Origin of the sequence: Streptomyces sp. NPDC021012 (assembly GCF_044333355.1) — a bacterium.
Taxonomy (GTDB): Bacteria; Actinomycetota; Actinomycetes; order Streptomycetales; family Streptomycetaceae; genus Streptomyces.
In genome coordinates, this window is sequence record NZ_JBIRQU010000004.1 from 278,755 (window position 1) to 392,313 (window position 113,559).

The following is a 113,559-nucleotide window of genomic DNA, read 5'->3' on the forward strand; positions in this document are numbered from 1 at the left end:
CCATCCGCGAGGTGACCTTCTCCTCGATGTACTCCTCCGTGACGAACGGGTTCGCCGCCACCGTCACCGCCCGCGCGTACTCCGCTGTCTGCAACAACCCCGGGACCACCGTCGGCGCGAACTCGCAGATCTTCGTCGCGACCCGCTCCAGCTCCGCCACCTCGGCGAAATAGGGCGCGTACGGTGATGTGTCGATGAGCTTCCGGACCGTCCGTTCGAAAAAACTGCCGGTTTGTAGGGTCTCGTCGATTCTTACCGCCACGTCCAACTGTGGCTTTCGAATTCCCTGCTCGAACAGTCCGATGTACGCCCCCGATACGAACACCCGTCTGCCCAGCTCGTTCTGGGTGAGCCCCGCCTCCTCACGGCGTTCCTTGAGGATCTCGCCGAAGAACTCCCACGGTTCCTGCTGCTTGCTCTTGGCCATGGATTAACTCCCCAACCCTACGCCGCAGTTGTACGGCCTGCGCGTCTGCCGATTCTACGGATCCGGACTGACCCTGGAGAGGCGAAGCGGGAAATGGATTCAGAAAGGCATACGTTGGTGAAGGAAGACACCATGAAGACGATCTCGGGGACGGTAGGAACCGCACAAGAGGCGGTGGCGGAATTGCGCGAGGCGCTCGCGAGGGCGGGAATCACGTTGCCCTCGCTCGGGCTCGACGTCGTCACGCTCGCCGCGGAGCCGCCGAGGCCGCTCGTGGAATTGGGATGCTGCACGGTGGAAACGGCTCGGCTGCTCGCCGCCGCCGTACTGCCGAGGGAGGAGGGTCGCTCGTGACGCTGCCCATCGGGTCGTACGTCGTCGAGATCCGTACCGGACGGGTCGGGACGCTCATGGGGCGTGAGGGCCCGTACGTCCAGATCCGGCCGCTGGGGGGAGGGCGGGAGTGGGACGTGGAGCCGGAGGGGGTGCGGGAGGCCACCTCGGCGGAGCGGCTGAGCGCGGCGACGGCGCACGTCAACGCGCGGAGCCGGGGCGAAGTGCCCTGAGCGGTCCGTGACCCTGGGTCACGACTGTTAGTCCATCCGCCGCGCCCGCGCTGCACGCACCTCGCGGCCCCGGTTACGTGGTCGTCGCGAACCGGTTCGGGTTCGTCGACCACGAAAGGGAAGCGAGGTGTTCGGCATGGCGGGATCGGCGTACCGGCTGGCCGCGGTGTCCGCGGCGGCAGGCGCGTTGCTGGCGGGGGGACTCACGGGGGCCGAGGCGACGGAGGGGAGGACCGCGGAACCGGAAGGGCGGTACGTGGTCGTCCTCAAGGACTCGGCCCGCGACCGGCTCGAAACGGTCGTGCGGGGGCACGGGCGGGACCACGGGGCGCGGGTGGGCTTCCGGTACCAGGACGCGCTCGTCGGGTACTCGGCGGTGATCCCGGAGTCCCAGGTGGCCGCGCTGCGGGCGGACCCGAACGTCAAGGCGGTCGCCCCCGACCTGCCCGTGCACGCCACCCAGCAGGTGCTGCCGACGGGAGTGGACCGGATCCAGGCCGACGTGAGCAGCACGGCCGCCGGGAACGGGTCGGGCGGCGTCGACGCGGCGGTGGCGATCCTCGACACCGGGATCGACACCGGGCACCGCGATCTCAACGTGGTCGGCGGGTACAACTGCATGAACCCCTTCCTGACCGGTTCCTACCGGGACAACAACGGCCACGGCACCCACGTGGCCGGCACCGTCGCCGCCCGGGACAACGCCGACGACGTGGTCGGTGTCGCGCCCGGCGCCCGGCTGTACGCGGTGAAGGTGCTCGGCGCCAACGGCAGCGGAAGCACCTCCAACATCATCTGCGGCCTCAACTGGCTGGCGGGCAACGCCGCCCGGTACGGCATCAAGGTCGCCAACATGAGCCTCGGCGGCGACGGCGCCGACGACGGCAACTGCGGGAACAGCAACCAGGACCCCTGGCACCAGGCGATCTGCAACGTGGTGAAGAACAAGGGCGTCACCCTGGTGGCCGCGGCCGGCAACAGCGCCGACGACATCGCCAACCACCGGCCCGCCTCGTACGACGAGGTCCTCACCGTGACCGCCATGGCCGACTTCAACGGGCAGCCCGGCGGCGGCGCCGCCGCGACCTGCCGGGCCGACGTCGACGAGACGGCGGCCGACTTCTCCAGCTTCGCCGTGAGCACCGCGGACGCCGCCCACACCATCGCCGGTCCGGGGGTGTGCATCAACTCCACCCGCAACGGCGGCGGCACCACCGTCCTCTCCGGTACGTCGATGGCCTCGCCGCACGTGGCCGGCACGGCCGCGCTGTGCGTCGCCGCCGGGCCGTGCGCGGGCCTCTCCCCGGCCGGCGTGGCCGCCGAACTCCGCGGCCACGCCTCGGCCCAGCCGCTCTCGTACGGCTTCGCGGGCGACCCGAACGCGCCCGTCGCCGGGCGCTACTACGGGTACCTCGTCCACGCCGGTGGTTACTGAGCACGCGCCGCGGCCCCCGCTGACACCGTCAGCGGGGGCCGCGGCGCACCCGCTGGATCTCGCGGGTGACGGCCCAGGGGTCGGCGACCGGGCCGAGGTGGGCGAGCTTGTCGGGGTTGAGGATCGCGCGGATGGTCTGGACCCGCCCGTCGAGGACGTCGAGGGCGAAGATCTGGAGGATCCTGCCGTCGCGGTCGCGGTAGATCGCGCCGGGCTGGCCGTTGACCTCGTGCGGCTCGCACGTGACGTCGACCTCGACGAGGGTGGGGAAGACCGAGCCGAGGAGCCGCGCCACCTTCTCCGCGCCCACGACGGCCCGGGCGAAGCGCGGGGCCTTGCCGCCGCTGTCGCCGACGAGCTGGACGTCGGCCGCCAGGAGGTCCTGGAGCCCGCTGACGTCGCCGTCCTTGAGGGCGTCGAAGAAGCGGGCGGAGAGCTCCTGCCGTTCCTGGCGGTCGGCCGCGAAGCGGGGGCGGCCCTCGTGCATGTGCCGCCTGGCCCGTACGAGCAGCTGACGGCAGGCGGCCTCCGAGCGGTCCACGGCCTCGGCGACGTCCTGGAAGTCGAAGGCGAAGACCTCGCGCAGGAGGAAGACGGCCCGCTCCAGGGGGCTGAGCCGTTCGAGGAGCAGCAGCGCCGCCATCGAGACCGAGTCGGCCAGCTCCACCGCGCGCGCCGGGTCCTCGTACGGATCGCTGAGCAGCGGCTCGGGGAACCAGGGGCCGACGTACGCCTCGCGCCGCACGCGCGCGGAGCGCAGGACGTCGATCGAGAGGCGGGTGACCGTGGCCGAGAGGAAGGCCTTGGCCGAGGCGGGGCGGGTCGAGGAGCCGTCGAAGCGCAGCCAGGTCTCCTGGACGGCGTCCTCGGCCTCGCTGACGCTGCCGAGGATCCGGTAGGCGATCGAGAACAGCAGCGGGCGCAGTTCCTCGAACTCCTCGACCTTGGCCTTGCCCATGACGACTTCCTCTCCCCGTACCGTCTTCTCGATCATTCAGGAGATCGCCCGTCAGTGGAACTGCCCGACCTCGTAGTCGCCCGCCGGCTGCCGGGTGATCGCGTTGATGCGGTTCGCCAGGTTCATGAACGCGATGTGCAGGACGAGGGCGGCGAGCTGGTCCTCGTCGTAGTGGAGGGCCGCGCGCTCCCAGACCTCGTCGCTGACGCCACCGGCCCCGTCCGCGACCCTGGTCCCCTCCTCGGCGAGTTCGAGGGCGGCGCGCTCGGCCTCGGTGTAGACGGTCGCCTCGCGCCAGGCCGCCACCAGGTGGAGCCGTACCGGGGTCTCACCGGCGTGGGCGGCCTCCTTGGTGTGCATGTCGATGCAGACGGCGCAGCCGTTGATCTGGCTCACGCGCAGCGCGACCAGCTCCTGGGTCGTGACCGGCAGCGTCGAGTCCCTGACCGCCCTGCCCGCCGCCATGATGTGCTTGAAGGCCTTGCCGGCGGTGGCGCTGGCGAAGAGGTTCAGTCGTGCGTCCATGGGGTGCTCCTCGGGGGTGCGGCATCGGCTGCTTGCACCCCCTGAGACGAGACGGCCCGGCCCCCTGTGACACGGCCGGATGTGACCCGCGTCTCCCCGGGGCCGTACGCCCCGACTGTCAGTGCCGTACGCGAGAATGGCCGTATGAGTCTGTTCCGCGACGACGGCATCGTGCTGCGCACCCAGAAGCTGGGCGAAGCGGACCGCATCATCACGATCCTCACGCGCGGTCACGGCCGCGTACGCGCCGTCGCGCGGGGCGTGCGCCGGACGAAGTCCAAGTTCGGGGCGCGCCTCGAACCCTTCTCGCACGTGGACGTGCAGTTCTTCGCCCGGGGGAGCGAGCTGGTCGGACGCGGCCTTCCGCTCTGCACGCAGAGCGAGACCATCGCCGCGTACGGCGGCGGGATCGTCACCGACTACGCCCGGTACACCGCGGGCACGGCCATGCTGGAGACCGCGGAACGGTTCACCGACCACGAGGGCGAGCCCGCCGTCCAGCAGTACCTCCTCCTCGTGGGCGGCCTGCGGACGCTCGCCCGGGGCGAGCACGCGCCCCACCTCATCCTCGACGCCTTCCTCCTCCGCTCCCTCGCCGTGAACGGCTACGCGCCCAGCTTCGAGGACTGCGCGAAGTGCGGCATCCACGGGCCGAACCGGTTCTTCTCGGTCGCGGCGGGCGGGGTCATATGCGGCGACTGCCGGGTCCCCGGAAGCGTCGTCCCCTCCACCGAGGCCATCGGCCTCCTCAGCGCGCTGCTCACCGGCGACTGGGCCACGGCGGACGCCTGCGAACCGCGCCACGTCAGGGAGGGCAGCGGGCTCGTGTCCGCCTACCTCCACTGGCACCTGGAGCGCGGCCTGCGCTCGCTGCGGTACGTGGAGAAGGGCTGACGGCCCAGGAAGAGCGGGTCCCGCGCCGTGGGAGACTCGACCACGCGTGAAGTACGGAACACCTTTTAGGAGATCCACGCCATGGCCATCGCACGACTCCTCGGGCGCCAGCGTCGGGAGTACAGGACCCCCGAGCCGCACCCGTCCGGCGCCCGCCCGCCGAAGCTCCAGGCCGAACTGGTGCCGGAGCACGTGGCGATCGTCATGGACGGGAACGGCCGCTGGGCCAAGGAGCGCGGCCTGCCGCGCACCGAGGGCCACAAGGTCGGCGCGGAGCAGGTGCTCGACGTGCTCCAGGGCGCGATCGAGATGGGCGTGGGCGCGATCTCGCTGTACGCCTTCTCCACCGAGAACTGGAAGCGCTCGCCCGAGGAGGTGCGCTTCCTCATGAACTTCAACCGCGACTTCATCCGCAAGACCCGCGACCAGCTCGACGAGCTCGGCATCCGCGTCCGCTGGGTGGGCCGGATGCCCAAGCTGTGGAAGTCCGTCGCCAAGGAGCTCCAGGTCGCCCAGGAGCAGACCAAGGACAACACCAGGCTCACGCTGTACTTCTGCATGAACTACGGCGGCCGCGCCGAGCTCACCGACGCGGCGCAGGCGATGGCCGAGGACGTGAAGGCGGGCCGCCTCGACCCGGCGAAGATCACCGAGAAGACCATCCAGAAGTACCTGTACTACCCGGACATGCCGGACGTGGACCTGTTCCTGCGGCCCAGCGGCGAGCAGCGCACCTCCAACTACCTGATCTGGCAGAGCGCGTACGCCGAGATGGTCTTCCAGGACGTCCTGTGGCCCGACTTCGACCGCCGCGACCTGTGGCGGGCCTGCGTCGAGTACGCCCAGCGCGACCGCCGCTTCGGCGGCGTCGACCCGGCGGACCTCGCGGTCCTCGACAAGGCGTGAGCGCGGGGGAGCGGATAGAGCTCGTCTACTCGGCCGAGTTCACCGAGGTGCACGAGGCGGTACGGGTCAGGCTGCGGTCCACCCGCTGGTGGCGGCTGTTCCGGTGGGCCACCCGGGCCGTCTGCGCGCTGGCCGCCCTCGTCGCCGTCGTGGCACTGCGGCACGGCGACGTGCGGGTGGTGGTCAAGCTCGTCCTCCTCGGCCTGGTGGCCGTGACCTGCGCCGAGCTGGTGCCGCGGGCGTCCGCCCGCAGTCTCTTCCGGCTGATCGGCTCCCAGGGCGAGGTCCGGGCGGTCGTCGACGAGGACGGCGGGCGGTGGATCTCCCGGGACACCGACATGGCGATCCGCTGGGCGCTGCTGACCCGGTACGCGGAGACCCCCCGGCTCTTCGTCCTCTTCACGGAGCGCTCGTCCGGCACCGGCTTCGCGTACCTGCCCAAGCGCGGGCTCGCCGGCCCGGCCGACGAGGAGCGGCTGCGGGCGATCCTGGACCGGAACACCACCAGGGCCTGAGACGACGCCGAAGGGCCCGCACCGGATCGATCCGGTGCGGGCCCTTCGGCCGTGTCAGGTCACTTCCCGGCGCAGTCCGCGCACGTGCCGAAGATCTCCACGGTGTGCGCCACGTTCACGAAGCCGTGCTCCGAGGCGATGGTCTCGGCCCACTGCTCCACCATCGGGCCCTCCACCTCCACGGCCTTGCCGCAGACGCGGCAGACCAGGTGGTGGTGGTGGTCGCCGGTCGAGCAGCGGCGGTACACCGTCTCGCCGTCGCTGGTGCGCAGCGCGTCGACCTCGCCCGCGTCCGCGAGGGACTGGAGCGTGCGGTAGACGGTGGTGAGGCCGACGGAGTCGCCGCGGTGCTTGAGCATGTCGTGCAGCTCCTGGGCGCTGCGGAACTCGTCCACCTCGCTCAGCGCTGCCGACACGGCAGCCCGCTGCTTGGTCGAGCGGCCGCGTACGGGGGGTCCTGCCGTCGCCACGGGGGCCTCCTTGGATGCTTGTCTGCCCCCGCCATTCTGCCAGCCCCCCGTCCCCACGGGATCAGCCGTGGATCAGACCTTCACGTCGTCCGCGGACCGTCGCGTGGCCGGAACGCGCGCGTCGCAGTCCCGCGTGGCCGCTTCCGCGGCCCGGGCGCGCCGCTTGGCGAGCGGGGTGGCGAGCAGGGTCAGGAGGACGAAGACGCCGATCGCGTACAGGACGATCGTCGCGCCGGGCGGGGCCGCCACGTAGTACGTGGTGATCGTGCCGGACAGGGCCACGACGACGCCGATGAGGACCGCGCCCGCGAAGGTCGCGCGGAAGGACTTCGACAGCTGCTGGGCCGCCGCGACGGGCACCACCATGAGGGCGCTGACGAGGAGCAGGCCGACGACCCGCATGGCGACCGTGACGGTCACCGCGGCCGTGACCGCGATCAGCAGGTTGAGGGCGCGCACCGGCAGGCCGGTGACGCGGGCGAACTCCTCGTCCTGGCTGACGGCGAAGAGCTGCCGCCGCAGGCCGACGGTGACCAGGACGACGAAGGCGGCCAGGATGCCGATCGCGGTGATGTCCTCGGGCGAGACCGTGGTGAGCGAGCCGAAGAGGTACGAGGTGAGGTTGGCGTTGGAGCCGGTCGACGAGAGGTTGATCAGCAGGACGCCGCCCGCCATGCCGCCGTAGAAGAGCAGCGCGAGCGCCATGTCGCCGCGGGTCTTGCCGTACGCCCGGATCAGCTCCATGACGACGGAGCCGACGACGGCGACCAGGGTCGCCATCCACACCGGGTTGGCCGACATGAGGAAGCCGAGGCCGACGCCGGTCATGGCGACGTGGCCGATGCCGTCGCCCATGAGCGCCTGGCGGCGCTGGACGAGGTAGACGCCGACGGCGGGCGCGGTGATGCCGACGAGGAGGGCGGCGATCAGCGCCCGCTGCATGAAGGCGGGTTCGAGGAAGTCCATGATCAGGTCAGCAGTCCCGTGCGGAGCGGCTCGCCGGCCGCGTGCGGATGTACGTGGTCGTGGCCCGGCAGGGCGTGCTGGCCGAGCGCCTCGGGCGGCGGGCCGTCGTGGACGACGCAGCCGTCGCGCAGGACGACCGCGCGGTCGATGAGGGGCTCCAGGGGGCCCAGCTCGTGCAGGACGAGGAGGACGGACGTACCGCCGGCGACCTGTTCGCGCAGGGTCGAGGCCAGGATCTCCTGGCTGGCGAGGTCCACGCCGGCCATCGGCTCGTCCATGATCAGGAGTTCGGGCTCGGAGGCGAGCGCGCGGGCGATGAGCACCCGCTGGTGCTGGCCGCCGGAGAGCGCGGAGACGGAGTCCCCGGCGCGGTCGGCGAGGCCGACGAGGTCGATGGCCCGCTCGACGGCGGCCTTGTCGTCCTTCGTCAGCCAGCCGAACCTGCGGCGGGAGAGCCGGCCGGAGGAGACGACCTCGCGGATGGTGGCGGGGACGCCGCTCGCGGCGGTGGTGCGCTGCGGTACGTAGCCGACGCGGGCCCAGTCGCGGAACCGCTTCTGCTCGGTGCCGAACAGCGTGATCGTGCCGCCGGTCAGCGGCACCTGGCCGATGACCGAGCGGATGGCGGTGGACTTGCCGGAGCCGTTGGCGCCGAGCAGCGCGACGACCTCGCCGGGCCGGACGGTGAGGTCGACGCCCCGGAGGACGGGGCGGGAGCCGAGGGCCGCCGTTGCTCCGTCGATCGAGAGGACGGGCTGGTCATCACTCACGGGGGCCTCCTACTTGGCGCCGAGCGCGGTCTTCAGCGCGGCGAGGTTGGACTGCATGACCTCGATGTAGTCGCGGCCCTTGGACCTGTCCGTGATGCCTTCGAGCGGGTCGAGCACGTCGGTCTTCAGACCGGTGTCGCCGGCGAGGGTCTTCGCGGTCCTGTCGCTCGCGAGGGTCTCGAAGAAGACGGTGGAGACCTTGTCCTTCTCCGCGATCTCGTGGAGCTCCCTGACGCGGGCGGGGCTCGGCTCGGACTCGGGGTCGATGCCGGTGATGCCCTCCTGCTCCAGGCCGTAGCGCTCGGCGAGGTAGCCGAAGGCGGAGTGGGTGGTGATGAAGGTCTTCGTGGCGGTGTTCTTCAGGCCCGTCGCGAACGCGGTGTCCAGGTCGCCGAGCTTCTTCACCAGGGCGTCGGTGTTCTTCTCGTAGTCGGCGGCGTGGGCCGGGTCGGCCTTCTCGAAGGCGGCGCCCACGCCCTTGGCGACCTCGGCGTACTTCACGGGGTCGAGCCAGATGTGCGGGTCGGCACCGGCCTCGGAGGCGTGCTCCCCGCCGTGCTCGTCGCCGTGGTCGTGGCCGACCTCGGCGCCGTGCTCCTCCATCTTCGTGAGGGTCGTGGCGTCGACGGTGTTCTCGACGCCGGCCTGGGCGATGGCGTCGTCGACGGCGGGCTGGACGCCCTTGAGGTAGAGGATGACGTCGGCCTCGCCGAGCTCGCCGACCTGCTTCGGCTTGAGCTCCAGGTCGTGCGGCTCGACGCCGGGCTTGGTGAGCGTGTTCACGGCGACGTGGCCGCCGCCTATCTGCTCGGCCAGGTACTGCATGGGGTAGAACGACGCCACCACGTCCAGCTTGCCGCCGCTTCCCTTGCCCGCGGCGTCGGAGGTCCCGGAGCAGGCGGAGAGGGAGACGACGCCGAGCGCGACGGCTCCGGCGAGGGCGGTGCTGGGTATCAGACGGCGTACGTTCATGACAGTCATTTTCAACAAAGATGGAAACGGTTGTCAATTGCCTTGTCTGTGTTCCGGACCACCCGGACATCGCGGGCCTTCGCCGCGGAACCGATTTGATACGGGGCCCCGGGGCGCCGGTAACCTGAGGCATTCGCACTTCGTCGTCGTAATGAAGAGAGCACCGTGGCCGCCGACAAGATCGACACCATCGTCAGCCTGAGCAAGCGCCGTGGCTTCGTTTTCCCCTGCAGTGAGATCTACGGCGGTCAGCGCGCCGCCTGGGACTACGGACACCTCGGCGTCGAGCTCAAGGAGAACATCAAGCGCCAGTGGTGGCGTTACATGGTCACCTCGCGCGAGGACGTCGTCGGCATCGACTCGTCGGTCATCCTGGCCACCGAGGTCTGGGAGGCCTCCGGCCACGTCGCCACCTTCACCGACCCGCTGACCGAGTGCACCTCCTGCCACAAGCGCTTCCGCGCCGACCACCTGGAGGAGGCGTACGAGGAGAAGCACGGCCGTCTCCCCGAGAACGGCCTCGCCGACCTCAACTGCCCCAACTGCGGCAACAAGGGCACCTTCACCGAGCCGAAGAACTTCTCCGGCCTGCTCTCCACCCACCTCGGCCCGACCCAGGACAGCGGCTCCGTCGCCTACCTGCGCCCCGAGACCGCCCAGGGCATCTTCACCAACTTCGCCCAGGTGCAGACCACCGCGCGCAAGAAGCCCCCGTTCGGCATCGCGCAGATGGGCAAGTCCTTCCGGAACGAGATCACTCCGGGCAACTTCATCTTCCGGACCCGCGAGTTCGAGCAGATGGAGATGGAGTTCTTCGTCAAGCCGGGCGAGGACGAGCAGTGGCAGGAGTACTGGATGCAGCAGCGCTGGAACTGGTACACCGGCCTGGGTCTCCGTGAGGAGAACATGCGCTGGTACGAGCACCCGCAGGAGAAGCTCTCCCACTACTCGAAGCGCACCGCCGACATCGAGTACCGCTTCTCCTTCGGCGGCAGCGAGTGGGGCGAGCTGGAGGGCGTCGCCAACCGCACCGACTACGACCTGAGCGCCCACTCCAAGGCCTCCGGCGCCAGCCTCACGTTCCTGGAGCAGGAGACGGGCGAGCGCTACACGCCGTACGTCATCGAGCCCGCCGCCGGTGTCGGCCGCACGATGCTCGCCTTCCTGCTCGACGCCTACATCGAGGACGAGGCCCCGAACGCCAAGGGCGTCATGGAGAAGCGCACCGTGCTGCGCCTCGACCACCGCCTGGCCCCGGTCAAGGCTGCCGTCCTGCCGCTGTCCCGCAACGCGCAGCTCTCCCCGAAGGCCAAGGGCCTCGCGGCGGACCTGCGCCAGAACTGGAACATCGAGTTCGACGACGCCGGCGCCATCGGCCGCCGCTACCGCCGCCAGGACGAGATCGGTACCCCCTTCTGCATCACCGTCGACTTCGACACCCTCGAGGACAACGCGGTGACCGTGCGCGAGCGCGACACCATGAAGCAGGAGCGCGTCTCCCTCGACCAGATCCAGGGCTACCTGGCCAGCCGCCTCATCGGCTGCTGAATCCGATCGCTTCCTTTTAAGGGGAAAGCCCCCGGTTCCGACTTCGGAACCGGGGGCTTTCCCCTTTGCGTGCTTACGTGTCAGGCGGTCGCGGCAGCGGCGGCCTCCGCCTCGGCGGCCCGGCGGGCCCCCTCCGCCGCGCGGCGCTTGCCGAACCAGGCCGTCCAGACGCCGAGGGCGGCGAGGACGCCGTAGATCATGATCGGGCTGAGCGTGACCATGGTCTTGGTCGCCAGGACGTACGCGAGGGCGATGCGGACCAGCGCCTCGGTCACGTACACCACACCCCACACCAGCGTCATGGTGCGCATGGTGCTGCGGAAGCCCTCGTACTGCCACATGCCGTTCCACCAGGCCGTGGAGGCCGGGGTGCCGTCGGTCGCGAACTTGCGGCCGAAGTAGAACATCAGCGGGCGCGGGGCGAGCAGCGTCACCAGGCACAGCAGGCCGAACAGGCCCGTCACCGACGAGTCCTTGATCAGGAGCGCGCGGGCGGTGTGCGCGCCGACCAGCGAGACCACGGCCGTGATCACCAGGAAGACCAGGGTGACCATGGCGAACTCGTCGATCTTGCGGCGCCAGGCGGCCATGATCGCGGTGTCGAGAACCGGCCAGGCGCTGCTGAGGAGCAGCGCGGAGAACTCGGACCAGCCGTGGTCCTCGGTCAGCGTGTTGTAGGTGAGGATCGGCGCGACGACGTTGAGGCCGATCGTGAGGACCCACCCGATCGCGGAGGCCCCGCCTGATCGGGCCGGCTTGGCGGGTGTGGACATGGTTCCCCCTGGGTGTTCCTACGGTCGAGGTGCGGGAGAACGCTAGTCATGCACCGGACAGGGAAGGGGAAACTCCGCGCCAAATGATCTTCAAATGGGTTTTCAGGACCGTAGTGCGCGCTGTACGAGGGAGACGACCGCCGCGAACGCGTCCTCGGTCTCCGGGGCCGACCACTCGGCGGCGTGCGCCGGATTGTGGAAGCGGTCCGTGGCGTCGAAGACCGCGCGGGCCGTGGTCGTGAAGTCCCGCTCCGGCGCCGCGAACAGGCCCTCGCGGTGGCCGTCCTCCAGGATGCGGGTGATCTGCTCGACGAGGTGCTCCTCGTGCCGGTCGACCACCGCGCTGTTCTCGCCGATGAGCACCTGGAAGGTGGCCATCAGCTCCGGATCGCCGCCCGCCTTCTTGCGCTTCAGGGCGAACAGGGCCGTGAGCCAGCCGGTCAGGCGCCAGTCCGCCGGGCCCTCGGCCTCCATGTACGGCGTGAGCGCCACGATCGTCCGCTCCAGCCACCGCTCGGTGACCGCCTCGCGCAGCGCCGCCTTCGTGCGGAAGTGGCGGTAGACGCTGCCGTGGCTGACGCCCAGCACCCGGGCCACGTCGACGACGGTCGCCTTCCCCGGCCCGTAGCGCCGCAGCACCTCCTCGGTGGCTTCGAGGATGCGCTCTGCGGTCAGGGTCTCGGTGGCGGCCATGCAATGACAGTACCCGTCAGTGCTCGCTGTCCAGGTGGGCCATCTGCGCCTCCGGGTAGCGGGCGCCGGCGGCGGCGTCCGCCGGGACCGCCTCCTCGATCGCGGCCAGGTCGGCGGCGTCGAGCGTGACGTCCAGGGCGCCGAGGGCCTCGGCGAGCCGGTCGCGGCGGCGGGCGCCGATCAGGGGGACGATGTCGGTGCCGTGCCGGGGGCCTTGGGCGAGGACCCAGGCGATGGCCGTCTGGGCGACCGTGACGCCCTTGGCCTCGGCGACTGTGCGCAGGCGGTCGACCAGGTCCAGGTTGTGGCGGAGGTTGTCGCCCTGGAAGCGGGGGCTGAAGCCGCGGAAGTCGCCGGCGGCGAGCTCCCGGTCGCGGGTGAAGTGACCGCTGATCAGCCCCCGGGAGAGGACCCCGTACGCGGTGACGCCTATGCCCAGCTCGCGGGCGGTCGGCAGGATCTTCTCCTCGATGCCCCGGGAGATCAGCGAGTACTCGATCTGGAGGTCCGCGATCGGGGCGACGGCCGCCGCCCGGCGCAGGGTGTCCGCGCCGACCTCGGAGAGGCCGATGTGCCTCACGTGCCCCGCCTCGACCAGTTCGGCGATGGCGCCGACGGTCTCCTCGATCGGCACGTCGGGGTCGACGCGGGCGATCCGGTAGATGTCGATGTGGTCGGTGCCGAGGCGCTGGAGCGAGTACGCCGCGAAGTTCTTCACGGCGGCCGGGCGGCCGTCGTAGCCGGTGAAGCCGCCCTCGACCGTGCGCAGGGCACCGAACTTCACGCTCGTCAGCGCCTGCTCGCGGGCGGCGCCGGGCGCCGTCCGCAGGGCCTCGTTGATGAGCAGCTCGTTGTGGCCCATGCCGTAGAAGTCGCCCGTGTCGAGCAGGGTGACCCCGGCGTCCAGGGCCGCGTGGATCGTCGCGATCGACTCGGCGCGGTCGGCCCCGCCGTACAGCGCGGACATGCCCATGCAGCCGAGGCCGACCGCGGAGACGGTGGGGCCGGTGGCGCCGAGGGGACGGGTGGGGACGGAGGTCTTCGGTGTGGTGGTCATGGAACAACCATGACATGTGCGATGACAGATTTCAATATCTGTCAGTCCATCCCTCGTTTCGAGGGTCACTTCACCGTGCGGGGGAGGCGGAGGCTCAGCAGCAGCGTCAGCGCCACCACACCCAGCTGGACCAGGAGCGTCGTCCGCAGCGCCGAGCCCATGTCCGCCGGCGAGGACGCCAGCGAGAGGAAGAGCGAACCGAGGGTCGCCACGCCCAGCGTCAGCGCCGACTGCTGCGTCGTCACCATGACCCCGCTGCCCACGCCCGCCCGCTCCGACGGCACCTCGGAGAGCACCACCCGGAACAGCACCGGCAGCTGGAGCCCCTGGCCGAGACCCGCCACCGCCATGCCCGGCACCAGGTCCCAGACCGACAGCCCCTGCCAGTCGCGGCCCACCGACCACACGACGGCCGCTATGCCGAGGCCCTGGAGCACGGCCCCCACCGGCACGATCCGGGTGCCCCAGCGCCGCACGAGCCGCGGACCCGCCAGCGAGGCGCCGAAGAAGGCGAGCGCCATCGGCACGAGCGCCAGGCCCGAGGCCACCGCGCCCATCTCCAGGCCCTGCTGGAGCGCCACCGCGATCACGAACATGAAGCCGGAGAAGCCCAGCGAGAGCGCGAGCACCACCGGGAGCCCGCGCCGCAGCGGGACCAGGGCGAGCAGGCTCGGCGGGACCAGCGGGACGGCGCCCCGGCGGTCCGCCCGCCGCTCCACCCACCAGAAGGCCCCGGACGCGAACGGGAACACCGCGAGCGACACCCAGGTCCACAGCGGCCAGCCCGCCGCCCGGCCCTCCGTCAGCGGCGCGAGCAGGGAGAGCAGCGCGAGCGCGAGGAGCAGCGTGCCCGGCACGTCCACCGGCGCCGGCCGGTCCGAGCGGGTCTCCGGCACCGTACGCACGGCGAGGGCCAGGCCCGCCATGGCGACCGGCACGTTCACCAGGAACACCGCGCGCCAGCCCGAGCCCGCGATGTCGGCCGTCACGAGGACCCCGCCCAGGATCTGGCCGCCCGCCATCGCGAGCCCGGCGGTCGCCCCGTACAGGCTCAGCGCCCTCGCCCGGCGCGGCCCCTCGGTCGAGGAGTGGATGGTCGCGAGGACCTGCGGCAGCATCAGCGCCGCCGCCGCGCCCTGCGTCACCCGCGCCGCGACCAGGGTCCAGGCGTCCGGGGCGAGCCCGCAGGCCAGCGAGGTCAGTCCGAAGGCGGCCATGCCGGCGAGGAAGAGCCGGCGGCGGCCGAAGAGGTCGCCGAGCCGCCCGCCGAGGACGAGCAGCACGGAGTACGCCAGGCCGTACCCGGCGACGACCAGCTCCAGGAGCGCCGGTCCCGCGGCGAGGTCCCGGTCGATGGACGGCAGGGCGACGTTGACGATGAAGAAGTCGATGAGGGGGAGTGCGGCCCCGAGGAGGACGGTGAACAGGCCGAGGGCGCCGAGCGCCGGGGCCTGGCGGCCGACCGGGGACGCCGTACGGGCGGAAGGGGAGGTCGTGGTCACGGAACCGAGCCTCCGCCTCTGCTCACCCTGGTACCAGAGTGTCTTTATCCTGGTACAAGCACTACCTGGAAACCGGCTGACCACCCCGGCACCCTGGAGGCATGACCGTCATGGCGATCAGCGCACCCGAACAGGACGTACGGCGCCACGAGCTCGCCGCCTTCCTGCGCAGCCGCCGCGAGCGCATCACCCCCGAGCAGGTCGGCCTCCCCCGGGGCAGGCGCCGCCGCACCCCCGGCCTGCGCCGGGAGGAGGTCGCGCACCTCTCCGCCGTCGGCGTCACCTGGTACACGTGGTTGGAGCAGGCCCGGGACATCCAGGTCTCCCCGCAGGTCCTCGACGCCCTCGCCGGGGCCCTGCTGCTCGACCCGACCGAGCGCAGCCACCTCTTCGCCCTCGCGGGCCACGCCGACCCGCACCCCGAGACGCCCTGCTCCGCCGTCACGCCCACCCTGCGCCGCCTGCTCGACCAGCTGGAGCCCGTGCCCGCCGCGGTCCAGAACAGCCGCTACGACTTCCTCGCCCACAACCGCACCTTCGGGCAGCTCTTCTGCGACCTGGACGCGCTGCCCCGCGAGGACCGCAACTCGCTCTGGCTGGCCTTCACGAACGAGGACTTCCGGGCCTCGGTCACCGACCTGCCCGAGGTCATGCGCACGCTTGCCGGGAAGCTCCGCGCCGCCATGGCCGAGCACCTCGCCGAGCCCGCCTGGAAGGAGCTCGTACGACGCCTCGAAGAGGCCTCGCCCGAGTTCCGGGAGCTCTGGGCCCGGCACGAGGTGGTCGCTCCCGGCGGCCGCGTGAAGGTCATCCGCAACGCGCGCGTGGGGCTGCTCAGCTTCGAGCACACCAACCTGTGGCTCGGTCCGAACGCCGGGACCCACCTCGTCACCTACGTCCCCGTGGACGACGCCACCCAGGAGGGCGTCGCCCGGCTGCTCGATCTGGTGCGTCAGGACAGGGGGGTCCTGGCCGTGGCGTGAGGCCCTGGATCCAATATCCGTATTTTGGATCCAGAATCCGTATTTTGGATTCAAGATGCGAATCCTGGATCCAGGGTCAGGGCGAGGGCGCCTTGGCCGTGGCGTGAGGCCCGCCCTCCGGCCGGGGCTCCTCCTCCGGCGCCAGGGACTCCGGCGCCAGGGACCGCGCCGTCCGCTCCGCCGTGCGCCGCGCCCACGGCCCGCTGGTCAGGGCACCGACCGCGAGGACGGCGAGTCCGCAGCCGGTGATGATCCAGTAGCCCGGGCGGGCCGCCGCCACGAACGCGTCGGCGTCGAGCGAGGCGCCGGCCCCCGCCGCCAGGACCGTGCCGATCACCGCGACGCCGAGCGTCTGCCCGACCTGGCGGCTCGTCGAGGCCACGGCCGCCGCCACCCCGGCCTGGGCACGGGGCATCCCGGAGACGGCGGTGTTGGTGATGGGGGCGTTCACCAGGCCGAAGCCGATGCCGAAGACGACGTACCCGGTGAGGAGCAGCGGGTCGCTCGTCTCGGCGGAGAAGGCGGCGAAGAGGAGCGGCCCCGCCGCCATCGCCGTCCCCGCGAGCAGCAGCGAGGGGCGCGGCCCGCGCGAGGCCGTGAGGCGTCCCGACAGCGGGGCGAAGACGAAGGTCATGCCGGCCATCGGCAGCATCCAGAACCCGGCGGCCAGCGGGGAGAGGCCGCGCACGTCCTGGAGGTACAGGGTGTTCAGGAAGAGGAAGCCGCCGAGCGAGGCGAAGGCGCAGACCGCGATGACGGTGGCCCCGCTGAACGGCGCGCTGCGGAAGAACCGCAGGTCGATGAGGGGCTCGCGGCGCCGGGGCTCGTAGAGGAGCAGCCCGGTGAGGGCGACGGCGGCGATCCCGGCGAAGAGCGGGTCGGTCTCGATGATCGCGTACGTGAGCGAGCCGAGGAGCACCGTCACCAGGACCTGCCCCACGGGGTCGGGACGCCGGGGCCGGGGCGCGCGGGACTCGGGGACGTACCGCAGGGTCAGAAGCAGGGCGAGGAGGGCGACCGGCAGGTTCACCCAGAAGATCGCCCGCCAGCCGACCGACTGGACGAGCACGCCGCCGACCAGCGGTCCGGCGGCCATGGAGACGCCGACGACCCCGCCCCAGACGCCGATGGCACGCGCGCGTGCGGCCGGTTCCGTGAAGGTGTTCGTGATGATCGACATGGCGACCGGGTTCAGCATCGAGCCGCCCACCGCCTGGACCGCCCGGAAGGCGATCAGGGACTCCAGGTTCGGCGCGAGGGAGCAGAGCAGCGAGCCGAGGGCGAAGACGGCCAGGCCGGTGACGAAGACCTTGCGGCGGCCGATGCGGTCGGCGGTGGAGCCCGCGAGCATCAGCAGGGAGGCGAGGACCAGGGTGTAGGCGTCGATGGTCCACTGCATCCCGGCGACGGTGGCGCCGAGGTCGCGCCGCATGGCGGGCAGGGCGACGTTGAGCGCGGTGTTGTCCAGGCTGACGATCAGCAGGCTCATGCAGCAGATCGCGAGGACGACGAGACGGCGCGCGCGTGTGAGCTCTGGCATGACTGGATCGTACGGCTGTCTAACAATCTTCGCCGTGCGCGACAATGGCTGAATGACCGCGTTCACCCCTCTCGCCATCGGGCCGCACATCGTGCAGCCGCCGGTGGTGCTCGCCCCCATGGCCGGCATCACCAACGCCCCCTTCCGTACCCTCTGCCGTGAGTTCAGCGGCGGCAAGGGGCTGTTCGTGAGCGAGATGATCACGACGCGTGCCCTGGTCGAGCGCAACGAGAAGACGATGCAGCTCATCCGCTTCGACGAGACGGAGAAGCCGCGCTCGATCCAGCTGTACGGGGTGGATCCGGTGACGGTCGGCAAGGCCGTGCGGATGATCGTCGACGAGGACCTCGCCGACCACATCGACCTGAACTTCGGCTGCCCGGTCCCCAAGGTGACCCGGAAGGGCGGCGGCTCGGCCCTGCCCTACAAGCGGCCGCTGCTGCGGGCGATCCTGAACGAGGCCGTGACCAACGCGGGCGACCTGCCGGTCACGATGAAGATGCGCAAGGGCATCGACGACGACCACATCACCTACCTGGACGCGGGCCGGATCGCCGTCGAGGAGGGCGTCACCGCCATCGCCCTGCACGGGCGGACGGCGGCCCAGCACTACGGCGGTACGGCCGACTGGGACGCGATCGCGCGGCTCAAGGAGCACGTGCCGGAGATCCCGGTGCTCGGCAACGGCGACATCTGGTCGGCGGACGACGCGCTGCGGATGATGCGGGAGACGGGCTGCGACGGCGTCGTCGTGGGTCGCGGCTGCCTGGGTCGCCCGTGGCTCTTCGGGGACCTGGTGGCGGGCTTCGAGGGCACGGGGGCCTACGCGCAGCCGGGGCTGCGGGAGGTCGCGGACGCGATGGTGCGGCACGCGCGGCTGCTCGGCGAGTGGCTGGGCGACGAGGCACGCGGTGTCATCGACTTCCGCAAGCACGTGGCCTGGTACCTGAAGGGCTTCTCGGTCGGCTCCGAGATGCGCAAGAAGCTCGCGATCACCTCTTCCCTGGACGAGCTGCGCGCTCAGTTGAGCGAGCTCGACCTGGACCAGCCGTGGCCGGTGGGTGCGGACGGCCCCCGGGGCCGTACGTCCGGAAACAACCGGGTTGTCCTGCCGGACGGCTGGCTCAAGGACCCCTACGACTGTGCCGGAGTGAGCGAGGACGCGGAGCTGGACACGTCCGGCGGCTGAGATTCGGCCCTTCCGGAGGAGTGATCCTCGCCACCCCTGAGGTGGGTTGCGCTCAGATGAGCAGGTTACGGAAGGATGCACCGCCTGAAGGGGTGGCACTGGGTGCCACCCCTTTTGCGTTCAAGAGTTGAACGCAAATGCTCGATTGGCCGCTCACATGAGCGCGTAACCCCTTGATTACGCCAAATGGCCTTCGGGGCGTGAAACCGGAAGCTTCACCTCGGTAACTTTCGAAGTGCTGGCGGACGGGTGGTTAAGACCGCGTGACCGGCAGGCGTACCTCCCCAGAAGCCTTCGATCTGGGTATGTTCCTCGCCGTCAGGGCAGCCAACCGAGTCATCGAGGAGTCGGGACCCGTGTCGGAAAACAATGATCAGAAGTTCGTCTACGACTTCACCGAGGGCAACAGGGACCTGAAGGACCTGCTCGGTGGCAAGGGCGCCAACCTCGCCGAGATGACCAACCTCGGCCTTCCGGTGCCTCCGGGCTTCACGATCACCACCGAGGCGTGCAAGGTCTACCTCGAGAGCGGCTCGGAGCCGGTCGAGCTCCGCGACGAGGTCAGCGCGCACCTCGACGCCCTCGAGCAGCAGATGGGCAAGAAGCTCGGCCAGGCCGACAACCCGCTTCTCGTCTCGGTCCGCTCGGGCGCCAAGTTCTCCATGCCGGGCATGATGGACACCGTCCTCAACATCGGCCTCTCCGACGAGTCGGTGGCCGGCCTCGCCCGCCAGGCCGACAACGAGCGCTTCGCCTGGGACTCGTACCGCCGCCTGATCCAGATGTTCGGCAAGACCGTCCTCGGCGTCGACGGCGAGCTCTTCGAGGAGGCCCTCGACGAGGCCAAGGCCGCGAAGAAGGTCGCCAGCGACACCGACCTGGACGCCGCCGACCTCAAGAAGGTCGTCGAGCACTTCAAGAAGATCGTGAAGGCCGAGACCGGCCGCGACTTCCCGCAGGACCCGCGCGAGCAGATGGACCTCGCCATCGAGGCCGTCTTCAACTCCTGGAACACGGACCGCGCCAAGCTCTACCGCCGCCAGGAGCGCATCCCGGGCGACCTCGGCACCGCCGTCAACGTCTGCTCGATGGTCTTCGGCAACCTCGGCCCCGACTCCGGCACCGGCGTCGCCTTCACCCGCGACCCCGCCTCCGGCCACGCCGGCGTCTACGGCGACTACCTGCAGAACGCGCAGGGCGAGGACGTCGTCGCCGGCATCCGCAACACCGTGCCGCTGGCCGATCTCGAGTCGATCGACAAGAAGTCGTACGACCAGCTCATGCACATCATGAACACGCTGGAGACCCACTACAAGGATCTCTGCGACATCGAGTTCACCATCGAGCGCGGCCAGCTCTGGATGCTCCAGACCCGCGTCGGCAAGCGCACCGCCGGTGCCGCCTTCCGCATCGCCACGCAGCTGGTGGACCAGGGCCTGATCGACGAGGCCGAGGCGCTCCAGCGCGTCACCGGCGCCCAGCTCGCCCAGCTGATGTTCCCCAAGTTCGACGAGAACGCGAAGGTCGAGCAGATCGGGCGCGGCATCGCCGCCTCCCCGGGCGCCGCCGTCGGCAAGGCCGTCTTCGACTCGTACACGGCCGTCAAGTGGTCCCGCTCCGGCGAGAAGGTCATCCTGATCCGCCGCGAGACCAACCCGGACGACCTGGACGGCATGATCGCCGCCGAGGGCATCCTCACCTCCCGCGGCGGCAAGACCTCGCACGCCGCCGTCGTCGCCCGCGGCATGGGCAAGACCTGTGTCTGCGGCGCCGAGGAGCTGGAGGTCGACACCAAGCGCCGCCGGATGACCACGGCCGACGGCCAGGTCGTCGAGGAGGGCGACGTCGTCTCCATCGACGGCTCCACCGGCAAGGTCTACCTCGGTGAGGTACCCGTCGTGCCGTCCCCGGTCGTCGAGTACTTCGAGGGCCGCATGCACGCCGGCGCCGACGACGCCGACGAGCTCGTCGGCGCCGTGCACCGGATCATGGCCTACGCCGACCGCGTCCGCCGCCTCCGGGTCCGCGCCAACGCCGACAACGCCGAGGACGCCTCCCGCGCCCGCCGCTTCGGCGCCCAGGGCATCGGCCTGTGCCGCACCGAGCACATGTTCCTCGGCGAGCGCCGCCAGTACGTCGAGCGCCTCATCCTGGCCGACACGGACGCCGAGCGCGAGGAGTCGCTGAAGGCGCTGCTCCCGCTGCAGAAGCAGGACTTCATCGAGCTCTTCGAGGCCATGGACGGGCTGCCCGTCACGGTCCGCCTGCTCGACCCGCCGCTGCACGAGTTCCTGCCCGACATCACCGAGCTGTCGGTGCGCGTCGCCCTCGCCGAGTCCCGCAAGGAGCCGCACGAGAACGACCTGCGCCTGCTCCAGGCCGTGCACCGGCTGCACGAGCAGAACCCGATGCTGGGTCTGCGCGGCGTCCGCCTCGGCCTGGTCATCCCCGGCCTGTTCACCATGCAGGTCCGGGCGATCGCCGAGGCCGCGGCCCACCGCATCGACGCCAAGGGCGACCCGCGCGCCGAGATCATGATCCCGCTCGTCGGCACCGTCCAGGAGCTGGAGATCGTCCGCGAGGAGGCCGAGCAGGTCATCGCCGAGGTCCGGGAGCGGACCGGCGTCGAGCTGAAGCTCGCGCTCGGCACCATGATCGAGCTGCCGCGCGCCGCCGTGACCGCCGGTCAGATCGCCGAGGCCGCGGAGTTCTTCTCCTTCGGCACCAACGACCTGACGCAGACGGTCTGGGGCTTCTCCCGCGACGACGTGGAGGCCTCGTTCTTCACCGCGTACCTGGAGAAGGGCATCTTCGGCGTCAGCCCCTTCGAGACCATCGACAAGGACGGTGTCGGCGCGCTCGTCCGCAGCGCCGTCCAGGCCGGCCGCGCCACCCGCCCCGACATCAAGCTCGGTGTCTGCGGCGAGCACGGCGGCGACCCGGAGTCGGTGCACTTCTTCCACGAGGTCGGCCTCGACTACGTCTCCTGCTCGCCCTTCCGGATCCCGGTGGCGCGCCTGGAGGCGGGCCGCGCGGCCGCCGAGGCGAAGGGCAGCGACAGCCGCTGAGTGCCGGGGCGCCGAGCCCCGCGAGCCACCGGGGCCGCCGTCGGTCACCTCTCACCCTCACCGGCGGGCGGCGGCTCCGGATTCACAAAAAGAGACGGGACGGACACCTTTTGTGCGGAGGTGTCCGTCCCGTTGTTTGTTCGTTTGTTCGTCGAGCTGATGTGGGTCAATGTTCAATTGCGGCCGATTGAATTATTGGAAATTGAACATCCTCGATTCCCCGGCACAAACAACGGGGCGGGCGCGACCCCCGGATCCCCACCCGGAGGCCGCGCCCTTTACCGGTGCCGGACAGGTGAGCCGCAACCTCGCCGACCGCCGCCGGACGGACAAAGCCCCCCACGGTCTTCGCCCGTCACCTCGGTCCTGAAGGTTTCCTGCCCGACCCGTACAGCTTTTCGGTTCCGCCGGATTGCCGCGATGCCTTTCAACTGTGGCTGAAACACCCTGGTAACGTGCAGTGATGCTGTGCATACTCGACGTCGGGGGTGGTTGCGAGTGCACAGGTGGGGACGTTCATGCTGCGGATTCATTTCACCGGGAACGATTTGGCAGGGGTGCGGACGGCCGCCCGGCCGGACGTTCTGTGGGAAACGATTCTGAGCTTTCACCGCTTAAGAGACCGGCGCGGCCCCGTCGTCTACGGGGAATGGCGCTCGGACGCCCGGATGCGGCTCGGCGGTGAGACCCGCCTCCTCGCCGCCCTCGTTCCCAGCCGCGGCTATTTCCCCGACTTCCTGACGCCCGCGGAAGGCGTCCACGGCATCGACGAGGGCCTCCAGGCCATCCGTGCCACCGAGCCCGACCGGCTGCGCGGCGAACTCTCGCTGCTCGCCGCCGACCGCTCCGGCGGCCGGACCGTGCCCCACTCGCTGCGCGCCCTCGCCGACGGCGGCGCGGAGCCCTTCGACCGGCTCGTGGGGGCGCTCAGGAGCTACCACCGGGCCGCGATCGAGCCGTACTGGCCGCACATCCGGGCCCGCGTCGAGGCCGACCGGGCCCGCCGCGGCCGGGCCCTCCTCGACGGCGGGGCCGAGGAACTCCTCGCCTCGCTGCCGCCGACGCTCCGCTGGCGCGCGCCCGTCCTGGAGGCGGACTACCCGGTCGACCGGGACGTCCACCTCGACGGGCGGGGGCTGCTGCTCCAGCCCTCGTTCTTCTGCCGGGGCACCCCGGTGGTGCTGCGCGACCCCGCGCTGCCACCGGTCCTCGTCTACCCCGTCACCCACGGCGAGGCGCCGACCGTCCGCGCCCCCGGCGGCTCCTCGCTGGCCAAACTGGTCGGCCAGACCCGCTCCGCCGTCCTCCACGCCATCGGCGACGGCGGCACGACCAGCGAACTGGCCCGCAGGGCCGGCGTGTCCCTGGCTTCCGCCAGCCAGCACGCCGGTGTCCTCCGCGAGGCCGGCCTCATCGCGACCCTCCGCCACGGCAACGCGGTCCTGCACACCCTGACCCCGCTGGGCGCCGCCCTGCTCGGCGGCGCACAGCGGCAGATGGACCTGCGGTGCTACACGGGTAGATACGCGGGGAAGGGCCCCGTCACCTCGTAGCCGACGCCGATGCCGATGCCGACGCCGAGGTCGGACGGGGGACACTGGAGGACATGCCCGCCACCCCCGACCTCGGCGACCGCCGCGACCTCGACGTGCTGCTGCGCCGGTTCTACGGAGCCGCCTTCGCGGACCCGCTGATCGGGCCCTTCTTCACGGAGGTCGCCGGTACGGACCTGGAGGCGCACCTGCCGGGCGTCACCGACTTCTGGGAGCGGGCCCTCTTCCGTACGGCCGGATACGGGCGGGACGCCTTCGCCCCGCACGCCGTGCTCCACGCCGCTCGGCCGCTCACCGCCGCGCACTTCGGCCGCTGGGTGCAGCTGTGGCGTGCGAGCGTCGACGGGTTGCACCGGGGGCCGACAGCGGAGCGGGCCAAGGCGCAGGGGGAGCGCATCGCGCTCGGGATGCTGCGGCGGCTGGCCGGGGCGGGGGCGGCGACCGGGGGGACGGGCGGGGGGTTCGTCCCGCTGGCGGCGCTCGAACTGCGCTCGGGCGGCTGAGCGAAAAGAATCCTCGGGAGAACGATGAGTTCCGAGGGGCGGGCGTGTCTTACCTCTCGACAGCACCGGACGAGCACCGGACGAGCACCGGACGAGCACCGGACGAGAGAGACGAGAGCGCCATGGCCTCGCAGATGATCTTCGTGAACCTGCCCGTGAAGGACGTCGACGCCAGCAAGGCCTTCTTCGAGAAGCTGGGCTACTCCTCGAACCCGCAGTTCAGCGACGAGACCACGGCCTGTGTGGTCATCAGCGACACGATCTTCGCGATGCTCCTCGAAGAGCCCAAGTTCAAGTCCTTCATGGCCCCCGGCAAGGAGATCTCCGACGCGACCAGGGCCACCGAGGTCCTGGTCACGCTGAGCGCGGAGAGCCGGGAGGAGTGCGACCGGCTCGCCGACGCCGCCCTCGCCGCCGGCGGCACCCCGGCGAAGGAGCCGCTGGAGATGGGCTTCATGTACGGCCGCTCCTTCACCGACCTGGACGGCCACCACTGGGAGGTCTTCTGGATGGACCCGGCGGCCGTCCAGGGTCAGGGCTGAGTCAGGCCGACACGCCGCCGTCGACCACCAGGTCCGTGCCGACGGCGGAGCCCGCGTCGTCCGACGCGAGGTACAGCACCGCCGCCGCCACCTCGGCCGCCGACGAGATGCGGCCGAGGGGCGACTGCTCCTTCATCCGGACCTCCCGCTCGGCCTCGGTCTCGCCGGGCCGGAGCGACATCGCGGACTCCGAGGCGCCGGGGCTGACCGCGTTGATCCGGATCCCGTCGGCGATGTGGTCCAGGGCCGCCGCCCGGGTCATCGCCGAGACCGCCGCCTTGGAGACCTGGTAGCCGAAGACCCCGGGGATCCGGACGTGCGGGCCCAGGTTGGACGCGATGTTCACGATGGCCCCGCCGCCGTTCGCCCGCATGTGCGCGACCTCGGCCTGGAGGGCATGCAGCACCCCCGTCACGTTGATGTCGAGCAGCGTCCGCCAGTCCTCCAGGGGGAAGTCGGCGGCGCTGTGGCCGCCCCGGAAGACCCCCGCGTTGTTCACGGCGACGTCCAGGCCGCCGAACAGCTCGACCGTGCGCCGGACCAGCTCCCGGGTGGACCCGGCGCTCGCCACGTCGGCGGTCACCGCGGCGGCCGTGCCCCCGGCGGCCTCGATCAGGGCGACCGTCCCCTCCAGGGGCTCCGCCGTACGGCCGGCGGCGACGACCTTCGCGCCCTCGGCGGCGAAGGCGAGCGCGATGGCCCGGCCGAGACCGGAACCGGCGCCGGTGACGAGGACGGTGCGGTCGGTGAAGCGTGCGGACATGGTGGTCAGGCCTTTCGGTGGAGGAGCGTGGCGGTGGCGAGGGCGGTGAACAGGACGGCCGCGGCCGCCAGGGACACCGCGTCCCCGCCGAGGGTCAGCAGGGCGGCGAAGAGCACGGTCGGCCCGAGCTCCATCGCCGTGGTCGTCACCGTGTCATCGCCATCCCCGTCCCTCTGAACTTGACCGTACGTTCCAGAATTAATGCCGAAGAAAGGGCGCCCCGTGGGCGCCCGCTCCTCGGTCTTCTCAGTCCAGCAGTGCCAGGGCCTGCTCCGCCGCGTCCGTGACCCTGCCCGGGTCGCTCGACGCCTTGCCGACCACCCGGATGCCCTGGAGCAGCACGAGCAGCATCCGGGCGAGCGCGCGCGGGTCCCGGTCGGCCGGGAGCTCGCCCCCGGCGCGGGCCCGGGTGAGCGCCCCGTACAGGAGGGTCTCGATCTGCTCCCAGCTCAGCTCGACCCGGCGGGCGACCGCCGTGTCGTGCGGGCCCAGTTCCGCCGCCGAGTTGGTGACGAAGCAGCCGTTCAGCCGCTCCCCGTCCGTCGACGCCTCGGCGGCGAAGCGGCGGACGAGCGCCCGCACGGCCGGCAGCGCCGGGCCCGGCGTGGACAGCTCCTCGACGATCCGCGGGTCGCGGGTCTCCAGGTAGCGGTCCATCGCCTTCAGGTACAGCTCGTGCTTGTTGCCGAAGGTCGCGTAGATGCTGGCGCGGCCGATGCCGAGGTGCTCCACGAGGTCCGACATCGCCGTCGCCTCGTAGCCGCGCGCCCAGAACAGTTCGAGCGCTGCCTGGAGCGCGGCCTCCGGATCGAATTCCTTGGTCCTGGCCACGGGAAGACCGTACGGCTATCTGGAACGCTCGGTCAAGTAACTTCGGGTCGTGCGGACCGGATAGACCGTCACCGCGACCTCCTCGTCGTCCAGGCACCGGCCCGTCTCCAGGTCGAAGCGCTGCTTCAGGAGCGGCGAGGCCACGAACGGCCGCCCGTCGGCCGAGCCGACGAGCCCCCGGGACAGCACCTGCGCCCCCGTGAACGGATCGCGGTTGTCGATCGCGTACGCGCGGCCCGAGCGGTCCCGGAAGACCGCCGCCTGCCGGCCGTCCGGAAGCAGGGCCGCCACGCCCCGGCCGGGCGTGAGCCGGGCCTCCTCGCAGACCGCCATCCAGGTGTCCGGGGACGGGGACAGTTCGAGCGTCGTCGTCATCGGGAGGTGGCCCCTTCCAGGTTTCCGATCGTCAGGATCGTGAGGTCCGGCTTGATCTGGTCGCGCTCCGGCACGAACCGGACCGAGGGGTCCGGCGCCCCCGGCGCGTTCACGAAGGAGACGAAGCGCCGCAGCCGCTCCGGGTCGTCCAGGGTCTCGGCCCACTCGTCCCGGTAGCCGGCGACGTGCGCGGCCATCAGTGCCTCCAGCTCCTCGCAGAGCCCGAGCGAGTCGTGCACCACCACGTCCTTGAGGTGGCCGAGCCCGCCCTCAAGCCGCTCCAGCCAGGTCGACGTCCGCTCGAGGCGGTCCGCCGTCCGGATGTAGAACATCAGGAACCGGTCGATGAGGCGCACCAGTTCGGCATCCGAGAGGTCCTGGGCGAGGAGGTCCGCGTGGCGCGGAGTCGCGCCGCCGTTGCCGCCGACGTACAGGTTCCAGCCGTTCGCCGTCGCGATGATCCCGAAGTCCTTCGACTGGGCCTCCGCGCACTCGCGGGCACAGCCCGAGACCGCCGACTTCAGCTTGTGCGGGGCGCGCAGGCCCCGGTAGCGCAGCTCCAGCCGGATCGCCATCCGCACCGAGTCCTGGACTCCGTACCGGCACCAGGTCTGCCCCACGCAGGACTTCACGGTGCGCAGCGCCTTGCCGTACGCGTGCCCCGACTCGAAGCCCGCGTCGACGAGCCGCGTCCAGATCGAGGGCAGCTGGTCCACCCGGGCGCCGAACAGGTCGATCCGCTGACCGCCGGTGATCTTCGTGTAGAGCCCGAAGTCCCGGGCCACCTCGCCGATCACGATCAGCTTGTCCGGGGTGATCTCGCCGCCGGGGATGCGCGGCACCACCGAATAGGAGCCGTTGCGCTGCATGTTGGCGAGGAAGTGGTCGTTGGTGTCCTGGAGGGAGGCCTGCTCGCCGTCCAGGATGTAGCCGCCGATGCCGAGTGCCGGGGCGAGGGAGGCCAGGATGGAGCCGACGGTCGGCTTGCACACCTCGCAGCCCTCGCCGCCCCGCGCCTCCTCACGGCCGTGCGAGTCGAGCAGTGCGGCGAAGGAGGTCAGCCGCAGGGTGCGGGCGATCTCGTACAGCTCGCTCCGGGTGTACGAGAAGCAGCCGCACAGCCCCCCGCCGGCGGCGGCCGGCAGCAGCTTCTCGATCGTCTTCACGCAACTGCCGCAGCCCGTACCGGCCTTGGTGCACTTCTTCACCTCGGGGAGGCTCGCGCACTGGCCGATCGCGTGCTTCGTCACGTTGTGGCAGGAGCAGATGACGGCGTCGTCCGGCAGGGCGGACGGGCCGAGCGCGACCGGCGCGCCGGCGCCCGCCGGGAGCACCAGCCGCTCGGGGGAGACGGGGGGCACGGAGCCGGTGAGCGGGCGGAGCAGTCCGTACTGCTCGGCGTCGCCGACCAGGACACCGCCGAGGAGCACCCCGTCACCGGAGACCACCAGCTTCTTGTAGACGCCCGAACGGGAGTCGGAGTACACGACGTCGAGGGAGCCCTCGGCCGTCCCGTGCGCGTCGCCGAAGGAGGCCACGTCCACGCCGAGGAGCTTCAGCTTGGTCGACATGTCGGCGCCGGTGAAGCCGCCGACCGCCTCTCCGGCGATCGTCGCCGCCGCCGTCTGCGCCATCTCGTAGCCCGGCGCGACCAGGCCGTACACCCGGCCGTCCGAGGCCAGCGCGCACTCGCCGATCGCGAGGACCGCCGGGTCGGACGTACGGCACAGCTCGTCCACCGCGATGCCGCCGCGCTCGCCGACGGTGAGGCCGCAGTCGCGGGCCAGCTGGTCCCGGGGGCGTACGCCCGCCGAGAAGACGACCATGTCCGCGGCCAGTTCGGAGCCGTCCGACAGCTTCATGCCCGTCACGGCGCCGTCCGCCGTCACGACCTCCTGCGTGCCCGTCCCCGTGTGGACGGTCAGACCCATCTTCTCGATCGTGCGGAGCAGGGCCGCGCCGCCGCCCTCGTCGACCTGCACCGGCATCAGGCGCGGCGCGAACTCCACCACGTGCGTGTCGAGCCCGAGGCCCTTCAGCGCGCCCGCCGCCTCCAGACCGAGCAGCCCGCCGCCGACGACCGCGCCCGTCCTCGCCGTCTTCGCGTACTCCTCGATCGCGAGGAGGTCCTCGATCGTCCGGTAGACGAAACAGCCCTCGGCGTCCTTGCCGGGGACGGGCGGCACGAAGGGGTACGAGCCGGTGGCGAGGACGAGCGTGTCGTACGCGACGACCCGCCCGGAGCGGGCGGTCACCGTCCGGGCCGCGCGGTCGATCGTCTCGGCCGGGTCGTTCGTGTACAGCTCGATGCCGTGCTTCTCCATGAAGCCGTCCTCGACCACCGACAGGTCGTCGGGCGTCTTCCCGGAGAAGTACGAGGTCAGCTGGACGCGGTCGTAGGCCGGGCGCGGCTCCTCGCAGAGGACCACGATCCTGGCCCGCCCCGTGACGCCACGGTCGGCGAGCGCCTCCAGGAACCGCTGCCCGACCATTCCGTGGCCGACCAGGACGATGGTGGGGGTGGTCATGAGGAGCCTCCGTCGTGGGTGAGCAGGTGGAGCAGGGGGGCCTCGTCGGGCAGGGCCTCGTCGCCCTCCCAGGCCCTTGCGAGCGCGCCGACCGCCGCCAGGTCGCCCAGCAGCACACCCCCGACGAGCCGGTCCCCCCGCACGACGACCTTCCGGTACGCCGCGCGCGTGGCGTCGGTGAGCTGGACGACGTCGTCCCCGGGTTCCGGCGTGACCTGGCCGAACGCGGCGAGGTCGAGGGGGTGGGGGCCGCCGAGGGTGAGGCGGGTGAGGGCGCGGGTGCCGGTGTAGCGGGCTGTGGGCGCGGCTTCCGCCGCTGTGGGCAATCGTTCCTCCCCCAGACTCCGTCCGGGAGGTGCCCCCTGGGCGGAACGGGTGGGTACAGCGGACGGCGCCCCTGCCGGCGCCAGAGGCTCCCGGGCCTGGACCCGCACCCCCTGTGCGTCGTCGCCGGTGGTGCGGGTCAGGGCGCGGAACGCGGAGGCGCCGCTAGGGGCGCCGTCCCGTGTGCCCACCCGTCCCTCCCCCGAGGACTTCGTCCAGGGGGGACCCCCGCTGCGGGACGATCGCCCACACGGGGTGGGGGTGGGCGTCTCGTTCAGCAGCAGGTCCGCCAGGACGTCCGCCTGTTCCAGGGCGGGGCCGGCGAGGCCGTAGACGTGGCCCGCGTGTTCCGCGCAGTCGCCGATCGCGTGGATGGACGGGTCGGACGTCCGCAGCTCGTCGTCGACGACGATGCCCGCGGCGACGGAGAGGCCGGCCGAGCGGGCCAGGGAGACGCGGGGGCGGACGCCGCAGGCGAGGACCACGACCTGGGCGTCGAGGACGTAGCCGTCGGCGAGTTCGACGGCGGTGACGGTGCCGTCCCGCTGCCGCAGGCCGCTGACGCGGCACTCGGTGTGGACCTCGACGCCGAGGGACTCGACGTGCGAGCGCAGCAGCGCCGAGGCGTGGGAGTCGAGCTGGCGCTCCATCAGGCGCTCGCCCTGCTGGGTCAGGACCACGTCCGCGCCCAGCGCCGCGAGGGCCCGCGCGGCCGAGACGCCGAGGAGGCCGCCGCCGATGACGACGGCCCGCACCCCGGGCCGTACCAGCGCGCGCAGCGCCAGGCAGTCGTCCAGGGTGCGGAAGGGGTGGACCCCGGCAGGGAGCACCGCCCCGCGCAGTCCGCGCAGCGGCGGGAGCACCGGGTTGGAGCCGGTGGCCAGGACCAGCCGGTCGTACGCGACGAGCGAGCCGTCCGCGCACTCGACCGTGCGGGCCGCGCGGTCGATCCGTACGGCCCGGACCCCGAGCCGTACCGGCTCCCGGGGCGCGGGCAGGGCGATGACCTCGGGGGCGTACCGTCCGGCGAGGACGTCGGCGAGCAGCACCCTGTTGTAGGGGGCGTGCGGTTCCTCGCCGAGGAGGGTGACCGGCAGGCGCTGGGCGAGCCGGGCGCCCGCCGTTCCGCCCCCGACCACCACGATCCGTGTACTCATGGAAGGAAGGGTGCGAGGCCGGTGTTACCCGTCGGCATCCCGGCTGTTTCCCGTGCGGAACGCTGATCTCCGACCGGTGCGGCGACCGCTGTGAGGCCCGCCGGGTTAACGCGCGGTCAGTCTCGGCTCAAGGCCGCCTTAAGCACGCCGTTTCCGTATACGGGCCGCCCTAGGGTGCCGGACGTGACCACCGAGGCCAGCCCCAGCCACCCCCTCTCCAGCCACCCCCTCCCCACCCCTCCGCTCCCCGCCCCTCTGCGGCTCGCCCCCGAACGGCTGCGGAACGCGATCGCCGCCGGTGCCGGGGCCGTCGCCCTCCTGTGGGGCGTCCAGGCCCGGCCCTCCGCCCGCCTCGACGCGTTCTTCGCGACCGGCGCCCACCTCACCGGCCTCCTCGCCGGGTACGGCGTCCTCGTCCTGCTGCTGCTCATGGCCCGCGTCCCGGCCGTCGAGCACGGCGTCGGCGCCGACCGGCTCGCCCGCTGGCACGCCCTCGGCGGGCGCCACGTCCTCGGTCTGATCGGCGCCCACGCGCTCCTCGCCCTCTGCGGCTACGCCGTGCACACCCGTACGGACCTGGTCACCGCCACCGGGGACCTCCTCGCGTACGGGGCGATCGCCGCCGCCACCGCGGGCACCGGCCTCTTCGTCGCCGTCGGCGTCACCTCCGCCCGGGCCGTCCGCCGCCGCGTCCGCCACGAGACCTGGCGGGCCGTCCACCTCGGCGCCCTCCTCGCCGCCGCGCTCGGCTTCGTCCACCAGCTCGCCGGACCCGACCTCGCCGGCGGTCTCCTCACCCGCTGGCTCTGGTCGATGGCCCACGGCACCGTCGCCGTCCTCCTCCTCTGGTACCGGCTCGTCGTCCCCGTCCGCGCCGCCCTCCGCCACGGACTGCGGGTCGCCGAGGTCCGCGACGAGGGCCCCGGGGTCGTCTCCGTCCTCGTCCGCGGCAGGGGAGTGGCGCTGCTTCACGCCGAGCCCGGCCAGTTCTTCCGCTGGCGCTTCCTCCGGCGCGGCCTCTGGGCGACCGCCCTGCCGTTCTCGCTCTCCGCGCCCGTCCGCGACGACACCCTGCGGATCACCGTGAAGGCGCTCGGCGACCACACCCGGCGCATCCGCCGCCTCCGCCCCGGCGTCCGCGTCCTCGCCTCGGGCCCCTTCGGCGCGCTCACCGCGCACCGCCGCACCCGCCGCAAGGTCCTGCTGCTCGCCGGCGGGGTCGGTATCACCCCGCTGCGCGCCCTCTTCGAGACCCTGCCCGGCGGGCCCGGCGACGTGACCCTCCTCCACCGGGCCTCCGACGCCACCGGCCTCGTCCTGCGCGCCGAACTGGAGGCCATCGCCCGCGAACGCCAGGCCGCCCTGCACTTCCTGCTCGGCCCCTCGGACGGCGCCTTCGACCCCCTCGCGCCCCGCGCGCTGCGCCGGCTCGTGCCCGACATCGCCGCCCACGACGTGTACCTGTGCGGACCGCCCGCGATGGCCCGCGCCGCGACCGCCTCCCTGCTCCGGGCCGGGGTGCCGGCCTCCCGTATCCACAGCGAGGACTTCGACCATGCCTAGACCCCTGGACGCTGCGAGGACTTCGACCATGCCCAGACCCCTGGACACCGCGAGGACTTCGACCATGCCCAGACACCGCGCGCCCCGCACCGGCGTGGAGTTCGCGCGGCGGCGCCTCGCCGCCGCGCTCCTCGGCACCGGGGCGCTCGCCGCGACGCTGCTCACCGCCGTCGTGACCCCGGCGGCCCCGCCCGCCCCCGACCGGGAAGCGGGCGCGGCAAGCTCAGAGCTTGCTCAACGATCAGACGATTGATGGACGGGGCAACGATCTCGTCCCTAGGCTCACGGCCATGCCCGACATCTCGCTGACCACCCTCGTCCTGCTCTGCCTCGCCTCGCTCGTGGCGGGGTGGATCGACGCCGTGGTGGGCGGCGGCGGGCTGCTCCAGCTGCCCGCCCTGCTGCTCGGGCTGCCCCACGTACCGACCGCGCACATCCTCGGCACGAACAAGGCCGTCTCGATCGTGGGCACCACGGGGGCCGCCGTCACCTACCTCCGCAAGGCGCCCGTGCGGGTGGGGACGGCGGTGCGGATCGGGCTCGCGGCCCTCGCCGGCTCCATGGGCGGCGCGTTCTTCGCGGCCGGGATCAGCAGCGACGTCCTGCGCCCGGTGATCATGGTGGTGCTGCTCGCGGTCGCGGCCTTCGTGATGCTGCGGCCGTCCTTCGGCGTGAAGGCCGAGGGGGAGGAGCGGGCGCCGCTGACCCGGGCGCGGATCGTGACCGCGATCGTGGTCGTCGGCGGCGGGATCGGCTTCTACGACGGCCTGTTCGGGCCGGGCACCGGGACCTTCCTCGTCCTCGCGCTGACCGCCGTGCTCCATCTGGACCTGGTGACGGCCTCCGCCACCGCGAAGATCGTGAACGTCTGCACCAACGCGGGCGCGCTCGCCATGTTCGCGTACCAGGGCAGCGTGTACTGGCAGCTCGCGGCCGTCATGGCCGTCTTCAACCTGGCCGGCGGGATGCTCGGGGCGCGCATGGCGCTGAGCAAGGGAGCCGAGTTCGTCCGCGGGGTGCTGCTCGTGGTGGTGCTCTCGCTGGTCGCGAAGCTCGCCTTCGACCAGTGGGCCTGAGGCGTCACCTCACCCCGATGAGGTGGCCGAAGGCGACCACGTTCCCCTGGTAGCCGTTCTTCTTCGAGAAGCCGCCGCCGCAGGTGATCACCCGGATCTCGGCCCGGTCGGCCTCGTCGTACACCTTCCGGTCCGGGAAGTGCTTGCTGTCGTACACCTCGATCGCGTCGACCGTGAACACGGCCGTCCGCCCGTCCTGCCGGTCCACCTCGATCCGGTGGCCCTTCTTGAGGGCGCCGAGTGTGTAGAAGACGGCGGGCCCGTCGGCGTTGTCGACGTGGCCCGCGACGATCGCGGTGCCCTTGGCGCCGGGCGTCGTCCCGTCCCCGTACCAGCCGGCCAGGTTCCGGTCCGCGGCCGGCGGCACGTCGAGCGCGCCGTCCGCCGTGAGGCCGAGGCGCGTCATCGGGGTGTCCACGTCGGTCTCGGGGATGCGCAGCCGGACCGGCGGCGAGGGCGGCAGCGGGTCGGCGGCGGCGTCGGTGTGCACGCTCGGCCCGGCGGCGAAGGCCTGCGCGGCCGACGGCACGGGCGGGGTGACGTTCTGCGAGCCGTTCTGGACGAGCCAGAGCCCGGCGCACGCGGCCGCGGCTATGCCCCAGCCCTTGCTCTTGTTGCTCACCTGGACTCCCCGGTCCCTCGGTCGCTTCGTGGGGTGTGGCCCTGCCCCCGCCGGGCCGTGTGCGGGCGCGCGGCGGGGGCAGGACAGGCGGTGGTCTCAGTGGCCCCGCGCGCCGCTCGCCCGGCGACGCAGGACCAGGACACCGCCGACGGCAGCCGCGGCCAGCACCGCCGCGCCCGCCGTGACCTGGGCGGTGTCGGGGCCGACGCTGCCTCCGACACCGGTCTGGACGTGGCCGCTGGGACCCCGGTGCTTGACGGTCAGGTCGCCCCGGGCCGTCTTGCCGTTGTCGCAGGCCACGCTGATCCAGTAGGAACCGGCCTTGACGTGCTCCGGCACGGTGAACTGCCCGACCACCACTTCCTTGTGCGTGCTCGGGTTCAGCTGGAACTCGCCCGCGCCGAGCGAGTTCGCGTCCCCGACGCCGTGCCCGTGCTTGCCGCAGGCGAGCGTGCTCACGGTGACGGTCTCGCCCGGGGACGCGGACGACGGGAAGATCTCCAGCGCTTCGCGGCTCCCGCCCGACTCGTGGTTCCCGCTCGATTCGTGGCTCTCGTTGTTCCACTCGCCGGGGTCGTTGCTCGCGTACGCCGCGGGGGCGGCGAACGCCCCGATCGCGGCGACCGCCAGCGCGGTACCGGTGAACAGTCGGGCAAGGGTGCGCATGGGGGGCCTCCGGGGCGCGCGAGCGGTCATGCCGGCCGGTCCTCCCGGGAGGGACGTCCCGGAGCCGGACCTTCTGAGACCGAGATAAGAGCCGCACCGCGCACTCCGCCTCCTGATGGGGCATCAGGATTGCTCCGTCCGATACGGCGCGCCCCCTGGATTTCCGGCATTCCCGCAGGTCAGAGCGGTTCACGGCCCGTCAGCTGACGGGCCGTGCCGAACGGGTGAGCGTCGGGGGCGACCGGGGCCACCCGATCCCGGTCAGCCCGCCGATCGAGGCCATGGCCACTGCTGCGCCCCCGCCGCCGCCCCGGTCGCGACCCTCCCGTCGATCCCCCCGGTCCCGCTCGGTCTAGAGCCTGTCCCACTCCACGGAGTCGTATGCCGAGTGCACCCGCCCCATCAGCTCCCCGTCCACCGCGAACGCCACCTCGTCGATCGCCGTCACGGGCGCGATCGTCCGGGAGTTGGACACGAACGCGGCCCGGTAGCCCGCCAGGTCGGCCACGCCGACCGGGCGGCGGACCGACTCCAGGCGCGGTTCCAGGAGGGCCATGGTGACGCCGTGGAGGCAGGGCGCCGACGGCCAGACCAGCGAAGTGCCGTCCCAGAAGGCGATGTTGGTGGCCGCGCCCTCGGAGATCTCGCCGTACGGGGAGGTCAACAGGGCCTCGTCGTAGCCGGCCCGACGGGCCGCCTCGCCGTGGAAGCGCTGGCCGAAGCCGCCCAGGTGCTTGATGTGCGGCGCGGGCCGCCAGTAGTCGACGGTCGTCAGGCGCTGCGGGGCGCCGGGGCCGTCGGGCGCCGGGTCGGCGACGGTCACGACGGTGCGGACGCCGGGGTACACGTACACCCGGACCGAGGCGTCCCGCCGCCCGGCGTTCGCGAGGGCCCCGGCGACGAGCCCGCGCACCCGCCCGCCGTCCAGCTTCCGGTCGAAGAGCTCGCGGGTGGAGCGGTCGAGCCGGTCGAGGTGCAGGGCCAGGCCCTTCACGCGCCCGTCCCGTACCTGCATCGCCGTGAAGTGGCCGTATCCGCTCAGGAGGGCGGCGAGGAGCTCCGGATCGGTCGCCGGGACGCCGTCGATCTCGGTGTGCGGGGAAGGTGCCGTCATGCCCTCACCGTACGGCGCACCGGAAGGCGCGTGACCGGGCACGTACGCGCTCCGGACCAGGCGTGATCCGTACCGTTCCCTCCTCGTCGCCGCCTACGCCCGGCTGCACGCCGCCCAGTTCGCCCGTACGGTGGAGACGTGATCGTCACCGTCCGCACCACCACCGACGCCCGCGCCAAGGCCGACGCCCTGGCGCGCGGCGCCGTCGAGGCGCGGCTCGTCGCCTGCGCGCAGATCAACGGGCCCGTGACCTCCGTCTACCACTGGCAGGGCGCGATCGAGACCACCGAGGAGTGGGAGGTGGTGTTCAAGACCACCGAGGCCCACTACCAGGCCCTGGAGACGTACCTCCTCTCCGCCCACGACTACGAGACGCCCGAGATCCTCGCCACCCGCGTGACCCGCGTGAGCGAGGAGTACGCCCGCTGGGTCGAGCGGGAGACCACGGCGGCGCGGCTGATCGAGACCCCGGCCCACGAGGAGCGGCCGTTCTTCGTGTACGGGACGCTGCGCCCGGGCGCGTACAACCACGACCGGTTCCTCGCCGGCCGGATCGGCACCGAGGCGGACGCCGTGCTGCACGGGGCGGTCCTGCACGACGGGCCCGGCTATCCGTACGTCGTCCCGGCGCACGAGGGCCGGGTGGTCGGCACCCTGCTCACGCCCTCGCCCGGCGACTACAGCGACCTGTTCGGGCTGCTCGACCGCCTGGAGCTGCCCGTCGGGTACGAGCGGGTCGCGATGGACGTCGAACGGGTACGGGACGGGGCGCGGGTGTCCGCGTGGGTGTTCCTGGCGGCCCCGGACGCGCCCCTCGGCCCGGTCATCGAGAGCGGCGACTGGTTCAGGAAGGACGAGCGACCGGTTCCAGGCGGACCGCGCACACCTTGAACTCGGGCATCCGCGAGACCGGGTCGAGCGCCGGGTTCACCAGCGTGTTCGCCCGCCCCTCCCCGTACCAGTGGAACGGCATGAAGACGGTGTCCGGGCGGATCGACGCCGTGATCCGGGCCGGGGCGACGGCCCGCCCGCGCCGCGAGACCACCGCGACCCGCTCGCCCTCGGCGACCCCGAGCCGCTCGGCGAGCCGGGGGTGGAGCTCCACGAAGGGGCCCGGGGCGGCGGCGTTCAGCTCGTCGACCCGGCGGGTCTGCGCCCCCGACTGGTACTGGGACACGACCCGGCCGGTCGTCAGGACCACCGGGTAGTCGGCGTCCGTCTCCTCGGCCGCCGCCCGGTGCACCACCGGCACGAACCGGGCCCGCCCGTCGGCCGTCGCGAACCGGTCGAGGAACAGCCGGGGCGTGCCCGGGTGCTCCGGCTCGGGGCAGGGCCAGAAGACGCCCTGCTCCTCCTCGATCCGCCGGTAGCTGATGCCCGCGTAGTCGGCGGGCCCGCCCGCCGAGGCGCGGCGCAGCTCCTCGAAGACCTCCTCCGGGTCGGTCGGGAAGCCCTTCTCCCGGCCGAGCAGCCCGGCGAGCCCGTGCAGCACCTCCAGGTCGCTGCGGACGCCCGCCGGAGGGGTGAGGGCGCGGCGGCGCAGCAGCACCCGCCCCTCCAGATTGGTCATGGTCCCCGTCTCCTCCGCCCACTGGGTCACCGGCAGGACGACGTCGGCGAGCTCGGCGGTCTCGGAGAGCACCACGTCGGCGACGGCGAGGAAGTCGAGCGAGCGGAGGCGCCCTTCGACGTGCGCGGCGCGCGGCGCGGAGACCACCGGGTTGGATCCCATGAGCAGCAGCGCCCTCACCTCGCCGCCGAGCGCGTCGAGGAGCTCGTACGCGCTCCGCCCGGGCCCCGGCAGGGACTCCGGGGCGACGCCCCACACGCCGGCCACGTGCGCGCGTGCGGCGGGGTCGTCGAGCTTGCGGTAGCCGGGCAGCTGGTCGGCCTTCTGGCCGTGCTCGCGGCCGCCCTGGCCGTTCCCCTGGCCGGTGAGGCAGCCGTAGCCGTTCAGCGGCCGGCCGGCCCGGCCGGTGGCGAGGCACAGGTTGATCCAGGCGCCGACGGTGTCGGTGCCCTTGGACTGCTGCTCGGGCCCGCGCGCGGTCAGCACCATGGCGTTCTCGGCCTCGCAGAACAGCGCGACGGCCGCGCGGAGCTCGGGCACGGACACGCCGGTGATCCGCTCGACCTGCTCGGGCCAGTGGGACATGGCCCCGGCGCGGGCGCCCTCCCAGCCGGTGGTGCGCGCGGCGACGAACTCCTCGTCGACGCGCCCCTCGGCGACGACGAGGTGCAGCATCCCGAGGGCGAGCGCGAGGTCGGTGCCGGGGCGCGGCGCGAGGTGCAGATCGGCCTGCTCGGCGGTGCGGGTGCGGCGCGGGTCGACGACGATCAGCTTCCCACCGTTCTCCTTCAGCTCGGTGAGGTGGCGGAGGGCGGGCGGCATGGTCTCGGCGAGGTTGGAGCCGACGAGGATCACGCAGCCGGTCCTCGGGACGTCCTCCAGGGGGAAGGGGAGTCCCCGGTCGAGGCCGAAGGCCCGCTGGTGCGCGGCGGCGGCGGAGGACATGCAGAAGCGCCCGTTGTAGTCGATCTGCGAGGTGCCGAGCACGACCCGGGCGAACTTGCCGAGCGCGTACGCCTTCTCGTTGGTGAGGCCGCCGCCGCCGAAGACCCCCACGGCGTCGGGGCCGTGGTCGGCGCGGGTCCGGCGCAGCCCGTCGGCGACGGCGGCGAGCGCCTCCTCCCAGGAGGCGGGTTCCAGGGCCCCCGTGTCAGGGCGTCGGACCAGGGGCCCGGTGAGCCTGACCCGGGAGGAGAGCACGGCGGGGGCGGTACGGCCCTTGCCGCACAGGGCACCCCGGTTGACGGGGAAGTCGGACCGCTCGACCACCTCGGCGGGCAGCTCCGGGGTGCCGGTGGGGCGGAGCGACATGCCGCACTGCAGGGCGCAGTAGGGGCAGTGGGTGGGGACGGCGGCGGAGTCGGACATGGCGCCAGCGTGCGTCCGGAGTGTTACGGAGGGCGGCGCGGCGTATTACGGGCGGGGTGCGGGGCGCTCCGCGGGGCGGTCCGTGTCGGGTGAGGCCGGGGCCCGGCCGGTGGGCCGTGCCGGGTGAGGCCGGTTCTCGGGTCGCAGCCGGACGCCTTCAGCGCGTCCCGGCGGCCGACGAGAGCGCCTTCGCGACCCCCTTCTCCTCCGGTCCCAGAAAGTGCGGATCGGGGCGCAGTCCGGCGTCGAGGGCGGCCTTGCCCGCCGCGAAGAGCTCGCGGGTGGTGCCGTAGTACCAGGTGCGGTCGTGGGGCTCGGGGACCCCGACCCCGTACGAGTCGACCCCCGCGCGGTCGCAGAGCGCGACGGCCCGCTTGATGTGGAAGTCCTGGGTGACGAGGACGGCCCGGTCGACGCCGAAGACCTTCCGGGCGCGGACGCAGGAGTCCCAGGTGTCGAAGCCCGCGTAGTCGCTGACGATCCGGCCGTCCGGCACCCCGCGCGCGGTGAGGTAGGCGCGCATGGCGCTCGGTTCGTCGTAGGAGGTCCGGCTGTTGTCGCCGGTGACGAGGAGGACCCGGACCTTGCCCGTGCGGTACAGCTCGGCGGCGGCGTCGAGCCGGTGCGCGAGGTACGGGGTCGGACGCCCCCTCCAGAGGCCCGCGCCGAAGACGACGGCGACGTCCCGGGCGGGTACGTCGGCGGTGGTACGGAGCTTCCCGGCGGCCGCGGTCTGCATCCAGGTCGCCGGGGCGAGCGCGAGGACGGCGCCCAGCATCACGGCCTGGACGGTACGGCGGCGGGCCCGGGTGGTGCGGGGGATCAGCCGGGTGAGCCGTGCCGGCATGCGGGAACCTCCGTGGTTCGGTGGCGTTCTGTCACCCCGTCCGACGCGCCTCGCCGGCGTTCGGTTCACCGGGAGCCCGGCTTGTTCCGTACAACACACCCGCGAGGCCCATCCCGAGCAGCATCCCGAGCAGCTGCGCGGCGGCGAAGGCGGGCACGGACGCGGGGGCGATGCCGGTGAACGAGTCGGAGAGGGAGCGGCCGAGGGTGGCCGCCGGATTGGCGAAGGCCCCGGAGGAGGTGAACCAGATCGCCGCGCCGACGTACGCCGCGACGGCGACCGGGGCGAGGCCGGGGCGGCCGATGCGGCGCAGCCCCTGCACGACGAGGACGAGCCCGGCGGTGGCGACGGCCTCCCCGAGGAGCAGGTGCGGGTCCGCGCGCGGCCCGGTGGGCCAGGAGCCGGGAGCCCGCCCGAACATCGCCTCGGCGAGCAGGGCGCCGGCCACGGCCCCGGCGAGCTGGGCGGCGATGTAGACGGGGACGTCGCGTCCCTTGCCCTCGTGCCGCCGGGACCACCACTCGGAGAGCGTCACGACGGGGTTGAGGTGGGCGCCGGAGAGCGGGCCGATCAGGGCGATGAGCAGCCCGAGGCCGAGGGCGGAGGCGGCGGCGTTGGCGAGCAGCCGGACGCCGATGTCCTGGCTGAGGGAGTCGGCGCGGATGCCGGAGCCGACGACGACGGCGACGAGCGCGGCGGTGCCGACGAACTCGGCTGCGGCGCGCCGGGGGAGCGCGGGCGGGGACATTCTCATACCGGAAAAGATATTCCGTGATTCGGAAGGAAAAAAGAGGGGAGGGAAGGGGCGAGGTCCTCGTACGATCCGCTGTCATGATCACTGACGACGAGGTCCTCGGGGACGCCGTCCGCAACAACGCCGACTGGTGCCAGACGATGTGCCGCGCCCACGGGCTCACCGGCACCTTCGGCCCCCGCGCCTGGACCAGCTCCGTCCGCACACCGCTCTACTACCCGGAGGCGGTGACGCTGACGGAGGACGCGGCGGCGAAGGACGTCCTGGACGGCATCGACCGCACGATCCCCTGGACCTCGGTCAAGGACAGCTACGCGCGCCTCGACCTGGAGCCGGAAGGCTTCCGGCTCCTCTTCGAGGCCCAGTGGATCGCCCGCCCCGCCGGCCTCCCCCCCGCCCCCGCCGCCACCGGCGACTGGCGCCCGGTCCGCAGCCCGGAGGAACTCGACGCCTGGGCCCTCGCCTGGAGTGGGGGCGACGCCGGGGACGCGATGCTCTTCCGCCCGGAACTCCTCGCCGACCCGGCCACGACGATCCTCGCGGGCCACGGGGACGACGGCCGGCTCCTCGGCGGGGCGGTCCTCACCACGAGCCCCCGCGTCACCGGCGTCTCCAACCTCTTCGCCACTCCCGGCACGGACCCGTCCCTCGCCTGGGCGGGCGTCCTCGCCTCCGCCCCCGCGGACCGTCCGGTCGTCGGCTACGAATCGGGCGACGACCTGCCCCCCGCCCTCGCCGCCGGTTTCGGGACGATCGGCCCCCTCCGGGTCTGGACGACCGGCTGACACCACGGGGGCGGAGCCCGTGAGGTCACGGAAAACAGCCGTGACCCCCGCGCAACGGGCAGGCAACGTGCTCCGTCCAGGATCGGTCCATGACGGACCCGGACAGCACGTTCGACAGCGCCGCCGGGCTGCTCGGCAGGATCACCGAGCAGCTCGGGACCCGGCTCAGCCACCTCCCCCGCCCGGGGACGCGCCCACCCGTGCACGCCCCCGTCCTCGTCGCCGTGGGCCACGGCAGCCGCGACCCCCGTGCCCGCGCCACCCTGGGCCGCCTCCTCGGCCGCGTCCGCGAGCTCCGCCCCGGCCTCGACGTCCGCCTCGCGCACGTGGAGCTGAACGAACCGCTCCTCGAAGACGTGCTCACGGAGCTCGTCGGGGAAGGGCGGGACGCGATCCTCGCCCCCCTGCTCCTGGCCCCCGGCCACCACGTCACCCACGACCTGCCCGCCGCCGCCCGCCGCGCGGGCGCACGGGTCCGCGTCGCCGAACCCCTCGGCTCCCACCCCCTCCTCGTCGAGGCCCTCGCCGAGCGCCTCGCGGAGGCCGGCTGGACCCCGGCCGGAGGAGACGGCGTCGTCCTCGCCTCCGCCGGCTCCCGGGACCCGAGGTCCGGCGCCGAGATCCGGAAGATCGCCGTACTCCTCGGCGAGCGCCTGGGCGGCGTCCCCGTCGTCCCGGCGTACGCCTCCGCCGCCGCGCCCACCGTCCCCGAGGCGGTCCGGGCGCTCGCCGCCCGGGGGCGCCACCGGGTCGCCGTCGCCTCCTGCTTCACCGCCCCGGGACTCTTCGCGGCCCGCGCCGCCGCCCACGCCCCCTGGCTCGCCTCCGCACCGCTCGGCGCCCACCCGGCCCTCGCCCGCCTGGTCCTGCACCGCTACGACCAGGCCAGGACCGCCACCCGTCCCCTGAGGGAACTCGCGGCCATGTGACCGTTTCTGTCGGTCCCTCCGGTTACCTTCGAGGCATGGAAGGCATCGAGGACACCAGGAACACCACGGGCGCCGAAGACACCACGGGCTACGACTCCGCCGCGACCGAGCGCTGGGCCGCCGAGCCCGACAAACGCCCCGGGCGCACCGCCTTCCAGCGGGACCGCGCCCGCGTGCTGCACTCCGCCGCGCTCCGCAGGCTCGCCGGCAAGACGCAGGTCGTCACGCCCGGGACGCGCAGCCACGCCTGGGACGCCAGCCCCCGCACCCGGCTCACCCACTCCCTGGAGTGCGCCCAGGTCGGCCGGGAGCTCGGCGCCGCCCTCGGCTGCGACCCCGACCTCGTCGAGGCGGCCTGCCTCTCCCACGACATGGGCCACCCGCCGTTCGGGCACAACGGCGAGCAGGCGCTCAACGACGTCGCCAAGGACTGCGGCGGCTTCGAGGGGAACGCCCAGTCCCTCCGGCTCCTCACCCGCATCGAGCCCAAGCGCTTCGTCCAGGACCAGGAGGGGGAGCTCGTCAGCGTCGGACTGAACCTCACCCGCGCCGCGCTCGACGCCGCCACCAAGTACCCCTGGCCGCGCGGCGGTCACCCCGAGGACCCCGGCTCGTCCAAGTTCGGCGTGTACGAGGACGACCTGCCCGTCTTCGAGTGGATCCGGCAGGGCGCCCCCGCCCACCGCAAGTGCTTCGAGGCCCAGGTCATGGACTGGTCCGACGACGTGGCCTACTCGGTCCACGACTTCGAGGACGGACTCCACGCCGGGCACATCGACCCCAACATGCTGTACGCCGAGCCCGAGCGCGCCGACGTCTTCGCCGTCGCCATCGGCCGCTACGTACCGGAGGACACCGACCCGCAGGAGCTCGCCGAGGCCCTGGACCGGCTCGTCGACCAGGACTGGTGGCCGCACGGCTACGACGGCTCGGCCGTCGCGCAGGCCCGCCTCAAGGACGCCACCAGCCAGCTCATCGGCCGCTTCTGCCTCGCCGCCGAGAGCGCCACCCGACTGGCGTACGGCCCCGGCCGCCTCACGCGGTACGGCGCCGAACTCGTCGTCCCCCGCACCACCCGCAACGAGTGCGCGGTCCTCAAGGCCGTCGCCGACCGGTACGTGATGCAGCGCGCCGAGCAGGAGGCCCTCCGCGCCGACCAGCGCGTCGTCGTCTCCGAGCTCGCCGAGGCCCTCGTCGCCCGCGCCCCCGACGGCCTCGAACCGCAGTTCCGGGCCGCGTTCGACCGCGCCCCCGACGACCGGGCCCGCAAGCGCGTCATCGTCGACCAGATCGCCGGCCTCACGGACGCCTCCGCCCGCGCCCTCCACGCCCGGCTGCGCGCCCGCTCCGCGTAGGGCCTCTTCCGTCACCTCCCTCCGTACGGGACCCTCGCAGGCACGGCCCGGGGAGGTACGACGGGACGAACGCCCGGGGGCGTAGGTTGGAACCGGTCGCAACGAGGAGGAAACGACGTGGTCGACGCAGATCAGACCTTTGTCATCGTCGGCGGGGGCCTGGCAGGGGCCAAAGCGGCGGAGACCCTGCGCGCCGAGGGGTACAACGGCCGGGTGATCCTCATCGGCGACGAACGCGACCACCCGTACGAGCGCCCACCGCTCTCCAAGGGCTACCTCACGGGCGCCAAGGAGCGCGACAGCGTCTTCGTCCACGAGGCCGCCTGGTACGCGGCGAACGACATCGAGCTCCGCCTCGGCCAGTCCGTCACCGCCATCGACCGCGAGGCCCGCACCGTCCGCCTCGGCGACGGCACCCTCATCCGCTACGACAAGCTGCTCCTCGCCACCGGCGCCGAGCCGCGCCGCCTCGACGTCCCCGGCACCGAGCTCGCCGGCGTCCACCACCTGCGCCGGCTCGCCCACGCCGACCGGCTCCGCCAGGTCCTCGCCGGCCTCGGCCGGGACAACGGTCACCTGGTGATCGCCGGCGGCGGCTGGATCGGCCTGGAGGTCGCCGCCGCCGCCCGCGGCTACGGCGCCGAGGTCACCGTCGTCGAGGCCGACCCCACCCCGCTGTACCGGGTCCTCGGCCCCGAGCTCGGCCAGCTCTTCGCCGACCTGCACACCGACCACGGCGTCCGCTTCCACTTCGGCGCCCGGCTGACCGAGATCGTCGGCCAGGACGGCATGGTCCTCGCCGTCCGCACCGACGACGGCGAGGAGCACCCGGCGCACGCCGTGCTCGCCGCGATCGGCGCCGCGCCCCGCACCGCCCTCGCCGAGAACTCCGGGCTCGCCCTCGTCGACCGGGCCGACGGCGGCGGCATCGCCGTCGACGAGTCCCTGCGCACCTCCGACCCGGACATCTACGCCGCCGGGGACGTGGCCGCCGCCCACCACCCGCTGCTGCACACCCGGCTCCGCGTCGAGCACTGGGCCAACGCCCTCAACGGCGGCCCGGCCGCCGCCCGCGCCATGCTCGGGCAGCGCGTCTCCTACGACCGCGTGCCCTACTTCTTCACCGACCAGTACGACCTCGGCATGGAGTACTCCGGCTGGGCGCCGCCCGGCTCGTACGACCAGGTCGTCGTCCGCGGCGACACCGGCAAGCGCGAGTTCATCGCCTTCTGGCTCAAGGAGGGCCGCGTCCTCGCCGGCATGAACGTGAATGTGTGGGACGTCACAGAACCGATCCAGGCCCTCATCCGCGCCCGTACGACCGTGGCCACAGAAGCCCTCGCCGACCCCTCCGTACCCCTGGAGAGCCTGATCTGATCGCCCCCGGACCCCCGTAGACTTCACGCGTGGCAGGCAGGATCAACGATGACGACGTGAAGGCGGTACGGGACGCGGTCCCGATCGATGCCGTCGTGTCCGAGTACCTCCAGCTGCGCAACGCGGGCGGCGGGAACCTCAAGGGCCTCTGCCCCTTCCACGACGAGAAGTCGCCCTCCTTCCAGGTCAGCCCCAGCAAGGGACTCTTCCACTGCTTCGGCTGCCAGGAAGGCGGCGACACCATCGCCTTCGTGATGAAGATCGACCACCTCTCCTTCTCGGAGACGGTCGAGCGCCTCGCCGCGAAGGCGGGCATCACCCTGCGGTACGAGGAAGGCGGCTACAACCCCGGCCACCAGCGCGGGGAACGCATCCGGCTGATCGAGGCCCACAAGATCGCCGCCCAGTACTACGCCGACCAACTCGGCTCCGCCGAGGCCGAGATCGGCCGGAAGTTCCTCGCCGAGCGCGGCTTCGACCAGGCCGCCGCCGAGCACTTCGGCGTCGGCTACTCCCCGGCCGGCTGGGACCACCTCACCCGCTTCCTGCGCGGCAAGGGCTTCTCCGACAAGGAGCTGATCCTCTCCGGCCTCTCCCAGGACGGCCGCCGCGGCCCCATCGACCGCTTCCGCGGCCGCCTCATGTGGCCGATCAAGGACGTCGGCGGCGAGATCGTCGGCTTCGGCGCGCGCAAGCTCCGCGACGACGACAACGGACCCAAGTACCTCAACACCCCCGAGACGCCGATCTACAAGAAGTCCCAGGTGCTCTACGGCATCGACCTGGCCAAGAAGGACATCGCCAAGGTCAGCCGGGCCGTCGTCGTCGAGGGCTACACCGACGTCATGGCCTGCCACCTGGCCGGCGTCACCACCGCCATCGCCACCTGCGGCACCGCCTTCGGCGGCGACCACATCAAGATCCTCCGCCGGCTCCTCATGGACAACGGCTCGGCCCGCGTCATCTTCACCTTCGACGGCGACGCCGCCGGCCAGAAGGCCGCCCTGCGCGCCTTCGAGGACGACCAGAAGTTCGCCGCCGAGACGTACATCGCGATCGCGCCCGACGGCATGGACCCCTGCGAACTCCGGCTCGCCAAGGGCGACGAGGCCGTCGCCGAGCTCGTCCAGCCCCGCACCCCGCTCTTCGAGTTCGCCCTCCGCCAGATCGTGACCCGCTACGACCTGGAGACCCCGGCGGGCCGCGCCGCCGCGCTCGACGAGGCCGCGCCGATCGTCGCGAAGATCAAGAACATCGCCTCCCAGCACGAGGTCGCCGTCCAGCTCGCCGGGATGCTCGGCATCCTCGACACCCAGTTCGTCGTCCGCCGGGTCGCCCAGATCGCCCGCTGGCAGCGGCAGGGCGGCGAGCGCGGCCCCGGCCGGCCGCAGCAGCCCCAGCGGACGTACGACACCCCCGCCCCGGCCGCCGCCCCCTCGGGTCCCGCGCTCAACCTGCGCAGCCCCGCGCACCGCACCGAGCGGGAGCTCCTCAAGCTCGCCCTCCAGCGGCCCGAGCTGGTCTCCCCGGCCTTCGACGCGTACGGGACCGACGAGTTCACCGCCCCGCCGTACGCGGCCGTGCGGCAGTGCGTCATGGACGCGGGCGGCGCCACCGGAGCCCCCTCCGACTACCTCGACGCCGTCCGCGAGGCCGCCCCCAACGACTCGGTCCGCGCCCTCGTCACCGAACTCGCCGTCGAGACGATCTTCGCCAAGACCGTCGACGAGGCCTACGCCGGCGACCAGCTCGTCACCGTCCGCCTCCGCGCCGTCGACCGCCGCATCCGCGACGTCCAGGGCACCCTGGCCCGGCTCGGCGCGAACGGCGACCCCGAGCAGCTCGCCGCCGTGCAGAACGAGCTGTGGGTCCTCACCCAGTACGGGCAGTCCCTCCGGAACAACGGCGCCGCGGCCCTCTGACGCACGTTCGGTCACGGGGCGGTCTCAAAAAGTCACCGCACGCCCCTCGTGGCGGCGATGTGTCGTACCCCACACTGGGTGACGGTGTCGTTCCGCCCCTCCTGGAGGTCGCCCACCGTGCAGACCGAGATCCAGACCACCGAACCGGACGAGCAGGCCGAACTCCCCGAGATCGCCGGGACATCCGAGGTCCCCGAGGTCCCCGAGATCCCGCCCCAGCGCCGCCGCACCGGCGACCCCGGCGGCAACGGGCCCTCCTCCGACCTCTTCCGCCAGTACCTGCGCGAGATCGGCCGCATCCCGCTGCTCAGCGCCGAGGAGGAGGTCGAACTCGCCCGCCGTGTCGAGGCGGGGCTCTTCGCCGAGGAGAAACTCGCCAACACCCCTGATCTGGACACCCGGTTGGCGGGCGATCTGGACCGGCTCGTCGTCCTCGGCCGGATCGCCAAGCGCAAGCTCATCGAGGCCAACCTCCGCCTCGTCGTCTCCGTCGCCAAACGGTACGTGGGCCGCGGCCTCACCATGCTCGACCTCGTCCAGGAGGGGAACCTCGGCCTCATCAGGGCCGTCGAGAAGTTCGACTACGCGCGCGGCTACAAGTTCTCCACGTACGCCACCTGGTGGATCCGCCAGGCCATGTCCCGGGCCCTCGCCGACCAGGCCCGGACCATCCGCGTCCCCGTGCACGTCGTCGAACTCATCAACCGGGTCATCCGCGTCCAGCGCCGGATGCTCCAGGAGCGCGGCTACGAGCCCACCGCCGAGGAGGTCGCCGCCCAGCTGGACCTGGCCCCCGAGCGGGTCGGCGAGGTCCTCCGCCTCGCCCAGGAACCCGTCTCGCTGCACGCGCCCGTCGGCGAGGAGGAGGACGTCGCCCTCGGCGACCTCATCGAGGACGGCGACGCCGCCTCCCCCGTGGAGTCCGCCGCCTTCCTGCTGCTCCGCCGCCACCTGGAGGACGTCCTGTCCACCCTCGGCGAGCGCGAGCGGAAGGTCGTCCAGCTCCGCTACGGGCTGGACGACGGAAGGCCCCGCACCCTGGAGGAGATAGGACGCATCTTCGGCGTGACGCGCGAACGCATCCGCCAGATCGAGTCCAAGACCCTCACCAAGCTGCGGGACCATGCCTACGCGGACCAGCTGCGCGGCTACCTCGACTAGTACTAGTCGACCTCGGCGACCGCCTGGGCGAACTGCGCCGCGTACAGCCGGGCGTAGGCCCCGCCGGACGACAGCAGTTCGTCGTGCGTGCCCTGCTCGACGATCGAGCCGTTCTCCATCACCAGGATCACGTCCGCGTCCCGGATCGTGGAGAGCCGGTGCGCGATGACGAAGCTCGTCCGGCCGTGGGCCAGGCGGGCCATCGCCTTCTGGATGAGGACCTCGGTGCGGGTGTCGACCGAGCTGGTCGCCTCGTCGAGGACGAGGATCACCGGGTCGGACAGGAACGCCCGCGCGATGGTGATCAGCTGCTTCTCGCCCGCGCTGACCCCCGCCCCGTCGTCCTCGATCACCGTGTCGTAGCCCTCGGGCAGGGTCCGGATGAACCGGTCGGCGTGCGCGGCGCGCGCCGCCTCCTCGACCTCGGCGCGGGTGACCTCGCGGGTGGCGCCGTACGCGATGTTGTCCGCGATGGTGCCGCCGAAGAGCCAGGTGTCCTGGAGGACCATGCCGATGCCCTTGCGCAGCTCCTCGCGGGACATCTTCGCGACGTCCACCCCGTCCAGGGTGATCCGGCCGTCCGTCACCTCGTAGAACCGCATGAGCAGGTTCACCAGGGTCGTCTTGCCGGCGCCGGTCGGGCCGACGATCGCGACCGTCTGGCCCGGGTCGACGGTCAGGGACAGGTCCTCGATGAGCGGCTTGTCCTCCTCGTACCGGAAGGAGACGCCCTCCAGGGCCACCTTGCCCTTGAGGTCCACCGGCTTCTCGCTCCTCGGCGCGTCCGGCTCCTGCTCCTCGGCGTCGAGCAGCTCGAAGATCCGCTCCGCCGAGGCGACACCGGACTGCACCAGGTTCGCCATCGACGCGACCTGCGTCAGCGGCATGGAGAACTGGCGCGAGTACTGGATGAAGGCCTGCACGTCACCGATGGACAGGCTGCCGGTCGCGACCCGCAGACCGCCGACCACGGCCACCAGGACGTAGTTGATGTTCGAGAGGAAGAACATCACCGGCTGCATGACACCGCTGTTGAACTGCGCCTTGAACCCGGCCTCGTACAGGGCCTCGTTCTGCTCGGCGAAGTCCTTGGCGGACTCCTCCTGCCGGCCGAAGACCTTCACCAGGCTGTGCCCGGTGTACATCTCCTCGATGTGCGCGTTGAGCGCGCCCGTCGACTTCCACTGCTGCACGAAGTGCGGCTGCGAGCGCTTGCCGATCTTCGCCGCGACGAAGACCGACAGCGGCACCGTCACCAGCGCCACCAGGGCGAGCAGCGGCGAGATCCAGAACATCATGAAGAGCACGCCGACGATCGTGAGCAGCGAGTTGATCAGCTGGCCCATCGACTGCTGGAGGGTCTGCGAGATGTTGTCGATGTCGTTGGTCGCCCGGGACAGCACCTCGCCGCGCTTCGCCTTGTCGAAGTACGACAGGGGGAGCCGCGCCAGCTTCGTCTGGACGTCCTCCCGCATCCGGTAGACCGTCCGGTTGATCACCTTGATCGACATGCGGGTGGAGACCAGCATGAGCAGGCCCGCCGCCACGTAGATGGCGAGGACCCACAGCAGGACCTCGCCGACAGCGCCGAAGTCGATGCCCTTGCCGGGGGTGAAGTCGACCCCGGACAGCATGTCGGCCATGCCGCTGTCGCCGGAGGCGCGGAGCTTCTCCAGGACCTGTGCCTTCGTGGCGCCCTCGGGCGCGGTCTTCCCCGCGGTCTGCCCGATGACGCCCGCGAAGATCAGGTCCGTCGCCTTGCCGAGGATCTTCGGCCCGACCACGGAGGCCGCCACCGACAGCACGCCGGCGATCAGCATCAGCCAGAGCGTGCCGCGCTCGGGCGCCAGCTGCTTCAGCAGCCGCTTGCCCGAGCCCTTGAAGTCCATGGACCGCTCACCGGACTGGCCCATCATCATGCGTCCGCCAGGACCGGCCATCAGGCTGCCTCCGCCTCGGTCAGCTGGGAGAGCACGATCTCCCGGTACGTCTCGTTCTCCGCCATCAGCTCACGGTGCCGTCCGGTGCCCACGACCCGGCCCTCGTCGAGGACGACGATCCGGTCGGCGTCGCGGATGGTCGACACGCGCTGGGCGACGATCACCACGGTCGAGTCGGCCGTCTCCCGGGCCAGCGCGGCCCGGAGCAGGGCGTCCGTCTCGTAGTCGAGCGCGGAGAAGGAGTCGTCGAACAGGTAGATCTCCGGCCGCTGCACGAGCGTCCGCGCGATGGCGAGGCGCTGGCGCTGCCCGCCGGAGACGTTGGTGCCGCCCTGCGCGATCGGCGCGTTCAGACCGCCCTCCAGCTTGGACACGAAGTCCTTGGCCTGGGCGACCTCCAGGGCGTGCCAGAGCTCCTCGTCGGTCGCGTCGGGCTTCCCGTACCGCAGGTTCGTCGCCACCGTCCCGGAGAACAGGTACGGCTTCTGCGGGACGAGCCCCACGGTCTTCGCCATCAGCTGCGGGTCGAGCTTCCGCACGTCGACGCCGTCGACGAGGACCTCGCCGCCGGTGGCGTCGAAGAGCCGGGGCACGAGCCCGAGCAGCGTCGACTTGCCGCTGCCCGTCGAGCCGATGATCGCGGTGGTCTCACCGGGCCGGGCGACCAGCGCCACGTCCTTGAGGACCGACTCCTCCGCGCCCGGGTACCGGAAGTCCGCGCTCCTGACCTCCAGGTGCCCGCGCTTCAGCAGCTTCGTCACCGGCTCGGCCGGCGGCACGACGCTCGTCTCCGTGCCGAGGACCTCCTCGATGCGCTCCGCGCAGACCTCGGCGCGCGGCACCATCATGAACATGAAGGTGGCCATCATGACGGCCATCACGATCTGCATCAGATAGGCGAGGAAGGCGGTCAGCGCGCCGATCTCCATCCCGCCGCTGTCGATGCGGTGCGCGCCGAACCAGACCACGGCCACGCTGGAGACGTTCACGACGGTCATCACCGTCGGGAACATCAGCGCCATCAGCCGCCCGGTCGCCATCGACACGTCGGTCAGCTCGCCGTTGGCACCCCGGAAGCGCTCCTCCTCGTACCCGTCCCTCACGAAGGCGCGGATGACCCGGTTGCCGGTGATCTGCTCGCGCAGCACCCGGTTCACCGTGTCGAGGCGCGTCTGCATGGTCCGGAAGAGCGGCCGCATCCTCCGCACGATCAGCGAGACGGCGACGCCGAGGACCGGCACCACCGCGAGCAGGACGCCCGACAGGGGGACGTCCTGGCCGAGCGCCATCACGATGCCGCCGACACACATGATGGGCGCGGAGACCATCAGGGTGAACGCCATCAGGACCAGCATCTGGACCTGCTGCACGTCGTTGGTCGTACGGGTGATCAGCGAGGGCGCGCCGAAGTGGCCGAGCTCCCGGGCGGAGAAGGACTGCACCCGGTCGAAGACGGCGGCGCGCACGTCGCGGCCGAGCGCCGAGGCGGTGCGCGCGCCGAAGTACACGGCTCCGATGTTGCAGACGACCTGGACGACGGAGACGCCGATCATCAGGGCGCCGAAGCGCAGGATGTAGCCGGTGTCCCCGTTGACGACACCGTTGTCGATGATGTCGGCGTTCAGGGTGGGCAGATAGAGGCTCGCGCAGGTCTGCAGGAACTGCAGCAGGACGAGCAGTGCGATGGGTTTTCGATAGGGCCGCAGGTGGGTTCGGAGAAGTCTTATGAGCACGGGTCCTACTATCGCCCGCACCGCCGGAGCGTTACGACTGGGTTTGGCGGCGCGGGCGGCGCCCTGGTCAAGACTTTGCGAACTGGTGTACGTCCCTCAGGTGCCTCAGGTGCCTCAGGTGCCTCAGGTGCCTCGGATGCCTCAGGCGCTGAACGCGCCCGGGTGGATCTGCTCCCGCGTCGCCGCGTACTGCTGCCGCACCGCCTGCCCGGCGGCGAGCTCCTCGCCGGGCTCCAGGATCTGCGCGACCGCGCCCTGCCAGGCCGGGGGAGCGGACGGGGACAGCGTGCCCCGCGCGACCCCGAGCGCCCAGGCGGCCTGCCGGGCAGCACCGAGCGCCGCGTAGTCGGCCGGCTGGGGGACGACGACCTGGGCGCCGAAGAGCGCCGGTGCGAGCGCCTGCACGGCCGGCAGGGCGGCCGCCGCGCCGAGCAGGAAGACCCGCCGCACCTCCACGCCCCGCCCCCGCAGCACGTCCATGGCGTCGGTGAGCGCGCAGAGCATCCCCTCGAACGCCGCCCGCGCCAGGTGCTCGGGCTTCATCGACTCGCGTCGCAGCCCGCTGAGCGTGCCCGCCGTGTGCGGCAGGTTGGGGGTCCGCTCGCCCTCCAGATAGGGCAGCAGGACGAGCCCGGAAGCGCCGGGCGTCGACTTCAGCGCGAGCGCGGACAGCTCGTCGAGGGACTCCACGCCCAGCATCTCGGCGGTCCCGCGCAGCGCCCGCACCGCGTTCGAGGTGGAGACGACGGGCAGGTGCATGCCGGTGGCGTCGGCGAAGGAGGTGATCATGCCGCTGGGGTCGGCGAAGGCCTCGTGGTGCACGGCCATCACGGAGCCGGAGGCGCCGAGCGAGACCACCGCGTCACCGGGGCCGAGGCCCAGACCGAAGGCGGCGGCCATCGTCTCGCCGGTGCCGGCGGAGACGAGGAGGCCCTCGGGGGTGATCCCGGCGGCCTCGGAGGGCCCGAGGACCTCGGGCAGCACGGCCTGGTGGCCGAGGGCCAGCTCGACGAGGTCGGGGCGGTACGTGCCGGTCCGGGCCGACCAGTAGCCGGTGCCGGAGGCGGCGCCGCGGTCGGTGGTGCGGCGGGCCGGCCGGCCGAGGAGCTGCCAGACGAGCCAGTCGTGGGGCTGGAGGACCATCGCGACCCGCTGGGCGTTCTCCGGCTCCGTACGGGCCAGCCAGCGCAGCTTGGCGACCGCCTGCCCGGCGCCGGGCGCACTGCCGACGGCCTCGGCCCAGGCCTGCCGTCCACCCAGCGCCTCGACGAGGTCGGCGGCGGCGACCTGCGCCCGCTTGTCGTTGCGGACGAGCGCGGGCCGCACCAGGCCGCCCTGCGCGTCGAGCGGCACGAGCCCGTGCTGCTGCGCCGAGACGCCGATGGCCTCCACGCCCTCCAGGAGCCCGCCGGCGGCGGCCTCCCCGAGCGAGAGCAGCCAGGTCTGCGGATCGACGTCCACGGCCTTGGGTTCGCCGGGATGCGCGGCGTACCCCTGCCGCAGTACGGCACCCGTGTCCGTGTCACAGACGACGATGCGTGTGAACTCCGCAGAGCTGTCCAGTCCGGCGACTATCCCCATGGCACATGATTCTGCCGCACGCGCGGGGTTCAGGTGTTGCTGGTGCCCCAGTCCTCGTCGTCGACCCTGCCGTTGACCCGGCCGCGCCCGCGCAGCGCGTGGACCCGGTCGGTCACGGAGGACGGCAGCTTGTCGCCCACCTTGTCGCCCACGAGGTGCGCCGCCTTGCCCGCGGCCTGCCGCCCGGTCTGGGCGGCGGTCTCCGCGGCGTTCCGCACGGCGGGGTTCCGCGCGAAGTCCTGCGCGGACTTCTTCATCTGCTCGTAGCGCTCGCGTCCGGCCCGCGTGCCGACCACGTAACCGAGGGCGAGTCCCACGACGAACGTCAGCTTGTACCGCACGGCGGCGATCCTTCCCTGGAGGCCCTGGGGGAACCGATTGGCGGAGCACCCCCCTGCTTGCGCTAATGTATGTCTCGCAGCGAGCGGCCGCCGCCCGGCAAGGCCCGAGGTGGATCCGTTCGATGCAACGCAGCAATCCCCTGTAGCTCAATTGGCAGAGCAGCCGGCTGTTAACCGGCAGGTTACTGGTTCGAGTCCAGTCGGGGGAGCGCGATCCCCTGTAGCTCAATTGGCAGAGCATTCGGCTGTTAACCGGAGGGTTGCTGGTTCGAGTCCAGCCGGGGGAGCGAGACGGAAGAGGACCCTTCGGGGTCCTTTTTCGCGTCTCCGGGAACCATCCGGGGCCCCACGCGGTCTTCATGGTCGAGCAGAGCCGATCATCCGAAGCAGGAGATCGTATGAGCGGCTATGCTGCGGCAGACGGCGCGCACACATGTACGCGCCTCACCGTTCGGGGCGGTAGCTCAGCCGGTTAGAGCAGCGGACTCATAATCCGTCGGCCGTGGGTTCGAGTCCCACCCGCCCCACCGAAGAAAAACGTTCTGACCTGCGGAAACGCCCCTGAGGGGGTGTTTCCGCAGGCGGAGCCCACCTCTCGCCCGTGAGGCGAGGAGGGCCCCCTGGCCTGTCGCGCCGGTTCCTGGCCTTCCCGGCCCGGGGTTCCGGGTGGAACGCGGGTGCGGATCCAGGACGATGATTCCACGGTGGCCCCTGACCCCCGCGTGTGACACGCCGCACATTGGTCCGAATGGTTGGTGCCGGGCGGGGTAGCCGGTCGGGCGCTCGTTCCCCCCTCGGAGGGCGGGGAGTGTTTCCGGGCGGCGTGAAGCGACCCCTGGCGGGGTACGGGAACAAATCCAGGAAATGAACCTTCGCCGACGAGAGTTCGGGTGAATCGCCGATCAGGAATCCGGTCGGCGTTCCGGTCGGCGCTCCGATCGGATTTCCGGTCGGTGTTCCGGTCGGGGGGAATCAACCCTGCCGGGTCTTGTCCTCTCCTGTGCACGTGGCGCGGCCGAATGCGCCCATGGCGGTGGCGCGCTGGACGTGCTTGTTTCGGACGGTGAGGGTGCAGGAGGCCTGGCCGCCCTTTTCGTCGAGGACGAGGGTGACGGTCGGGGGCTTGCCGAGGGGCATCTGGACCGATTTCTTCCAGGGGAGGGTGACGGCCTTTTCGACGGTGGCCGTACCGCCCTCGCCGGGCGTGAGATAGGAGATCTCCGCGGTGCCCGTCCCGGTGACCTCGTAGGTCACCTCGGCGTTCGAGGCGGTGCCGGTCTTCGGCTGCCCGTCGGTGCCGAGGAGGCCGTAGCCGGCGAGCCCGGCGCAGGCGAGCAGGGCGGTGCCGCCGATCAGCCACCCGCGCCGGCCGGGGGAGCGTCCCGCGCTCTCGTGCTCGTTCTCCTCCGGTGCTGCGCTTTCCGCGGGTTCATTGGACGACATGAGAGAGCCGGCTTTCGGTTGGTCGGTGGATGAACCGGGCGGTTATACACCACGCCGCAGGCCGATTGCGAGCGAGCGGAAGAATCGGGCGAACCGCACCCTCATCTGCCCTTTATTTGTCCTTTATGTCTCGGGGGTTGACCGGGCCTCGCAGGAGTGGCTAGAAAGCCCGCTGCAATGCCCGTGAGCTCATGGTTCTCACCTTCCGTGCGATCGCTCGGCATTGCTCAAAGCCGGGCGGAAACCTTCGCACCGGCTCGTTCGGCGTGCCCATTTCGTGTGCAGCGACGCGGGTGTGCCGATGCCGAAAGGTATTGAGGTGAAAGTTCCATACAGGAGATATCTCTCCTGTCTTGTCGTGGCGGCGGTAGCGGGCACGCTGTTGCCGCAGGTCGCCTACGGGGCTCCGCAGTCACCGGCGACGGACGACGACAAGGGCGCCTTCGACACGATCGCCGGTTGGTTCTCGGACGACGGGGGCGACGGCGGCTCGGGCAGGGCGGACGCCTCGTCCACCGGTGGGGCTCCGGTGTCGCGGGACAAGCTCCCGAAGGGCAAGGCGGCGCCGAAGGCGAAGCGCGTCGCGGAGCTGACCGGGAAGCGGACGGCGAACGCCCGCTACTGGCAGCTGTCCGACGGCCGGGTGCAGGCCGAGGTGTCGGCCGTCCCGACCGGCTACCGGGCGGGCAAGTCCTGGAAGGACATCGACCCGACGGTCGTCCCGTCCGGGGACAAGGGTTTCGCCTTCGCCAACACGACGAACGCGGCGTCCAGCTGGTTCGGCGCGGACGCGGGCAGGCTGGTCCGCTTCGAGGCCGCGGGCGGGCACGCGGTGACCCTGGGCCTCGAAGGCGCGGGGAAGCTCGCGCCGGTGGCCAAGGGCGACACCGTCACCTACAAGGACGCGGTCTCCGGCGCCGACCTGTCGTACGAGGTCGGTCCGGGGCGGGTGAAGGAGAACATCGTCCTGGGCGCGAAGCCGTCCGGTCCGCTGTCCTTCACCTTCACGCTGGACTCCGGCGGGCTGACGCCGAAGCAGAACAAGGACGGTTCCGTCTCCTTCTACGGTGAGGGCGCGGACCCGGTCCTCGTCATCCCGGCGGCGTTCATGACGGACGCGAAGAAGGACGCGAAGGCGCCGTACGGCTCCGCCTACAGCGGCAACGTGACCCAGAAGCTGTCGAAGGCCGGTCACGGCTGGAAGCTCACGGTCACGCCGGACGCGACGTGGCTGGCCGCGCCCGAGCGGCAGTACCCGGTCACGATCGACCCGACGCTCTCCATCGCGCCGACGCCGACCACGGCGCAGGACGTGATGATCTCGTCGGACGGTGCGACGACGAACTACGACGACAACTGGCGTCTGTCGGTCGGCAACACCTCCACGGGTGCCTCGCGTGCCCTGATCCGGTTCCCGGTCTCCAGCATCCCGGCCGGCACCAAGCTGGACTCGGCCGACCTGCGGCTGTACTTCGACCAGACCCACACCACGGGCGACACCGAGGTCCAGCTGGAGGCCCACCGCGCCACCCAGGCGTGGACCGAGTCCGGGGCGACCTGGAGCAACGCCAACGCCATCACCGGCGAGCTGTCCGGTACGGCGGTCGTCGTCGACAACGGCGAGGCCGGGCGCACGGCGGCCGTCGGTGCCTGGCCGGCGTCGGGGAACGCGGCGTACACGCAGTACGCGGTGAACCAGACGTACATGTACAACAAGGACGCGGTCGCGGGTGACACGTACACCTGGCAGCCGAGTCTTCCCGAGGACGGCACCTACCAGGTCGAGACGCACAACGTCCCGGCCTCCGACCGCGCCGTGAACGCGCCGTTCACCGTCACCTACGACGGCGGCACGAAGGCGTACACGGTCAACCAGCAGGCCGGTACCGGCGGTGTCTGGAAGACGCTGGGCTCGCACCCGTTCAAGGCCGGAACCCTCGGCAAGATCGTCCTCGGTGACGGACCCGCCTCGGCGACGACCTCGGTGATCGCGGACGCGGTCCGGTTCACCAAGGGCGGCGTGGTCACCAAGCAGCCCGGCGAGCTGAACACCTGGCACTCCTTCCCGGTCACCAAGACCGTGCAGTCCTGGATCGACGGCACGAACGCCAACAACGGCTTCGTGATCAAGGCCGGGGACGAGTCCGCGACCGGTCCCAAGGGCGGTCCGCGCTACGAGGGCTCGGAGTTCGGGTACGGCGGCGAGACCGCCAACTACCCGCGCCTGGTGCTGACCTTCGGCCGTCAGGGCGTCGATCTGGCCGCCCCGACCACCATCCACGACACCGGCGCCGAGCTGAACTGGTCGGCGTACCAGGACAAGGACCCGGTCGGTACCGGCGACGACATCGTCGAGTACCAGGTCCACCGCTCGGTCAGCCAGACCTTCACCCCCTCGGCCGCCACGCTCGTGGCGCCGGTCGCGCCCGGGACCACGGCGTACACCGACACCTCCGCGACGCCGACGAAGGCCGACGACCCCGACCCGTACGGTCGCGCCTACTACTACATGGTCGCGGTCAAGACGAAGGACGGGCAGGTCGTCGCGGCGCCGACCCAGCTGGTGCGGCTGCCGAAGGCGGGCCGGACGACGAAGGTGTTCGCCGCGACGGCGGACACCACCCTGTCGTCGACCCAGCCCACCACGGCGCACGACACGATCGACGACGCCGGCGCGAAGAACTGGCTGTCGGTCGGCAACAACTCCGCCACCTACGGCGACACCCGCGCCCTGCTGAAGTTCCCGGCCCTGGGCATCCCCACCACGGCCCGGGTCCTGGACGCGAACGTGCGCCTGTGGTCGACGCAGACCGCGCAGGACACCACCGGCGCGCTCTACGAACTGCACCCGCTGACGCGTGACTTCGACGAGTCCGCGACCTGGGTGAAGGCGGACGCGGCCACGAACTGGACCGCGCAGGGCGGTGACCTCGGCGCCTCCGTCGCCGACACCGGGGCGATGACGAACGACCCGGCCCGCCACGACTGGAACGTCACCTCGCTGGCCCAGTCCTGGGTGACCACGCCTTCCTCCCAGAAGGGCGTGGCCCTCAAGATGGCCGACGAGGCCGCCTCGCAGGAGCGCACCCTGTTCCTGTCCTCCGAGGGCACCGAGCCGCGGCTCCAGCCCAGGATGGTGGTCACGTACATCGACTCCACCACGGACTCGACGTACTACGCGCCGCAGACCCCGGCCCGGATGACGCCGAACAGCGACTACACGGTCGACTTCAACCTGACCAACACCACCGCGTCCACCTGGACCTCGGCCGACAACGTCCTGACGTACAAGTGGGCGCTGCCCGACGGCACGGACGTGACCACCGGCGGCAACCAGGTGCAGACGGCCCTGCCGTCGAACGTCGCCCCGGGCGGCTCGGTCAGCCTGCAGGCGCAGGTGAAGACGCCGATCAACTCGGACAACGGCAACAAGCGCACCGACTACGTCCTGACCTGGGACGTCTACAACAAGACGACCGGCACCTGGGTCTCGGGCACCTCCGGCATCCCCGGCCTCGCCCAGAACGTCGCGGTGGAGGACCCCACCTCCAACATGCTCGGCCTGGAGAAGTTCTACGGCTACACCGGCAAGAACACCGGCGCCGGCGCCAGCATGATGAACAACATGTCCTCCGGCAACGTGGTGTGGTCGTACAACGCGTTCAACAACCCCGGCCGGGGCCTGAACACGTTCTTCCGCCTGGCCTACAACAGCCTCGACACCTCCGACACGGTCTCCGGCTACGGCTGGTCCATGCAGGCCTCGGGGCCGGTCCGGCTGGGCGCGCCGCTGGAGTTCCAGCCCAAGCCCAACCCGACCGAGATCCGTCTCCCCGACGGTGACGGCACCACCCACGTGTTCCGCTGGGACCCGGTCACGAGCTCGTGGAAGGCGCCGGCCGGTGTCCACTACAAGCTGGCCGCCAAGCCCGGTCTGGACTGCACCCCGCTGAAGGACCCGATTCCGGACGCCTGGACGATGACCCGTCCGGACGGCACCCGGTTCCTGTTCGGCTGCGACGGCTACCTGACCTCGACGGTGGACAAGAACGGCAACACCATGCTGTTCACCTACGAGGAGCGGAAGTCCAACAACAAGCCCACCAAGTTCCTGAAGTACATCACCGACCCGGCGTCGCGGCAGACGCTGACGGTGGACTACTTCAAGAAGGGCGACAACTCCTACGAGTACGTCACGGACACGGGCACCGTCGCCACGGGCTCGAACCTGACCAACTCCAAGATCTACGACCACGTCAAGTCGGTCACCGACGTCTCCGGTCGCAAGATCAACTTCTGGTACACGGACAAGGGCCTGCTCGGCCAGTTCACCGACGGCGTGGGCTCCTCGCAGCCGAAGGTGTTCAAGTTCACCTACGACGCCACGCAGGGCAACAAGAACGTCAAGATGGTGGCGGCCACCGACCCCAGGGGCAACGCCACCAAGCTGGACTACTACGCCCCGAAGACCGGCGACGACCCGAAGTACCACTGGTGGACCAAGACCATCACGGACCGGCTGAACAACGGGACGACGTTCGCCTACCAGGCCGACACGGCGAATCCGAAGTTCACCGACACCAGGGTCACGGACTCCGAGGCGCACTCCTCGGACTACGTCCTGGACGACTTCGGCCGCCAGGTGAAGGCCACCAACGCCAAGTCCGAGACCGTGGACATGTCCTGGGACGCGGACAACAACGTCATCCTGATGAAGGAGGCGAACGGCGCCCAGACCACCTGGACGTACGACCAGAAGACCGGCAACCCGCTGACGAAGAAGGACGCGGAGGCCAACAAGAACGGCACCGCGGCGACGGTCTACACGTACCAGACCCGCGCGGACGGCTTCTCGTCCGACCTGGCCACCAAGACCTCCCCGGAGGGCCGCACGTGGCAGTTCGGCTATGACGCCTTCGGCAACCTGAAGACGGTCACGGACCCGATGGGCGCCGCCACCCCCTCGGTGCCCGGCGACTACACCACCACGTACGAGTACGACGCCTACGGCCAGCTGGCCAAGGCCACCGACGCCAACGGCAACGCGACGGTCAACTCCGACTTCGACGTCATGGGCTACCCCAGGACGATCACCGACGCGGAGAACCACGCCACCTCGTTCGTCTACGACGAGCGCGGTCAGGTCACCTCGGTGACCGACGCGCTGGGCACCACCACCACCGAGACCTACGACGTCTTCAAGCGTCCGCTGGTCAACAAGCTGCCCAAGGACCAGGCGCAGGGGGTGTTCATCACCACTCCCGCCCCGGTGTACGACGCCAACGACAACGTCACCACCAGCACCGCCGCCGACGGCGTGGTGTCCACCGCGGTCTACGACGCCGCGGACCAGGTGACCGAGTCGACCGGCCCGGACAACAACCTGAGCGGCCGCACGACGCGCTACACCTACGACAAGGTCGGCAACCTCAGGACCACGACCGAGCCCAAGGGCGTGGCGACGGCCTCCGTCCCGGACGACTACGTCACCACCAACACCTACAACGAGATCTACCAGCTCGTCTCCGTGGTGAACGCCCAGGGCGACAAGGTCTCCTACGAGTACGACAACGTCGGCAACCCGGTCACGGTCATCGACCCGAAGAAGAACGCGACCGCCGACACGACGGACTACACCAGCAAGAGCTCCTTCGACCTCAACCACCGCGTCGTCAAGGTCACCGACGCGGCGGGCAAGTTCACCACGAGCGAGTACGACAAGGACTCGCTGCTGGTGAGGAGCACCGACAAGGAGGGCAACACCAGCGAGGTCGTCTACGACCAGCGCGGCAAGAAGATCGAGCAGCGGGTCCCCTACGCGACCGGCGTCCTCCGCGTCACGAAGTTCGAGTACGACCAGATGGGCAACACCACCAAGGTGATCAGCCCGCGCGGCACCGCCACCACGGCCGTGGACGACTTCACCAGCCGCACCGAGTACGACAAGCTCAACCGTCCGGTCAAGCAGTACCAGCCCTACGACCCGGCGGACGCGCGCTACAACGACCCCAACGTCTACACCCAGACGACCTACGACGCGGTCGGCCGCACCTCGCGGGTCTCCGCGCCGCCGTCGGCGGGGCAGACGGTCCGCAACGACACCGACTACAGCTACTTCGACAACGGCTGGACGAAGACGTCCACCGACCCGTGGGACATCGTCACCTCCTACGGCTACAACCAGACGGGCCAGCAGGTCTCGCGCACCCTCACCTCCGCCGGCGGCTCCAGCTCGCGGACGCAGGGCTGGGCGTACTACCCCGACGGCAGCCTCCAGTCCCGCTCCGACGACGGCGTGCCGGTCGGCGCCCACGTCGTGGTGGCGGACGACTCGGACAGCCAGACGGTCGCGGCGACCGGCACCTGGGCCACGGCCTCGGCCACCGGCCAGCAGGGCTACGACCACCGCACCCACGCGGCGGGCACGTCGACGGACACCTTCACCTGGACGCTGAACGTCCCGCAGGACGGCAGCTACACCGCCTACGTGAAGTACCCGACGACCTCGGGCGCCTCCACGGCGGCGAAGTACACCGTCACCCACGACGCCGGCACCACCGCCAAGACGGTCAACCAGACCACCGGCGGCGGCACCTGGGTCTCGCTGGGCTCGTTCACCTTCAAGCAGGGGAACGCGTCCAAGATCGTCCTGGCGACCGACGCCTCCGGCAAGGTCGTCGCCGACGCGGTGAAGATCGTCCGTACCGTCACCGAGACGGACAACGAGAAGAAGAACTTCACCTACGCGTACGACCTCAACGGCAACCTCACCTCGATCACGGACTCCTCCTCGGGCGCCAAGGTCGACGCGTACGCGATGACCTACACCGGCCTCAACCAGGTCCAGAAGGTCAGCGAGTCGCTGTCCGGCGTCGAGAAGAAGGCCACGTCGTTCACCTACGACGCCAACGGCCAGAAGGAGACGACGTCCCACCCGGACCAGTACGCGCAGTACGTCTACGACGTGCGCGACCTGGTCAAGACGGTGAAGGTCGGCAAGTCCGTCTCGGACGCCTCGCCGAAGGTCACCGACTACACCTACACCGACCGCGGCCTGCGGCTGAAGGAGACCAAGGCCAACGGCAACACGGTCGACTACACCTACTACCTCAACGCGGCCCTGAAGACCCAGACCGAGAAGAAGCCCAACGGCACCCTGGTCTCCTCGCACACCTACGCCTACGACGCCAACGGCAACCAGGCGCAGGACGTCGCGTCCAAGATGAACGCCGACAACCACGGCGCCTATCTGACCTCCACCACGGACTACACCTACGACCCGGTCAACCGGCTCGCCCAGTCCGTGAAGACGGGCAACGGCGCGGGCACCGAGACCTACGTCCACGACAACAACGCCAACGTCGTCACCCAGACGATCAAGAACGTCACGACCAACTACACCTACGACCGCAACCGGCTCCTGAGCTCCAGCATCGGTGCGGCCACCAACAACTACAACTACGACCCGTACGGCCGGCTGGACACGGTCGTCGCCGGCGGCAAGGTGGTGGAGGACCGGGACTACGACGGCTTCGACCACGTCATCAAGAACGCCAAGCTGCAGACCGACGGGGTCACGACGAAGACGACCACCTACGTCTTCGACCCGCTGGACCGCACGGCGTCCAAGACGGAGGCCGGCAAGACCACCGACTTCAACTACCTCGGCACCTCCGACGAGGTCCTGAACGAGGCCGTCGCCGGCGAGGTCACCAAGTCCTACCAGTACAGCCCGTGGGGCGAGCGCCTGACGCAGCTGAAGAAGAACACCGACGGCTCCGAGGAGCTCGGCGTCTACGGCTACAACGGCCACACCGACGTCGAGACCCTCACCGACACCGCCGGTGACACCAAGTCCACCTACGGCTACACGGCCTACGGCAACAACAACGACGCCGAGTTCACCGGCATCGACAAGCCGGACACCGCCCAGCCCGACAAGGAGGCCTACAACCCCTACCGCTTCAGCGCCAAGCGCTGGGACGCCGCCAGCGGCACCTACGACATGGGCTTCCGCGACTACAGCCCCGGCCTGAACCGCTTCACCAGCCGGGACATGTACAACGGCGCCCTCGCCGACATGCGGCTCGGATCGGACCCCTTCACGGGGAACCGTTACGCCTTCACCGGCGGCAACCCGATCAGCAGCGTCGAGATCGACGGCCACAACTGGTGCGAGGGGGGCGCCTTCTGCCCCTGGGACGACAACTTCGCCTCCGCCTGGGTCGGCACCGTCGAGACGGTCGCCGACACGCTCGCCAGCCCCGTGATCGCCGCGGAGCCGCTGCTCCGCGAGCACTGCCCCGGCTGCTTCGGCACCCCCGGCAATCCCAACGGTGTGGACCTGGGCTTCGAATGGGTCTCGGGCACCGGTCCCAAGCACCGGGACTTCGGCGGCAACGACGCCTTCACGCAGTCGCTCATGGACCACTACCACGTCCAGCGGGTGCGCGAGATCGCGGCCGACAACATCAACGGCGGAAACTACAACCTGGGCTCCAAGGTCTCCCAGTACACGGACAAGGACACGGGGGTCGTCTACAACAACGGCCTGAACCATTCGCTGAATTCCAAGACCGTCTTCATGGACTTCACGTCGAACATGTCCGCGGCGTTCCTGGGGTCCTACAACATGGACTACACGGTCAAGTCCGTCGACAAGGAGGCGGGAACGGCGACCATCCAGTTCCACGTGTCGAACGACAGCACCATGAATTCCGGGACGCACATCGCCCCGGAGCTCGGCGGCTACAGCGACTGGTGGAGCGAGAACATCGCCAAGCCCCTGAACTCGTATTACGATACGGGGCGCTTCAGCACGAAGTCGCAGGACATCACCTGGACGGAGACGGTCGACCTCAACGACCCCAAGGCTCCGTCGCAGTCCTCGTCCTCGTCGTCCTCGTCCTCCTCGTCGAATGACTCGGGGGGCTTCCTGGACACCGTGACGAGCTGGCTGGGCAGCCTCTTCTGATGACGGCGGCTTGAAAAACGGTGGGCCGTCCCCCGGGAGAACCCCCGGGGGACGGCCCACCGCTGGAACGACTGGAAGCAGACGGCATGAAGCTCGACGTATTTCGCATCGGCGCAGGTCTGGCGACGGCCGCTTTGACGGTGATCGCCTCGACCGCCTGCGGGCCGGGCGCACCCGCCCCCGTCCTCCCGAAGGCCGTACAGCATTCCGAACTGGTCGGCCGGTGGGACGGGGACCCGGAATGCGGTTCGCCGATTCTCCGGCTGCGCGACGACTACGGGTTTTCCGGAAAGAACGTCCCGATCGCCTGGGACGGCCCCGTGCCGGATTCGAAGGTGACACGCCTTTCGGCCGACGGGAAATGGCACGCGGTCAATGACGACCCCGGCCTGCCGCCCTATCTGGTGCTGCGTTTCGACCACCGGAACGACCACCAGACCCTGTCGTTCACCCTGGTGCGGGGAGAGCTGCGGATGAACGGGAGCGTCGAGGCGGACGGGGGGGACCCCTATTCCTACCCGTGCCATTACAGGCGCACGTCGGCCGACCCGGAATCCGGCCGGTAAAGGGCCGGTAGCGGACCGAAGGGGCGGACGAGTCCTCTGACCCGTCCGCCCCTTCGTCATGTTGCTAGTACGTCAGGATGCCCGGGTCCGAGACGTCCGGGGCGCCCGTCTCGATGTGGCCCGCGAGGCGGCGGAGGTAGTCCGCGCTCGACGGGGTCGTGATCGTCACGTCGTACCAGCGGTGGCCGGCGGTCGGGGTGACGGTGTGGGTGACGGTGGCGCCCTTCGCGACCGAGAGGGTCGTGGGGGAGGTGCCGTAGGCGTCGGTGACGGTCACGGTGGCGGTGGTGCCCGCGTTGGTGAACGTGAGGTCCAGGGTGCCCGTGCTCGCGTTGTGGCGGGCCGACACCTCCGGGACCGCCGTCTTGCCGGGGGAGCGGAAGCGGCGGAGGAAGCCGTTGGGGCCGTGGACCGTGAGGTCGGTGACGCCCTTGGAGTACTTGGTGTTCCAGGTGTCCGCGATCGACTTGCCCGCCTCCGCCGTGTACGTCCAGGGGGCGTCCGTGCGGTTGGCCGAGGTCACGTAGAACTGGGCGCCCGCCGCCGGGCCGCCGCTGAAGGCGAGGCGGTAGGTGCCGGCCGTGGTGTCGGCGGAGCCGTCCACGTACGGGGCGTACTTCAGCGGGCGGGTGGGCTTGGCGCCCGGCTCCTGGAGGGGCATCGTGCCGACGGCCGGGGCGGTGGCCAGGAAGTCGGGGTGGCGGTTCTTGTCCGGCGGGTAGTAGCCGGCCGTCGGCGGCAGCGGGGCGGGCTGCGCGTCCGTGCGCGTGAAGTCGAACGCCGAGGTCAGGTCGCCGCAGATCGCACGGCGCCAGGGGGAGATGTTGGGCTCGCGCACCCCGAAGCGGCTCTCCATGAAGCGGATCACCGAGGTGTGGTCGAAGGTCTCCGAGCAGGTGTAGCCGCCCTTCGACCAGGGCGAGACGACGATCATCGGGACGCGCGGGCCCAGGCCGTAGGGGCCGGCCACGTAACCCGTCTTGCCGCCGAAGTAGTCGAGGGCGGTCGGCGCCGTCGACAGGCCCTGCGCCGCCGAGCCGGGGGCGTACGGCGGGACCACGTGGTCGAAGAAGCCGTCGTTCTCGTCGTACGTGATGAACAGGGCCGTACGGGCCCACACGTCCGGGTTCGAGGTCAGCGCGTCCAGGACCTGAGCGATGTACCAGGCGCCGTAGTTCGCCGGCCAGTTGGCGTGCTCGGAGAAGGCCTCGGGGGCGGCGATCCAGGAGATCTGGGGGAGGGTGCCCGCCTGCACGTCGGCGCGCAGCCGGTCGAAGTAGCCCTCGCCCGCCTTGGCGTTCGTGCCCGTGCGGGCCTTGTCGTACAGCGGGTTGCCCGGCTGCGCGTTGCGGTAGTTGTTGAAGTAGAGCAGCGAGTTGTCGCCGTAGTTGCCGCGGAAGGCGTCGTTGATCCAGCCCCAGGACCCGCCGGCGTTCAGGCCGTCGCCGATGTCCTGGTAGATCCTCCAGGAGACCCCGGCCGCCTCCAGGCGCTCCGGGTAGGTCGTCCAGCCGTAGCCCGCCTCGGCGTTGTTGAGGACGGGGCCGCCGCCCGTGCCGTCGTTGCCGACGTAACCGGTCCACATGTAGTAGCGGTTGGGGTCGGTCGCGCCGATGAACGAGCAGTGGTACGCGTCGCAGATGGTGAAGGCGTCGGCGAGCGCGTAGTGGAAGGGGATGTCCTCACGGGTGAGGTGCGCCATGGTGGCCTTGGTCTTGGCCGGGATCCAGTTGTCGTACCTGCCCTTGTTGAAGGCGCTCTGGCCGCCCGCCCAGTCGTGGTTGAGGCCCTGGAGGTACTCCATGCCCAGCTTGTCGCTGGTCGGCCGGAAGGGGAGCGTGACCTTGGTGCCGTCCGACTGGTTCCAGACCGACTTCCCGCTGGGCAGGGTCACCGGGCGCGGGTCGCCGAAGCCCCGTACGCCCTTCATCGCCCCGAAATAGTGGTCGAAGGAACGATTCTCCTGCATCAGGACGACGATGTGCTCGATGTCCTGGATCGTGCCGGTGGAGCCCTGCGCCGGTATCGAGGCGGCGCGGGCGATGCTCTCCGAGAGCATCGTGAACGCGGCGGCGCCGCCGGTCAGCTGAAGGAACCGGCGGCGGTTGAGGTCGGCCATGGGGGAGTTGTCCTCCGGTGGTGAGTGCGTACGGCGGGGGTGCGGGTCCGGCGACCGGGTGGGGCGGCCGACGGGCGCCCCAAGGAGAGCGCCCGTGGACCACCGCCCGGCGGCCGTCCCATGACTGCCCGTCGTACGGCAGGAGAACCCCTCGTGCCTGAACGTGAAAACTCACAACCGAACGCCCCTGAGGAGGTATTGACCCTCAGGGGCGTGCAGGAAGCAACAGAAAACTACTCGACGACGAGCTCGACCTCGATGTTGCCGCGGGTGGCCTTCGAGTACGGGCAGAAGGCGTGCGTCTTCTTCAGGAGGGCGAGGCCCGCCTCGCCCTGGAGGTGGTCGGGGAACTCGGCGCGCATCACGACCGCGAGGCCGAAGCCGCCGTCCGCCGGGTCCTTGCCGATGGAGACCTCGGCGGTGACGGAGGCCTCGGAGATGTCGATCTTCTCCTGGCGGGCGACCACGCCCATGGCGCTGGCGAAGCAGGCGGCGTACCCGGCGGCGAAGAGCTGCTCCGGGTTGGTGCCCTGACCGTTGCCGCCGAGGGCCTGGGGGTGGGCGAGGGGGAGGTCGATGTGGCCGTCGGAGCTGACGGCGCGGCCCTCGCGGCCGTTGGCGGTGGCGACGGCGGTGTAGATCGCGTCCATGGTTCGTTCTTCCGTCCTGTCGTGATGGGGTGGCCATCTATTTGTAGCGCACGATTAAGTTGTGCACAACTCAATCGCGTGTGAGGAGCCTCGCGTATCCTGGAACCATGGAGACGCTCGACACGGTCCCGGACGAGGACTTCCTCCGGCTCGACCACCAGATCTGCTTCTCGCTGCACGCGGCGACCCGCGCCTTCAACGGCGTCTACCGCGAGGCCCTCAAGGAGCTCGGGCTCACCTACCCCCAGTACCTCGTCATGCTCGTGCTCTGGGAGCACGGCGAGCTGCCCGTGAAGGGCATCGGCGAGCGGCTGCGGCTCGACTCCGGGACCCTGTCGCCGCTGCTCAAGCGCCTGGAGGCGGCCGGACACGTCGAGCGCCGCCGCAGCCCCGAGGACGAGCGGTCCGTCACCGTCCGCCTCACCGCCGACGGGACCGCCCTGCGCGGGAAGGCCCTCGGCGTGCCGCGCCGGATCGCCGCCGCCACCGGCCTGGAGCTCGGCGAGATCGTCGCGCTGCGGGCCCGGCTGGACGAGCTGACCGCCCGGCTCGACGGCCTCGACCCCGACGACCTCGCCTCCTGCGCGACCGGTACCTGACGGGCAGGCTTCACGGCGCCGCGAACACCAGCGCCGCGTTGTGCCCGCCGAAGCCCACCGACGTGGAGACGGCGAGCCGGAGCCGGGAGTCCCGGGCCGTCGTGGGGACGTCCAGGTCGATGCCCTCGCCCGGCTCCGCGAAGTTCGCCGTCGGCGGCACCGTGCCCTCCGCGAGGGACAGCACCGTGAGCGCCGCCTCCACCGCCCCCGCCGCGCCGAGCAGGTGCCCGGTCACCCCCTTCGTCGACGTCACCGGCGGCCGGTGCGGAAGGAGCGCCGCGAGCGCCGCCGCCTCCACGGCGTCGCCGAGCGGCGTCCCCGTCCCGTGCGCGTTGACCAGGTCGACCTCGCCCGGCGCCGCCCCCGCCTCCGCGAGCGCGCCCCGGACCGCCGCCGTCAGGCCCGAGCCGTCGGGCCGGGGCGCCACCACGTGGTGCGCGTCCGAGGCCGCCCCGTAGCCGGTGACCAGGCCCCGGACCCCCGCCCCGCGCGCGGCCGCGTCCGCCGGGCGCTCCAGGACGAGGAACCCGGCGCCCTCCGCCATCACGAAGCCCTCCCGGTCCCGGTCGAAGGGCCGCAGCCCGCCCGCCGGGTCGTGGAACCGGCGGGACAGTGCGCGGAGCCGGTCGAAGCCCGCGAGGTAGAACGGGGTCAGCGAGGCCTCCGCCCCGCCCGCCAGGACGACGTCGCAGCGGCCGAGCGCCAGCAGGTCGAGGGCGGTGCCGATCGCCGTCGCGCCCGCCGCGCACGCCGTGGTCACCGCCATCGACGGGCCGCGGATCCCGAACTCTACGGCCAGCTGCCCCGCGACCCCGTTCGGCAGCGCGCCCGGCACCGCGAAGGCGGACATGTCCCCGGGCCCGTCCGTCCGCAGCACCTCGCGCTGCGCCTCGAACGTGAGGACCCCGCCCGCCCCGATCCCCACGACCACGCCGACCCGCGCCCCGTCCCGGCCGGCCGGGTCCAGACCGGCGTCGGCGAGCGCCTCCCGCGCCGCGACCAGCGCGAGGAGCGCGCTCCGGTCGGGCCGCCGGGCCGTCACCGCCCTGCCCAGGTCGGAGGGGAGCTCCGGCGCCCGGCAGGCGAGATGACGCAGACCGTCCCGCTCTTCCAGGACGGCGGTGGCCTTCCCCGCCCGGACGGCCTCCCAGGTCGTCGCGGCGTCCGCGCCGGCCGGGGTGAACAGGCCGATGCCGGTGACGGCCGCCCCGGAGCCGACGCGGGGCGCCGCCGACGGCCCGGACATCAGGCCACCCCCGCGTACCGCGAGACGAGCTCCTCGATCGCGGCCACGGTGGGCGCCGCGTACAGCTCCTCCTCCGGTACCGGGACGCCCCGCTCCTTGCGCAGGACGAGGGCGAGTTCGGTGAGCAGCAGGGAGTCGAGCCCGGCCTCCTCGCGGCCGGCCTCCGGGGTGATGTCCGCCGGGTCGAGGCCCAGCTGGACGAGCAGGGTCTTCAGTTCGTCGAAGGTCATGGACGTTCCTCGGGAGAGAGATGGGTGGCGTACGCGCGCGCGTGGTTCAGGCCGAGCAGCACGCACACGTCCGTCAGGAGCGGTACGTGGTACGCGAGCGGCCGGGGCCCGGCCTGGTCGGGGCGGGAGGTGAAGCCGCCGTCCGGCCGCTGCCGCTCCAGGAGGTGGCGCACCGCCCGCCCGGTCGCACCCCGGGCGGACGGCACGGTCGGGGTCCGGGCGACGGCGATCAGCGCGTACGCCGTACTGATCGGGTCGCTCGGATCGGACGGCACGTGCCCCCAGCCGCCGTCCGCGTTCTGCGTGTCGAGCAGCCGCGCCACGGCCCGCGCCCGGGCCCGGGCCGCCTCGGCCCGGGCCGGACTCCCGGGCGCCACGGCCAGGAAGGAGTCATGGGCGAGGACCGTACGGAACAGGGCGTTGCTCTCGTTGAGGCTCCAGCTCCGCTCGAACGGTCCCGCGGCCTCCGACCGGGCCGTCACGAACCGCGCCGCGGCCTCCACCGCCGGCCGGTGCGCGGGCTCGGGGGCCAGCGCGTTCATGGCCGCCGCCGTTATCGCCACCTCGGAGGCGGTGCCGCGCTCGAAGGTCGGGAACCCGCCGTCCGCGCCCTGCCGGGCGAGCAGGTACCGCTCGCCCGCCGCCACCTCCGCGCCGAAGGGGCCCGGGCCCGTCGCCCGCAGGAACTCCACGCAGTACGAGGTGTCGTCCACGTCGCTCTGCCCGACGCCCCGGTCGAAGCCCCAGCCGCCGTCCGCGTTCCGCCGCTCCGCCAGGGCCGCCGCGAGGGCCCGCAGGGTGTGCCCGGGGGCGCCCGCGCCGGCCAGGGCCAGCCCGCCGGTCGCCGTCGCGAACACGTCCATGCCCGTGATGAACGGCAGCCCGCCGTCCTCCCGCAGCCACCCGCGCAGCTCCCGCGCCCGCGCCCGTACGGCCGCCGCGTACCGGGGCCGAAGCCGCAGCGCCAGCAGGGCCATGATCCGGGCGAGGTGGTTGCCGTACGGGGGCGGGCCGGGCAGCGAGCAGGGTTCGAGCGCCCGCCAGTCCTCCTCCGTGACGAGCCCCGGCGCACCGGTCCCGTGGGCGTACAGCACCTTGAGGGCGGCCATCTCCGTGACCAGCCACCGCTGCTGGCCGCGCGCCTCGAAGAGGGCCCCGGGGGAGGGGAGCGCGGGGAAGGAGTGGGCGCCCAGCTCCGCCAGGAGCGTCTGGAACATCAGCCGCTTGCGCCCGGCGGTGAAGTGGTCGAAGCCGCCGAGCAGCCGGGCGAGCGCGCCCCGCCCGTCCACGTACTCGCCGAGGGCCGCGCGGGCCGCGGCCTCCTGCACGGGATCGGGGGCGCCCTCGTCCACGGCCGTCTTCAGCCGGCGGGTCAGCCGCTCCTGGGCGTCCGGGTCCACGCCCGTCACCGTGAGCAGCCGCAGGGCCAGGGCGGATTCCAGGATCCGGCTGTCGCACGGGGCCCGGAGCAGCCCGTCGGGCCCGGCCGCCGCGACCAGCCGGGTCGCGAGCCGGGCCCGGGCCCGGTCGAGCCGCTCGGCCCCGGGGAGGGGCGCCGGCCGGGGGCCGGGGAGGGCGAGGGAGGCACCGGGTAAGGGCAGCGCGGGGTACGTCATGGGTGGTGTCCTTCGACGGTGTCGATGAGAGAAGGGGTGCCGTACGTCAGTGGGGGAGCGGGCGCCGTACGTCTCCGCGGCGGCGGTCAGAGGGGGAACAGGCGCCGCAGGGCCTCCGCGCCGGCCGGGACCAGCGGGGTGTAGCCGCCGGTCAGGACCGCGAGGGGCGCGACGAAGCCGCACCAGGCGATCTCCCGGGGGTCGGGCCGGGGCGCGCGGTCCGCCGTCCAGCGGTGGACCGTCAGGAAGCAGGCGCCGTGCGGATCGTCGACGCGGATCCGGTACGCCTCGGCGAGGCCGGGCGCCCGCTCCCAGCCCAGCTCCTCGCGGAGCTCCCGGAGCGCGGCCGCGCGGTACTCCTCGCCGCTGCGGACCGCCCCGCCGACGAGGACGTCGTAGTGGTCCGGGTAGGCCGGCGCGGCGGCGGTCCGCCGGTAGAGCAGGACCCGGCCGGCGTGGTCGGTGCAGACGGTCGCCGCGTACCGGCGGAGCAGCCCGGCGGGGGGCCCGGCGGCCCGCCCGCCCTGGGCCACCACCCGGTCCCGGGGGTCGACGTAGTCGACGCGCTCGGCGGGGCACCCGGGGGAGTCGTACGGGTCGGGGGCGGGCGCGTTCACGCGCGCTCGTGGACGCGCGCGGGCAGGGGGCCCGCCGGGCGCAGGTTGATGCCGAACACGGGCTCGCCCGCGGGTCCGGTCGTCTCCACCCGGAAGCGGGCGAGCAGCGCGCCGAGCAGCACCTCCATCTCCCGCATCGCGAACCGGGTGCCGAGGCAGGCCCGCGGACCGATGCCGAAGGGGAGGTACGCGCCGGGCGGCAGCGGCGGGCGGGCCGGGAAGCGGCCGGGGTCGAAGGCCTCGGGGTCGGGCCACACCTCCGGGTCGCGGTGGGTGAGGTACGGACAGACGAGGAGGTCCGTGCCGGCGGGGACCGCCCAGCCGTCCAGCACCTCGTCCGCCGGGCTGTGCCGGGGCAGCAGCCAGCCCGTCGGGTAGAGCCGCAGCGTCTCGGAGAGCACCGCCCCGACCGCCCGCGCGTCGCCCGAGGCCCGCTCCATGACCTCCGGGTGCGCGGTGAGCAGGACGAACGCCCAGGTCAGCGTGCGGGCGCTGCTCTCGTACCCGGCGACGAGCAGGGTGACGAGCTCGTCGCGGATCAGCCGGTCCGTGTACGCGGGATCCGTTTCGGCCGCGTCGAGCAGCCGGTCCAGGACGCTCACCCCGGCGCCGTCCGCCCGGTGGCGGACCCGGGCGTCGGCGAGCGCCCGGAACATCCGCTCGTCGAGCGCGCCGAGCGCCGCCTCCGCCGCCGGGGGCAGCGCGCTCGCGCCGCCCACCTCGGCGGGGAGCGCGGCGACGACGTCCTGCACGGCCGCCAGGTCGAGGTACGTCTCCCGGTCCAGGGGCCGGTCGGTGAGGGAGCGCCAGATCGTGTCGACGGTGAAGAACTGCGTGTCCTCGGCGATGTCCGTCGGCTCGCCCCGGCGGGCCCGCTCCGCCCAGCGGTCGACGACGCACGCCGCCGCCCCCGCGATGTGCTGCTCCCAGCGCTGGACACCGCGGCCGGTGAACAGGGCCTGGAGGAGCTTCCGCTGGGACCGCCAGGCCTCGCCGGTGGCGGTGATCATGCCGTCGCCGAGGAGGGGCCTCGCCCGGTGCGACCGCTTCACGTACCGGTCGCCGCCGAGGCCGAGCACCTGGTGCACGTGCCGGGGCTCCGTGACCAGCACCGCCGTCCGGCCGCCCCGGCGGAACCCGGTCAGCCGGCCGGGGGTGTGCGCCCGGCGGAGGAGGTCGACGAGGGGGGCTCCGGAGGCCGTCCAGGCCGCCACGGTCTCGTCGTCGAGGAAGTCGGGAGGGGCGGGAGGCATGCCGTCCGTCACGGCGGTCGTCACGCATTGCGATTGCATGATGACGTATCGTAGTGCCCTGTGCGATCTTCAGATCCGAGGCGATCCTCCGCGAGGGTGCCGCTCGCGGTGCTCGACCGGCTCTCCCTCGACGTGGCGGCGCTGCATGCGGCGGACTCCGCCCTGCACCTCGGCGGGCTGGTCGTCTTCGAGGGCGAACCGCCTTCCCGGGAACGGGTGTTGGATCATCTGAGGCGCCGCGTCGGCCCGCTTCCGGAGCTCGCCCACCGGCTCGCGGGCGGCCCGGGACGCCCGTACTGGGAGCCCGACCCGGGCTTCGATCCCGATCTTCACCTGTACGAGCGACCGGGAGGCGGCGACCTGTTGACGACCGTCGCCGAACTCCTGCGACAACCCCTGCCGCGCGACCGGCCGTTGTGGGGGATCTGGCTCGTCCTCCGGGCGGGCGAGGGGCGGTGGGGGCTCTGCTACCGGGCCCACCACGCCTTCCAGGACGGGGCCGCCGCCGTCGCCACCCTGGAGGGGCTCCTCGGCCCCGAGGAGGCGCCGCGCGCCAGGGCCCTCGGCTTCCGGCAGCCCCGGCCCGTGGCCTGGGCCGCCGTCCTCCCCGAGTTCCGGCCACCGCGCCGCGTCACCTGGTGGCCGGCGCTCGACACCCCGCCCGCCCAGGCCTACGCCGCCGCGTTCGCCGACGTCGACACCGCCCGGCTGCACGCGCTCGGCCGCCTGACCGGGGCCACCGTCCCGCAGCTCTGCCTGGCCCTCACGACCGAGGCCCTGCGCGCCTGGCACCCCGGGACCTGGGCCCCGGACGGCCCCGGCCACGGCCGCGCGCTGCGCGCCAACCTCGGGATCAGCGTCCGGGACCCCGACGACCCCCGCCCCCTGCTCGGCAACCGGGTCGCCGTCGCCGGGGTCGACCTCCCCTGCGGCGAGCCCGACCCGGCCCGGCGGCTCGACCGCCTCGGCCGCGCCCTCGACCACACGCGGCTCGCCCGCCTCGCCGACGCCCACCGGGCCGTCCTGCACGGACTCCCTTACCGGATCGGCCGGTTGGCGCTCGGTCGCAGCGTCGACGTCCGGTACACCCCGCTCACCGTCGCCGACCTCCGGGTCCGCCGGCCGCTCGGCTTCGCCGGAACCCCCGCGACCGGGGTGTACGCCCTGCCGGTCATGGTCCCGGGCCAGCCGCTCTTCGTCGCCTGGACCACCCACCGCCGCCGCCTCCACGTCACCTTCCTCGCGGACCGGGCCCTCCCTGGAGCCGAACGCCTTCCGGAGGCCTGGGAGTCGGCGCTCGCGGAGTACGAACGGCGGGCGGAGACCGGTGCGTTCGCGCGTGCCGCCGACGGGGCGGGGGTGTCATGAGCGCCCTGCCCGCACCCCGCCACGGCCGCGCGCCCGGGGCCTGGCCCCTGCTCGGGCACCTGCCGTACCCGGCCACCCGGCCGCTGGCCTTCCTGGACTCGCTGCCCGGCCACGGCGACGTCGTCCGCGTGCGGATGGGGGCCCGGACCGCCCACGTGGTGACCCACCCCGCGCTCGTCCGTCGCGCCCTCGCCGACCGGAGCTCCTTCGACCGGACCGGGGTCCTGTACGAGAGGGTCCGCGCCCGCCCCGCCCGGTCCCGCGCATCGTCCTCTCCCCGGGGCCGCAGTCGATGCGGCTCGCGGAGCGGTAGGGCCACTGTTTCGCGTTCATCAAATTGTAAGGAGCGGGAACGGTTCTCGCTCCTATACTCGATCCATGTCCGACATCAGCATCCGGCGCGCCACCGCCGACGACTCCAAACGGCTCACACGGCTCGTCCGGACCTCAGGGGCCTACCGGGGCGACTACGCCGCCATGGTCGAGGGCTACCAGGTCGGCGGGCCGTACATCGAGCACCACCCCGTCCACGTCGCCGTCGACGACAGCGACGGCGGCCGCGTGCTCGGCTTCTACGCGCTCCTCGTCGACGAGGCCGAACTCGACCTCGCGTTCGTCGCCGACGCCGCCCAGGGACTCGGCATAGGCCGGCTCCTCATGGAGCACATGACCGAGCAGGCCAGGGCCGCCGGGCTCGCCTCCGTGCGGGTCGTCGCGCACCCGCCCGCCGAGGAGTTCTACCTGCGGACCGGCGCCGTCCGCACCGGCACCGTGCCGCCCACCGGACGCATCCACTGGGAGCGCCCCGAGCTGCGGTACGACGTCGCGTGACCGCCACCCAGGACAGCCGGGACAGCCGGGAGCGGGAACAGGAGCCGGAGCGGGACCGCCGCAAGCTCCTCGCCGACCTCACCCCGCTGCGCACCTCCGCGCACTACCGCCGCCTCTGGTTCGGGAACACCGTCTCCTGGGTCGGCCAGGGCATGACGGCGCTCGCCGTCTCCCTCCAGGTGTACGACATCACCCGCTCGCCCTTCGCCGTCGGGCTCGTCGGGCTCTTCGCCCTCGTCCCGCTCGTCGTCTTCGGCCTGTACGGCGGCGCCATCGCCGACACCGTCGACCGCCGCAAGCTCGGCCTCGTCAGCGCGAGCGGCTCCGCCGTGCTCTCCGCCGCCCTCGCCGGCGCCGCGCTCACCGGCTTCCACCACGTCTGGTTCCTGTACGGGATCGTCGCCCTCCAGGCCGTGTGCACCGCGCTCAACGCGCCCGCCCGCTCCTCGATGATCCCCCGGCTCCTGCCGCCCGAGCAGCTGCGCGCCGCCAACGCGCTCAACTCGATGGTGATGACCTTCGGCACGCTCGTCGGACCGAGCCTCGGCGGCCTCATCGTCGGCCTCGCCGGCTACCAGACCGCGTACCTCATCGACTTCCTCGCCTTCTCCGCGAGCCTGTACGCGATGTGGCGGCTGCCGTCCATGCTCCCGGAGCGGACCGGGAGCAAGAGGGCCTCCGTCCTCGACGGGCTGCGGTTCCTCGCCACCCGCCCCAACCTGCGCATGACGTTCTTCTCGGACTTCTGCGCGATGATCCTCGCCCACCCCCGCGCCCTGTTCCCCGCCGTCGCCGTCCTCTGGTACGGCGGCGACGCGAAGACCACCGGACTCCTCGTCGCCGCACCCGCGTTCGGGGCGCTCCTCGGCGGGGTCCTCTCCGGCTGGCAGGGCCGCATCCGCCACCACGGGCAGGCGATCCTCCTCGCCGTCGCCTCCTGGGGCATCGCCATCGCCGTCTTCGGACTGACCCGGAACCTCTGGCTCGGGCTGCTCCTGCTCGCCCTCGCCGGCTACTCCGACACCGTCTCGATGATCTTCCGCAACACGATGATGCAGGTCGCCGCCCCGGACGAGATGCGCGGCCGGCTCCAGGGCGTCTTCATCGTGGTCGTCGCGGGCGGCCCCCGGCTCGGCGACTTCCTCGCGGGCTCCGTCGCCGGCCTCACCTCCCCCGCGGTCGCCATCACCGGCGGCGGGATCGCCTGCGTCGTCGCGATCGGCCTCCTCGCCCTGTACGGGCGCGGATTCCGCCGCTACGACGCCCTCGACCCCACGCCGTGACCCAGGGGCCGCTCGCCCCGCACTACGCCGTCGGCAGCGCCTTCTTCAGCACCTTCCCCATGTCGTTGCGGGGGAGGGCGTCGAGGTAGCGGACCACCCGGGGGCGCTTGTGCGGGGCGAGCAGCCCCGCGACGTGGTCGGCGAGGTCCGCCTCCGCCGGCGGCTTCTCCCCGTCCTGCGGCACCACCCACGCCACGATCCGCTCGCCCAGGTCCGGGTCGGGCTCGCCCGTGACGGCCGCCTCGCGGACGCCGGGGTGGTCGAGCAGGGCGTTCTCGATCTCGCCCGCCCCGATCTTGTAGCCGCCGCTCTTGATCAGGTCCGTGGCCTTCCGGCCGACCAGCCGCACCCCGCCGTCCGCCTCGCGGACCGCCATGTCGCCGGTGCGGAACCAGTCGCCGTCGAAGGCCGCGGCCGTCGCGTCCGGCCGGTTGAGGTAGCCGGAGAAGAGGTTCGGCCCGCGCACCTGCACCTCGCCGACCGTCTCCCCGTCGAGCTCCTCCAGTACGGAACCGTCCTCGTCCACCAACCGCAGCTCCACGCCCGCGAGCGGGGTCCCGACCGTCCCCGGCCGGGGCTCGCCGCCCGGGCGCACGCTGGTGTTCATGAGCGTCTCGCTCATCCCGTACCGCTCCACGACCGTCCGCCCCGTCGCCACCGCGATCCGCTCGTGGTCGTGGACGGGCAGTGCCGCCGAACCGGAGACGAGGAGCCGGGCGCCCGCCAGCGCCTCCGCGAGGCGGCCGTTCGCGTCGAGCGCGTCCGCGATCCGGTGGTACATGGTCGGTACGCCGAACAGCATCGTGCCGCCCCCGGCGCCGAGCTCCCGCGCGACGCCGTCCACGGAGAAGCCGCCCAGGTGCCGGACCTCGCCGCCGCGCCGCAGCGGGCCCAGGACCCCGAGGACGAGCCCGTGGACGTGGAACAGCGGGAGCGCGTGCACGAGGACGTCGTCCGCCGTCCAGTCCCAGGCCTCGGCCAGCGCGTCGAGGGAGGCGGCGACGGCCCGGCGGGAGAGGAGGACGCCCTTCGGGGGGCCGGTGGTGCCGGACGTGTAGACGATGAGCGCGGTCGCCTCGGGATCGACCGGCGCCGCCGGGGGAGCGTCCGGTCCGGTGAGCTCCACGTCGACCCGGGGGAGCGCCGCGAGCCCGCCCGGCAGTTCGTCCTCCGGGCCCGCGAGCACGAGGCCGGGCGCGCTGTCGCCCAGGATGTGCGCCAACTCCCGCTCCCCGGTGCGCGGATTGAGCGGTACGGCCGGCACGCCGGCGAGCAGGGCGGCGACCACGGCGACGGCCGTCCGGGCGGTCGGCGTGGCCCAGACGGCGACCCGGTCCACCCCGGCGAGGCGCCCGGCGAGGGCACCGGCGGCGCGAGCCAGGCCGTCGTACGTCAGGGTGTCGGGGCCGACGCGCAGGGCGGGGCGGTCGGACGGGTCCGCCAGGGCGGGGAAGAGCGCACTCACCGGTCGTACTCCTCGGGTCGTCGAGGGCGGGGGCTACCAGGAGGAATTCTGCCCGTGCCGGGGACGCGGCGCGGCCGACGGCCCGGGGCGGGTCCGGGGCGGGCGCGCGGCGATCGCCGCGCACAGGGCCGCGAGGGGGAGTTCCGCGAGCACCGCCATGGCGACGGCGACGGCGAGGTCCGGTCCCGCGGCGGCGGTGGCGAGGTCGGCGCAGGCGTCCGCGAGGAGGAGCGCCGCCGCGGCGGCGCTCGCGGGCGCGCGGTGCCGGGCGTCGCCCCGCAGCAGACGGCTGCCGGCGGTGAGCAGCGCGGCGGCCTCCAGGGCGTCGAGGGAGACCCAGGCGGCGGCCTCGGCGGGCGGGAGCGTACCGGCGAGGTAGCCGAGCCAGGGCAGCAGGGCGAGGCCCGCGCCCAGGAGCACGCGGCCCTGCAGACGGCGGACGCGGCCGGGGCGACGGACGTCGGCGGGAGGGCAACTGCCCTCTTCGGCAAGGGGGATGAGGGAAGCGAGGGCCATGTCGGAGGTCCCTTCCGATGTCGGGAACCCGGCCGTCGGGCTCGTGATCAACCCTCCTTCCGCCGCCCTCCGGAGTCAGTAGCACCGCTGTCCGTCCTGGGGTGGCACTGGTTGCACCCCCGATGCGGACGACAGGTCCATGGCAGGCCGCGGAGACCGGCGCCTACGGTGGGGGCATGAAGATCCGGACCCGGCTGCGGCGGGCGCTCACCCGCCTGGCGCGCGACGCGTCCTTCCTCGCCCTGGGGGCGCCGCTCCACCTCCTCATGGGGTCCCTGCTGTTCGGGGTCGTCGGCCTCGTGTGGGAGATCCTCTGGGGGGCGGACGACAGCGCGCCGGTCGCCCTCGGGTTCGCGGTCGTGATGACGGTGTTCTGCGTGCCGGCGCTGACCGTGGCCCAGTGCTGGCGCTTCCGGCGGCTGCTCGGCATCGACATCCCCCGCCCGGGACGGCGGCGGCCCTGGCGCCAGTTCGGCTACCACTCCCTGGCCGGGACGCTGTTCGGCACGCTCGAAGCGGTGGTGGTGGCGCTGATCCCGGCCGGCCTCGCCACCTCGCTGACCACGGTGTGGGTCTACGCGATCCCCTGGAAGTGGCGGATCAAGCACCCCGAATACGCCACGCAGGCCGCGTACCTCTCCGTCGCGGGACTGCTCGTGCTGGCCGCCGTCCCGCCCCTCGCCGCCGCCCTCGTACGGCTGGAGAGCCAGGTGGTCCCCGCCCTGCTCGGCCGCAGCCGGGAGGAGGACCTGGCGCGGCGGGTCGAGGACCTCACCGAGAGCCGGGCCGGCGCGGTCGACGCCGCCGGCGCGGAACGGCGGCGCATCGAACGGGATCTGCACGACGGAGCGCAGCAGCGACTCGTGTCGCTCGCGCTGAACCTGGGCATCGCCAAGGCCACGCTCGCGGACCTGCCGCCCGAGGCGCGCGAGGTCATCGACACGGCGCACCGGGAGGCCAAGGAGGCGATCGAGGAGCTGAACAGCCTCGTGCGCGGCCTCCACCCCGCCGTCCTGGACGAACTCGGCCTGGACGCGGCCCTGTCGGGACTCGCGGCCCGCGCCCCGCTGCCCGTACGGCTGAGGGCGGACCTGCCGCACCGGCCGGCGCCCGCCGTCGAGGCGGTCGCCTACTTCGTGGTCTCCGAGGCGCTGACGAACATAGCCAAGCACGCGCGCGAGGCGACCCGGGCCGATGTGACGGTCACCCGGCTGGGCGGGATACTGCGGGTGGTGATCGCGGACGACGGCCTGGGCGGGGCCGACCCCGGCAGGGGAAGCGGCCTGACGGGACTCGCCCAGCGCGTGCGGTCAGTCGACGGAACGTTCCGGATGAGCAGCCCGGTGGGGGGACCGACCATGATGAGTGTGGATCTGCCGTGTCAGAGCTGAAGGACGCCGGGCGGGCGGAACCCCGTGTGCGACGTGCGGTCATCGCCGAGGACTCGGTGCTGCTGCGGATGGGCCTGGTCAAGGTGGTCGAGATGGCCGGCTTCCAGGTGGCCGCCGAGGTGGGCGACGCCGAGGGCCTGCTCGCCGCGGTCGAGGAGCACCGGCCCGACCTGGCGGTGGTGGACGTCCGGATGCCGCCGGGCTTCACCGACGAGGGAGTGCGTGCCGCGCTGTCGATCCGCCGCAGCCGGCCGTCGACCGCCCTGCTGCTGCTCTCCCAGTACGTCGAGGAGCGCTACGCGGCCGACCTGCTCGCCGCCAACACCAGCGGCGTGGGCTATCTGCTCAAGCAGCGGGTCGCGGACGTCGAGGAGTTCATCGAGGCGCTGCGGCGGGTCGCGGACGGCGGTACGGCGCTCGATCCGCAGGTCGTCGCCCAGCTCCTCGTACGGCGGTCGAACGATCCGCTGGAACGGCTGACGGCCCGCGAAAGCGAGGTGCTCTCCCTCATGGCCGAGGGCCGCTCCAACGCGGGCATCGCCGCCCAGCTCGTCGTCAGCGAGAGCGCGGTCGCCAAGCACATCAACAGCATCCTCGCCAAACTCGACCTCCCCAGGGCGGACGCCGACCACCGCCGGGTCCTGGCCGTGCTGCGCTTCCTGGGAGTGGGCGGCTAGACCCGAGGGCGGCCGGCGGTGACCTCCGCCCGCTCCGTACGAGGGCGAGGGGTCAGGGCCAGGTCACCGTCGTCGGCGGCGTGCCGTCGTCCTCCACGCGCAGCCGGGCGCCGTCGTCCCCGGCCGACACCTCGACCGTGATCGCGCCGACCCCGGACCGCCGGTGCGCCGCCGCGAGCGCCCCGCGCAGGGCGGCGAGGAGCTTGTCCGCCGTCACCTCGTCGACGAGGGTGTCGACGGCGCCGGAGAAGTGCACGGACGGCTGGAAGCCCAGGAGGGCGGCGGCGCCGCCGGTCTCGCGCAGCACCCGGCCCCGGAAGGAGGCCGGCGCGTCCGCCGGCGGCTGCTGGAGGGCGAAGATGGTCGTCCGGACCTCCTGGATCGTCGAGTCCAGCTCGTCGACGGCCCGGCCGAGCAGCGCGTTCTCCTCGGAGGACGCGGCGGCCCGCCGCCGGGTCGACTCCAGCATCATCTCCGTGGCGAACAGCCGCTGCACCACCAGGTCGTGCAGGTCCCGGGCGATCCGGTCGCGGTCCTCGAAGACCGCGAGCCGCTCCCGGTCGTGCCGCGCGTCCGCCAGGACGAGGGCGAGCGCGGCCTGCGAGGCGAACTGCGAGGCGAGCAGCCGGTCCACCGCCGAGTAGGGCGCCGCGCCGCGCCGCCGGGGCAGGGCGAGGGTGCCGATGAGCTTCCCGCCGCTCTGCAGCGGCAGCATCATCGACGGCCCGAAGCGGGACCGCACGTGCGTGGTCATCCGGGGGTCGGTCGCCGAGTCCTCGACGAACACCGGCTCCCCGCCGAGGAGCTGGACCAGGACCGGGGAGCCCGGCGCGATCGTCGTGCCGACCAGATCGCCCGGATCGTCGGCGGTGGAGGCGGCGACGATCTCCATCCCGCCCTCCTCGGTGGGCTGGAGGACCACGCCGGCCGAGGCGTCGGCGAGGACGCGGGCCCGCTCGGCGACGGTCGTCAGGGCGTTCTCGGCGGTGGCGCCGGTGAGCAGGGCCGTCGTCACCGCGGCCGCGCCCTCGATCCAGCGCTCCCGCTGCCGGGCCGTCTCGTACAGGCGGGCGTTGCCGATGGCGATCCCGGCCTGGGAGGCGAGGACCCGCAGCAGGGCGAGGTCCTCCTCGGTGAAGCCCCCGCGCTTCCCGGTGAGGTGCAGATCGCCGAAGACCTCGGTGTGGACCCGGATCGGGACGCCGAGGAAGGAGCGCGTCTCCGGATGGCCCCCGGGCACGCCGGAGGAGCGCGGGTCGGCCGTCGGGTCGTCGGGCCGCAGCGGCCGGGGGTCCCGGAGCGGGACGCCGAGCAGCCCGGTGCGGCCGTCGGGGAGGCGGTCGATCCGCCGCCGCTCCTCGTCCGTCAGGCCGGAGGTGAAGAGCTCGGTGAGGCGCCGGGGGGGGGGGGGGGGGGCCCCCCCCCCCCCCCCGCGGGGCCCCCCCCCCCCGGGGGGGGGGGGGGCGCCGGGGGGGGGGGGGGGGGGGGGGGGTTGGGGGGGGGCCGGCCCCCCCCCCCCCCGGGGGGGGGGGGGGGGGCGGGGGGGGGGGGGGGGGGGCGCGGGGGGGGGGGGCCCCCCCCCCCCCGCGCCCCGTGGCGGGCCCCGGTCAGTTCGGTGGCGGAGTCCACGATGTGCTGGAGGGTGGTGCGGAGTTCGAGGTCCGTGCCGACGCCGAGGACCGCTTCGAGCAGCAGCGGCAGGCGGGGGGACCCCTCCGCGTCCGCGGCCTCGGCGTCCTCGTCCATGATCGTCATGGTCTCATTGTCGTACGAACCATCCGGTTTCGGACGCTCAGTCCTCCTCGTCGGCGAACGGGCTCCGCTCCGCCAGCGGGTCGAGGACCATCGGCTGGACCTTGCCCTCCAGCATCGCGCCGAGGCCCAGGACCGCGCACACGTCCGGCCGTTCGGCGATGTGCACCGGCATCCCGGTCGCCTCGCGCAGCATCTGGTCGAGCCCCGGCAGCAGGGCGCTGCCGCCCACCATCATGATCCCGCGGTCCGCGAGGTCGGCCACCAGATCCGGCGGGCAGTCCCGCAGCACCTTCCCGATGCCGTCGAGGACCGCCGTCAGCGGGGTGTGGATCGCGTCCCGCACGGCGGCGGTGTCGACGGTCACCGAACGGGCCAGGCCCGTGGCGACGTCCCGGCCGTGGATCTCCGTCCAGGCCGGCCCCTGCGCGGTCAGGCCGTTGCCGCTGAGGGCCAGCTGCAGCGGGCGCACCGACTGGCTCGGCAGCATCAGCTCGTGGTGGTGGCGCAGGTGCTGGATGACGGCGTGGTCGATGGCGTCGCCGCCGACCGCCATCCGCTCGGCCGTGACGATCGCGCCGAGCGAGAGCACCGCGACCTGCGTGGTCGCCGCCCCGCACACCAGGATCATGGTCGCGGTCGGCTGCTCGACGGGAAGCCCGCAGCCCACGGCCGCCGCGATCAGGGTGTCGACCAGCTCGACCCGGCGCGCCCCGAGACCGACGAGGGTCTCCACGGCGGCGCGCTGCGCCAGCGGGTCGCTGTCGTGCGGGGTGCAGGCCGCCGCGCGCAGCCGGGGCTTGCGGCGCAGCTGCCGGCGCAGCTTCTCGCCGAGGAGGTGGCGGAGCATCCGCTGCGCCATCTCGATGTCGACGACCGTGCCGCCCGAGACCGGGCGGACGACCCGGATGTAGTCGGGGGTGCGGCCGGTCATCTTCTCGGCGAGCGCGCCGACGGCGATCAGCGCTCCCGTACGGGTGTTGACGGCGGCGACGCTCGGCTCGTCGACGACGAGTCCGGCGCCCTTGACGAAGACCCGGGTGCGGGCGGCACCCAGGTCGACGGCGACATGGCAACGACGCAGCTGCTCAAGGCTGACGGTCACGGCGGATCCTCCGGAGTGCGGTGCTGGCACGGGCGAGGTGGGTCGCGATGCGCGGTCCTGTTCGCATCGTCCGGCCGTCCGCGGCCCGGCGCGCGCTGGGCTGCGCCGCCCGGGGCTCCGGTGCGGGGCGGGGTGCCGCGCCGTCAGGGCTCCGCTGCGGGCGGTGCCGGAGGCCCCACTCCGGGTGAGGGAGGATCCGGAGGTCATCCTTCCCGAAGCGGGAGAATCGCGACGCACCGCCGCCGACCTGCGGTTTCCACACAGGATCCTCACCTCCGCGCCTACCTGGCGCCGCACCGGGCCGCATAGCCTGCGGGCCCCATGGACTACTGCCACGCGTGCCGGCGGCATCTCAACGGGGCCCTCGCCTGTGCCGGGTGCGGGACTCCCGTCGAGGAACTGCGGTACGAGACCCCCCACATACCGGTCCCCACCCCGGACCACGGTCACAGCGAGCCGGACCGGCCCGCGCCCGCGCCCGAGCACGTCTACGAACTGGACGTCCTCGAACCGCCCCGCCCCGCCCCCGGCGGCCGCCGCGCCGCCCGGGGCCGCCCCGCCGCGCGGCGGGGGAGGCGGTCGCGCCCGAGGCGGGGTCGTACGGTCCTGGTGGGGACGGTGGGTCTGGTCCTCGCGGCCGGGACGCTGACCTTCGCGAAGCTCGCCCTGGAGGAGCCGCCGCGGGACGGCGCCGCCACCGCCGTCGAGGAGCTGGAGGTCTCCGAGCCCCCGGTCCCGTCCGAGCCCGTCGAGACCTCCGGGACGCCGGAGGGGACGAGTCCGGCCCCGGTGACGGACGCGCCGAGCTCCGTCCCGACCCGCACCCGCCAGGTGAGCGCGGGACCGGGCCAGGGGTCCGGTGCGGGCGCGGGGACGGGTTCCGGTACGGGGACGGGCGCCGGCCCGGGGAGCGGTGGCGCCCCGGCCTCCCCCGCGCCCACGACCACCGCGCCGGCCTCCCCGACCGCCACGCCCACGGCGACCGCGTCCGCGACGGCGAGCGGTCCGACGCCGGGCGGCTCGCCGACGCCCGGCGGGCCCGTGCCGTCGACCACCGGTCCCACGCCGAGTCAGGGGCAGAGCACGGGCCCGACGCCCGATCCGACGCCGACGTGCACCCGTTTCCTCTGGTGGTGCGTCTGACCGGCGCGGCGTTACGCCGCGTCCACGCCCAGCATGCGCTTCAGCAGGTCCCGCAGCAGGGTGCGCTCGGCCTCGGTCAGCTCGCCGAGCGGCTCGCGCGCGAAGTCCAGCGACTCGCGCAGGCGGCGGGCGGTGTCCCGGCCCTCGTCCGTGGGGACGGCCAGCTTGACCCGGCGGTCGGCGGGGTCGGGCCGGCGCTCGACCAGGCCGCGGGCCTCCAGGCGGTCGACGATCCCGGTGATGTTGGAGGGCTCGCACTTCAGCTTCTGGGCGATGCGGCGCATCGGCAGCGGGTCGAGCGAGAGCAGGCCGAGGACGCGGGCCTGCGCGCCGGTCAGCGCGTGCTGTGCGGCCGCCTGCTCGTACTCCTCGTAGTAGCGCGCCACGACCGTGCCGATCAGCTCGACGACTTCGAGGGTCAGGGGGTCCGTGCGTGAAGTGGCCATGGGCCTCATCCTACCCAGATACTTGACAACATGAAATATCTAGGCGCATGGTTGTTTGAGTAAGTGAACCTTTGTGGATCTGAAGCTTTTTCTGGAGGCCGTGCTCATGTCCGTTCTTCCCGCGTCCAGCCGTGAGTGGCACCTCGTCGCCCGTCCGCACGGCTGGCCCGTCCCCTCGGACTTCGCCCTGCGCGAGACCCCGGTCACCGAGCCCGCCGAGGGCCGCATCCTCGTGCGCAACCTGCACTTCTCCGTCGACCCGTACATGCGCGGCCGGATGAACGACGTGAAGTCGTACGTCCCGCCCTTCCAGCTCGACCGTCCCATGGACGGCGGCGCGGTCGGCGAGGTCATCGCCTCCAACGCCGAGGGCTTCGCCGTCGGCGACCACGTCCTGCACGGCCTCGGCTGGCGCGAGTACGCCGACGTCCCGGCCCAGCACGCCACCAAGGTCGACCCGGAGCTCGCCCCGCTCTCCGCCTACCTCGGCGTGCTCGGCATGACCGGCCTCACGGCCTACGCCGGCCTCTTCGAGGTCGCCTCCTTCAAGGAGGGCGACACCGTCTTCGTCTCCGGCGCGGCCGGCGCCGTCGGCAGCCAGGTCGGCCAGATGGCGAAGCTCAAGGGCGCCTCCCGGGTCATCGGCTCCGCCGGCTCCGACGAGAAGGTCAAGTTCCTCGTCGAGGAGCTCGGCTTCGACGCCGCGTTCAACTACAAGGACGGCCCGGTCGGCAGCCAGCTCCGCAAGGCGGCCCCGGACGGCATCGACGTCTACTTCGACAACGTCGGCGGGGAGCACCTCGAAGCCGCGATCTCCTCGCTCAACGTGCACGGCCGCGCCACCATCTGCGGCATGATCGCCCAGTACAACAACACCGAGCCGACCCCCGGCCCGCGCAACATGGCGATGATCATCGGCAAGCGGCTGCGGCTCCAGGGCGTCCTCGTCGGCGACCACTACGGCCTGCAGGAGCAGTTCGTCCGCGAGGTCGGCGGCTGGCTCGCCTCGGGCGAGCTGAAGCACCGCGAGACCTTCGTCGAGGGCATCGAGAACGGCGTGGACGCCTTCCTCGGCCTGCTGCGCGGCGACAACACCGGAAAGATGATCGTCTCGGCGACCCGCTAGTCTTCACCTCAGCCGTCGCGATCGTGGGCGCGAGTCGTCGGCGGAACGAACAAGGAAGACACCAGCATGTCGATCCAGCAGTCCGACGTCCTCTACACCGCCGTCGCCACCGCCGAGAACGGCCGTGACGGCCGCGTCGCCACCGACGACGGTCAGCTCGACGTCGTCGTGAACCCGCCCAAGGCCATGGGCGGCTCCGGCGCGGGCACCAACCCCGAGCAGCTCTTCGCGGCCGGCTACAGCGCCTGCTTCCAGGGCGCGCTCGGCGTCGTCGCCCGCAACGAGAACGCCGACGTCTCCGGCTCGACGGTCACCGCCGAGGTCGGCATCGGCAAGAACGACGACGGCTTCGGCATCATCGTCAAGATCTCGGCGACCATCCCGAACGTGGACGCCGAGACCGCCAAGAGCCTGATCGAGAAGGCGCACCAGGTCTGCCCGTACTCCAAGGCGACCCGCGGCAACATCACGGTCGAGCTCGCCGTCTGATTCCGGACACGCGCGAAGCGAGGGCCGCACCCCACCGACAGGGGGTGCGGCCCTCGCCGTGTCGGGACGCGCTGCGGCATCATGTCCGTGTCCGGCGGACGGCGGACGGGGGGAGCGAGTGGTGTCGTACAACGGGCCGGAACAGGCCGATCGCGAGCTGATCGGAGGGCGGTACCGCCTCGGCGAGCGGCTCGGCCAGGGCGGCATGGGCGTCGTCCGGCGGGCCACCGACGAGCTCCTCGGGCGCCCGGTCGCCGTCAAGACGCTCGCGCTCGAATCCGGCGCCGACCCGGAGAGCGCCCTGCGGGAGGCCCGGGTCGTCGCCCAGGTCCGCCACCCGCACGTGATCGTCGTCCACGACGTCGTCGAGCACGAGGGACGGCCCGCCCTGGTGATGGAGCTCGTCGACGGCGGCTCGCTCGCCGACCGGCTGGCCGCCGGCGAGGTCCTGTCCCCGTGCGAGACCGCGCGGCTCGGGCTCGACCTGCTCGACGCGCTGTCCGCCGCCCACGCCCGCGACGTGCTGCACCGGGACGTGAAACCCGCCAACGTCCTCCTGGAGAAGGGCACCGGCAGGGCGGTGCTCACCGACTTCGGCATCGCCAGCCTCCCCGGGGCCTCGACGCTCAGCCGGACCGGGGTCTTCATCGGCACCCCGGAGTACACGGCGCCGGAGCGGATGCAGGGCGGCGACGCGGGACCCGCCTCCGACCTGTGGTCGCTCGGCGCGCTGCTCTGCGCGGCGGCGACGGGCACCTCGCCGTTCCGCCGGGACTCGATCGGCGCGGTCCTGCACGCGATCGTGTACGAGGAGATCCGACCGTCCGAACGGATGGGGCCGCTCGTCCCCGTCGTCCAGGGCCTCCTCGAACGGGACCCGGCCCTGCGCCTGGGCGCCGCCGAGGCCCGTCGGCTGCTCGCCGCCTGTGCCGCGGGGGAGGAACCGGCGCCGCCGGTCCCCGCCCCGACCCTGCGCGAGGCCGCCGCACCGGCCACCGCGACGGTGGTACGGGACCGGCCCACGGCTCCGGACCCGGCGGTTCCGGCCGCCGTCCCGGACGCGGCCACCGGCGGCCGGGGGAGCGGGAGCCGGAGACCGAAGGCGCTGCCGTTCGTGGCCGCCGCCGTCGCGGTCTGCGCCGCGGCGGCGACGGTGGCGGTGCTGGTCGCGATGAAGGACGAGCCGCCGGCCGGGGCGGCGGGGCGGCCGTCCGGTACGGCCTCCGCCCCGGCCGCGACCACCCCGCCCCCCACGACCTCCGCCTCCGCCCCGCCCTCCGCCTCCGCCCAGCCGGCCGGCACCGTTCCCGACTCCGAGACGGACCGGTACCCGTCCGAGGAGGTCACCGACGAACGCGGATTCACCTTGGCGGTCCCCTACGGGGCGATCCGCTCGACCGACGGCGAGCGGGTGTTCTACACCTCGCCGGACGGGGCCGTACGGGTCGGGGTGAGGATCCGGCCGATCCCGCCCGGCGGGGCGATCGGGGTGATGCGCGCCTCCGACGAGAACGGCCCGGCGACCAACCCGGGGTACCGCGACTCCCTGGTCCAGGAGACGACGCACAAGGGACTGCCCGCCGCCCGCTGGGAGTTCACCTGGAACGGCTTCACCGGCGCCGAGGGCCCCCGGCACACCATCGACGTCTGCTGGGAGAAGGACGGGACGCTGTACGACGTGTGGGTGTCCGCCCCGGTGGGCCGCTCCGAAGAGGACCGCATCCGCTTCGACAAGGCCCTGGAGTCCTTCCGCGCGACCGGCGGTTAGGGTGACCTCCATGCGTGATCTCGGGGTGGGTTTCAGATATCTGCTGCAGGGCCAGAAGTGGGTCGGCACGCGCGGGCGCCAGCTGGGCATCGGGCTGCTGCCCGGGCTCGTGACACTCGTCCTGTACACGGGGGCGCTCGTCGGCCTCGGTTACGGAGCCGACGACCTGGCCGCGTGGGCGACGCCGTTCGCCGACGACTGGGGCTCGCCCTGGCTCGGCGTCTTCCGCGGCACCCTGACGGCGCTGGTCTTCGCCTTCGGGCTCTTCCTCGCGGTCATCACCTTCACCGCCGTCACCCTCCTCGTCGGCCAGCCCTTCTACGAGTCGCTCTCCGAGGAGGTCGACCGGAGCGAGGGCGGCGAGGTCCCCGAATCGGGCCTGCCGCTCTGGCGCGACCTGTGGATCTCGGCCCGGGACAGCCTGCGGATCCTGGTGCGGGTCGCGTTCTACGGCGTGCTGCTCTTCGCCTGCGGGTTCATCCCCGTCGTCGGCCAGACCGTCGTGCCCGCCATCGGCTTCTGCGTCTCCGGTTTCTTCCTCACCGAGGAGCTGACCTCCGTCGCGCTCCAGCGCCGGGGCGTCGAGGTGAAGGAGCGGCTGCGGCTGCTCCGCGGGCGCCGGACGGCCGCCCTGGGCTTCGGCGTGCCGCTGACGCTCGCCTTCCTGGTGCCCTTCGTCGCCGTCTTCCTCATGCCGGGAGCGGTCGCCGGAGCCACCCTGCTCGCCCGCGACCTGCGCGGCGAGACGTCCGGGGACGAGGACGCCGAGGACACCGAGGGCTCCCAGGACTCCCAGGACTTCCAGGAGGAGGGCCGGGAAGCGCCCCGCCTGTCCTGGTAGGGCCCGTCAGCCCTCCAGGGCCGGGTGCAGTTCCGGCCGGGCGTCCCACCAGGCCCGGTGGAAGGCGTTGTTGTCGACGTTCGCCAGATAGGCGCGGGCCGCCGCCCCGTACAGCAGCTCCGCCTGCGGGGCGGGGACCGCGGCCCTGTTCCAGGCGAGCCGGATCCGGCCCGTCACCGGGTCGCCCTCCAGGGGGCGGAGGACCGTGCCCTCCGCCGCCGGGGCCGTCGGCTGGCTCATCGAGACCGCCCGGCCCGCCGCGATCAGGTCGTAGTGCATCTTGCGGTCGGCGACCCGGTGCCGCAGCGAGGGGGTGAAACCGGCCTTCTCGCAGGCCGCGACCAGCGCCTCGGGGCCGCCGTCGTCGTCCTCCACCAGCGTCATCCAGGACTCGCCCGCGAGCTCGGCGAGCGGGACGCGCTCCCGGGCCGCCAGCGGGTGCGCCGCCGAGAGCCGCACGCAGAAGGGCTCCTTGGGGACGAGCGTGCGGGCGGTCGTGCCCTCCGGCAGCGGCACCTCGTGGTCGTTGACCTCCCCGTACAGCACGGCGTCGTACCGTCCCGCGCCGAGCTGCCGGGTCAGCGTCGTCGCCGAGTGCTCCACGGTCACGGAGAACTCCCGGCCCGCCATGACCTCCTCCAGCTCCCCGAGCAGCCGGTCGACGAGGACCAGCAGGATGCAGCCGAGGCGCAGCGGGGTGTGCGGGGCGACGGCCCGCGCGCCGGCGGCCAGCGCGTCCATCTCGCCGAGCACGAGCCGCGCCTTGGAGAGGACGAACTCGCCCAGCGGGGTGGGCTCCACGCCGTGCCGGCCGCGCAGGAAGAGCTCCCCGCCCGCGACCCGCTCGATGCGGCGGAGCTGCGCGGAGAGGGCCGGCTGCGAGACCCCGAGCCGTCCTGCGGCCCGCCCCAGGCTGCCCGCCTCCGCTATCCGGCAGACGGCCTCAAGATGCCTCAACTCCAGCTGCATTTCAGCAGCGTACGCAGCGGTGCCTGGTCTGCACCATAACCCGCGTCTTATGCCGCGTGAGATGTCCCGAACTCGCCATGTCCACGTCCATACTCGGCGCGATGATCCGTCTCCCCCACCCTTGAACGGAGCACGACGTTGCACCCGACCAGACTCACGGCGGCCGTGGCCGCCCTGGCGCTCTCGGCGAGCCTCGCGACCGCACTCGTCGGACCGGCGACCGCGGCGACCCCGCAGGCGCAGCCCGTACCCCCGGGCCACGGCAAGGCGCTCGCCCTCGCCGCCGCCGACCAGGCCGCGAGCAGCGGTCTCGACGAGCTGCGGCACGGCGCCGACGAGGACCTCGTCCGGACGTCCGTCACCCCCTGGGCGAACGGCCTGTACTACGCCTCGTACGAGCGCACCTACCGCGGCCTCCCGGTCGTCGGCGGCGACGCGGTCGTCGTCTCCGACAGCTCCGGCAAGGTCCGCGAGGTCACCGGCGCGCCGGCCCCGGCCATCAGGGTCTCCACGAAGGCGAAGGTGACGGCCGACGCGGCCCTCGCCACCGCCCGCGGGCAGCTGGCCTCGGTCGAGAGCGCGAGCGCCCCGGAGCTGACCGTGCTCCTCAAGGGCGGCAAGGCCGTCCTGACCTGGCACACCCTGGTCATCGGCCGGACCGCGAAGGACGCCCCGAGCTCCCTGGACACCTTCGTCGACGCCCGTACCGGGACCGTCGCCCGCGCCACCGACAAGATCGCGGACGCCGACGGCCGCGGCTACCACAACGGCAACGTCACCATCGACACCGCCGCCACCTCGATGACCGACCCGAACCGCTCCGGCCTGCGCTGCGGCGGCCAGAACGGCGGCACCTACACGGGCTCCTCGCCGTGGGGCAACGGCGGCGCCAACGACCTGGTGACGGCCTGCGTCGACATCATGTACACGGCCCAGCGCGAGTACGACATGCTCAAGCAGTGGTTCGGCTACAACGGCCAGAACGGGCAGGGCGGCATGGTCCCGGCCCAGGCGGGCCTCGGCGACGTCAACGCCTACTACGACGGCACCAAGACCACGTTCGGCCACAACCAGCAGAACGCGAACCAGCTCACCGGCATCGACGTCGTCGCCCACGAGTACGGCCACGAGATCTTCGACAAGACCCCCGGCAGCTCCGGCTCGTCCAACGAGAACGGCGGGATGAACGAGTCGACCGGCGACATCTTCGGCGCGCTCACCGAGGCCTTCGCGAACAACCCGAACGACACCCCGGACTACACCGTGGGCGAGAAGGTCAACTTCTTCGGCGACGGCAAGCCGATCCGCTACATGTACAACCCCTCGCTCGCCAACAACGACCCCAACTGCTACACCCAGTTGACCTCGGGCACCGAGGTGCACGCGGCGGCCGGACCGCAGAACCACTGGTTCTACCTGCTCGCCGAGGGCTCCAACCCGGGCGGCGGCAAGCCCAGCAGCCCGATATGTTCCGGCGGTCCCTCCTCCGTGACCGGCATCGGCATCCAGAAGGCCGGCAAGATCTTCATGGGCGCCCTGCTCATGAAGACCTCCTCCTGGAACCACCCCGCCGCCCGCAGGGCGACCCTGAGCAGCGCCAAGAACACCTACGGCAGCGCCGAGTGCAACGCCGTGAAGGCGGCCTGGAGCGCGGTCGGCGTGCCCGCCCAGTCCGGTGAGACCGACTGCGGCGGCACCACCACCCCGGACTTCTCGCTCGCCCTGAACCCGTCCTCGGGCTCGGTCCAGCCGGGTGCCTCCGTCACCTCCACGGTGAACACCTCCACCACCGGCGGCAGCGCGCAGACCGTGCAGCTCTCCGCGAGCGGCGCCCCGAGCGGGGTCACCGTCTCCTTCAGCCCCGCCTCGGTGACCTCCGGCTCCTCGTCCACGATGACCGTCCAGGTCGCGGCGGGCACCGCCAACGGCACGTACCCGATCACCGTCACCGGTACGGGCTCCGCCACGCACACGGTCACCTACCAGCTGTCGGTCGGCGGCACGACCCCGCCCACCGGCTGCGACAGCACCGAGTACACGTACCAGGGCACCCTGGCCTCCGGTCAGGCCCAGGCCCAGCCGGACGGCTCGTACTACTACTCGGCGACCTCCGGCACCCACGTGGGCTGCCTGCGCGGCCCGGCCGGCGCCGACTTCGACCTGTACCTGCAGAAGTGGAACGGGTCGGCCTGGGCGGACGTGGCCGTCGGCGGCACGGCGGGCGCCGATGAGGACACCAGCTACTACGGCACCGCGGGCTACTACCGGTACGTGGTCCACGCGTACAGCGGCTCCGGCGCCTACACGCTGGGCCTGAGCGCCCCGTAAGGGGACGAGCGCCCCGTAACGGGGGCGGGCTGCCGTCGCGGACCGGGGGTTCCGTGACGGCCTCCCCGGAGGGCCGGGCGGTCGTATGTCCCACGACCGCCCGGCCCTTCCCGTCCGTTCAGCCCACCTCGGCGAGGGCGAAGCCGGGCCCCTCGGAGCCCGCGTCCGCGATCCGCCCGCCGTCCGGGGCCCAGGCCCCGGCGCGGCCGCAGCCCACGCCGTCCTCGTTGGGTCCGAGGACGTTGCCGAGCACCACGTACAGGCCGAAGTCCCGGGCCCGTGCGGGATACACCTTCTCGAAGGAGTCGTTGTCGGCCGCCAGCACCGAGCTCGCCAGGTACACCGGGCAGCCGTCGGCCGCGGCGCGCTCGGCGAGCTCGGGGAAGCGGTTGTCGTAGCAGGTGGCCAGGGCGAACCGGACCCCGTCGAGCGCGAACCGCCCGTCGGCGGTGCCCGGCGCGAAGACCTCCGCCTCGACCCCGTACAGGTTCTGCTTGTCGTAGCGGGTGAGGAGCGAGCCGTCCGGACCGATCACGAGCGTGGTGAGCCCGACGCCCGAACCGCCGTTCCTCACCGGCCCGTTGACGACGGCCGCCGCGCCGACGGCCCGGCAGGCCTCCCGTACGGGGTCGAGGCGGGGGTCGTCCTCGGTGAGGACCAGGGAGGGCGTGTCGCGGATCAGGGACGGCTCGTACCCGGTGAGCGAGAGCTCGGCGAAGACCACGACCCGGGCCCCCTCGGCCCCGGCGGCCCGGACCAGACCGGCGATCGTACGGACGTTGGCGTCGATGTCCCCGGCGACCGGGGCGAACTGGGTGGCTGCGACGAACATGACCGCCATCCTCTCGCGCGGTCGTGTAAGGGTCAATACGGGGTTGAGTCTGTTAGCTCCTGTGCCGTTTCGCGCAGCACGGTGAGGAAGGCGGCCGCCGCGACCGTGGGGGCCGGCGGGGTGGCCGCGCAGATCGGGCGGTACGGGACGTCCTCCGGGTGGATCGTCACGAGCACGACGTCCGGGCGCACCGAGGCCGCCGCGAGCGCCGGTACGAGCGTGACGCCGAGACCCGCCGCGACCGCGCCGAACTTGGCGATCCAGTCGTGGACGAGCAGCGCGGTGCGCGGCCGGAACCCCGAGGCGACGGCCGGGCGGAACAGGGTGTCCTCCAGGCGCTCGCTGCTGACGATCCACTCCTCGTCGGCGAGCTCCGCGAGCCGCATGGCCCGCCGCCCCGCGTACGGGTGCCCCTGGCCCAGGGCCACCAGCATCGGCTCGTCCAGGAGGTGGTGCAGCGTCACGCCCGGCGGTGGGGGAGCGTCCTGGGGCGGGCTGACCACCGCGAGGTCCTCCTCCCCGGCGGCCATCAGGCGCAGGTGCTTCACGGAGGGCCCCTCCGTCCGGCTGACCGCCACCCTCGGATGCCGCTCCCGGAACACGGCCTGCGCGCGCGGCACCAGGGCCGCCGTGGCGCTGGAGAAGGAGCCGAGGCGCAGCAGTCCGCCGTCCAGGGAGCGCAGTGCCTCCAACTCCGCCCGGGCGGCGGCCAGCCGGTCCCGGACCGCCTCCGCGTGCGGAACGAGGACCCGGCCGGCCTCGCTCAGCCGCACCCCGCGCGGCAGCCGCTCGAAGAGCTCGGCGCCGACCTCGTCCTCCAGGGACTGGATCTGGCGCGAGACCGCGGACTGCGTGTAGCCGAGGACGCGGGCGGCGGCGGTGAAGGAGCCCGCGCGGGCGACGGCGAGGAACACCTCGTACAAGCCATGAGGGTTGTGCATGGCAACCATGCTAGACATTCGCTTGTCGCATGACGCGGGCGGTCCTAGCGTCGAACCCATGAACAATGCCGCGCAGAAGATCGCCTTCCTCGGCCTCGGGTCCATGGGCCTGCCCATGGCCCGCCGCCTGCTCGACGCCGGACACCCCCTGACCGTCTGGAACCGCACGGCCGCCAAGGCCGACGCCCTCGTCGCCGACGGCGCCGTCCGCGCCGCGAGCCCCGCCGAGGCCGTCCGGGGCGCCGACGTGGTCGTCACGATGCTCGCGGACCCGGCCGCCGCCCTCGCCGTCGCCGACGAGATGCTCCCGGCGCTGCGCCCCGGCACCCACTGGGTCGACACCTCGACGGTCGGACCGGACGCCGTCGCCGCCCTCGCCGCCCGGCTCCCCGCCGGGGTCACCCTCGTCGACGCGCCCGTCATGGGCAGCGTCGACCGGGCCGCCGCCGGCGAGCTGATGATCCTCGCGGGCGGCGACACCGCGCCCGTCGCCGCCGTCCTCGACCGGCTCGGGACCGTCACGCCCTGCGGCGGGCCCGGCACGGGCGCCGCCCTCAAGCTGGTCCTCATCAACGCCGCCATCGGCGGGGTCGCCCTCGTCGCCGAGGCCCTCACGCTCGCGGGCGCGCTCGGCCTGCCCCGCGAGCTCGCGCTGCGCACCCTCGGCGCGGGCCCCCTCGCGGGCGCCGTCGGCCGGGCCACCGCCACCGGCTCGTACTTCCCCGTCGCCCTCGCCGCGAAGGACGTCGCCCTGGCCACGGCGTCGGCGAAGCTCCCCGTCCTGGAGGCCGTCCACGCCTTCCTGACGGAGGACCCGGCCCTGCTCGGCGAGGACGTGGCGGCGGTCGTCCGCTAGCGGGCGCCGTCCCCGCCGAGGAGTCGCAGGAAGTCCCGGAAGGCGCCCGGCATGTCCACCGCCGCCGGGTCCAGGAGCCACTGGTACTGGAGGCCGTCCATCACCGCCGTGAGCAGCGGGGCCGCCCGCTCCGGGGTGAGGCCGCCGGGCAGCCGCTCGCCGAACTCCAGGCGCAGGACGTCCGCCATGTTGGCCCGGACCTGCGCGTACCGCTCGGTGAAGAACTCCCGCGCCGGGTGCCCCTCCGTGACGCTCTCGCCGAGCAGCGCGGAGAAGGTCTGCACGATGCCCGGCCGCATCGCGTTGTACTCGACGAGGGACTCCAGGAGGTCGAGCCGCCAGCCCTCGCGGTCCCGGCCCCCGCTGGTGTCCCAGCGGTCCCGCTCCTCCAGGACGGCGACGAGCAGCGCCTCCTTCGTCGGGAAGTAGTGCAGCAGCCCCTGCTGGGTCAGCCCGACCCGCTCGGCGACGGAGCCGAGCGAGGCGCCCCGGTAGCCGCGCTCGGCGATCACTTCGAGGGTGGCGCGCAGGATGTCCGCGCGCCGCTCCTCGCTCCTGGCCCGCACCATCGCCGTGGCCTCCTTCCTCGGGTTCGTCCGACAGGACGGTACCTCCTCGCCATGACCTCCGAATAACAGAATGGTTACGTAACCTACCGATCTACAGGTAGGTGGGTGCACGATGGGCGCGTCGGGGGTCATCGGTACGTCAACGAGGAGGTACGGCCATGGCGGACGCCAGCGCGGAGACCATGAGGAACACCGTCGTCGAGGCGGCGCTCGGCAAGCTCGACCTGGACGCCAAGACCAGGCTGCTCGCGGGCCAGGACATGTGGTCCCTGCCCGCCCTGCCGGAGATCGGCCTGAAGTCCCTGGTCATGTCGGACGGCCCCATCGGCGTCCGGGGCGTCCGCTGGACCGCCGACGACCCCTCGGTCGCGCTCCCGTCCCCGACCGCCCTCGCCGCCACCTGGGACCCCGCCCTCGCCCGCCGCGCCGGCCGCCTCCTCGCCCAGGAGGCCCGCCGCAAGGGCGTCCACGTCCTCCTCGCGCCCACGGTCAACCTGCACCGCACCCCGCTCGGCGGCCGCCACTTCGAGGCCTACAGCGAGGACCCGTACCTCACCGGCGCCATCGGCAGCGGCTACGTCCAGGGCGTCCAGGACGGCGGCGTCGGCACCACCGTCAAGCACTTCGTCGCCAACGACGCCGAGACCGACCGCTTCACCGTCGACAACCGGATCGCCCCGCGCCCGCTCCGCGAGCTCTACCTCGCCCCCTTCGAGGCCATCGTCAGGAACGCCCGCCCCTGGGGCATCATGACCGCCTACAACCAGGTCAACGGCGTGACCATGACCGAGCACCACGAGCTCGTGAACGAGGTCCTGCGCGGCGAATGGGGCTTCGACGGCTACAACGTCTCCGACTGGATGGCCGCCCGCTCCACCAAGGCCGACATCGAGGGCGGCCTCGACGTCGCCATGCCCGGCCCCGGCACCGTCTACGGCCCGGCCCTCGCCGCCGCCGTCCGCGCCGGCGAGGTCGAGGAGTCCGCCGTCGACACCGCCGTGCGCAACGTCCTGCGGCTCGCCGCCCGCGTCGGCGCCCTCGAAGGCGCCCCGCCGGTCGTCACCGAGCACCCCGCCGCCCTCGACGGCGACGCCCTCGCCCGCGAGATCGCCCGCCGCGGCTTCGTCCTCGTACGGAACGAGGGGGCGCTCCCCCTGAGGAGCGGCACCGTCGCGCTCTCCGGCGCCGCCGCCCGCGACGCCCGCGTCCTCGGCGGCGGCTCCGCCCAGGTCTTCCCCGACCACGTCGTCTCCCCGCTCGACGGCCTCACCGCCGCGCTCCCCGACGGCGCGCTCACCTTCACGATCGGCGCCGACCCCAGCGAGGAACTCGCCCCCGCCGACCAGGGCTTCACCCTCCGCGCCCGCTGCCGCGACGCCGCCGGGAACGTCATCGGCGAGGGCTCCCTGCCCAACGGCCAGGTCCAGTGGATCGGCGACGACCTCCCCGAGGGCGTCACCCACGAGACCCTCGCCTCCATCGAGGTCGTCGGCACCTTCACCCCGCGCGAGACCGGCGAGCACGCTTTCGGCACCCGCGGCCTCGGCGCCTTCGTGCTCTCCGTCGACGGCGAGACCGTCTACGAGGGCACCCAGGTCCTGGGCCCCGAGACCGACCCCTTCGAGGCCTTCTTCGGCTCCCCGGTCGAGCGCGCCAAGGTCGCGCTCACGGCGGGCGAGACCGTCGAGGTCTCCCTGCTCCACACCCTGGACAAGGAGTTCGCGGCCCCGCTCCCGGCCGTCATGTTCTCCTTCGTCCACCTCGCTCCCCGCCGTGACCCCGACGAACTGATCGCCGAGGCCGTCGAGGCCGCCCGCGCCGCCGACACCGCCGTCGTGGTCGTCGCCACCACCGAACGCGTCGAGTCCGAGGGCTTCGACCGCAAGGACCTCGCCCTCCCCGGCCGCCAGGACGACCTCGTACGGGCCGTCGCCGCCGCCAACCCGAACACCGTCGTCGTCGTCAACGCCGGCTCCCCGGTCGAGCTGCCCTGGCGCGAGGACGTGGCCGCGGTCCTGCTCAGCTGGTTCCCCGGCCAGGAGGGCGGCGCCGCCCTCGCCGACGTCCTCACCGGCGCCGAGGAGCCCGGCGGCCGCCTCCCCACCACCTGGCCCGTCGCCCTCGCCGACGCCCCCGTCACCGAGGTCGTCCCCGCGGACGGCGAACTGCACTACACCGAGGGCGTCTTCATCGGCTACCGCGCCTGGGACAAGGCCGGCGCCGTCCCCGCGTACCCCTTCGGCCACGGCCTCGGCTACACGACCTGGTCGTACGACTCCCTGGTCGCGACCCCGGACACGGCCACCGTCCGGATCACCAACACCGGCGACCGCGCGGGCCGCGAGACCGTCCAGATCTACCTGGTCCCGGTGAACGACGGTGTCGAGCGTCCGGCCCGCTGGCTGGCCGGCTTCGCGAGCGTCGAGGCAGCGCCCGGCGAGACCGTCGAGACCGAGATCGCGCTGCCCCGCCGCGCCTTCGAGATCTGGGACGAGGAGAAGCGCGACTGGACCCTCGTCGAGGGGGAGTACGAGGTCGTCGCCGCGCACTCCCTCACGGACGCGCGCCTGACCGCCACCCTGGAGGTCTGACCTCCTGAGGGCCCCCATGACCGGCCCCGGGGCGGAACCTGACAACCGCCCCGGGGTCCCTCACTCCTTCGTGATCCGCCGGTACGCGAGCTCCGCGAGCCGCGCCTGCCCGTCCCTGCTCGGATGGAACCAGTCCCAGGGGCTCAACTGCCCGCCGTCGAAGCGGAAGCCGAAGACCGCCCCGCCGTCGTACCGGCAGCGCGCGTCCTTCGCGCAGACCTCCGCCAGGACCCCGTTGTACGCCACCACCCGGTCCCGCACCGCCGCCCGCCGCCGCTCGGCCGCCGGGCCCAGGTCCTCCGCGTCCGCCAGCATCGCGCCGCAGATCCCCAGCTTCCACACCTGGCGCCCCATCGGGCTCACCCGCCCCGTCGACCACAGGTGCTTCAGGTCCGGCACGCTCGCCACGTACACCTGCGCCTTCGGCGCGCCCGCCCGCAGCCGGGCGAGGGCCTTCTCGAAGGAGGCGCGGAACTCGGCGACCGGGGTCATCTGGTCCGGGGTGGCCCGGCAGGCGTCGTTGGCCCCCATCATCACCGTCACGAGCTCGGGCTTCTCGGCGGCCGCCCCGGCCATCTGCTCGGGCAGCTCCGCCATCCGCGCCCCCGTCCTGGCCAGGTTCCAGCTGTGCGTGGCCACCTTCGCCGGGCCCAGCAGCCGCAGCGCCAGACTGTTCACGGCGGTGTCCGTCCCGGTCGCCCACGAGACCTCGGGGCAGTCCGACAGGACCGAACAGGCGTCGAAGGCGCGGGTCACGGAGTCGCCGACGGCCGCGACGGAGGCGGGGGAGACGTCCCAGAGCGGCGTCGGCCTCGGCTTCGGTGTCGGTCGCGTCGTCGCCACCGGCTCCCCGACCGTGCATCCGGAGAGCGCCCCGCCGCACAGCAGGGCGGCCGTCGCGGCGGCGACAGCGGTACGGAATCGGCTTCGGCCGCGCATCCCCGGCCCCTCCTTCGGCGTCCTGGCGGGTGAAAGGTTCGTGTTGCCCGGCCCCCGGACCGACCGTACGTCACACCGATGACGGTGCGGCACGGTAGCTTTTCCCCCGTCGAACCAGAGGCGCCTTCGCCGACCGGCTCCGGTAAATTACATCACGTCACAAGCTGTCCCCTTTTTGAGGGTTTGCGATGTTCTGCTCCTGATGCTGTTTACTGAGGCCGCTGGGCAAGGCGAACCTCGTCCCACACTGGAGGTCCCGGTGACGACACGTGGAGTCCTGTACGTACACTCCGCACCGCGCGCGCTGTGCCCGCACGTCGAATGGGCGGTCGCGGGCGTCCTCGGTGCGAGGGTCCAGCTCGACTGGATCCGGCAGCCGGCGTCCCCCGGCACCTGGAGAGCCGAGTTCTCCTGGCAGGGCCAGACCGGCACCGCCTCCAAACTCGCCTCCGCGCTCCGCGGCTGGCAGATGCTCCGCTTCGAGGTCACCGCGGAACCCTGCCCCACCGCCGAGGGCGAGCGCTACAGCGCCACCCCCGACCTGGGCATCTTCCACGCCGTCACCGGCATGCACGGCGACATCCTCATCCCCGAGGACCGCCTCCGCGCCGCCCTCGCCCGCTCCGCCCAGGGCGAGACCCAACTCGAAGCCGAGATCGCCAAACTCCTCGGCAAGCCCTGGGACGACGAACTCGAACCCTTCCGCTACGCCGGCGAAGGCGCCCCCGTCCGCTGGCTCCACCAGGTCGTCTGACGCCCTTCCCAGGCATGCACGGCGAAGGCCCGCCCCCGTGCCGGGGGCGGGCCTTGCTGTTCGGGTGGGCGTCAGACGGTGCGGAACGCCAGGACCACGTTGTGGCCACCGAAGCCGAACGAGTCGGCCCCTCCCTCGTGCGCCCCTCGCACCGCTTCGCGGGCTTCGGAGCGCTGTGCCGGACTCCGTCCGGCGGGTACGGCGAAGGCCCGCCCCCGTGCTGGGGGCGGGCCTTGCTGTTCGGGTGGGCGTCAGACGGTGCGGAACGCCAGGACCACGTTGTGGCCACCGAAGCCGAACGAGTTGTTGATCGCGGCGATCGTGCCCTGGGGGAGTTCGCGGGGCTCGTCGCGGACGATGTCGGCGTCGACGTCCGGGTCCAGCTCGTCGACGTTGATCGTCGGCGGGGCCAGGCGGTTGTGGAGGGCGAGGACCGTCGCGACGGTCTCGATGCCGCCCGCGCCGCCGAGGAGGTGACCGGTCATGGACTTGGTCGCGGAGATCGCGACGTGGTCCAGGTCGTCGCCCAGGACCTTCCGCAGCGCCTTGATCTCGGCGACGTCGCCCTGCGGCGTCGACGTGGCGTGCGCGTTGAGGTGGACGACCTCGGACGGCTTGAGGTCCGTGGAGTCCAGCAGGTTCTGCATCGCGGCGGCGATGCCCCGGCCGGTCGGCTCGGGCTGCGCGATGTGGTGGCTGTCGGCCGACAGGCCCTGGCCGAGCACCTCGCAGTAGATGCGGGCGCCGCGCGCCTTCGCGTGCTCCTCGGACTCCAGGATCACGACACCCGCGCCCTCGCCGAGCACGAAGCCGTCGCGGCCGGTGTCGTAGGGACGCGAGGCCTTCGTCGGCTCGTCGTTGCTCTTGGACATCGCCATCATGTTGGCGAAGGCGGCGATCGGCAGCGGGTGGATCGCGGCCTCGGTACCACCGGCGACGACCACGTCGGCACGGCCGGTACGGATCATCTCGACGGCGTAGCCGATCGCCTCGGCACCCGACGCGCATGCGGAGACGGGGGTGTGGACGCCCGCCCGGGCGTTCACCTCCAGGCCCACGTTCGCGGAGGGGCTGTTGGGCATGAGCATGGGCACGGTGTGCGGGGAGACGCGGCGTACGCCCTTCTCCTTGAGCACGTCGTACTGGTCGAGCAGCGTGGTGACACCGCCGATGCCGGAGGCGATGACGGAGCCGAGCCGCTCGGGCGCGATCGTCTCGTCCTCACCGGCCGGGGCGGTGTAGCCCGCGTCGGCCCAGGCCTCGCGGGCCGCGATCAGCGCGAACTGCGCCGAGCGGTCCAGCTTGCGGGCGAGCGGGCGGGGCAGCACGTCGCCGGGGTCGACCGCGGCGAGCGCCGCGATCTTGACGGGAAGTTCGGCGAAACGCTCGCCCTCCAGGGGCTTGACGCCGGAGCGCCCCGCGAGAAGACCTTCCCAGGTCGACGCGGAGTCGCCACCCAGCGGTGTGGTTGCGCCGATACCGGTGACGACCACGGTGCGATTGGTCGAGCTCACAGGAATTCGTTCTCCATGTGTGTGATGGTCGGAATGCGGCGCCACCGCCGGGTGGCGTACCGAGTCAGCGGGGACCGAATCAGTCCTGGTGCTTCAGGATGTAGCCGGCCGCGTCGCCCACGGTCTTGAGGTTCTTGACGTCCTCGTCCGGGATCTTGACGTCGAAGCGCTCTTCGGCGGCGACGACGACCTCGACCATGGACAGCGAGTCGACGTCCAGGTCGTCGGTGAAGGACTTGTCCAGCTGGACGTCCTCGACCGGGATGCCGGCGATCTCGTTGACGATCTCGGCGAGGCCCTCGACGATCTCTTCCTGGGTGTGAGCCATAGTGGCGCTCCTTCTTGCGGTTACTTCGGTAAAGGGGGCTTCCGGAGGAATCCGGTGTGCCTAGGGGAGAGTAACGACCGTCGCGGCGAAGACGAGACCCGCCCCGAAGCCGATGACGAGCGCGGTGTCACCGCTCTTCGCCTGCCCGGTCGCCAGGAGCCGCTCCATCGCGAGCGGGATCGAGGCGGCCGAGGTGTTGCCGGTGGTCTCCACGTCACGGGCGACCGTGACGTGCTCCGGCAGCTTCAGAGTCTTCACCATCGAGTCGATGATCCGCATGTTCGCCTGGTGCGGGATGAAGACGTCCAGGTCGTCCGCCGTGATGCCGGCGCGGTCCAGCGCCTGCTGGGCGACCTTCGCCATCTCGAAGACGGCCCAGCGGAAGACCGCCTGGCCCTCCTGCGTGATGGCGGGGAACTTGATCTCGCCCTGCTCGTTGAGCGGGAGGTTCGAGACGTCGCCGGCGTGGAACTCGTTCCACGGCACGGTCTGCTTGATCGTCTCGGACTTGTCGCCCTCGGATCCCCAGACGGTGGGGCCGATGTGCGGCTCGTCCGAGGGGCCGACGACCACGGCGCCGGCGCCGTCGCCGAACAGGAAGGCCGTCGCGCGGTCCTCCAGATCCGTCAGGTCGCTGAGCCGCTCCACGCCGATGACGAGGACGTACTCCGCCGAACCCTCGACGATCATGCCCTTGGCGAGCGTCAGGCCGTAGCCGAAGCCCGCGCAGCCGGCGGAGATGTCGAACGCGGCCGGCTTGCCGGCGCCGATCTTGTCGGCGATCTCGGTGGCGACGGCCGGGGTCTGCTTGAAGTGCGAGACCGTGGAGACGACCACGGCGCCGATCTGCTCGGGGGTGATCCCGGCGTCGGCGATGGCCTTGCCGGAGGCCTCCACCGACATGGCGGTGACGGTCTCCTCCGGGGAGGCCCAGTGGCGGGTGGCGATGCCGGAACGGGAGCGGATCCACTCGTCGGACGAGTCGATCTTCTCGAGGATCACCTCGTTCGGCACGACCCGGGTGGGGCGGTAGCCGCCGACACCGAGGATCCGTGCGTACGGGGCGCCCTTGCTGGGCTTGATCTTCGACATGTTTCTCGACACTCCTTGTCAGACGGCCGCGTGCTCGGCGATGAGCGTACGGGCCGCGTCGAGGTCGTCGGGAGTCTTGAGCGCGACGGTGGCCACGCCCGGCAGGGCCCGCTTGGCGATGCCGGTCAGGGTGCCGCCGGGGCACACCTCGATCAGCGCGGTCGCGCCGAGGGACTGGAAGGTCTCCATGCACAGGTCCCAGCGGACCGGGTTCGCGACCTGGCCGACCAGGCGGGCCACGACCTCGGCGCCGTCGGCGACGACCTGCCCGTCCTTGTTCGAGACGTAGCGGGTGGCCGGAGTGGCCGGGGACAGCTCCTTCGCCGCCTCCGCCAGCTTCTCCACGGCCGGGGCCATGTGGTGCGTGTGGAAGGCGCCGGCGACCTTGAGCGCCACGACCCGGCGGACGCCCTCGGGCTTGTCCGCCTCCAGGGCGGCCAGCTGCTCCAGGGTGCCGGCGGCCACGATCTGGCCCGCGCCGTTCACGTTGGCGGCGGTCAGGCCGAGCTTCTCCAGGTGCGGGACGGTGACTTCGGGGTCGCCGCCGAGCAGTGCCGACATGCCCGTCGCGGTGATCGCGGCGGCCTCGGCCATCGCGAGGCCACGGGTGCGGACGAGACGGAGCGCCGCCTCGTCGGAGAGGACGCCCGCGAAGGCGGCTGCGGTGAACTCGCCCACGCTGTGACCGGCGACGACGCCGGGCGTCACGTCACCGAGCGCGGCCGCGGACAGCAGGCCGGCGGCGACGAGGAGGGGCTGTGCCACGGCGGTGTCACGGATCTCGTCCGCGTCCGCCTTCGTGCCGTAGTGGACGAGGTCGAGCCCGATCGCGTCGGACCAGGCCGCGAGGCGGTCGGCGGCGCCGGGGAGTTCGAGCCAGGGGGTCAGGAAGCCGGGCGTCTGGGCGCCTTGGCCGGGAGCGACGAGTACGAGCACCCTCACACCTTCTCTTGGGGACGGCTCCGAGCGCCCGTGGGGACAAGGACGAAGAACCGTCGGGGGATTTGTTGGTGTTCGACAAAAGTCTAGGACTGCTGATCTCCGTCGGCCAAGCGTCCCAGGATGAGGGCGATCCGCAGCGTGAACGCGGAGCGAACATCGGAGGGTGACCATCCGGTGACGTCGGTCACACGTCGAAGCCGGTAGCGCACGGTGTTCGGGTGGACGAAGAGCATGCGGGCCGCGCCTTCCAGGCTGCTCGCCTGCTCCAGATAGACACTGAGAGTTTCGAGCAGCGCCGAGCCCGCCTCCTCCAGCGGTCTGTAGATCTCCTCCACCAGCTGCTCACGCGCCGAAGGGTCGGAGGCGATGGCGCGCTCCGGGAGGAGATCGTCCGCCAGAACCGGGCGCGGGGCGTCCTGCCAGGCCGAGCAGGCCTTGAGGCCGGCCGCCGCCGCCTGCGCGGAGCGGGTCGCGGCGAGCAGGTCGGGGACGACGGGCCCGGCGACGACGGGCCCGGCCGCGTACGGCCCGATCAGCGCCTTCGCGACGGCCAGCGGGTTGTCGTTGCCGCCGGCGATGACGACGAGCCGGGTGCCGAGGACGCCGGTGAGGACCTGGAGCTTGGCGTGCCGGGCGGCCCGGCGGATCGCCTCCACGGTCAGCTCGCTGTCCCCGTCGGGGGCGGTGCCGAGGACGACGCACACGTGCTCGGGCGAGTTCCAGCCGAGGGCGGCGGCCCGGGAGACGGCGCCTTCGTCGGCCTCGCCGGAGAGCACCGCGTTGACGACGAGCGACTCCAGGCGCGCGTCCCAGGCGCCCCGGGCCTCGGCGGCCTGCGCGTACACCTGGGCGGTGGCGAAGGCGATCTCCCGGGCGTAGACGAGGAGCGCCTCGCGGAGCACGGACTCGTCGCCGGGGGCGGCGACCTCGTCGATCGCCGACTCCATGACCTCGATGGTCGTCCGGACCATCTCCACGGTCTGGCGCAGGGTGATCGCCCGGGTCAGCTCGCGGGGGGCGGTGCCGAAGACGTCGGTGGAGATCGCCTGCGGGGTCTCCGGGTGCCGGAACCACTCGGTGAACGCGGCGATGCCGGCCTGGGCGACCAGGCCGATCCACGACCGGTTCTCGGGCGGCATCGCGCGGTACCACGGGAGCGTCTCGTCCATGCGGGCGATGGCACCGGCGGCGAGCCGCCCCGACGACTGTTCGAGGCGCTTCAGGGTCGCGGCATGCGGATGGGCGGCGTTCACGGGTTCAGGCACGGGACAAGACTGCCTTATCGGAACGCGGGCGTGCGGGGGCGGGGGCGTTTCCCCGGGCTACGGTACGTCCGTGATAAGCATCCAGCGCGCCGGCGAGCGCTACCCCGGGGGCGACCCGGCGGCCGGGATCGAGACCCGGCACGCCCTGTCCTTCGGGCCGCACTACGACCCCGACAACCTCCGCTTCGGCGCGCTCCTCGCCGTCAACGAGGAGCGGCTCGCGCCCGGCGCGGGCTTCGGCGAGCACCCGCACAGCCACACCGAGATCGTGACCTGGGTCGTCGAGGGCGAGCTCACCCACCACGACACGGCCGGACACACCACGACCGTCCGCCCCGGCGACCTCCAGCGGCTGAGCTCGGCGGGCGGCGTCCGCCACGTCGAGCGCAACGACGGCCCCGCCCCGCTGGTCTTCGTCCAGATGTGGCTCGCCCCCCTGACGCCGGGCGGGGACCCCTCGTACGAGGTGGTGCGCGGCCTCGGCGACACGTACGACCTCCCGGCGGCGGACGCCCGCCTGCACGTCCACCGCCCCCGCGCGGGGGAGCGGACGGCGCTCCCGGCCGCGGACTTCGCGTACGCGCACGTCGTACGCGGCGGGGTGCGGCTCGACGGCGAGGAACTCGGTCCGGGCGACGCGGCCCGGCTCACCGGCACCGGGGGGCTCGAACTGACCGCCACGACCGACGCGGAGGTCCTGGTCTGGGAGATGCGGGACTGGCGCAGGGCCCTGGGCTGACCCTTCAGCCCAGCGCGCTCTTCGCCTTCCACTGCTCCCAGTTCAGGTTCCACGCCCCGTACCCGTTGCCCTCGGCGACGGTGCCCTTCGTCTCGCGGCCCTTGATCTCGAAGGGGTCGCCCACGTTCACCGAGGCGTAGAACGAGGCCGCGTTCTCGTCGCTCATGCCGATGCAGCCCGAACTGTGGTTGGCCTTGCCGAAGTACGCCGCGTTCCACGGGGCCGCGTGCGCGTACATGCCCGACCAGGTCAGCCGCATCGAGTAGTCGACGTCCTTGTCGTACGCGTCGCCGAGGCCGACCGTCTCCGAGTTCATGTTGATGGTGCCCTCCTTCGCCATCAGCACGGCCGTCCCCCGCCAGGACCGCTTGTCGCCGCCGGGGGTGCCGCCGGAGACGGGGATGGTGCGGACCGTCCGCCCGTCCCGCTCCAACCTCAGCTGATGGGCGTCGAGGTCGACCTTCACGACCTGCGCCGCGCCGATCGTGAAACCGGTGCGGTAGTCCCGGACGAACCAGCCGCCGCCCGAGTCCGTGCCGTCGAGGTCCGCTTCGAGGGTGACCCTCGTGCCCGGCTTCCAGTACTCCCGGGGCCGCCAGTCCACCCTGTCCCGGCCCGAGTAGTCCTTGACCCAGCCCCAGGAACCCTCGGTGCCGTTCGAGGTGGTCACCTTCAGCTGCCTCTCCACGTCCGCCTTCTTCGTGACCGGCAGGTCGAAGACGATGGAGAGGGGGTGGGCGATGCCGACCGTGGTGTTCTTGCCGGGGGCCAGGGTCACCTTGTTGACCTTGCCGGGTGCCGGGGTGGCGAAGGACGACCGGGTGGTCGACTCCTCGCCGCCGGCGGTACGGGACGTCACCTCGACCGTGTAGGAGGTGCCCGGCACCGCCTTGCGGTCCGAGGTCCAGCGCGTCCCGCCCGCGCCCGTACGGCCCTCCAGGACACCGCCGTCGGCGTCGACGACCCGTACCGCCGTGAGCGTGCCGCCGGACGCGGCCACCGTCACCGGGCTGCCCGCCGCCCTCCCCACGACCGTCACCTTCGCCGGGGGCGCCCCGGCCGCGCCGGACCCCGTCCCGGACGGCTTCCCGTCCGCCGCCTGGGCGGTGCAGGCGGTGAGGGACACGGTCAGCGCGATGGCGGCCAGGGCGGGACGGGATGTGCGTATCGGCAGCACGGAAGACCTCCGCGTGGTGAGGGTTCGGGTGGGATGTCCTGGACTGTAGGCCGCTTCCGCACCCCCGCGGGGCGCCGTACGCCTCTGTGACGAGGGCTGCGGCACAACGGTCACCGTCCGGTCACAATCACCGCGCGCACCCGTCGAATTCGGCTGTGAGCCTGCTGTGCGCCCCACCACCGAGGGGCGGAACAAGGAGGCTCCCGTTGTGTCAGCGCTGCTCGTGACGGCCGCACCCACCGACCGCCGCGCCCCCGTGGGACCGGTCAGGCTCGGACCCGTGACCCCCGAGGCGTACCGCGCGTTCCTCGCCTCCCGGACCGGCGCGGACGGCCCCAGCTTCCTCCAACTCCCCTCCTGGGCCCAGGTGAAGGACGGCTGGAGCCACCAGCTCATCGGCTGGGGCCGGGAGGGCGAGGAGCTCTCGGGCGTCGCGCTCGTCCTCCTGCGGCCCTTCCCCGGCACCCGGAAGCACTTCGCCTACCTGCCCGAAGGACCCGTCGCCGACTGGGCCGACCCCGACCTCGACGGCTGGCTCTCCCCGCTCCTCGGCCACCTGCGCTCCCTCGGCGCCTTCGCCGTCCGCATGGGCCCCGGACCCGCCTACCGCCGGTGGAACGCCGCCACCGTCAAGGCCGGCGCCGGGCCGGGACGCCGGCTCTCCGACGTCCTCGCCGACGAGGTCGACCCGCTGGGCACCGCCGTCGCCGAACGGCTCCGCGCCCGAGGCTGGCGCAAGTGCGGCGGCGACTCCGAGGACGGGGCCGACGCCCAGCCCCGCCACGTCTTCCAGGTCCCGCTGGCCGGCCGCAGCACCGACGACCTGTGGACCGGCCTCAACCAGGAGTGGCGGCGCAACGTCCGCAAGGCCCGCAAGTCCGGCGTCGAGGTCGTCGTCGGCTCCGCCGCCGACCTCCCCGAGTTCTACCGGCTGCTGCGCGTCACGGAGGAGCGCGACGGCTTCCGCCTCGGCCGCTCCCTCGCCTACTACGAGCGCCAGTACGCCGTCCTCAACGCCGAGCAGCCGGGCCGCATGAAGCTCTACCTCGCCCGCCACGAGGGCGAGGTCCTCGCCGCGCACACCATGGTCGCCGTCGGCGGCCGCGTCTGGTACCAGACCGGCGCCTCCGCCGACCACCGCCGCGAGGTCCGGCCCTCCAACGCCCTCCAGTGGCGCATGATGCTCGACGCTCACGCCCTCGGCGCCGCCGTCTACGACCTGCGCGGGGTACCCTCCACCCTCGATCCGGACGACCGCGCCCACGGGCTGCTGCGCTGGAAGCTCGGCACGGGCGGACAGGTCGTCGAGACGCTGGGGGAGTGGGAGATGCCGATGCAGGGCACGACCAACGGGGCGCTGTACCGCGCCTTCCAGGCCTATCTGGCCCGTCGATGACGGCCACGCTCACCGCGCCTTCGGAGCCTTCGGAGCGGAAGAAACCCTCCGCCCTCCGCAGCGGCGCCCTCATGGCCGCCGGCTCGCTCGTCTCCCGCGCCACCGGCTTCGTCCGCGCCTCCGTCGTCGCCGCCGCGCTCGGCGCGGGACTCGTCGCCGACGGGTACGCGGTCGGCAACACCGTCCCCACCATCGTCTACATGCTCCTCCTCGGCGGCGCCCTCAACGCCGTCTTCGTCCCCGAACTGGTCAAGGCCGCCAAGGAACACGAGGACGGCGGCGCGGCCTACACCGACCGCCTCCTCACCCTGTGCGGACTGGCCCTCGTCGCCCTCACGGCGGTGGCGGTGTCCGCCGCGCCACTGATCGTCGACACGTACACCGACTACGCGGGCCCGCAGCGGGACATGACCGTCGCCTTCGCGCGCGCGTGCCTGCCGCAGATCCTCTTCCTCGGGCTCTTCACCCTGCTCGGACAGGTCCTCAACGCCCGGGGCCGGTTCGGCGCCATGATGTGGGCCCCCGTCCTCAACAACGTCGTCGCCGTCGCCGTCTTCGGCCTCTTCCTCGTCGTCGGCGACGGCGGGGAACTCACCCCCGGCGAGACCGCCCTCCTCGGCTGGGGCACCACCGCCGGCATCGCCGTCCAGACCCTCGCCCTGCTGCCCTCGCTGCGCGCCGCCGGCTTCCGCTGGCGGCCCCGCCTCGACTGGCGCGGCAGCGGCCTCGCCGCCCCGCTGCGCTCGGCGGGCTGGCTGGTGCTGCTCGTCCTCACCAACCAGGGCGCGTACTGGGTGACGACCTGGCTCGCCACCTCGGCGGGCGCCGACCCGGACGTCAGCGGCGGCGGCCTCGCCGCGTACAACAACGCGTACCTCCTCTGGACCGTCCCGCACGGCATCGTCACCGTCTCCCTCGTGACGGCCCTGCTGCCCCGGATGAGCGGCGCGGCGGCCGACGGCGACCTCGCGGGGGTCCGGCGGGACGTCTCGTACGCCCTGCGGACCAGCGCGGCGGCGGTCGTCCCGGCGGCCTGCGCGCTCCTGGCCCTCGCCGTCCCGCTGATGACGGTGGTCTTCGGGTACGGGGCGACCGGCGGCGACGACGTGCGCGCGATGTCCTGGACCCTCATGGCCTTCGCGCCCGGCCTGGTCGCCCTCTCCGGCCAGTACGTGTGCACCCGGGCGTTCTACGCCCTGCGCGACACCCGCACCCCCTTCCTCCTGAACCTGGTCATCGCCGCCCTGAACGCCGGTCTCTCGTACGCCGCCTACCAGCTCCTCCCGACCCGCTGGGCCGTCACGGGCATGGCCGCGGCGTACTCGCTGGCGCTGTGGGCGGGCTGGGCGGTCACGGCGTACGCCCTGCGGCGACGGCTGGGGGGCGCCTCCGGCGGGGCCCTCCCGGCGCTGGCGCGGCTCCTCGTCGCCGCCGTACCGGCCGCCGGGTACGGGCTGTTCGTCGCGGACGGCTCCATGGCGGCGGGCCCGGTGGTGGCGGGCCTCGCGGGAGCCGCCACGATCCTGGCCGTCTTCGCCCTCCTGGCCCGCCCCCTCCGCCTCACGGAGGTCCAGGCCCTCCTCGCCTCGACCACGGCCCGCCTCCGCCGTACCTGACCCGCCCCGCCCCGCGGGGGCCGCCCGTACCGACCTTGGGATACTCCACACATGCCGCGCGTGCTCCTGATAGAAGACGACCCCTCCGTCCGCGAGGGCGTCGAGCTCGGCCTGCGCCGCCGGGGGCACGAGGTGCGCACCGCCCCCACCGGCGAGGCGGGGCTCGCCGCGCTCGGGGAGTTCCGGCCGGACCTGCTGCTCCTCGACCTGATGCTGCCCGGCATGAACGGCGTACAGGTCTGCCGCCAGGTCCGGGAGAGCAGCCAGCTGCCGATCATCATGCTCACCGCGCGGGGCGACGACTTCGACGTCGTCGTCGGCCTGGAGGCCGGGGCCGACGACTACATCGTCAAGCCCGCCCGTACGGAGGTCATCGAGGCCCGGATCAGGGCCGTGCTGCGGCGCATCGAGGAGCCCGGCACCGGCCGGTCCGCCGTCGAGTTCCACGGGGAGCTCGCCATCGACCGGGCGGGCCTGACCGTCGCCAAGGCGGGCGAGCGCGTCGCCCTCGCCCCCTCCGAACTGAAGCTGCTGCTGCACCTCACGGCCGCCCCCGAGCAGGTCTTCAGCCGGCAGCAACTCCTCGAACACGTCTGGGAGCACAGCTACCACGGGGACGCCCGGCTGGTGGACGCCTGCGTCCGCCGGCTGCGGAACAAGATCGAGGACACCCCGGGCGAACCCCGGTACATCCAGACCCTGCGGGGCTTCGGCTACCGCTTCGGCCCGCTGTGAAGGCCTGCGTGAGCCCGGAACCGGGCACGGAACCGGGCACGGGCGCGGAGCCGGGCGCGGGCGAGGGCAGGGACGCGGGCTCCGCGCCGGGCTCGGCGCCGGGCTCCGCGCCGGGAGGAAGACGGGCCCGCCGCCGGGCCCGCGCCCCCCGCCCGCGCCCCTTCGGCCTCCGCACCCGCCTCGTCCTCGCCTTCCTCCTCGTCGCCGCCGTCGGCTGCGGCACCACCGCCGCGCTCACCTACCGCGCCGCCCGCAACGCGATCCTGGAGCAGACCCAGGACACCGCCGTCTCCGCCCTGCGCGACCAGGTCGACCCGCTCGTCGTCAGCCTGCCCGTCAACCCCGGCAACCTGCGCGAGGTGGCCCTCGGCATCGCCCGCCAGGGCAAGCCCCGCCCCTGGCGGGTCTACGCCGAGTACGGCACGGTCCGCGTCTCCTCGACCGACCGCCCCACCTCCTCCGTCATCACCCCCGAACTGCGGGCCCGCGCCCAGGCCCGGCAGGCCACCCCGCACGGCAGCTTCCAGCGGGTCGTGAAGAACGGCACCCCGTACCTGACCATCGCCATGCCCGCCGTGTTCCGCACGCATGCGACCGAGGGGACCGCCCAGCCCACCGGCCTCGTCTTCTACGCCGTCATGGAGCTCGACGACGAGGAGGCCAACATCGAGGCCCTGGTCACCGCCGCCCGCGACGGCGCCCTCCCGGCCCTGGCCGTGGCCCTGATCCCCGCGCTGATCGCCTCGCGCGGCGTGCTCCGCCCCGTACGGGAGCTGCGGCACGCGGCCCACAGCATGGGCCGGGGCCGGCTCGACACCCGCATCCACGCCAAGGGCAGCGACGAACTCGCCGACCTCGCCCGCACGTTCAACGAGTCCGCCGCCGCGCTGGAACGTTCCGTCACGGAACTCCGCAACGCCGAGGCCCGCGCCCGCCGCTTCGCCTCCGACGTCTCGCACGAACTGCGCACCCCGCTCGCCGGAATGCTCGCGGTCACCGAGGTCCTCGACGAGGACGCCGGGAGCCTCGACAGCGACACCGCCCGCGCCGTCCGGCTGATCAGCACCGAGACCGGGAAGCTCGCCGTGCTCGTCGAGGACCTGATGGAGATCTCCCGCTTCGACGCCCGCGCCGCCGAGCTCCACACCGACGAGGTCGACGCCGCCGACTGCGTCCGCAAGACCCTCCAGCACCGGCACTGGACCGATCCCGCCCAGGTCGTCCCGTACCTTGAGGAGGGGATCAGGGCGCGGCTCGACCCGCGCCGCTTCGACGTCGTCGTCGCCAACCTCGTCGGCAACGCCCTGCGGCACGGGGCCGCGCCGGTGACGGTCAGTGTGTACGCGGAGGGGGACGAGCTGGTGACGGAGGTCGCCGACCGGGGGCCGGGCATCCACCCGGACGTCCTGCCGCACGTCTTCGACCGCTTCTACAAGGCGGACCGGGCCAGGACCCGGTCGGCGGGCAGCGGCCTCGGTCTGGCGATCACCCTGGAGAACGTCCGGCTGCACGGCGGCACCGTCCAGGCCGCCAACGGCCCGGCGGGCGGGGCGGTCTTCACCGTACGGATGCCGCTGTGAGGCGCTGGAAGGCCGCGGCGGCTCTCCTCACCCTGGCGTCGCTCGCCGCCTGCGGCATCCAGGAGAGCGACGTCGTCGAGGCGGGCGGCGCCGCGACCGTCGCCGTCGCCCCGGCGCCCGAGTTCCGGATGGTGCTCTACTTCCTCGGGCCCGGGGGGCAGCCGGTCCCGGTGGTCCGCGAGGTCGGGCAGCCGGTCCCCGGCACCGACGCGCTCGAAGCCCAGCGCCTGAAGAGCAAGTGGACGGGCTCCGGGCAGCAGCCGTACGAGCAGAGCGGCACCGCGGCCTTCACCGACATGGTGATCGCCGCCCTCCTCGCGGGACCGGCCGAGGCCGACACCGCCGCGGGCCTGACCACGGGCCTTCCCGCACCCGGGAAGTCCTGGAAGACGCCGCACACCGAGGCGGTCGGAGGCCTGACCCCGGAAGGCCGCCGGACCATCCGGATCCGGCCGCCGTTCCCCGTCGGGAACCTGCCGGACGCGGCCGTCCAGCAACTGGTGTGCACGGCCGCGTACGCGGCGGACCACGGGGGCGAGGTCGACGTGAGCCTCATGGGCACCGACGGCACGCTCCCGGCGACCCGCTGCGACACCTAGGGACCCGGGGCTCGTCCTCCGGATCAGGCCGCGCGCAGGTCCGCGAGCACCGCGTCCGTGAACGGCGGCCAGGCCTCGACCGCCCAGGCTCCGAAGGGCCGGTCGGTGAGGGCCACGCACGCGGCCCGCGCGTCCGGGTCGATCCACAGGAAGGTGCCGGACTGCCCGAAGTGCCCGAAGGTGCGCGGCGAGGAGCTGGCGCCCGTCCAGTGCGGGGACTTGCCGTCGCGGATCTCGAAGCCGAGCCCCCAGTCGTTCGGCTTCTGGTGCCCGTAGCCGGGCAGGATGCCGGTCAGCCCGGGGTATGCGACGGTCATCGCGTCCAGGACGGTCCGCGCGTCGAGCAGCCGCGGCGCCTGCACCTCGGCGGCGAACCGCACCAGGTCGTCCACGGTCGACACGCCGTCCTTCGCGGGCGAGCCCTCCAGGGTCGTCGACGTCATGCCGAGGGGCTCCAGGACCGCCTGGTGCAGATACTCGGCGAAGGGGATGTCGGTGGCCTTGGCGACGTGGTCGCCGAGCGCCTCGAAACCGGTGTTGGAGTAGATCCGGCGGGTGCCCGGAGCGGCCATCGCCCGGTTCTCGTCGAAGCCGAGACCCGAGGTGTGGGCGAGGAGGTGGCGGACGGTCGCGCCCTCGGGCCCGGCCGGCTCGTCGAGGTCGATCGCCCCCTCCTCGTACGCGACGAGGACCGCGTACGCCGCGAGCGGCTTGGTGACGGAGGCGAGCGGGAAACGCCGCCCTGTGGGGCCGTGGGACCCGGCCAGGGTGCCGTCCGCGCGGACGACGGCGGCCGCCGCGGTGGGGACGGGCCAGTTCTCGATCGACGCCAGGCTCGGCACGCTGCTCTGCATGGGGCCGAGCCTACTTGCTTGGAGTGCACTCCAACGTTTTAGCGTGGGGTCATGAGCGTGATCGAGAGCACGACCGGGCTTGCCGGGAAGGACCGCTACACGATCAGCGAGGTGGCGGCCATCACCGGCCTCACCGCGCACACCCTGCGCTGGTACGAGCGGATCGGCCTGATGCCGCACGTCGACCGTTCGCACACCGGCCAGCGCCGCTTCACCGAGCGCGACCTGCACTGGCTGGCCTTCGTCGGCAAGCTGCGGCTGACCGGGATGCCGGTCGCCGACATGGTCAGGTACGCGGAGCTGGTGCGCGAGGGCGAACACACCCGGGACGAACGGCGGGAGCTCCTGGAGTCCACCCGGCGCGACGTCCTCGCCCGGATCACCGAGCTCCA

The 113,559-nt window shown here is 72.6% G+C and carries 100 protein-coding genes, 3 tRNA genes and 1 pseudogene (1 of these 104 only partly in view); 50 read left to right on the forward strand and 54 right to left on the reverse strand.

The genetic code is table 11. The features are described 5' to 3' along the window. A partial coding sequence (locus tag ACH4TP_RS15445) for a Scr1 family TA system antitoxin-like transcriptional regulator (RefSeq protein ID WP_398438113.1) occupies positions 1–427 on the reverse strand: 427 nt, incomplete at its 3' end. A gap of 132 nt (positions 428–559) precedes the next feature. Between ACH4TP_RS15445 and ACH4TP_RS15450 the strand changes: the two genes are divergently transcribed. The 3 genes from ACH4TP_RS15450 to ACH4TP_RS15460 all read left to right on the forward strand — a co-directional run bounded on the left by ACH4TP_RS15450 (position 560) and on the right by ACH4TP_RS15460 (position 2,428). Continuing rightward, the gene (locus tag ACH4TP_RS15450; RefSeq protein ID WP_389221748.1) at positions 560–781 is read left to right on the forward strand and encodes a hypothetical protein; all 222 of its coding nucleotides are present in this window, start codon (positions 560–562) and stop codon (positions 779–781) included. After that, positions 778–993: a hypothetical protein gene (locus ACH4TP_RS15455; protein WP_376590413.1), complete on the forward strand. Its 216-nt coding sequence runs from the start codon at positions 778–780 to the stop codon at positions 991–993. Before ACH4TP_RS15450 ends, ACH4TP_RS15455 begins: the two co-directional genes overlap by 4 nt. A gap of 136 nt (positions 994–1,129) precedes the next feature. After that, positions 1,130–2,428 carry a S8 family serine peptidase gene (locus ACH4TP_RS15460; RefSeq protein ID WP_398438115.1) on the forward strand — a complete coding sequence of 433 codons (1,299 nt, stop codon included), beginning with the start codon at positions 1,130–1,132 and terminating at the stop codon, positions 2,426–2,428. Positions 2,429–2,456: 28 nt separating this feature from the next. Here the strand turns inward: ACH4TP_RS15460 and ACH4TP_RS15465 are convergent, their stop codons facing one another. Both ACH4TP_RS15465 and ACH4TP_RS15470 read right to left on the reverse strand, forming a co-directional pair. Continuing rightward, positions 2,457–3,422 (reverse strand): RNA polymerase sigma-70 factor, encoded by a 966-nt coding sequence (locus ACH4TP_RS15465; RefSeq protein ID WP_398438117.1) that lies wholly within the window; start codon positions 3,420–3,422, stop codon positions 2,457–2,459. A gap of 15 nt (positions 3,423–3,437) precedes the next feature. Further along, positions 3,438–3,911: a carboxymuconolactone decarboxylase family protein gene (locus ACH4TP_RS15470; RefSeq protein WP_398438119.1), complete on the reverse strand. Its 474-nt coding sequence runs from the start codon at positions 3,909–3,911 to the stop codon at positions 3,438–3,440. A 144-nt stretch (positions 3,912–4,055) separates the two neighbouring features. On the opposite strand from ACH4TP_RS15470, the gene recO reads away from it, so the two are divergent. The 3 genes from recO to ACH4TP_RS15485 all read left to right on the forward strand — a co-directional run bounded on the left by recO (position 4,056) and on the right by ACH4TP_RS15485 (position 6,226). Beyond that, positions 4,056–4,805: a DNA repair protein RecO gene (recO, locus tag ACH4TP_RS15475; protein ID WP_389221740.1), complete on the forward strand. Its 750-nt coding sequence runs from the start codon at positions 4,056–4,058 to the stop codon at positions 4,803–4,805. A gap of 81 nt (positions 4,806–4,886) precedes the next feature. Beyond that, positions 4,887–5,711: an isoprenyl transferase gene (locus ACH4TP_RS15480; RefSeq protein ID WP_398178464.1), complete on the forward strand. Its 825-nt coding sequence runs from the start codon at positions 4,887–4,889 to the stop codon at positions 5,709–5,711. Beyond that, positions 5,708–6,226 (forward strand): YcxB family protein, encoded by a 519-nt coding sequence (locus tag ACH4TP_RS15485; RefSeq protein WP_398438122.1) that lies wholly within the window; start codon positions 5,708–5,710, stop codon positions 6,224–6,226. The genes ACH4TP_RS15480 and ACH4TP_RS15485 overlap by 4 nt, the downstream gene beginning before the upstream one ends. A gap of 59 nt (positions 6,227–6,285) precedes the next feature. Here ACH4TP_RS15485 and ACH4TP_RS15490 read toward each other — a convergent pair whose 3' ends face one another. From ACH4TP_RS15490 to ACH4TP_RS15505, 4 genes are all read right to left on the reverse strand, one after another. Then, positions 6,286–6,696 carry a Fur family transcriptional regulator gene (locus ACH4TP_RS15490; RefSeq protein WP_389221735.1) on the reverse strand — a complete coding sequence of 137 codons (411 nt, stop codon included), beginning with the start codon at positions 6,694–6,696 and terminating at the stop codon, positions 6,286–6,288. 72 nt (positions 6,697–6,768) lie between these two features. Further along, entirely contained in the window at positions 6,769–7,662 is an 894-nt protein-coding gene (locus ACH4TP_RS15495) for a metal ABC transporter permease (RefSeq protein ID WP_389221734.1), read from the reverse strand. 2 nt (positions 7,663–7,664) lie between these two features. Next, positions 7,665–8,432, reverse strand: a complete 768-nt coding sequence (locus tag ACH4TP_RS15500) for a metal ABC transporter ATP-binding protein (protein WP_389221733.1) — start codon at positions 8,430–8,432, stop codon at positions 7,665–7,667. A gap of 9 nt (positions 8,433–8,441) precedes the next feature. After that, positions 8,442–9,404, reverse strand: coding sequence for a metal ABC transporter substrate-binding protein (locus ACH4TP_RS15505; RefSeq protein ID WP_398438125.1), 963 nt, complete (start codon positions 9,402–9,404; stop codon positions 8,442–8,444). A 165-nt stretch (positions 9,405–9,569) separates the two neighbouring features. On the opposite strand from ACH4TP_RS15505, the gene ACH4TP_RS15510 reads away from it, so the two are divergent. Further along, the gene (locus ACH4TP_RS15510; RefSeq protein WP_398178448.1) at positions 9,570–10,952 is read left to right on the forward strand and encodes a glycine--tRNA ligase; all 1,383 of its coding nucleotides are present in this window, start codon (positions 9,570–9,572) and stop codon (positions 10,950–10,952) included. An 80-nt stretch (positions 10,953–11,032) separates the two neighbouring features. Here the strand turns inward: ACH4TP_RS15510 and ACH4TP_RS15515 are convergent, their stop codons facing one another. The 4 genes from ACH4TP_RS15515 to ACH4TP_RS15530 all read right to left on the reverse strand — a co-directional run bounded on the left by ACH4TP_RS15515 (position 11,033) and on the right by ACH4TP_RS15530 (position 14,977). Then, positions 11,033–11,725 carry a VC0807 family protein gene (locus tag ACH4TP_RS15515; RefSeq protein WP_398438127.1) on the reverse strand — a complete coding sequence of 231 codons (693 nt, stop codon included), beginning with the start codon at positions 11,723–11,725 and terminating at the stop codon, positions 11,033–11,035. A gap of 102 nt (positions 11,726–11,827) precedes the next feature. After that, on the reverse strand, positions 11,828–12,418 hold the full coding sequence (locus tag ACH4TP_RS15520; RefSeq protein ID WP_389221725.1) for a TetR/AcrR family transcriptional regulator: 591 nt from the start codon (positions 12,416–12,418) through the stop codon (positions 11,828–11,830). A gap of 16 nt (positions 12,419–12,434) precedes the next feature. Then, complete coding sequence (locus tag ACH4TP_RS15525) at positions 12,435–13,475, reverse strand: aldo/keto reductase (protein WP_398438130.1); 1,041 nt, start codon at positions 13,473–13,475, stop codon at positions 12,435–12,437. 65 nt (positions 13,476–13,540) lie between these two features. Further along, positions 13,541–14,977 carry an MFS transporter gene (locus ACH4TP_RS15530; protein WP_398178442.1) on the reverse strand — a complete coding sequence of 479 codons (1,437 nt, stop codon included), beginning with the start codon at positions 14,975–14,977 and terminating at the stop codon, positions 13,541–13,543. 101 nt (positions 14,978–15,078) lie between these two features. Here ACH4TP_RS15530 and ACH4TP_RS15535 point away from each other — a divergent pair, with 101 nt between their 5' ends. Continuing rightward, positions 15,079–15,960 carry a helix-turn-helix domain-containing protein gene (locus ACH4TP_RS15535; protein ID WP_389221719.1) on the forward strand — a complete coding sequence of 294 codons (882 nt, stop codon included), beginning with the start codon at positions 15,079–15,081 and terminating at the stop codon, positions 15,958–15,960. 76 nt (positions 15,961–16,036) lie between these two features. On the opposite strand, the gene ACH4TP_RS15540 is transcribed toward ACH4TP_RS15535, so the two are convergent. After that, positions 16,037–17,500: an MFS transporter gene (locus ACH4TP_RS15540; protein WP_389221717.1), complete on the reverse strand. Its 1,464-nt coding sequence runs from the start codon at positions 17,498–17,500 to the stop codon at positions 16,037–16,039. A gap of 52 nt (positions 17,501–17,552) precedes the next feature. Between ACH4TP_RS15540 and dusB the strand changes: the two genes are divergently transcribed. The 5 genes from dusB to ACH4TP_RS15565 all read left to right on the forward strand — a co-directional run bounded on the left by dusB (position 17,553) and on the right by ACH4TP_RS15565 (position 24,355). Beyond that, complete coding sequence (gene dusB / locus ACH4TP_RS15545; protein ID WP_389221715.1) at positions 17,553–18,689, forward strand: tRNA dihydrouridine synthase DusB; 1,137 nt, start codon at positions 17,553–17,555, stop codon at positions 18,687–18,689. A 356-nt stretch (positions 18,690–19,045) separates the two neighbouring features. After that, positions 19,046–21,757, forward strand: a complete 2,712-nt coding sequence (gene ppdK / locus ACH4TP_RS15550) for a pyruvate, phosphate dikinase (RefSeq protein ID WP_398438133.1) — start codon at positions 19,046–19,048, stop codon at positions 21,755–21,757. Positions 21,758–22,275: 518 nt separating this feature from the next. After that, positions 22,276–23,310, forward strand: coding sequence for a helix-turn-helix domain-containing protein (locus ACH4TP_RS15555; RefSeq protein ID WP_389221711.1), 1,035 nt, complete (start codon positions 22,276–22,278; stop codon positions 23,308–23,310). A 53-nt stretch (positions 23,311–23,363) separates the two neighbouring features. Then, positions 23,364–23,813, forward strand: a complete 450-nt coding sequence (locus ACH4TP_RS15560; RefSeq protein ID WP_398438135.1) for a group III truncated hemoglobin — start codon at positions 23,364–23,366, stop codon at positions 23,811–23,813. Positions 23,814–23,935: 122 nt separating this feature from the next. Next, entirely contained in the window at positions 23,936–24,355 is a 420-nt protein-coding gene (locus tag ACH4TP_RS15565) for a VOC family protein (RefSeq protein ID WP_398438137.1), read from the forward strand. A 1-nt stretch (position 24,356) separates the two neighbouring features. On the opposite strand, the gene ACH4TP_RS15570 is transcribed toward ACH4TP_RS15565, so the two are convergent. From ACH4TP_RS15570 to ACH4TP_RS15595, 6 genes are all read right to left on the reverse strand, one after another. Further along, entirely contained in the window at positions 24,357–25,118 is a 762-nt protein-coding gene (locus ACH4TP_RS15570; protein ID WP_398438139.1) for an SDR family NAD(P)-dependent oxidoreductase, read from the reverse strand. A gap of 5 nt (positions 25,119–25,123) precedes the next feature. Next, positions 25,124–25,267, reverse strand: coding sequence for a hypothetical protein (locus ACH4TP_RS15575; protein ID WP_398438141.1), 144 nt, complete (start codon positions 25,265–25,267; stop codon positions 25,124–25,126). 97 nt (positions 25,268–25,364) lie between these two features. Continuing rightward, positions 25,365–25,949 carry a TetR/AcrR family transcriptional regulator gene (locus ACH4TP_RS15580; protein WP_398438142.1) on the reverse strand — a complete coding sequence of 195 codons (585 nt, stop codon included), beginning with the start codon at positions 25,947–25,949 and terminating at the stop codon, positions 25,365–25,367. Between the two features lie 15 nt (positions 25,950–25,964). Further along, positions 25,965–26,324, reverse strand: a complete 360-nt coding sequence (nirD, locus tag ACH4TP_RS15585; protein WP_389221701.1) for a nitrite reductase small subunit NirD — start codon at positions 26,322–26,324, stop codon at positions 25,965–25,967. Beyond that, a complete protein-coding gene (gene nirB, locus ACH4TP_RS15590) occupies positions 26,321–28,852 on the reverse strand; it encodes a nitrite reductase large subunit NirB (RefSeq protein WP_398438144.1) in 2,532 nt (843 codons plus the stop codon). The genes nirD and nirB overlap by 4 nt, the downstream gene beginning before the upstream one ends. Continuing rightward, entirely contained in the window at positions 28,849–30,333 is a 1,485-nt protein-coding gene (locus ACH4TP_RS15595; protein WP_398438145.1) for an NAD(P)/FAD-dependent oxidoreductase, read from the reverse strand. Before ACH4TP_RS15595 ends, nirB begins: the two co-directional genes overlap by 4 nt. A 183-nt stretch (positions 30,334–30,516) precedes the next feature. Between ACH4TP_RS15595 and ACH4TP_RS15600 the strand changes: the two genes are divergently transcribed. From ACH4TP_RS15600 to ACH4TP_RS15610, 3 genes are all read left to right on the forward strand, one after another. Then, positions 30,517–31,896, forward strand: a complete 1,380-nt coding sequence (locus ACH4TP_RS15600) for a ferric reductase-like transmembrane domain-containing protein (RefSeq protein ID WP_398438147.1) — start codon at positions 30,517–30,519, stop codon at positions 31,894–31,896. Between the two features lie 64 nt (positions 31,897–31,960). Further along, the gene (locus ACH4TP_RS15605) at positions 31,961–32,149 is read left to right on the forward strand and encodes a hypothetical protein (RefSeq protein WP_389221693.1); all 189 of its coding nucleotides are present in this window, start codon (positions 31,961–31,963) and stop codon (positions 32,147–32,149) included. Between the two features lie 37 nt (positions 32,150–32,186). Beyond that, positions 32,187–32,972: a sulfite exporter TauE/SafE family protein gene (locus ACH4TP_RS15610; protein WP_389221691.1), complete on the forward strand. Its 786-nt coding sequence runs from the start codon at positions 32,187–32,189 to the stop codon at positions 32,970–32,972. A gap of 4 nt (positions 32,973–32,976) precedes the next feature. Here the strand turns inward: ACH4TP_RS15610 and ACH4TP_RS15615 are convergent, their stop codons facing one another. From ACH4TP_RS15615 to ACH4TP_RS15625, 3 genes are all read right to left on the reverse strand, one after another. Continuing rightward, on the reverse strand, positions 32,977–33,594 hold the full coding sequence (locus ACH4TP_RS15615) for a class F sortase (protein WP_389221689.1): 618 nt from the start codon (positions 33,592–33,594) through the stop codon (positions 32,977–32,979). A 96-nt stretch (positions 33,595–33,690) separates the two neighbouring features. Beyond that, positions 33,691–34,260 carry a hypothetical protein gene (locus ACH4TP_RS15620; RefSeq protein ID WP_398438149.1) on the reverse strand — a complete coding sequence of 190 codons (570 nt, stop codon included), beginning with the start codon at positions 34,258–34,260 and terminating at the stop codon, positions 33,691–33,693. A 352-nt stretch (positions 34,261–34,612) separates the two neighbouring features. Further along, positions 34,613–35,374 carry an aminotransferase class IV gene (locus ACH4TP_RS15625; protein WP_398438151.1) on the reverse strand — a complete coding sequence of 254 codons (762 nt, stop codon included), beginning with the start codon at positions 35,372–35,374 and terminating at the stop codon, positions 34,613–34,615. Between the two features lie 138 nt (positions 35,375–35,512). Here ACH4TP_RS15625 and cutA point away from each other — a divergent pair, with 138 nt between their 5' ends. Continuing rightward, positions 35,513–36,265 (forward strand): divalent cation tolerance protein CutA, encoded by a 753-nt coding sequence (gene cutA, locus ACH4TP_RS15630; RefSeq protein ID WP_389221683.1) that lies wholly within the window; start codon positions 35,513–35,515, stop codon positions 36,263–36,265. On the opposite strand, the gene ACH4TP_RS15635 is transcribed toward cutA, so the two are convergent. From ACH4TP_RS15635 to ACH4TP_RS15645, 3 genes are all read right to left on the reverse strand, one after another. Continuing rightward, on the reverse strand, positions 36,219–38,312 hold the full coding sequence (locus tag ACH4TP_RS15635) for a molybdopterin oxidoreductase family protein (protein ID WP_398178402.1): 2,094 nt from the start codon (positions 38,310–38,312) through the stop codon (positions 36,219–36,221). The two genes, cutA and ACH4TP_RS15635, sit on opposite strands and share 47 nt — an antisense overlap. Before the next feature lie 157 nt (positions 38,313–38,469). Next, positions 38,470–39,159, reverse strand: coding sequence for a vancomycin high temperature exclusion protein (locus ACH4TP_RS15640; protein WP_398178399.1), 690 nt, complete (start codon positions 39,157–39,159; stop codon positions 38,470–38,472). 31 nt (positions 39,160–39,190) lie between these two features. Further along, entirely contained in the window at positions 39,191–39,913 is a 723-nt protein-coding gene (locus tag ACH4TP_RS15645; RefSeq protein ID WP_398178396.1) for an aquaporin, read from the reverse strand. Between the two features lie 77 nt (positions 39,914–39,990). On the opposite strand from ACH4TP_RS15645, the gene ACH4TP_RS15650 reads away from it, so the two are divergent. The 6 genes from ACH4TP_RS15650 (at position 39,991) to ACH4TP_RS15675 (ending at position 47,442) form a co-directional block, all read left to right on the forward strand. Then, positions 39,991–40,698: a hypothetical protein gene (locus tag ACH4TP_RS15650; protein WP_398438154.1), complete on the forward strand. Its 708-nt coding sequence runs from the start codon at positions 39,991–39,993 to the stop codon at positions 40,696–40,698. An 89-nt stretch (positions 40,699–40,787) separates the two neighbouring features. Beyond that, positions 40,788–41,627 carry a sirohydrochlorin chelatase gene (locus ACH4TP_RS15655; protein ID WP_398438156.1) on the forward strand — a complete coding sequence of 280 codons (840 nt, stop codon included), beginning with the start codon at positions 40,788–40,790 and terminating at the stop codon, positions 41,625–41,627. A gap of 35 nt (positions 41,628–41,662) precedes the next feature. Further along, entirely contained in the window at positions 41,663–42,982 is a 1,320-nt protein-coding gene (locus tag ACH4TP_RS15660) for a deoxyguanosinetriphosphate triphosphohydrolase (RefSeq protein WP_389221671.1), read from the forward strand. A 117-nt stretch (positions 42,983–43,099) separates the two neighbouring features. After that, a complete protein-coding gene (locus ACH4TP_RS15665) occupies positions 43,100–44,359 on the forward strand; it encodes an NAD(P)/FAD-dependent oxidoreductase (RefSeq protein ID WP_398178387.1) in 1,260 nt (419 codons plus the stop codon). A 29-nt stretch (positions 44,360–44,388) separates the two neighbouring features. Next, a complete protein-coding gene (dnaG, locus tag ACH4TP_RS15670; RefSeq protein WP_389221667.1) occupies positions 44,389–46,281 on the forward strand; it encodes a DNA primase in 1,893 nt (630 codons plus the stop codon). A gap of 117 nt (positions 46,282–46,398) precedes the next feature. Then, positions 46,399–47,442 carry an RNA polymerase sigma factor gene (locus ACH4TP_RS15675; RefSeq protein WP_398178384.1) on the forward strand — a complete coding sequence of 348 codons (1,044 nt, stop codon included), beginning with the start codon at positions 46,399–46,401 and terminating at the stop codon, positions 47,440–47,442. A gap of 2 nt (positions 47,443–47,444) precedes the next feature. Here the strand turns inward: ACH4TP_RS15675 and ACH4TP_RS15680 are convergent, their stop codons facing one another. The 4 genes from ACH4TP_RS15680 to ACH4TP_RS15695 form a co-directional block, all read right to left on the reverse strand. Next, a complete protein-coding gene (locus ACH4TP_RS15680) occupies positions 47,445–49,382 on the reverse strand; it encodes an ABC transporter ATP-binding protein (RefSeq protein WP_398178381.1) in 1,938 nt (645 codons plus the stop codon). Then, positions 49,382–51,115 carry an ABC transporter ATP-binding protein gene (locus tag ACH4TP_RS15685; RefSeq protein WP_398178378.1) on the reverse strand — a complete coding sequence of 578 codons (1,734 nt, stop codon included), beginning with the start codon at positions 51,113–51,115 and terminating at the stop codon, positions 49,382–49,384. Before ACH4TP_RS15685 ends, ACH4TP_RS15680 begins: the two co-directional genes overlap by 1 nt. Positions 51,116–51,256: 141 nt before the next feature. Further along, entirely contained in the window at positions 51,257–52,696 is a 1,440-nt protein-coding gene (locus tag ACH4TP_RS15690) for an FGGY family carbohydrate kinase (protein WP_398178375.1), read from the reverse strand. A gap of 29 nt (positions 52,697–52,725) precedes the next feature. Next, positions 52,726–53,037: a YtxH domain-containing protein gene (locus ACH4TP_RS15695; protein ID WP_389221657.1), complete on the reverse strand. Its 312-nt coding sequence runs from the start codon at positions 53,035–53,037 to the stop codon at positions 52,726–52,728. Between the two features lie 136 nt (positions 53,038–53,173). On the opposite strand from ACH4TP_RS15695, the gene ACH4TP_RS15700 reads away from it, so the two are divergent. The 3 genes from ACH4TP_RS15700 (at position 53,174) to ACH4TP_RS15710 (ending at position 53,564) form a co-directional block, all read left to right on the forward strand. Then, positions 53,174–53,246, forward strand: a tRNA-Asn gene (locus ACH4TP_RS15700). Positions 53,247–53,251: 5 nt separating this feature from the next. Then, positions 53,252–53,324, forward strand: a tRNA-Asn gene (locus ACH4TP_RS15705). Between the two features lie 166 nt (positions 53,325–53,490). Then, positions 53,491–53,564: transfer RNA gene (locus tag ACH4TP_RS15710), tRNA-Ile, on the forward strand. 445 nt (positions 53,565–54,009) lie between these two features. On the opposite strand, the gene ACH4TP_RS15715 is transcribed toward ACH4TP_RS15710, so the two are convergent. Further along, positions 54,010–54,480, reverse strand: coding sequence for a hypothetical protein (locus tag ACH4TP_RS15715; protein WP_398438160.1), 471 nt, complete (start codon positions 54,478–54,480; stop codon positions 54,010–54,012). Positions 54,481–54,781: 301 nt separating this feature from the next. Between ACH4TP_RS15715 and ACH4TP_RS15720 the strand changes: the two genes are divergently transcribed. Continuing rightward, positions 54,782–63,454, forward strand: coding sequence for a DNRLRE domain-containing protein (locus ACH4TP_RS15720; protein ID WP_398438162.1), 8,673 nt, complete (start codon positions 54,782–54,784; stop codon positions 63,452–63,454). 86 nt (positions 63,455–63,540) lie between these two features. After that, the gene (locus ACH4TP_RS15725; protein WP_398178323.1) at positions 63,541–64,020 is read left to right on the forward strand and encodes a hypothetical protein; all 480 of its coding nucleotides are present in this window, start codon (positions 63,541–63,543) and stop codon (positions 64,018–64,020) included. Between the two features lie 64 nt (positions 64,021–64,084). Here the strand turns inward: ACH4TP_RS15725 and ACH4TP_RS15730 are convergent, their stop codons facing one another. Together ACH4TP_RS15730 and ACH4TP_RS15735 are read right to left on the reverse strand one after the other, a co-directional pair. Continuing rightward, the gene (locus ACH4TP_RS15730; RefSeq protein WP_398438165.1) at positions 64,085–66,139 is read right to left on the reverse strand and encodes a phosphocholine-specific phospholipase C; all 2,055 of its coding nucleotides are present in this window, start codon (positions 66,137–66,139) and stop codon (positions 64,085–64,087) included. Between the two features lie 233 nt (positions 66,140–66,372). After that, positions 66,373–66,789 carry an organic hydroperoxide resistance protein gene (locus ACH4TP_RS15735; protein ID WP_041129101.1) on the reverse strand — a complete coding sequence of 139 codons (417 nt, stop codon included), beginning with the start codon at positions 66,787–66,789 and terminating at the stop codon, positions 66,373–66,375. A gap of 107 nt (positions 66,790–66,896) precedes the next feature. Between ACH4TP_RS15735 and ACH4TP_RS15740 the strand changes: the two genes are divergently transcribed. Next, positions 66,897–67,388: a MarR family winged helix-turn-helix transcriptional regulator gene (locus tag ACH4TP_RS15740; RefSeq protein ID WP_389221624.1), complete on the forward strand. Its 492-nt coding sequence runs from the start codon at positions 66,897–66,899 to the stop codon at positions 67,386–67,388. A 10-nt stretch (positions 67,389–67,398) separates the two neighbouring features. On the opposite strand, the gene ACH4TP_RS15745 is transcribed toward ACH4TP_RS15740, so the two are convergent. The 5 genes from ACH4TP_RS15745 to ACH4TP_RS15765 form a co-directional block, all read right to left on the reverse strand. Beyond that, positions 67,399–68,634 carry a beta-ketoacyl-[acyl-carrier-protein] synthase family protein gene (locus ACH4TP_RS15745; protein ID WP_398178315.1) on the reverse strand — a complete coding sequence of 412 codons (1,236 nt, stop codon included), beginning with the start codon at positions 68,632–68,634 and terminating at the stop codon, positions 67,399–67,401. Continuing rightward, complete coding sequence (locus ACH4TP_RS15750; RefSeq protein ID WP_389221620.1) at positions 68,634–68,864, reverse strand: acyl carrier protein; 231 nt, start codon at positions 68,862–68,864, stop codon at positions 68,634–68,636. Before ACH4TP_RS15750 ends, ACH4TP_RS15745 begins: the two co-directional genes overlap by 1 nt. Beyond that, the gene (locus ACH4TP_RS15755; protein WP_398438168.1) at positions 68,861–70,480 is read right to left on the reverse strand and encodes a prenyltransferase/squalene oxidase repeat-containing protein; all 1,620 of its coding nucleotides are present in this window, start codon (positions 70,478–70,480) and stop codon (positions 68,861–68,863) included. The genes ACH4TP_RS15750 and ACH4TP_RS15755 overlap by 4 nt, the downstream gene beginning before the upstream one ends. Before the next feature lie 86 nt (positions 70,481–70,566). After that, entirely contained in the window at positions 70,567–71,097 is a 531-nt protein-coding gene (locus tag ACH4TP_RS15760) for an NUDIX domain-containing protein (RefSeq protein ID WP_398438169.1), read from the reverse strand. Then, positions 71,094–72,389, reverse strand: a complete 1,296-nt coding sequence (locus ACH4TP_RS15765; protein WP_398438171.1) for a cytochrome P450 — start codon at positions 72,387–72,389, stop codon at positions 71,094–71,096. Before ACH4TP_RS15765 ends, ACH4TP_RS15760 begins: the two co-directional genes overlap by 4 nt. 57 nt (positions 72,390–72,446) lie before the next feature. On the opposite strand from ACH4TP_RS15765, the gene ACH4TP_RS15770 reads away from it, so the two are divergent. The 3 genes from ACH4TP_RS15770 to ACH4TP_RS15780 all read left to right on the forward strand — a co-directional run bounded on the left by ACH4TP_RS15770 (position 72,447) and on the right by ACH4TP_RS15780 (position 75,832). Further along, the gene (locus ACH4TP_RS15770) at positions 72,447–73,718 is read left to right on the forward strand and encodes a wax ester/triacylglycerol synthase domain-containing protein (RefSeq protein WP_398438173.1); all 1,272 of its coding nucleotides are present in this window, start codon (positions 72,447–72,449) and stop codon (positions 73,716–73,718) included. Positions 73,719–74,096: 378 nt separating this feature from the next. Further along, a complete protein-coding gene (locus ACH4TP_RS15775) occupies positions 74,097–74,549 on the forward strand; it encodes a GNAT family N-acetyltransferase (protein WP_389221610.1) in 453 nt (150 codons plus the stop codon). An 86-nt stretch (positions 74,550–74,635) separates the two neighbouring features. Then, positions 74,636–75,832, forward strand: a complete 1,197-nt coding sequence (locus ACH4TP_RS15780; RefSeq protein ID WP_398438451.1) for an MFS transporter — start codon at positions 74,636–74,638, stop codon at positions 75,830–75,832. A 22-nt stretch (positions 75,833–75,854) separates the two neighbouring features. Here ACH4TP_RS15780 and ACH4TP_RS15785 read toward each other — a convergent pair whose 3' ends face one another. Further along, the gene (locus ACH4TP_RS15785) at positions 75,855–77,297 is read right to left on the reverse strand and encodes an acyl-CoA synthetase (RefSeq protein ID WP_398438176.1); all 1,443 of its coding nucleotides are present in this window, start codon (positions 77,295–77,297) and stop codon (positions 75,855–75,857) included. Between the two features lie 33 nt (positions 77,298–77,330). Further along, a complete protein-coding gene (locus tag ACH4TP_RS15790) occupies positions 77,331–77,813 on the reverse strand; it encodes a hypothetical protein (RefSeq protein WP_398438178.1) in 483 nt (160 codons plus the stop codon). Positions 77,814–77,989: 176 nt separating this feature from the next. Here ACH4TP_RS15790 and ACH4TP_RS15795 point away from each other — a divergent pair, with 176 nt between their 5' ends. After that, positions 77,990–79,204, forward strand: coding sequence for a sensor histidine kinase (locus ACH4TP_RS15795; RefSeq protein ID WP_398438180.1), 1,215 nt, complete (start codon positions 77,990–77,992; stop codon positions 79,202–79,204). Beyond that, a complete protein-coding gene (locus tag ACH4TP_RS15800; RefSeq protein WP_389222379.1) occupies positions 79,201–79,881 on the forward strand; it encodes a response regulator in 681 nt (226 codons plus the stop codon). Before ACH4TP_RS15795 ends, ACH4TP_RS15800 begins: the two co-directional genes overlap by 4 nt. 52 nt (positions 79,882–79,933) lie before the next feature. On the opposite strand, the gene ACH4TP_RS15805 is transcribed toward ACH4TP_RS15800, so the two are convergent. The 3 genes and pseudogenes from ACH4TP_RS15805 to ACH4TP_RS15815 all read right to left on the reverse strand — a co-directional run bounded on the left by ACH4TP_RS15805 (position 79,934) and on the right by ACH4TP_RS15815 (position 82,738). Next, the gene (locus ACH4TP_RS15805; RefSeq protein WP_398438452.1) at positions 79,934–81,250 is read right to left on the reverse strand and encodes a GAF domain-containing protein; all 1,317 of its coding nucleotides are present in this window, start codon (positions 81,248–81,250) and stop codon (positions 79,934–79,936) included. Between the two features lie 216 nt (positions 81,251–81,466). Then, positions 81,467–81,636: pseudogene (locus ACH4TP_RS15810) on the reverse strand (histidine kinase); the annotation flags it as partial. Between the two features lie 37 nt (positions 81,637–81,673). Further along, positions 81,674–82,738 (reverse strand): rod shape-determining protein, encoded by a 1,065-nt coding sequence (locus ACH4TP_RS15815; RefSeq protein ID WP_389238858.1) that lies wholly within the window; start codon positions 82,736–82,738, stop codon positions 81,674–81,676. Between the two features lie 321 nt (positions 82,739–83,059). Between ACH4TP_RS15815 and ACH4TP_RS15820 the strand changes: the two genes are divergently transcribed. Next, positions 83,060–83,881, forward strand: a complete 822-nt coding sequence (locus ACH4TP_RS15820) for a hypothetical protein (protein WP_398438182.1) — start codon at positions 83,060–83,062, stop codon at positions 83,879–83,881. Positions 83,882–83,892: 11 nt separating this feature from the next. On the opposite strand, the gene ACH4TP_RS15825 is transcribed toward ACH4TP_RS15820, so the two are convergent. Further along, positions 83,893–84,327, reverse strand: coding sequence for a MarR family winged helix-turn-helix transcriptional regulator (locus tag ACH4TP_RS15825; RefSeq protein WP_389238854.1), 435 nt, complete (start codon positions 84,325–84,327; stop codon positions 83,893–83,895). A 106-nt stretch (positions 84,328–84,433) separates the two neighbouring features. Between ACH4TP_RS15825 and ACH4TP_RS15830 the strand changes: the two genes are divergently transcribed. The 4 genes from ACH4TP_RS15830 to ACH4TP_RS15845 all read left to right on the forward strand — a co-directional run bounded on the left by ACH4TP_RS15830 (position 84,434) and on the right by ACH4TP_RS15845 (position 88,551). Then, a complete protein-coding gene (locus ACH4TP_RS15830; RefSeq protein ID WP_389238852.1) occupies positions 84,434–85,453 on the forward strand; it encodes an NADP-dependent oxidoreductase in 1,020 nt (339 codons plus the stop codon). A gap of 66 nt (positions 85,454–85,519) precedes the next feature. After that, on the forward strand, positions 85,520–85,942 hold the full coding sequence (locus ACH4TP_RS15835; protein ID WP_086831271.1) for an organic hydroperoxide resistance protein: 423 nt from the start codon (positions 85,520–85,522) through the stop codon (positions 85,940–85,942). Positions 85,943–86,063: 121 nt separating this feature from the next. Then, positions 86,064–87,710 carry a serine/threonine-protein kinase gene (locus tag ACH4TP_RS15840; RefSeq protein ID WP_398438185.1) on the forward strand — a complete coding sequence of 549 codons (1,647 nt, stop codon included), beginning with the start codon at positions 86,064–86,066 and terminating at the stop codon, positions 87,708–87,710. A gap of 10 nt (positions 87,711–87,720) precedes the next feature. Then, positions 87,721–88,551, forward strand: coding sequence for an EI24 domain-containing protein (locus tag ACH4TP_RS15845; RefSeq protein ID WP_398438187.1), 831 nt, complete (start codon positions 87,721–87,723; stop codon positions 88,549–88,551). 6 nt (positions 88,552–88,557) lie between these two features. Here the strand turns inward: ACH4TP_RS15845 and ACH4TP_RS15850 are convergent, their stop codons facing one another. Further along, entirely contained in the window at positions 88,558–89,520 is a 963-nt protein-coding gene (locus tag ACH4TP_RS15850; RefSeq protein ID WP_389238846.1) for a LysR family transcriptional regulator, read from the reverse strand. Positions 89,521–89,658: 138 nt separating this feature from the next. Here ACH4TP_RS15850 and ACH4TP_RS15855 point away from each other — a divergent pair, with 138 nt between their 5' ends. After that, positions 89,659–91,848, forward strand: coding sequence for a M4 family metallopeptidase (locus ACH4TP_RS15855; RefSeq protein WP_398438189.1), 2,190 nt, complete (start codon positions 89,659–89,661; stop codon positions 91,846–91,848). A 118-nt stretch (positions 91,849–91,966) separates the two neighbouring features. On the opposite strand, the gene ACH4TP_RS15860 is transcribed toward ACH4TP_RS15855, so the two are convergent. Continuing rightward, positions 91,967–92,680: a carbon-nitrogen hydrolase family protein gene (locus ACH4TP_RS15860; RefSeq protein ID WP_398438191.1), complete on the reverse strand. Its 714-nt coding sequence runs from the start codon at positions 92,678–92,680 to the stop codon at positions 91,967–91,969. Positions 92,681–92,712: 32 nt separating this feature from the next. Further along, a complete protein-coding gene (locus tag ACH4TP_RS15865; protein WP_398438193.1) occupies positions 92,713–93,621 on the reverse strand; it encodes a LysR family transcriptional regulator in 909 nt (302 codons plus the stop codon). Positions 93,622–93,679: 58 nt separating this feature from the next. On the opposite strand from ACH4TP_RS15865, the gene ACH4TP_RS15870 reads away from it, so the two are divergent. Then, positions 93,680–94,477, forward strand: a complete 798-nt coding sequence (locus tag ACH4TP_RS15870) for an NAD(P)-dependent oxidoreductase (RefSeq protein WP_398438195.1) — start codon at positions 93,680–93,682, stop codon at positions 94,475–94,477. On the opposite strand, the gene ACH4TP_RS15875 is transcribed toward ACH4TP_RS15870, so the two are convergent. Beyond that, positions 94,474–95,046, reverse strand: a complete 573-nt coding sequence (locus ACH4TP_RS15875) for a TetR/AcrR family transcriptional regulator (protein ID WP_389238836.1) — start codon at positions 95,044–95,046, stop codon at positions 94,474–94,476. The two genes, ACH4TP_RS15870 and ACH4TP_RS15875, sit on opposite strands and share 4 nt — an antisense overlap. 158 nt (positions 95,047–95,204) lie before the next feature. Between ACH4TP_RS15875 and ACH4TP_RS15880 the strand changes: the two genes are divergently transcribed. Then, the gene (locus tag ACH4TP_RS15880) at positions 95,205–97,637 is read left to right on the forward strand and encodes a glycoside hydrolase family 3 protein (RefSeq protein ID WP_398438197.1); all 2,433 of its coding nucleotides are present in this window, start codon (positions 95,205–95,207) and stop codon (positions 97,635–97,637) included. Positions 97,638–97,697: 60 nt separating this feature from the next. On the opposite strand, the gene ACH4TP_RS15885 is transcribed toward ACH4TP_RS15880, so the two are convergent. Beyond that, positions 97,698–98,576, reverse strand: a complete 879-nt coding sequence (locus ACH4TP_RS15885; RefSeq protein ID WP_398178260.1) for an SGNH/GDSL hydrolase family protein — start codon at positions 98,574–98,576, stop codon at positions 97,698–97,700. A gap of 259 nt (positions 98,577–98,835) precedes the next feature. Between ACH4TP_RS15885 and ACH4TP_RS15890 the strand changes: the two genes are divergently transcribed. Beyond that, positions 98,836–99,330: a DUF3145 domain-containing protein gene (locus ACH4TP_RS15890; RefSeq protein ID WP_041129084.1), complete on the forward strand. Its 495-nt coding sequence runs from the start codon at positions 98,836–98,838 to the stop codon at positions 99,328–99,330. Between the two features lie 251 nt (positions 99,331–99,581). Here the strand turns inward: ACH4TP_RS15890 and fabF are convergent, their stop codons facing one another. From fabF to fasR, 5 genes are all read right to left on the reverse strand, one after another. Beyond that, a complete protein-coding gene (gene fabF / locus ACH4TP_RS15895; RefSeq protein ID WP_389238830.1) occupies positions 99,582–100,844 on the reverse strand; it encodes a beta-ketoacyl-ACP synthase II in 1,263 nt (420 codons plus the stop codon). A gap of 79 nt (positions 100,845–100,923) precedes the next feature. Further along, on the reverse strand, positions 100,924–101,172 hold the full coding sequence (locus ACH4TP_RS15900; protein WP_389238828.1) for an acyl carrier protein: 249 nt from the start codon (positions 101,170–101,172) through the stop codon (positions 100,924–100,926). A gap of 60 nt (positions 101,173–101,232) precedes the next feature. Then, complete coding sequence (locus ACH4TP_RS15905) at positions 101,233–102,264, reverse strand: ketoacyl-ACP synthase III (protein WP_389238826.1); 1,032 nt, start codon at positions 102,262–102,264, stop codon at positions 101,233–101,235. Between the two features lie 18 nt (positions 102,265–102,282). Continuing rightward, positions 102,283–103,200, reverse strand: coding sequence for an ACP S-malonyltransferase (locus ACH4TP_RS15910; protein ID WP_398178255.1), 918 nt, complete (start codon positions 103,198–103,200; stop codon positions 102,283–102,285). Between the two features lie 89 nt (positions 103,201–103,289). After that, positions 103,290–104,471 (reverse strand): fatty acid biosynthesis transcriptional regulator FasR, encoded by a 1,182-nt coding sequence (gene fasR / locus ACH4TP_RS15915; protein WP_389238822.1) that lies wholly within the window; start codon positions 104,469–104,471, stop codon positions 103,290–103,292. A gap of 70 nt (positions 104,472–104,541) precedes the next feature. Between fasR and ACH4TP_RS15920 the strand changes: the two genes are divergently transcribed. Continuing rightward, positions 104,542–105,210 (forward strand): pirin family protein, encoded by a 669-nt coding sequence (locus tag ACH4TP_RS15920; protein WP_389238820.1) that lies wholly within the window; start codon positions 104,542–104,544, stop codon positions 105,208–105,210. Between the two features lie 4 nt (positions 105,211–105,214). On the opposite strand, the gene ACH4TP_RS15925 is transcribed toward ACH4TP_RS15920, so the two are convergent. Continuing rightward, positions 105,215–106,387 carry an Ig-like domain-containing protein gene (locus ACH4TP_RS15925; RefSeq protein WP_398438202.1) on the reverse strand — a complete coding sequence of 391 codons (1,173 nt, stop codon included), beginning with the start codon at positions 106,385–106,387 and terminating at the stop codon, positions 105,215–105,217. A 208-nt stretch (positions 106,388–106,595) separates the two neighbouring features. Between ACH4TP_RS15925 and ACH4TP_RS15930 the strand changes: the two genes are divergently transcribed. Genes ACH4TP_RS15930 through ACH4TP_RS15950 form a run of 5 tightly spaced genes read left to right on the forward strand, consistent with a single transcriptional unit; the run spans position 106,596 to position 112,313 of the window. Further along, positions 106,596–107,783, forward strand: coding sequence for a lipid II:glycine glycyltransferase FemX (locus ACH4TP_RS15930; protein WP_398438204.1), 1,188 nt, complete (start codon positions 106,596–106,598; stop codon positions 107,781–107,783). Further along, entirely contained in the window at positions 107,780–109,399 is a 1,620-nt protein-coding gene (gene murJ, locus ACH4TP_RS15935) for a murein biosynthesis integral membrane protein MurJ (protein ID WP_398178245.1), read from the forward strand. Before ACH4TP_RS15930 ends, murJ begins: the two co-directional genes overlap by 4 nt. 51 nt (positions 109,400–109,450) lie before the next feature. Beyond that, the gene (locus ACH4TP_RS15940) at positions 109,451–110,134 is read left to right on the forward strand and encodes a response regulator (protein WP_389238812.1); all 684 of its coding nucleotides are present in this window, start codon (positions 109,451–109,453) and stop codon (positions 110,132–110,134) included. Between the two features lie 8 nt (positions 110,135–110,142). After that, positions 110,143–111,714: an ATP-binding protein gene (locus ACH4TP_RS15945; RefSeq protein ID WP_398438207.1), complete on the forward strand. Its 1,572-nt coding sequence runs from the start codon at positions 110,143–110,145 to the stop codon at positions 111,712–111,714. Then, positions 111,711–112,313 carry a hypothetical protein gene (locus ACH4TP_RS15950; RefSeq protein WP_398438209.1) on the forward strand — a complete coding sequence of 201 codons (603 nt, stop codon included), beginning with the start codon at positions 111,711–111,713 and terminating at the stop codon, positions 112,311–112,313. Before ACH4TP_RS15945 ends, ACH4TP_RS15950 begins: the two co-directional genes overlap by 4 nt. A gap of 23 nt (positions 112,314–112,336) precedes the next feature. On the opposite strand, the gene ACH4TP_RS15955 is transcribed toward ACH4TP_RS15950, so the two are convergent. After that, positions 112,337–113,167, reverse strand: a complete 831-nt coding sequence (locus tag ACH4TP_RS15955; protein WP_389238808.1) for a serine hydrolase domain-containing protein — start codon at positions 113,165–113,167, stop codon at positions 112,337–112,339. Between the two features lie 51 nt (positions 113,168–113,218). Between ACH4TP_RS15955 and ACH4TP_RS15960 the strand changes: the two genes are divergently transcribed. Further along, positions 113,219–113,559, forward strand: partial view of a MerR family transcriptional regulator gene (locus tag ACH4TP_RS15960; protein WP_398178236.1) — the 5' portion only. It continues 70 nt past the right edge of the window; the window shows 341 of its 411 coding nt (coding positions 1–341); its start codon is at positions 113,219–113,221; its stop codon lies beyond the right edge, outside the window.

Excerpts from the sequence above, each read along its gene's own strand:
- ACH4TP_RS15885 (WP_398178260.1), bottom strand. The coding sequence starts at position 98,576 with ATGCGCGGCCGAAGCCGATTCCGTACCGCTGTCGCCGCCGCGACGGCC.
- ACH4TP_RS15645 (WP_398178396.1), bottom strand. The coding sequence starts at position 39,913 with ATGAGAATGTCCCCGCCCGCGCTCCCCCGGCGCGCCGCAGCCGAGTTC.
- ACH4TP_RS15775 (WP_389221610.1), top strand. The coding sequence starts at position 74,097 with ATGTCCGACATCAGCATCCGGCGCGCCACCGCCGACGACTCCAAACGG.
- ACH4TP_RS15865 (WP_398438193.1), bottom strand. The coding sequence starts at position 93,621 with ATGCACAACCCTCATGGCTTGTACGAGGTGTTCCTCGCCGTCGCCCGC.
- ACH4TP_RS15820 (WP_398438182.1), top strand. The coding sequence starts at position 83,060 with ATGGACTACTGCCACGCGTGCCGGCGGCATCTCAACGGGGCCCTCGCC.
- ACH4TP_RS15860 (WP_398438191.1), bottom strand. The coding sequence starts at position 92,680 with ATGTTCGTCGCAGCCACCCAGTTCGCCCCGGTCGCCGGGGACATCGAC.
- ACH4TP_RS15605 (WP_389221693.1), top strand. The coding sequence starts at position 31,961 with ATGCCCAGACACCGCGCGCCCCGCACCGGCGTGGAGTTCGCGCGGCGG.
- ACH4TP_RS15480 (WP_398178464.1), top strand. The coding sequence starts at position 4,887 with ATGGCCATCGCACGACTCCTCGGGCGCCAGCGTCGGGAGTACAGGACC.
- ACH4TP_RS15900 (WP_389238828.1), bottom strand. The coding sequence starts at position 101,172 with ATGGCTCACACCCAGGAAGAGATCGTCGAGGGCCTCGCCGAGATCGTC.
- ACH4TP_RS15450 (WP_389221748.1), top strand. The coding sequence starts at position 560 with ATGAAGACGATCTCGGGGACGGTAGGAACCGCACAAGAGGCGGTGGCG.
- ACH4TP_RS15765 (WP_398438171.1), bottom strand. The coding sequence starts at position 72,389 with ATGCAATCGCAATGCGTGACGACCGCCGTGACGGACGGCATGCCTCCC.
- ACH4TP_RS15835 (WP_086831271.1), top strand. The coding sequence starts at position 85,520 with ATGTCGATCCAGCAGTCCGACGTCCTCTACACCGCCGTCGCCACCGCC.
- ACH4TP_RS15720 (WP_398438162.1), top strand. The coding sequence starts at position 54,782 with ATGCCGAAAGGTATTGAGGTGAAAGTTCCATACAGGAGATATCTCTCC.
- ACH4TP_RS15940 (WP_389238812.1), top strand. The coding sequence starts at position 109,451 with ATGCCGCGCGTGCTCCTGATAGAAGACGACCCCTCCGTCCGCGAGGGC.
- ACH4TP_RS15535 (WP_389221719.1), top strand. The coding sequence starts at position 15,079 with ATGACCGTCATGGCGATCAGCGCACCCGAACAGGACGTACGGCGCCAC.
- ACH4TP_RS15555 (WP_389221711.1), top strand. The coding sequence starts at position 22,276 with ATGCTGCGGATTCATTTCACCGGGAACGATTTGGCAGGGGTGCGGACG.
- ACH4TP_RS15595 (WP_398438145.1), bottom strand. The coding sequence starts at position 30,333 with ATGAGTACACGGATCGTGGTGGTCGGGGGCGGAACGGCGGGCGCCCGG.
- ACH4TP_RS15680 (WP_398178381.1), bottom strand. The coding sequence starts at position 49,382 with ATGGCCGGTCCTGGCGGACGCATGATGATGGGCCAGTCCGGTGAGCGG.
- ACH4TP_RS15750 (WP_389221620.1), bottom strand. The coding sequence starts at position 68,864 with ATGACCTTCGACGAACTGAAGACCCTGCTCGTCCAGCTGGGCCTCGAC.
- ACH4TP_RS15650 (WP_398438154.1), top strand. The coding sequence starts at position 39,991 with ATGATCACTGACGACGAGGTCCTCGGGGACGCCGTCCGCAACAACGCC.
- ACH4TP_RS15845 (WP_398438187.1), top strand. The coding sequence starts at position 87,721 with ATGCGTGATCTCGGGGTGGGTTTCAGATATCTGCTGCAGGGCCAGAAG.
- ACH4TP_RS15495 (WP_389221734.1), bottom strand. The coding sequence starts at position 7,662 with ATGGACTTCCTCGAACCCGCCTTCATGCAGCGGGCGCTGATCGCCGCC.
- nirD (WP_389221701.1), bottom strand. The coding sequence starts at position 26,324 with ATGACGACGACGCTCGAACTGTCCCCGTCCCCGGACACCTGGATGGCG.
- dusB (WP_389221715.1), top strand. The coding sequence starts at position 17,553 with ATGACCGCGTTCACCCCTCTCGCCATCGGGCCGCACATCGTGCAGCCG.
- ACH4TP_RS15505 (WP_398438125.1), bottom strand. The coding sequence starts at position 9,404 with ATGAACGTACGCCGTCTGATACCCAGCACCGCCCTCGCCGGAGCCGTC.
- ACH4TP_RS15565 (WP_398438137.1), top strand. The coding sequence starts at position 23,936 with ATGGCCTCGCAGATGATCTTCGTGAACCTGCCCGTGAAGGACGTCGAC.
- ACH4TP_RS15745 (WP_398178315.1), bottom strand. The coding sequence starts at position 68,634 with ATGTCCGGGCCGTCGGCGGCGCCCCGCGTCGGCTCCGGGGCGGCCGTC.
- ACH4TP_RS15465 (WP_398438117.1), bottom strand. The coding sequence starts at position 3,422 with ATGATCGAGAAGACGGTACGGGGAGAGGAAGTCGTCATGGGCAAGGCC.
- ACH4TP_RS15655 (WP_398438156.1), top strand. The coding sequence starts at position 40,788 with ATGACGGACCCGGACAGCACGTTCGACAGCGCCGCCGGGCTGCTCGGC.
- ACH4TP_RS15955 (WP_389238808.1), bottom strand. The coding sequence starts at position 113,167 with ATGCAGAGCAGCGTGCCGAGCCTGGCGTCGATCGAGAACTGGCCCGTC.
- ACH4TP_RS15570 (WP_398438139.1), bottom strand. The coding sequence starts at position 25,118 with ATGTCCGCACGCTTCACCGACCGCACCGTCCTCGTCACCGGCGCCGGT.
- ACH4TP_RS15850 (WP_389238846.1), bottom strand. The coding sequence starts at position 89,520 with ATGCAGCTGGAGTTGAGGCATCTTGAGGCCGTCTGCCGGATAGCGGAG.
- ACH4TP_RS15560 (WP_398438135.1), top strand. The coding sequence starts at position 23,364 with ATGCCCGCCACCCCCGACCTCGGCGACCGCCGCGACCTCGACGTGCTG.
- ACH4TP_RS15880 (WP_398438197.1), top strand. The coding sequence starts at position 95,205 with ATGGCGGACGCCAGCGCGGAGACCATGAGGAACACCGTCGTCGAGGCG.
- ACH4TP_RS15725 (WP_398178323.1), top strand. The coding sequence starts at position 63,541 with ATGAAGCTCGACGTATTTCGCATCGGCGCAGGTCTGGCGACGGCCGCT.
- ACH4TP_RS15905 (WP_389238826.1), bottom strand. The coding sequence starts at position 102,264 with ATGTCGAAGATCAAGCCCAGCAAGGGCGCCCCGTACGCACGGATCCTC.
- ACH4TP_RS15870 (WP_398438195.1), top strand. The coding sequence starts at position 93,680 with ATGAACAATGCCGCGCAGAAGATCGCCTTCCTCGGCCTCGGGTCCATG.
- nirB (WP_398438144.1), bottom strand. The coding sequence starts at position 28,852 with ATGACCACCCCCACCATCGTCCTGGTCGGCCACGGAATGGTCGGGCAG.
- ACH4TP_RS15740 (WP_389221624.1), top strand. The coding sequence starts at position 66,897 with ATGGAGACGCTCGACACGGTCCCGGACGAGGACTTCCTCCGGCTCGAC.
- ACH4TP_RS15690 (WP_398178375.1), bottom strand. The coding sequence starts at position 52,696 with ATGGGGATAGTCGCCGGACTGGACAGCTCTGCGGAGTTCACACGCATC.
- ACH4TP_RS15525 (WP_398438130.1), bottom strand. The coding sequence starts at position 13,475 with ATGACCACCACACCGAAGACCTCCGTCCCCACCCGTCCCCTCGGCGCC.
- ACH4TP_RS15730 (WP_398438165.1), bottom strand. The coding sequence starts at position 66,139 with ATGGCCGACCTCAACCGCCGCCGGTTCCTTCAGCTGACCGGCGGCGCC.
- ACH4TP_RS15825 (WP_389238854.1), bottom strand. The coding sequence starts at position 84,327 with ATGGCCACTTCACGCACGGACCCCCTGACCCTCGAAGTCGTCGAGCTG.
- ACH4TP_RS15790 (WP_398438178.1), bottom strand. The coding sequence starts at position 77,813 with ATGGCCCTCGCTTCCCTCATCCCCCTTGCCGAAGAGGGCAGTTGCCCT.
- ACH4TP_RS15875 (WP_389238836.1), bottom strand. The coding sequence starts at position 95,046 with ATGGTGCGGGCCAGGAGCGAGGAGCGGCGCGCGGACATCCTGCGCGCC.
- ACH4TP_RS15540 (WP_389221717.1), bottom strand. The coding sequence starts at position 17,500 with ATGCCAGAGCTCACACGCGCGCGCCGTCTCGTCGTCCTCGCGATCTGC.
- ACH4TP_RS15460 (WP_398438115.1), top strand. The coding sequence starts at position 1,130 with ATGGCGGGATCGGCGTACCGGCTGGCCGCGGTGTCCGCGGCGGCAGGC.
- murJ (WP_398178245.1), top strand. The coding sequence starts at position 107,780 with ATGACGGCCACGCTCACCGCGCCTTCGGAGCCTTCGGAGCGGAAGAAA.
- ACH4TP_RS15640 (WP_398178399.1), bottom strand. The coding sequence starts at position 39,159 with ATGCCGGCACGGCTCACCCGGCTGATCCCCCGCACCACCCGGGCCCGC.
- ACH4TP_RS15610 (WP_389221691.1), top strand. The coding sequence starts at position 32,187 with ATGCCCGACATCTCGCTGACCACCCTCGTCCTGCTCTGCCTCGCCTCG.
- ACH4TP_RS15795 (WP_398438180.1), top strand. The coding sequence starts at position 77,990 with ATGAAGATCCGGACCCGGCTGCGGCGGGCGCTCACCCGCCTGGCGCGC.
- ACH4TP_RS15660 (WP_389221671.1), top strand. The coding sequence starts at position 41,663 with ATGGAAGGCATCGAGGACACCAGGAACACCACGGGCGCCGAAGACACC.
- ACH4TP_RS15625 (WP_398438151.1), bottom strand. The coding sequence starts at position 35,374 with ATGACGGCACCTTCCCCGCACACCGAGATCGACGGCGTCCCGGCGACC.
- ACH4TP_RS15520 (WP_389221725.1), bottom strand. The coding sequence starts at position 12,418 with ATGGCCGCCACCGAGACCCTGACCGCAGAGCGCATCCTCGAAGCCACC.
- ACH4TP_RS15715 (WP_398438160.1), bottom strand. The coding sequence starts at position 54,480 with ATGTCGTCCAATGAACCCGCGGAAAGCGCAGCACCGGAGGAGAACGAG.
- recO (WP_389221740.1), top strand. The coding sequence starts at position 4,056 with ATGAGTCTGTTCCGCGACGACGGCATCGTGCTGCGCACCCAGAAGCTG.
- ACH4TP_RS15620 (WP_398438149.1), bottom strand. The coding sequence starts at position 34,260 with ATGCGCACCCTTGCCCGACTGTTCACCGGTACCGCGCTGGCGGTCGCC.
- ACH4TP_RS15755 (WP_398438168.1), bottom strand. The coding sequence starts at position 70,480 with ATGACGTACCCCGCGCTGCCCTTACCCGGTGCCTCCCTCGCCCTCCCC.
- ACH4TP_RS15470 (WP_398438119.1), bottom strand. The coding sequence starts at position 3,911 with ATGGACGCACGACTGAACCTCTTCGCCAGCGCCACCGCCGGCAAGGCC.
- ACH4TP_RS15735 (WP_041129101.1), bottom strand. The coding sequence starts at position 66,789 with ATGGACGCGATCTACACCGCCGTCGCCACCGCCAACGGCCGCGAGGGC.
- ACH4TP_RS15635 (WP_398178402.1), bottom strand. The coding sequence starts at position 38,312 with ATGTCCGACTCCGCCGCCGTCCCCACCCACTGCCCCTACTGCGCCCTG.
- ACH4TP_RS15515 (WP_398438127.1), bottom strand. The coding sequence starts at position 11,725 with ATGTCCACACCCGCCAAGCCGGCCCGATCAGGCGGGGCCTCCGCGATC.
- ACH4TP_RS15830 (WP_389238852.1), top strand. The coding sequence starts at position 84,434 with ATGTCCGTTCTTCCCGCGTCCAGCCGTGAGTGGCACCTCGTCGCCCGT.